At 48.7% G+C, this 113,536-nt stretch carries 118 protein-coding genes (1 of these 118 cut by a window edge); 62 read left to right on the plus strand and 56 right to left on the minus strand.

What is annotated here, in order from left to right:
- The 3 genes from NZM01_04695 to NZM01_04705 form a co-directional block, all read left to right on the plus strand.
- The coding region (locus NZM01_04695; protein ID MCS6959325.1) for a hypothetical protein at positions 1-247 on the plus strand (247 nt) is incomplete at its 5' end.
- On the plus strand, positions 240-677 hold the full coding sequence (locus NZM01_04700; GenBank protein MCS6959326.1) for a DUF29 domain-containing protein: 438 nt from the start codon (positions 240-242) through the stop codon (positions 675-677). The genes NZM01_04695 and NZM01_04700, both read left to right, overlap by 8 nt.
- A gap of 161 nt (positions 678-838) precedes the next feature.
- Positions 839-2,851, plus strand: coding sequence for an FkbM family methyltransferase (locus NZM01_04705; protein MCS6959327.1), 2,013 nt, complete (start codon positions 839-841; stop codon positions 2,849-2,851).
- Positions 2,852-2,855: 4 nt separating this feature from the next.
- On the opposite strand, the gene NZM01_04710 is transcribed toward NZM01_04705, so the two are convergent.
- The 8 genes from NZM01_04710 to NZM01_04745 all read right to left on the minus strand — a co-directional run bounded on the left by NZM01_04710 (position 2,856) and on the right by NZM01_04745 (position 9,263).
- Complete coding sequence (locus tag NZM01_04710) at positions 2,856-3,758, minus strand: NAD(P)H-dependent glycerol-3-phosphate dehydrogenase (GenBank protein ID MCS6959328.1); 903 nt, start codon at positions 3,756-3,758, stop codon at positions 2,856-2,858.
- A 20-nt stretch (positions 3,759-3,778) separates the two neighbouring features.
- A complete protein-coding gene (locus NZM01_04715; protein ID MCS6959329.1) occupies positions 3,779-4,252 on the minus strand; it encodes a hypothetical protein in 474 nt (157 codons plus the stop codon).
- Positions 4,249-4,863: a hypothetical protein gene (locus tag NZM01_04720; protein ID MCS6959330.1), complete on the minus strand. Its 615-nt coding sequence runs from the start codon at positions 4,861-4,863 to the stop codon at positions 4,249-4,251. Before NZM01_04720 ends, NZM01_04715 begins: the two co-directional genes overlap by 4 nt.
- Positions 4,864-4,899: 36 nt before the next feature.
- The gene (thyX, locus tag NZM01_04725) at positions 4,900-5,565 is read right to left on the minus strand and encodes an FAD-dependent thymidylate synthase (GenBank protein ID MCS6959331.1); all 666 of its coding nucleotides are present in this window, start codon (positions 5,563-5,565) and stop codon (positions 4,900-4,902) included.
- Positions 5,565-5,933, minus strand: coding sequence for a hypothetical protein (locus NZM01_04730; protein MCS6959332.1), 369 nt, complete (start codon positions 5,931-5,933; stop codon positions 5,565-5,567). The genes thyX and NZM01_04730 overlap by 1 nt, the downstream gene beginning before the upstream one ends.
- A 31-nt stretch (positions 5,934-5,964) precedes the next feature.
- Positions 5,965-7,257: a histidinol dehydrogenase gene (hisD, locus tag NZM01_04735; GenBank protein ID MCS6959333.1), complete on the minus strand. Its 1,293-nt coding sequence runs from the start codon at positions 7,255-7,257 to the stop codon at positions 5,965-5,967.
- 156 nt (positions 7,258-7,413) lie between these two features.
- Positions 7,414-8,403 carry an ABC transporter permease gene (locus tag NZM01_04740; GenBank protein ID MCS6959334.1) on the minus strand — a complete coding sequence of 330 codons (990 nt, stop codon included), beginning with the start codon at positions 8,401-8,403 and terminating at the stop codon, positions 7,414-7,416.
- A gap of 2 nt (positions 8,404-8,405) precedes the next feature.
- Positions 8,406-9,263: a fructosamine kinase family protein gene (locus tag NZM01_04745; GenBank protein MCS6959335.1), complete on the minus strand. Its 858-nt coding sequence runs from the start codon at positions 9,261-9,263 to the stop codon at positions 8,406-8,408.
- Positions 9,264-9,301: 38 nt separating this feature from the next.
- On the opposite strand from NZM01_04745, the gene NZM01_04750 reads away from it, so the two are divergent.
- From NZM01_04750 to NZM01_04775, 6 genes are all read left to right on the plus strand, one after another.
- Positions 9,302-9,565 (plus strand): hypothetical protein, encoded by a 264-nt coding sequence (locus tag NZM01_04750; GenBank protein MCS6959336.1) that lies wholly within the window; start codon positions 9,302-9,304, stop codon positions 9,563-9,565.
- Positions 9,566-9,573: 8 nt separating this feature from the next.
- Positions 9,574-10,197, plus strand: a complete 624-nt coding sequence (locus tag NZM01_04755; GenBank protein ID MCS6959337.1) for an HAD family hydrolase — start codon at positions 9,574-9,576, stop codon at positions 10,195-10,197.
- A gap of 122 nt (positions 10,198-10,319) precedes the next feature.
- Entirely contained in the window at positions 10,320-12,185 is a 1,866-nt protein-coding gene (locus NZM01_04760; protein MCS6959338.1) for an AMP-binding protein, read from the plus strand.
- 40 nt (positions 12,186-12,225) lie between these two features.
- The gene (locus tag NZM01_04765) at positions 12,226-13,350 is read left to right on the plus strand and encodes a DUF1517 domain-containing protein (GenBank protein ID MCS6959339.1); all 1,125 of its coding nucleotides are present in this window, start codon (positions 12,226-12,228) and stop codon (positions 13,348-13,350) included.
- 916 nt (positions 13,351-14,266) lie between these two features.
- A complete protein-coding gene (locus tag NZM01_04770; protein ID MCS6959340.1) occupies positions 14,267-16,891 on the plus strand; it encodes a DNA polymerase III subunit alpha in 2,625 nt (874 codons plus the stop codon).
- Positions 16,860-18,053 carry an insulinase family protein gene (locus tag NZM01_04775; protein ID MCS6959341.1) on the plus strand — a complete coding sequence of 398 codons (1,194 nt, stop codon included), beginning with the start codon at positions 16,860-16,862 and terminating at the stop codon, positions 18,051-18,053. Before NZM01_04770 ends, NZM01_04775 begins: the two co-directional genes overlap by 32 nt.
- On the opposite strand, the gene ftsH is transcribed toward NZM01_04775, so the two are convergent.
- Positions 18,050-19,939, minus strand: coding sequence for an ATP-dependent zinc metalloprotease FtsH (gene ftsH, locus NZM01_04780; protein ID MCS6959342.1), 1,890 nt, complete (start codon positions 19,937-19,939; stop codon positions 18,050-18,052). The two genes, NZM01_04775 and ftsH, sit on opposite strands and share 4 nt — an antisense overlap.
- Positions 19,940-20,055: 116 nt before the next feature.
- Between ftsH and dnaK the strand changes: the two genes are divergently transcribed.
- The 6 genes from dnaK to NZM01_04810 are packed head-to-tail and all read left to right on the plus strand — an operon-like array spanning position 20,056 to position 25,882.
- Positions 20,056-22,029 carry a molecular chaperone DnaK gene (gene dnaK / locus NZM01_04785; GenBank protein ID MCS6959343.1) on the plus strand — a complete coding sequence of 658 codons (1,974 nt, stop codon included), beginning with the start codon at positions 20,056-20,058 and terminating at the stop codon, positions 22,027-22,029.
- Positions 22,010-22,435 carry a DUF393 domain-containing protein gene (locus tag NZM01_04790; GenBank protein ID MCS6959344.1) on the plus strand — a complete coding sequence of 142 codons (426 nt, stop codon included), beginning with the start codon at positions 22,010-22,012 and terminating at the stop codon, positions 22,433-22,435. The genes dnaK and NZM01_04790 overlap by 20 nt, the downstream gene beginning before the upstream one ends.
- The gene (locus tag NZM01_04795; GenBank protein MCS6959345.1) at positions 22,417-23,082 is read left to right on the plus strand and encodes an alpha/beta hydrolase; all 666 of its coding nucleotides are present in this window, start codon (positions 22,417-22,419) and stop codon (positions 23,080-23,082) included. Before NZM01_04790 ends, NZM01_04795 begins: the two co-directional genes overlap by 19 nt.
- Before the next feature lie 26 nt (positions 23,083-23,108).
- Complete coding sequence (ndk, locus tag NZM01_04800) at positions 23,109-23,558, plus strand: nucleoside-diphosphate kinase (protein ID MCS6959346.1); 450 nt, start codon at positions 23,109-23,111, stop codon at positions 23,556-23,558.
- Complete coding sequence (locus NZM01_04805; protein MCS6959347.1) at positions 23,559-24,680, plus strand: aminotransferase class V-fold PLP-dependent enzyme; 1,122 nt, start codon at positions 23,559-23,561, stop codon at positions 24,678-24,680.
- 29 nt (positions 24,681-24,709) lie between these two features.
- A complete protein-coding gene (locus tag NZM01_04810) occupies positions 24,710-25,882 on the plus strand; it encodes a hypothetical protein (protein MCS6959348.1) in 1,173 nt (390 codons plus the stop codon).
- 9 nt (positions 25,883-25,891) lie between these two features.
- Here NZM01_04810 and NZM01_04815 read toward each other — a convergent pair whose 3' ends face one another.
- Positions 25,892-26,926, minus strand: a complete 1,035-nt coding sequence (locus tag NZM01_04815) for a tetratricopeptide repeat protein (GenBank protein ID MCS6959349.1) — start codon at positions 26,924-26,926, stop codon at positions 25,892-25,894.
- Positions 26,927-26,951: 25 nt separating this feature from the next.
- Entirely contained in the window at positions 26,952-27,329 is a 378-nt protein-coding gene (locus NZM01_04820) for a DUF3119 family protein (GenBank protein MCS6959350.1), read from the minus strand.
- Between the two features lie 76 nt (positions 27,330-27,405).
- On the opposite strand from NZM01_04820, the gene NZM01_04825 reads away from it, so the two are divergent.
- Genes NZM01_04825 through NZM01_04835 form a run of 3 tightly spaced genes read left to right on the plus strand, consistent with a single transcriptional unit; the run spans position 27,406 to position 29,873 of the window.
- Positions 27,406-28,284 carry a M48 family metallopeptidase gene (locus tag NZM01_04825; protein MCS6959351.1) on the plus strand — a complete coding sequence of 293 codons (879 nt, stop codon included), beginning with the start codon at positions 27,406-27,408 and terminating at the stop codon, positions 28,282-28,284.
- Between the two features lie 11 nt (positions 28,285-28,295).
- Entirely contained in the window at positions 28,296-29,294 is a 999-nt protein-coding gene (locus tag NZM01_04830) for a cysteine synthase A (protein ID MCS6959352.1), read from the plus strand.
- 9 nt (positions 29,295-29,303) lie between these two features.
- The gene (locus tag NZM01_04835) at positions 29,304-29,873 is read left to right on the plus strand and encodes a DUF3177 family protein (GenBank protein MCS6959353.1); all 570 of its coding nucleotides are present in this window, start codon (positions 29,304-29,306) and stop codon (positions 29,871-29,873) included.
- Positions 29,874-29,883: 10 nt separating this feature from the next.
- On the opposite strand, the gene NZM01_04840 is transcribed toward NZM01_04835, so the two are convergent.
- Genes NZM01_04840 through NZM01_04850 form a run of 3 tightly spaced genes read right to left on the minus strand, consistent with a single transcriptional unit; the run spans position 29,884 to position 32,773 of the window.
- Complete coding sequence (locus NZM01_04840; protein MCS6959354.1) at positions 29,884-30,288, minus strand: thermonuclease family protein; 405 nt, start codon at positions 30,286-30,288, stop codon at positions 29,884-29,886.
- Positions 30,282-31,184, minus strand: a complete 903-nt coding sequence (locus NZM01_04845; protein ID MCS6959355.1) for a hypothetical protein — start codon at positions 31,182-31,184, stop codon at positions 30,282-30,284. Before NZM01_04845 ends, NZM01_04840 begins: the two co-directional genes overlap by 7 nt.
- Positions 31,181-32,773 carry a DUF3352 domain-containing protein gene (locus tag NZM01_04850; protein ID MCS6959356.1) on the minus strand — a complete coding sequence of 531 codons (1,593 nt, stop codon included), beginning with the start codon at positions 32,771-32,773 and terminating at the stop codon, positions 31,181-31,183. Before NZM01_04850 ends, NZM01_04845 begins: the two co-directional genes overlap by 4 nt.
- A 114-nt stretch (positions 32,774-32,887) precedes the next feature.
- On the opposite strand from NZM01_04850, the gene NZM01_04855 reads away from it, so the two are divergent.
- Together NZM01_04855 and NZM01_04860 are read left to right on the plus strand one after the other, a co-directional pair.
- On the plus strand, positions 32,888-33,313 hold the full coding sequence (locus tag NZM01_04855; protein MCS6959357.1) for a phosphomannose isomerase type II C-terminal cupin domain: 426 nt from the start codon (positions 32,888-32,890) through the stop codon (positions 33,311-33,313).
- On the plus strand, positions 33,243-34,238 hold the full coding sequence (locus NZM01_04860; protein MCS6959358.1) for an ABC transporter ATP-binding protein: 996 nt from the start codon (positions 33,243-33,245) through the stop codon (positions 34,236-34,238). The genes NZM01_04855 and NZM01_04860 overlap by 71 nt, the downstream gene beginning before the upstream one ends.
- Here NZM01_04860 and NZM01_04865 read toward each other — a convergent pair.
- The 3 genes from NZM01_04865 to NZM01_04875 are packed head-to-tail and all read right to left on the minus strand — an operon-like array spanning position 34,216 to position 35,886.
- Positions 34,216-34,833: a hypothetical protein gene (locus tag NZM01_04865; protein MCS6959359.1), complete on the minus strand. Its 618-nt coding sequence runs from the start codon at positions 34,831-34,833 to the stop codon at positions 34,216-34,218. The two genes, NZM01_04860 and NZM01_04865, sit on opposite strands and share 23 nt — an antisense overlap.
- Positions 34,834-34,856: 23 nt before the next feature.
- Positions 34,857-35,684, minus strand: coding sequence for a cobalt-precorrin-6A reductase (locus tag NZM01_04870; GenBank protein ID MCS6959360.1), 828 nt, complete (start codon positions 35,682-35,684; stop codon positions 34,857-34,859).
- Positions 35,629-35,886 (minus strand): hypothetical protein, encoded by a 258-nt coding sequence (locus NZM01_04875; protein MCS6959361.1) that lies wholly within the window; start codon positions 35,884-35,886, stop codon positions 35,629-35,631. The genes NZM01_04870 and NZM01_04875 overlap by 56 nt, the downstream gene beginning before the upstream one ends.
- A gap of 36 nt (positions 35,887-35,922) precedes the next feature.
- Here NZM01_04875 and NZM01_04880 point away from each other — a divergent pair, with 36 nt between their 5' ends.
- Both NZM01_04880 and NZM01_04885 read left to right on the plus strand, forming a co-directional pair.
- A complete protein-coding gene (locus NZM01_04880; GenBank protein ID MCS6959362.1) occupies positions 35,923-36,585 on the plus strand; it encodes a type III pantothenate kinase in 663 nt (220 codons plus the stop codon).
- A 28-nt stretch (positions 36,586-36,613) separates the two neighbouring features.
- Positions 36,614-36,787, plus strand: a complete 174-nt coding sequence (locus tag NZM01_04885; GenBank protein MCS6959363.1) for a 50S ribosomal protein L32 — start codon at positions 36,614-36,616, stop codon at positions 36,785-36,787.
- On the opposite strand, the gene NZM01_04890 is transcribed toward NZM01_04885, so the two are convergent.
- Positions 36,788-37,108, minus strand: a complete 321-nt coding sequence (locus NZM01_04890; protein ID MCS6959364.1) for a hypothetical protein — start codon at positions 37,106-37,108, stop codon at positions 36,788-36,790.
- Between the two features lie 462 nt (positions 37,109-37,570).
- On the opposite strand from NZM01_04890, the gene NZM01_04895 reads away from it, so the two are divergent.
- The 5 genes from NZM01_04895 to NZM01_04915 all read left to right on the plus strand — a co-directional run bounded on the left by NZM01_04895 (position 37,571) and on the right by NZM01_04915 (position 42,731).
- On the plus strand, positions 37,571-38,800 hold the full coding sequence (locus NZM01_04895) for a sedoheptulose 7-phosphate cyclase (protein MCS6959365.1): 1,230 nt from the start codon (positions 37,571-37,573) through the stop codon (positions 38,798-38,800).
- Between the two features lie 2 nt (positions 38,801-38,802).
- On the plus strand, positions 38,803-39,606 hold the full coding sequence (locus NZM01_04900) for a class I SAM-dependent methyltransferase (protein MCS6959366.1): 804 nt from the start codon (positions 38,803-38,805) through the stop codon (positions 39,604-39,606).
- 1 nt (position 39,607) lies between these two features.
- Entirely contained in the window at positions 39,608-40,927 is a 1,320-nt protein-coding gene (locus tag NZM01_04905; protein ID MCS6959367.1) for a hypothetical protein, read from the plus strand.
- A gap of 1 nt (position 40,928) precedes the next feature.
- Positions 40,929-41,975 carry an ATP-grasp domain-containing protein gene (locus NZM01_04910; GenBank protein ID MCS6959368.1) on the plus strand — a complete coding sequence of 349 codons (1,047 nt, stop codon included), beginning with the start codon at positions 40,929-40,931 and terminating at the stop codon, positions 41,973-41,975.
- A gap of 300 nt (positions 41,976-42,275) precedes the next feature.
- The gene (locus tag NZM01_04915) at positions 42,276-42,731 is read left to right on the plus strand and encodes an FKBP-type peptidyl-prolyl cis-trans isomerase (protein MCS6959369.1); all 456 of its coding nucleotides are present in this window, start codon (positions 42,276-42,278) and stop codon (positions 42,729-42,731) included.
- Between the two features lie 2 nt (positions 42,732-42,733).
- Here NZM01_04915 and NZM01_04920 read toward each other — a convergent pair whose 3' ends face one another.
- The 6 genes from NZM01_04920 to NZM01_04945 all read right to left on the minus strand — a co-directional run bounded on the left by NZM01_04920 (position 42,734) and on the right by NZM01_04945 (position 47,244).
- Positions 42,734-43,423 carry a PHP domain-containing protein gene (locus NZM01_04920; protein ID MCS6959370.1) on the minus strand — a complete coding sequence of 230 codons (690 nt, stop codon included), beginning with the start codon at positions 43,421-43,423 and terminating at the stop codon, positions 42,734-42,736.
- 47 nt (positions 43,424-43,470) lie between these two features.
- Positions 43,471-44,865, minus strand: a complete 1,395-nt coding sequence (locus NZM01_04925) for a family 10 glycosylhydrolase (GenBank protein ID MCS6959371.1) — start codon at positions 44,863-44,865, stop codon at positions 43,471-43,473.
- A gap of 14 nt (positions 44,866-44,879) precedes the next feature.
- Positions 44,880-45,095 (minus strand): 30S ribosomal protein S18, encoded by a 216-nt coding sequence (gene rpsR / locus NZM01_04930; GenBank protein ID MCS6959372.1) that lies wholly within the window; start codon positions 45,093-45,095, stop codon positions 44,880-44,882.
- A gap of 5 nt (positions 45,096-45,100) precedes the next feature.
- Positions 45,101-45,295: a 50S ribosomal protein L33 gene (gene rpmG / locus NZM01_04935; protein MCS6959373.1), complete on the minus strand. Its 195-nt coding sequence runs from the start codon at positions 45,293-45,295 to the stop codon at positions 45,101-45,103.
- 44 nt (positions 45,296-45,339) lie between these two features.
- The gene (locus NZM01_04940; protein ID MCS6959374.1) at positions 45,340-45,972 is read right to left on the minus strand and encodes an RDD family protein; all 633 of its coding nucleotides are present in this window, start codon (positions 45,970-45,972) and stop codon (positions 45,340-45,342) included.
- A 63-nt stretch (positions 45,973-46,035) separates the two neighbouring features.
- Complete coding sequence (locus NZM01_04945) at positions 46,036-47,244, minus strand: response regulator (GenBank protein MCS6959375.1); 1,209 nt, start codon at positions 47,242-47,244, stop codon at positions 46,036-46,038.
- 422 nt (positions 47,245-47,666) lie between these two features.
- Here NZM01_04945 and NZM01_04950 point away from each other — a divergent pair, with 422 nt between their 5' ends.
- The 4 genes from NZM01_04950 (at position 47,667) to NZM01_04965 (ending at position 53,914) form a co-directional block, all read left to right on the plus strand.
- Positions 47,667-49,862, plus strand: a complete 2,196-nt coding sequence (locus NZM01_04950) for a heavy metal translocating P-type ATPase (protein ID MCS6959376.1) — start codon at positions 47,667-47,669, stop codon at positions 49,860-49,862.
- Between the two features lie 110 nt (positions 49,863-49,972).
- A complete protein-coding gene (locus NZM01_04955) occupies positions 49,973-51,244 on the plus strand; it encodes an HlyD family efflux transporter periplasmic adaptor subunit (GenBank protein MCS6959377.1) in 1,272 nt (423 codons plus the stop codon).
- A complete protein-coding gene (locus NZM01_04960) occupies positions 51,241-53,406 on the plus strand; it encodes a glycosyltransferase (GenBank protein ID MCS6959378.1) in 2,166 nt (721 codons plus the stop codon). The genes NZM01_04955 and NZM01_04960 overlap by 4 nt, the downstream gene beginning before the upstream one ends.
- 127 nt (positions 53,407-53,533) lie before the next feature.
- On the plus strand, positions 53,534-53,914 hold the full coding sequence (locus tag NZM01_04965; GenBank protein MCS6959379.1) for a response regulator transcription factor: 381 nt from the start codon (positions 53,534-53,536) through the stop codon (positions 53,912-53,914).
- Between the two features lie 3 nt (positions 53,915-53,917).
- Here NZM01_04965 and NZM01_04970 read toward each other — a convergent pair whose 3' ends face one another.
- Positions 53,918-55,594 (minus strand): NAD+ synthase, encoded by a 1,677-nt coding sequence (locus NZM01_04970; GenBank protein ID MCS6959380.1) that lies wholly within the window; start codon positions 55,592-55,594, stop codon positions 53,918-53,920.
- A gap of 58 nt (positions 55,595-55,652) precedes the next feature.
- On the opposite strand from NZM01_04970, the gene NZM01_04975 reads away from it, so the two are divergent.
- The gene (locus tag NZM01_04975; protein ID MCS6959381.1) at positions 55,653-56,270 is read left to right on the plus strand and encodes a hypothetical protein; all 618 of its coding nucleotides are present in this window, start codon (positions 55,653-55,655) and stop codon (positions 56,268-56,270) included.
- Here the strand turns inward: NZM01_04975 and NZM01_04980 are convergent.
- Complete coding sequence (locus tag NZM01_04980; protein MCS6959382.1) at positions 56,230-58,758, minus strand: ATP-binding protein; 2,529 nt, start codon at positions 58,756-58,758, stop codon at positions 56,230-56,232. The genes NZM01_04975 and NZM01_04980 overlap by 41 nt on opposite strands.
- Positions 58,759-58,814: 56 nt before the next feature.
- Positions 58,815-59,921 carry a hypothetical protein gene (locus tag NZM01_04985; protein MCS6959383.1) on the minus strand — a complete coding sequence of 369 codons (1,107 nt, stop codon included), beginning with the start codon at positions 59,919-59,921 and terminating at the stop codon, positions 58,815-58,817.
- An 87-nt stretch (positions 59,922-60,008) separates the two neighbouring features.
- Between NZM01_04985 and NZM01_04990 the strand changes: the two genes are divergently transcribed.
- On the plus strand, positions 60,009-61,475 hold the full coding sequence (locus tag NZM01_04990; protein ID MCS6959384.1) for an AAA family ATPase: 1,467 nt from the start codon (positions 60,009-60,011) through the stop codon (positions 61,473-61,475).
- On the opposite strand, the gene NZM01_04995 is transcribed toward NZM01_04990, so the two are convergent.
- Positions 61,461-61,853, minus strand: a complete 393-nt coding sequence (locus NZM01_04995) for a pre-16S rRNA-processing nuclease YqgF (GenBank protein MCS6959385.1) — start codon at positions 61,851-61,853, stop codon at positions 61,461-61,463. The two genes, NZM01_04990 and NZM01_04995, sit on opposite strands and share 15 nt — an antisense overlap.
- 65 nt (positions 61,854-61,918) lie before the next feature.
- Between NZM01_04995 and NZM01_05000 the strand changes: the two genes are divergently transcribed.
- Genes NZM01_05000 through NZM01_05015 form a run of 4 tightly spaced genes read left to right on the plus strand, consistent with a single transcriptional unit; the run spans position 61,919 to position 64,550 of the window.
- Positions 61,919-62,791, plus strand: a complete 873-nt coding sequence (locus tag NZM01_05000; protein ID MCS6959386.1) for an MBL fold metallo-hydrolase — start codon at positions 61,919-61,921, stop codon at positions 62,789-62,791.
- Positions 62,776-63,027 carry a chlororespiratory reduction protein 7 gene (locus NZM01_05005; GenBank protein ID MCS6959387.1) on the plus strand — a complete coding sequence of 84 codons (252 nt, stop codon included), beginning with the start codon at positions 62,776-62,778 and terminating at the stop codon, positions 63,025-63,027. Before NZM01_05000 ends, NZM01_05005 begins: the two co-directional genes overlap by 16 nt.
- Positions 63,028-63,073: 46 nt before the next feature.
- Positions 63,074-64,108 carry a Gfo/Idh/MocA family oxidoreductase gene (locus NZM01_05010; GenBank protein ID MCS6959388.1) on the plus strand — a complete coding sequence of 345 codons (1,035 nt, stop codon included), beginning with the start codon at positions 63,074-63,076 and terminating at the stop codon, positions 64,106-64,108.
- On the plus strand, positions 64,071-64,550 hold the full coding sequence (locus NZM01_05015; protein ID MCS6959389.1) for a Ureidoglycolate hydrolase: 480 nt from the start codon (positions 64,071-64,073) through the stop codon (positions 64,548-64,550). The genes NZM01_05010 and NZM01_05015 overlap by 38 nt, the downstream gene beginning before the upstream one ends.
- A gap of 7 nt (positions 64,551-64,557) precedes the next feature.
- On the opposite strand, the gene NZM01_05020 is transcribed toward NZM01_05015, so the two are convergent.
- Entirely contained in the window at positions 64,558-65,493 is a 936-nt protein-coding gene (locus tag NZM01_05020; protein ID MCS6959390.1) for a branched-chain amino acid ABC transporter permease, read from the minus strand.
- Between the two features lie 40 nt (positions 65,494-65,533).
- Here NZM01_05020 and NZM01_05025 point away from each other — a divergent pair, with 40 nt between their 5' ends.
- On the plus strand, positions 65,534-66,187 hold the full coding sequence (locus NZM01_05025; GenBank protein ID MCS6959391.1) for a DUF2834 domain-containing protein: 654 nt from the start codon (positions 65,534-65,536) through the stop codon (positions 66,185-66,187).
- Here the strand turns inward: NZM01_05025 and NZM01_05030 are convergent.
- Positions 66,184-67,704 carry a YifB family Mg chelatase-like AAA ATPase gene (locus tag NZM01_05030; protein MCS6959392.1) on the minus strand — a complete coding sequence of 507 codons (1,521 nt, stop codon included), beginning with the start codon at positions 67,702-67,704 and terminating at the stop codon, positions 66,184-66,186. The genes NZM01_05025 and NZM01_05030 overlap by 4 nt on opposite strands.
- Positions 67,705-67,763: 59 nt before the next feature.
- Between NZM01_05030 and NZM01_05035 the strand changes: the two genes are divergently transcribed.
- The 5 genes from NZM01_05035 to mnmE all read left to right on the plus strand — a co-directional run bounded on the left by NZM01_05035 (position 67,764) and on the right by mnmE (position 71,099).
- Positions 67,764-68,804 (plus strand): aldo/keto reductase, encoded by a 1,041-nt coding sequence (locus NZM01_05035; GenBank protein MCS6959393.1) that lies wholly within the window; start codon positions 67,764-67,766, stop codon positions 68,802-68,804.
- Between the two features lie 2 nt (positions 68,805-68,806).
- Complete coding sequence (locus NZM01_05040) at positions 68,807-68,968, plus strand: DUF2256 domain-containing protein (GenBank protein MCS6959394.1); 162 nt, start codon at positions 68,807-68,809, stop codon at positions 68,966-68,968.
- Between the two features lie 55 nt (positions 68,969-69,023).
- Entirely contained in the window at positions 69,024-69,137 is a 114-nt protein-coding gene (gene petG, locus NZM01_05045; protein MCS6959395.1) for a cytochrome b6-f complex subunit PetG, read from the plus strand.
- Between the two features lie 222 nt (positions 69,138-69,359).
- Positions 69,360-69,746: a 30S ribosomal protein S6 gene (gene rpsF / locus NZM01_05050; GenBank protein MCS6959396.1), complete on the plus strand. Its 387-nt coding sequence runs from the start codon at positions 69,360-69,362 to the stop codon at positions 69,744-69,746.
- Positions 69,747-69,749: 3 nt separating this feature from the next.
- Positions 69,750-71,099, plus strand: coding sequence for a tRNA uridine-5-carboxymethylaminomethyl(34) synthesis GTPase MnmE (mnmE, locus tag NZM01_05055; GenBank protein ID MCS6959397.1), 1,350 nt, complete (start codon positions 69,750-69,752; stop codon positions 71,097-71,099).
- Positions 71,100-71,394: 295 nt separating this feature from the next.
- Here the strand turns inward: mnmE and NZM01_05060 are convergent, their stop codons facing one another.
- Positions 71,395-72,513 carry a 2OG-Fe(II) oxygenase gene (locus tag NZM01_05060; protein ID MCS6959398.1) on the minus strand — a complete coding sequence of 373 codons (1,119 nt, stop codon included), beginning with the start codon at positions 72,511-72,513 and terminating at the stop codon, positions 71,395-71,397.
- A 241-nt stretch (positions 72,514-72,754) separates the two neighbouring features.
- Between NZM01_05060 and NZM01_05065 the strand changes: the two genes are divergently transcribed.
- Entirely contained in the window at positions 72,755-73,591 is an 837-nt protein-coding gene (locus NZM01_05065) for an EAL domain-containing protein (protein MCS6959399.1), read from the plus strand.
- Positions 73,592-73,602: 11 nt separating this feature from the next.
- On the opposite strand, the gene uvrB is transcribed toward NZM01_05065, so the two are convergent.
- A complete protein-coding gene (gene uvrB / locus NZM01_05070; protein MCS6959400.1) occupies positions 73,603-75,600 on the minus strand; it encodes an excinuclease ABC subunit UvrB in 1,998 nt (665 codons plus the stop codon).
- Between the two features lie 123 nt (positions 75,601-75,723).
- Here uvrB and NZM01_05075 point away from each other — a divergent pair, with 123 nt between their 5' ends.
- Positions 75,724-77,043 (plus strand): Rieske 2Fe-2S domain-containing protein, encoded by a 1,320-nt coding sequence (locus tag NZM01_05075; GenBank protein ID MCS6959401.1) that lies wholly within the window; start codon positions 75,724-75,726, stop codon positions 77,041-77,043.
- Here NZM01_05075 and arsC read toward each other — a convergent pair.
- Both arsC and arsB read right to left on the minus strand, forming a co-directional pair.
- The gene (gene arsC, locus NZM01_05080) at positions 77,035-77,430 is read right to left on the minus strand and encodes an arsenate reductase, glutathione/glutaredoxin type (protein MCS6959402.1); all 396 of its coding nucleotides are present in this window, start codon (positions 77,428-77,430) and stop codon (positions 77,035-77,037) included. The genes NZM01_05075 and arsC overlap by 9 nt on opposite strands.
- 3 nt (positions 77,431-77,433) lie before the next feature.
- Positions 77,434-78,588, minus strand: coding sequence for an ACR3 family arsenite efflux transporter (arsB, locus tag NZM01_05085; protein ID MCS6959403.1), 1,155 nt, complete (start codon positions 78,586-78,588; stop codon positions 77,434-77,436).
- A gap of 104 nt (positions 78,589-78,692) precedes the next feature.
- Here arsB and NZM01_05090 point away from each other — a divergent pair, with 104 nt between their 5' ends.
- Positions 78,693-79,334 (plus strand): cofactor assembly of complex C subunit B, encoded by a 642-nt coding sequence (locus tag NZM01_05090; GenBank protein MCS6959404.1) that lies wholly within the window; start codon positions 78,693-78,695, stop codon positions 79,332-79,334.
- On the opposite strand, the gene secG is transcribed toward NZM01_05090, so the two are convergent.
- The 3 genes from secG to NZM01_05105 form a co-directional block, all read right to left on the minus strand.
- Positions 79,288-79,593: a preprotein translocase subunit SecG gene (gene secG / locus NZM01_05095; GenBank protein MCS6959405.1), complete on the minus strand. Its 306-nt coding sequence runs from the start codon at positions 79,591-79,593 to the stop codon at positions 79,288-79,290. The genes NZM01_05090 and secG overlap by 47 nt on opposite strands.
- 5 nt (positions 79,594-79,598) lie before the next feature.
- Positions 79,599-80,516 carry a tRNA lysidine(34) synthetase TilS gene (gene tilS / locus NZM01_05100; GenBank protein ID MCS6959406.1) on the minus strand — a complete coding sequence of 306 codons (918 nt, stop codon included), beginning with the start codon at positions 80,514-80,516 and terminating at the stop codon, positions 79,599-79,601.
- Between the two features lie 64 nt (positions 80,517-80,580).
- Positions 80,581-80,709 carry a hypothetical protein gene (locus tag NZM01_05105; GenBank protein ID MCS6959407.1) on the minus strand — a complete coding sequence of 43 codons (129 nt, stop codon included), beginning with the start codon at positions 80,707-80,709 and terminating at the stop codon, positions 80,581-80,583.
- 226 nt (positions 80,710-80,935) lie between these two features.
- Between NZM01_05105 and NZM01_05110 the strand changes: the two genes are divergently transcribed.
- Positions 80,936-82,351 (plus strand): carotenoid oxygenase family protein, encoded by a 1,416-nt coding sequence (locus tag NZM01_05110; protein MCS6959408.1) that lies wholly within the window; start codon positions 80,936-80,938, stop codon positions 82,349-82,351.
- Positions 82,352-83,273: 922 nt separating this feature from the next.
- A complete protein-coding gene (locus NZM01_05115; GenBank protein MCS6959409.1) occupies positions 83,274-85,787 on the plus strand; it encodes a TIGR03960 family B12-binding radical SAM protein in 2,514 nt (837 codons plus the stop codon).
- Positions 85,788-85,799: 12 nt separating this feature from the next.
- Here NZM01_05115 and NZM01_05120 read toward each other — a convergent pair whose 3' ends face one another.
- The gene (locus tag NZM01_05120; protein MCS6959410.1) at positions 85,800-87,677 is read right to left on the minus strand and encodes an NAD(P)H-quinone oxidoreductase subunit F; all 1,878 of its coding nucleotides are present in this window, start codon (positions 87,675-87,677) and stop codon (positions 85,800-85,802) included.
- Positions 87,678-87,981: 304 nt separating this feature from the next.
- Here NZM01_05120 and NZM01_05125 point away from each other — a divergent pair, with 304 nt between their 5' ends.
- The 5 genes from NZM01_05125 to NZM01_05145 all read left to right on the plus strand — a co-directional run bounded on the left by NZM01_05125 (position 87,982) and on the right by NZM01_05145 (position 91,410).
- Positions 87,982-88,290 (plus strand): carbon dioxide-concentrating mechanism protein CcmK, encoded by a 309-nt coding sequence (locus NZM01_05125; GenBank protein MCS6959411.1) that lies wholly within the window; start codon positions 87,982-87,984, stop codon positions 88,288-88,290.
- A gap of 105 nt (positions 88,291-88,395) precedes the next feature.
- On the plus strand, positions 88,396-88,737 hold the full coding sequence (locus NZM01_05130; protein ID MCS6959412.1) for a BMC domain-containing protein: 342 nt from the start codon (positions 88,396-88,398) through the stop codon (positions 88,735-88,737).
- Between the two features lies 1 nt (position 88,738).
- Positions 88,739-89,041: a EutN/CcmL family microcompartment protein gene (locus tag NZM01_05135; protein MCS6959413.1), complete on the plus strand. Its 303-nt coding sequence runs from the start codon at positions 88,739-88,741 to the stop codon at positions 89,039-89,041.
- A gap of 6 nt (positions 89,042-89,047) precedes the next feature.
- A complete protein-coding gene (locus NZM01_05140; protein MCS6959414.1) occupies positions 89,048-90,889 on the plus strand; it encodes a ribulose bisphosphate carboxylase small subunit in 1,842 nt (613 codons plus the stop codon).
- A 2-nt stretch (positions 90,890-90,891) separates the two neighbouring features.
- A complete protein-coding gene (locus tag NZM01_05145; protein MCS6959415.1) occupies positions 90,892-91,410 on the plus strand; it encodes a hypothetical protein in 519 nt (172 codons plus the stop codon).
- On the opposite strand, the gene NZM01_05150 is transcribed toward NZM01_05145, so the two are convergent.
- From NZM01_05150 to rpsD, 5 genes are all read right to left on the minus strand, one after another.
- Positions 91,407-92,039, minus strand: a complete 633-nt coding sequence (locus NZM01_05150; GenBank protein ID MCS6959416.1) for a ParA family protein — start codon at positions 92,037-92,039, stop codon at positions 91,407-91,409. The two genes, NZM01_05145 and NZM01_05150, sit on opposite strands and share 4 nt — an antisense overlap.
- A gap of 72 nt (positions 92,040-92,111) precedes the next feature.
- The gene (locus tag NZM01_05155; protein MCS6959417.1) at positions 92,112-92,420 is read right to left on the minus strand and encodes a hypothetical protein; all 309 of its coding nucleotides are present in this window, start codon (positions 92,418-92,420) and stop codon (positions 92,112-92,114) included.
- Between the two features lie 2,292 nt (positions 92,421-94,712).
- Positions 94,713-95,600, minus strand: a complete 888-nt coding sequence (locus tag NZM01_05160; GenBank protein ID MCS6959418.1) for a DUF4335 domain-containing protein — start codon at positions 95,598-95,600, stop codon at positions 94,713-94,715.
- Entirely contained in the window at positions 95,600-96,151 is a 552-nt protein-coding gene (locus NZM01_05165) for a DUF3038 domain-containing protein (GenBank protein ID MCS6959419.1), read from the minus strand. Before NZM01_05165 ends, NZM01_05160 begins: the two co-directional genes overlap by 1 nt.
- On the minus strand, positions 96,151-96,759 hold the full coding sequence (gene rpsD, locus NZM01_05170) for a 30S ribosomal protein S4 (protein MCS6959420.1): 609 nt from the start codon (positions 96,757-96,759) through the stop codon (positions 96,151-96,153). Before rpsD ends, NZM01_05165 begins: the two co-directional genes overlap by 1 nt.
- A 68-nt stretch (positions 96,760-96,827) precedes the next feature.
- Here rpsD and recR point away from each other — a divergent pair, with 68 nt between their 5' ends.
- Together recR and glyQ are read left to right on the plus strand one after the other, a co-directional pair.
- Positions 96,828-97,421, plus strand: coding sequence for a recombination mediator RecR (gene recR / locus NZM01_05175; GenBank protein MCS6959421.1), 594 nt, complete (start codon positions 96,828-96,830; stop codon positions 97,419-97,421).
- Positions 97,422-97,442: 21 nt separating this feature from the next.
- Complete coding sequence (gene glyQ, locus NZM01_05180) at positions 97,443-98,297, plus strand: glycine--tRNA ligase subunit alpha (GenBank protein MCS6959422.1); 855 nt, start codon at positions 97,443-97,445, stop codon at positions 98,295-98,297.
- On the opposite strand, the gene NZM01_05185 is transcribed toward glyQ, so the two are convergent.
- Complete coding sequence (locus tag NZM01_05185) at positions 98,281-98,907, minus strand: nitrogenase (GenBank protein MCS6959423.1); 627 nt, start codon at positions 98,905-98,907, stop codon at positions 98,281-98,283. The genes glyQ and NZM01_05185 overlap by 17 nt on opposite strands.
- A 128-nt stretch (positions 98,908-99,035) precedes the next feature.
- On the opposite strand from NZM01_05185, the gene NZM01_05190 reads away from it, so the two are divergent.
- Positions 99,036-100,850: a tetratricopeptide repeat protein gene (locus tag NZM01_05190; GenBank protein MCS6959424.1), complete on the plus strand. Its 1,815-nt coding sequence runs from the start codon at positions 99,036-99,038 to the stop codon at positions 100,848-100,850.
- 88 nt (positions 100,851-100,938) lie between these two features.
- Positions 100,939-101,109: an NblA/ycf18 family protein gene (locus NZM01_05195; protein MCS6959425.1), complete on the plus strand. Its 171-nt coding sequence runs from the start codon at positions 100,939-100,941 to the stop codon at positions 101,107-101,109.
- Between the two features lie 849 nt (positions 101,110-101,958).
- Here NZM01_05195 and NZM01_05200 read toward each other — a convergent pair.
- Genes NZM01_05200 through rpsT form a run of 3 tightly spaced genes read right to left on the minus strand, consistent with a single transcriptional unit; the run spans position 101,959 to position 104,934 of the window.
- Positions 101,959-104,379, minus strand: coding sequence for an SMC family ATPase (locus NZM01_05200; protein ID MCS6959426.1), 2,421 nt, complete (start codon positions 104,377-104,379; stop codon positions 101,959-101,961).
- A gap of 10 nt (positions 104,380-104,389) precedes the next feature.
- Positions 104,390-104,635, minus strand: a complete 246-nt coding sequence (locus NZM01_05205) for a hypothetical protein (protein MCS6959427.1) — start codon at positions 104,633-104,635, stop codon at positions 104,390-104,392.
- Positions 104,635-104,934 (minus strand): 30S ribosomal protein S20, encoded by a 300-nt coding sequence (gene rpsT / locus NZM01_05210; GenBank protein MCS6959428.1) that lies wholly within the window; start codon positions 104,932-104,934, stop codon positions 104,635-104,637. Before rpsT ends, NZM01_05205 begins: the two co-directional genes overlap by 1 nt.
- Positions 104,935-104,996: 62 nt before the next feature.
- Between rpsT and NZM01_05215 the strand changes: the two genes are divergently transcribed.
- Together NZM01_05215 and dcd are read left to right on the plus strand one after the other, a co-directional pair.
- The gene (locus NZM01_05215) at positions 104,997-105,248 is read left to right on the plus strand and encodes a hypothetical protein (GenBank protein MCS6959429.1); all 252 of its coding nucleotides are present in this window, start codon (positions 104,997-104,999) and stop codon (positions 105,246-105,248) included.
- Complete coding sequence (gene dcd / locus NZM01_05220; GenBank protein MCS6959430.1) at positions 105,249-105,827, plus strand: dCTP deaminase; 579 nt, start codon at positions 105,249-105,251, stop codon at positions 105,825-105,827.
- Here dcd and NZM01_05225 read toward each other — a convergent pair.
- Entirely contained in the window at positions 105,811-106,299 is a 489-nt protein-coding gene (locus NZM01_05225) for a cofactor assembly of complex C subunit B (GenBank protein ID MCS6959431.1), read from the minus strand. The genes dcd and NZM01_05225 overlap by 17 nt on opposite strands.
- Positions 106,296-107,327, minus strand: a complete 1,032-nt coding sequence (hemE, locus tag NZM01_05230) for a uroporphyrinogen decarboxylase (GenBank protein ID MCS6959432.1) — start codon at positions 107,325-107,327, stop codon at positions 106,296-106,298. Before hemE ends, NZM01_05225 begins: the two co-directional genes overlap by 4 nt.
- A 162-nt stretch (positions 107,328-107,489) precedes the next feature.
- On the opposite strand from hemE, the gene NZM01_05235 reads away from it, so the two are divergent.
- The gene (locus NZM01_05235; GenBank protein MCS6959433.1) at positions 107,490-107,876 is read left to right on the plus strand and encodes a cytochrome c; all 387 of its coding nucleotides are present in this window, start codon (positions 107,490-107,492) and stop codon (positions 107,874-107,876) included.
- Here NZM01_05235 and obgE read toward each other — a convergent pair.
- From obgE to NZM01_05250, 3 genes are read right to left on the minus strand one after another with little or no spacing between them, the layout of a single operon-like run.
- Positions 107,850-108,848, minus strand: coding sequence for a GTPase ObgE (obgE, locus tag NZM01_05240; GenBank protein ID MCS6959434.1), 999 nt, complete (start codon positions 108,846-108,848; stop codon positions 107,850-107,852). The two genes, NZM01_05235 and obgE, sit on opposite strands and share 27 nt — an antisense overlap.
- On the minus strand, positions 108,835-109,257 hold the full coding sequence (locus NZM01_05245) for an EVE domain-containing protein (GenBank protein ID MCS6959435.1): 423 nt from the start codon (positions 109,255-109,257) through the stop codon (positions 108,835-108,837). The genes obgE and NZM01_05245 overlap by 14 nt, the downstream gene beginning before the upstream one ends.
- Positions 109,258-109,911 (minus strand): hypothetical protein, encoded by a 654-nt coding sequence (locus NZM01_05250; protein ID MCS6959436.1) that lies wholly within the window; start codon positions 109,909-109,911, stop codon positions 109,258-109,260. It lies immediately after the preceding gene.
- A 111-nt stretch (positions 109,912-110,022) separates the two neighbouring features.
- On the opposite strand from NZM01_05250, the gene psaC reads away from it, so the two are divergent.
- Entirely contained in the window at positions 110,023-110,268 is a 246-nt protein-coding gene (gene psaC / locus NZM01_05255) for a photosystem I iron-sulfur center protein PsaC (protein MCS6959437.1), read from the plus strand.
- Positions 110,269-110,298: 30 nt separating this feature from the next.
- Here the strand turns inward: psaC and NZM01_05260 are convergent, their stop codons facing one another.
- Both NZM01_05260 and NZM01_05265 read right to left on the minus strand, forming a co-directional pair.
- A complete protein-coding gene (locus tag NZM01_05260; GenBank protein ID MCS6959438.1) occupies positions 110,299-110,646 on the minus strand; it encodes a response regulator in 348 nt (115 codons plus the stop codon).
- A gap of 17 nt (positions 110,647-110,663) precedes the next feature.
- Positions 110,664-111,602 (minus strand): asparaginase, encoded by a 939-nt coding sequence (locus NZM01_05265; GenBank protein MCS6959439.1) that lies wholly within the window; start codon positions 111,600-111,602, stop codon positions 110,664-110,666.
- A 71-nt stretch (positions 111,603-111,673) separates the two neighbouring features.
- Between NZM01_05265 and NZM01_05270 the strand changes: the two genes are divergently transcribed.
- Positions 111,674-112,558: an alpha/beta fold hydrolase gene (locus tag NZM01_05270; protein MCS6959440.1), complete on the plus strand. Its 885-nt coding sequence runs from the start codon at positions 111,674-111,676 to the stop codon at positions 112,556-112,558.
- On the opposite strand, the gene NZM01_05275 is transcribed toward NZM01_05270, so the two are convergent.
- Together NZM01_05275 and NZM01_05280 are read right to left on the minus strand one after the other, a co-directional pair.
- Positions 112,536-112,874: an Hpt domain-containing protein gene (locus NZM01_05275; GenBank protein MCS6959441.1), complete on the minus strand. Its 339-nt coding sequence runs from the start codon at positions 112,872-112,874 to the stop codon at positions 112,536-112,538. The genes NZM01_05270 and NZM01_05275 overlap by 23 nt on opposite strands.
- A 1-nt stretch (position 112,875) precedes the next feature.
- Positions 112,876-113,536 carry the 3' portion of a hypothetical protein gene (locus NZM01_05280; protein ID MCS6959442.1) on the minus strand. 305 nt of this gene lie beyond the right edge of the window, so the window shows 661 of its 966 coding nt (coding positions 306-966); its start codon lies beyond the right edge, outside the window — the gene reads right to left on this strand; it ends in the stop codon at positions 112,876-112,878.

Below are 113,536 nucleotides of genomic sequence, written 5' to 3' on the forward strand. Positions count from 1 at the left end.
GCTAAGACCAGGTGGCGTAATAGTCCTAGATGACTATGATGTCTGCTCTTTTCCTGGCGTGTTCATTGCGGCACAACGATTTGCTAGACGGAATAGTTTGCCTGTGCAAGTAGAGGGAAAAAAGTGTTTCTTTGTGAAGACTGTTTCATTGCAGCAAGAGGTGGAAACTTTGAAGAAGAGAGTAGCTGATTTGGAAGATTTTATTGCTATGGCTTTGGCTTTAGAAGGTGCGAATGATAATGAATAATTGTATGCATAATGCCGATTGGGATTTTTACAACTGGACACAAACCCAAAGTCAGCTCCTGCAGCAAAAGCACTGGGACAAGTTAGACTGGCAAGGACTGATAGAGGTGCTAGAAGACATGGGACGTGCAGAGAGACGGGAGTTGGAAAGGCGATTGGAAGTGTTAATTTTGCATCTCCTCAAATGGCAATACCAGCCTAGTCTACGTTCCCGGAGCTGGCAGCTGACCATACGGGAGCAACGTTTACGTTTACAGATGTTGTTGGAAGATAGTCCAAGTCTGAAGCCATACCTGAGTCGATGCCTGGCAAAAGTTTATCGTCTAGCAGTCATCGGTGCGGAGAGAGAAACAGGTTTAGACAAATTCCCTAGTGAATGTCCTTACAACTTGGAAAAGATTATGACAGAGGAGTTTTTGCCTAACAATTAGTTCGCCGTATAAAACAGTAAAATTTAAAATTATTCACCACTGAACTTCGATCGCAGGTCTCTGTCTAGGTCTGTCTTTGGGCGGTTAGGGAACTTTGCTATAGAAAGCGCAATTGCATTACTACTTGTGGTATTCTAAATCATGAGTTCAAGGGATTTTCTATGCGATCGCCCAAGCTAATCAACAACGACCTAAGAGTTTTGCTGAGTTGGGAACCTAACCCATATCAGGTACCTCCAATTCAACTGTCTTCGAATCAGATAACGCTATGCACTAAGTTTGATCAACAAGTTTTTAAGACATTTGATACAGTAACCCTTCATGGTATTACACCTACGGAGCCATACGATATACACCAGTTTGTTAGAGAGGAAGTAGGCTATAAGGAAGACTTTGACCTAGTGATAGTTACAATCTCTGGCATTGCAAGGAACTTACCTTATAATGTCCAAGAATTTGGATGCCCAACAGTAGCCATAATCTGTGACTCCCATCATGGATATCTTGGTCCAATAAGGCAACTTTTGACCTATCTTAGTTTGGAAAGGTATGATTATCTGGTATTCCCCTACTGCAGGCAACATATTCACTGGTTTTATGCTTGTGGATTCGACAACGTTTTCTGGTTACCACTCATCACAATGACTACTGTTAGCCATGAGTTTGTAGAAACAAGGATGGATAAGATAGCTTTCGTATGCGGTCACCCTAGATTTCATCCCTATCGACATAGGGTTATGAACTATATATCTAAAGAGTCACTTCCAATTGAAATTGGTTCACTCAATAGGCTTGAATCTGCTGAAAAATACTCTAAATATCTAGCCTCTGTTCATTGCAGCCTGAATGGTGACCTTGCCTTGCGAAATCTGGAGATTGTTTCAGCCGGCGGTTTTCTATTAACAGATAAGCTATCTCCACAGTCGGGGTTTGAATACTTACTTAAGCCAAAAGAGGATTGTGATGTCTACTCTTCAGTTAGTGAACTAGTAGAAAAAATTAGATACTACCTAAACCACCCCTATGAAGCTATTGCTATGGCAAGGAATGCATACACAAAGTTTTTTAGTTATTTACACCCAAACTACAGGATAAATGAGTTGTATAGTCTTATTTTTAATTCAAGTGTATCTAGCCCATTTTTAAATAATCATGACTCAAGGCTATTAGTTAGTAGACAACATTATGATTTGCTTGAGATTAGAGTTACAGTTTATGAGCAAGTTCAAGAGCTGCATAAGTTAGAGGACAGCATCACTGTACTAGTTGGTCATGACTGTCCACTCATATTTGCAGTAGACTTGGTTGACCTGTGCAGAGCAAGTATTCACATACACAAACTAGACTTATCCAAAAAACAAGCTCTGGAAGAACTTGGTATATCGTCTCAAATTGATTGGATAGAAGATCAGGATTTAAGTAGCGTTTTATGGGATATCTACATTTTCAAAACTCCTTTCCAGGGTGTAAGGTCGAGGTTTAGAATTAACGTGGCAGCTGATAGCCAGACGATTTATTCTGATCTAGATTGTTTAAGCAGAATATGCCTGTTGCCCATCCAGTACAAGAATCAGCAAAGTAACCTTATCACTTACCTTCGTGATGAAGCTAGTCTTGCCCTAATTGATCAAATCTTCAACAAAGCACGTTACCCAATTCTAGACTTTGTTGGGGATGTCAATACAATTGTTGATATTGGTGCTAAGATTGGCTTAGCAAGTGCATTTTTCAGAGCTAACTATCCCACAGCCAAAATATACAGCTTCGAACCTGATCTAGCTGCTTTTCTCCTACTGCAAGAAAACGCTAGAAAATTAGAGAACTGTTATACTTTCCCCTTGGAGCTTTACTCAGCTGAGATTGTGCAGGGGAATGTGGTTTCCGTAGATCAAGCACCTGATTCTAACTTTAAGCGGGCTGATAAGTTTCTTCGTGAGCAGGGACTGGAGAATATAGATGTACTTAGGATTGATAGGGAAGGTTGTGTTGAAGTACTAAAGAACATCTTGTCTAGTGGTTTTACACCTAAGGTGGTCTATGCAGAGTTTTACTCTGAGCTCGATCGGAGGCTAATTGACCAGCTTTTGGTTTCTGACTACATGTTGTGGCAGGGATTAATTGAGTCGGGAAACCGTGGTAGTTTGTGCTACGTGAGGAGGGAATTACGCAACTAAATTCTCAGTGCATAAACTCCGATCGTAAATCTCTATTCAATAGTTCTTCAACTGCTTGACAGGGGGTAATCTTTGCTTCTAATAGGCGATGTACTGTCTTGCAAATGGGGGCGTAGATATGGCTCTTCTGAGCAATTACTTGAGCGGTGTAGATTCCTTCTGCTGTTCCTTCCAAGTGCGAAAGAATATCTCCTAACTGCTGCCCATGCGCCAAACCCAGCCCCACGCGATAATTGCGGCTCAAAGCACTATTGCAGGTGGCTAGTAAGTCCCCCAATCCTGACAGTCCCCAAAAAGTCTCAGGTTTTGCACCATAGTCGACTCCAATTCTGATGATTTCGGGCAAGGCTCTGGTAATAAGGGCAGCTTTGGCATTAGCTCCCAACTTCAATCCATCGCAAACCCCCACAGCGATCGCTATGACGTTTTTCAGGGTGCCACCCAATTCCACTCCCAAGGGGTCGGGATTAGTGTAGAGGCGAAAGTTACGACTGGAGAGGGCTTTTTGAACAGTCTGAGCTACTGTTATATCCTGGCTGGCAACTACGGAAGCAGCGGGTAACCCCTGGCGAATTTCTGTAGCTAAATTGGGGCCGGAAAGCACAACGATCGGTGTTGTAGGTAAACAGGTCTGCCAAATCTGACTGGGAGTGCGTCCTGTAGTCAGTTCCAGTCCCTTTGTGCCACTGAGGAGGATAGTATGGGGAGGGAGACCGATCGTTCTTACTTTGTCTGCTACTTCAGGGACTCCTTTCATGGAGAGAGCAACTATTATCAAATCTGCCCCTGCTAAAGCCCTAGCCAAGTCATCCGATCGGGTCCAGACCTTTACCTGGTGTTGTTGTCTTTGGCATAGTTCTGCGAGGGTAGACCCCCATGCCCCGCCCCCCAGAATCGTGACGTTCATTTCGGCAAGCTCAATGTCTGCTAGAGTCGTTCCTGTCCCTTGTGCAGGACTTTGTTGTAGATGGCGAGGTAACCCGACTTGAGGGCACTGGTGGGACTAAGGGTATTGAGGTCACCACTAAGGATGCGGCTGGAGTGGACGCTGTAGATTTCGTAATTGCTCCCCTTGTAGGCGTAGTCCGCTACATCAGTATATTCTTCGCCACTGGTGAGATGCCATTTGCCATTAATGAGCGTGAAGTGATAGTCAGCCGTATCATTGACATTGACACCAGCGGGACGATCGATTTCCGCCGCAATCGTGGCTTGGGTGGGGGAATCTATCCTCAGGGTGAGGCGACGAAAGAAACAACTGTCATTGGTACAGAAACGTACCTTGGCCATCTGGTCTTTGATGGCTTCTAGGCGGGCAATTTCAGCAGGAGTAGCAGCCAGGACTGTTTGTTCAACCAGGCAGAGGAACAGACAGGCTATGACAAAGATGCGTCCCATCATCCTTCTTTGATTTCACCAGTTTCGCTGTTGAGTCGATCGACTAGGATTAAATCCGAGGCTTCTTCCAATTCAGGCACAAATTCTGTTCCCTTGAGGCGCATACCCAATTCAAATAAAATTTCTGCCATGTCATCCTTGGAGACTTTGCTCCCACTGAGGGCAGACAGGCGGCGCTCCAATTCCTCCTGGATATACAAACGCAACGATCGGGACTCTTCCTGCAATTTGTCGCGGGTCTCCACGATTTCTTCCCTGAGGGTAGCGGTGGCTTGCTCTAGGTCTTCTGTGAGCTTGTCCACACTAGCAGTAGTCTTGCGATTTAACCGATCGATTTGTTGCCGTAGGTCATTGCGTTCTGATTCGGCGGTGGTTTGCAGAGTGCGGATTTTCTTTTCTAGGGCTTCCACTGCTACCCTCAATTCCGTGGTAAAGGACATTTTTAGTTCGTGAATCCGATCGCGCAATTCTTGATGGACGTTGGCTAGGTCACTCTCCAACTTTTCAAAGCGATTGTTATATTCCCGCAGCTGCGCGCCAAAAATAATATCACGAATTTGGTCGATGTTCCCCAGTTTTTCGTAGGCTTCCTCCCGCCGAATTTGACTGACCATAACTCCTCCAATGCCTCATTGCTGTCTATGATAAGTCTAAACCTCCAAATCCTCTAGGGTGGCGCGATAAATTTCTGGCATTTGCTCCCTAAATATGGCTTTGATCTGACAGGCAAGGTCGTAGTGTTCTTTCTGGGTGCCACTGGCTGGATTTGCCCGCACTTGTAAGTAATGTATCCACGATCGGACTGTGCCTGCCATGTACAGCCGAGTCATTGCGGAGAGCGGGAGAATGCCTCTAGCACACTCCTTGGCAATGCCTTTTTCTAGGGCCGTTTTGTAGAGGGCTTGCACTCGATCGTAAAGTGCCACTACCTCTTGGTGCCACCAGTCTTTTAGTTCTTGGTCGAGGTCATCAATGGAGTTCTGGCGATTAGTGGGGTCTTGGCGACGAATCTCTGGGACGGTTAATTCTTCTGCTTCAGTTCGACCTAGCTCACCGAGCGCTGCATACCGCAGGGAAAATTGCTGAAAACTGAAAGATTTATGACGGAGAATTTGGGTAGCGATCGCTCTGGTGGTGTTGATTTCTACGCACATGCTAGCCATTTCAAAGATGCTCCAGTGTTTATGGCGGGCGCAGTAGTGCAACAACTTAGCGGTATTGGGGTTGTCTTGATTTTTGGGGTTAGAAACTCTGGCACAGTAGGCGATCACCCGTTCTGCTTCTGGCGTGATCCAAATCAGTCTAACACTGTCCATCAACCTTCTATGTCCAAGTCCATGGCTGCGGAGCCGCCCTTTGCCAACTCCACCATCATTTTAGTGAGCTGCCGCCACACAAACCAGCCACTACCCACCGTCAGAGCAATAGCCACAGGATAAGCCAAGCCAGGGGGAAAGCCAAAAATCTCTAGCCCCGCCGCCAGGAACATACCGATCGAAACAGCCATCCCCCCATAGGGCACTTGAATCGGCAAGCCATCAATTTCTAAGGTAGTTTTACCGGCTGACCAAGCATCTACCCGCTGACGCAAGGACACCTCAAAGGCACGACCACAGGCCAGCGCTGCCAACAAAGCCACTACAAACAGGAGATAGGGGGGATCACTAGGAAAGTAATAATTCATACCCAAGCGTCTAAACCAGGAATAGTATAGGCTACTGCAAGCGCCACTGCACAGAATCTCGATGGGAAGTTAGCCCCTCTACCTCTGCCAACACAGCGATCGCTTCCCCTACCTCCCGCAGCGCCTCCTCACTGAATTCAATCAAACTGGAGTGCTTCATAAAGGTTTCTACTCCCAAGGGCGAGGCATAGCGTGCTGCTCCACTAGTAGGCAAAGTGTGATTGGGACCAGCTAAATAATCCCCTACTGCTTCTGGCGTGTAGTGCCCTATAAAAATTGCCCCCGCATGGCGAATGGACTGCACTAACTCCCAGGGCTCAGCTACAGCTAACTCTAGATGCTCTGGCGCAAATAGGTTAGACAGCTCCACTGCCGTTGTCAGACTATCAGTTACGATCGCTACACTATTGTTGACGATCGATTTTTCCAGTAATTCCTGACGGGAATGGTATTTGAGCTGATGGCTGACTTCGTCCGCTACCTGCTGGGCGAGACGATGGGAAGTGGTCAACAAAATAGCAGCAGCCATAGTGTCGTGTTCTGCCTGGGCAAGCAAATCGGCACAGACAAACAGGGGATTAGCAGTCTCATCGGCAATAATTAGCACTTCAGAAGGGCCAGCCAGGGAGTCAATGCCCACTACCCCATAGACTTGTTTCTTTGCCAAAGTGACGTAGATATTGCCTGGACCAGTAATTACATCCACCTTGGGGATTGTCTCTGTCCCGTAGGCTAGAGCCGCGATCGCTTGCGCTCCCCCCACCCGATAGATTTGATGCACACCGGCAATTTGGGCCGCTGCCAGAATTGTGGGAGAAATAGTGTTGCCCTTGCCCGGAGGTGTAACCATAATGATTTCCTTGACCCCCGCCACCACCGCCGGCACCGCATTCATCAACACCGTACTGGGATAGGTAGCTTTGCCCCCAGGAATGTAAATACCCGCCCGATCGACAGGTGTATATTTTTTGCCGAGGACCACATTCTTTGCTTCAAAGGTCACCCAACTCTGGGGAACGCGTTGCTGGTGGAATTTGACAATCCGATCGTGGGCAAGATGGAGGGCACGGGCTAGTTCAGGGCTGAGTTGTTGATAGGCGGCATCGATTTCTGCCCCCGTGACCCGCAGCTGGCTAGGCGTCAGTTCTACCCCATCAAACTGAGCGGTATATTCCAAGAGAGCCTTATCCCCTTGGCGGCGTACCCGTTGCACAATTTCACTGACAGTAGCTTCCCGGTTACTCATCTGGTCATCGAAAAGACGGTTAGCAATCCGCCTTAGTTCTGCCTCTGCATCTGGGAGATTAGTGATGATTCGCAACATAGCCGACACCAGAACGGGGTGAATACAGATAGCCTAGCACAGGTAAACCCTCGTCTTGATTATAGCTAATTGTTTTGCTAGCGGGGGATTTGCTGATAGATAATTGCCCCAGACTGCAGTGTTAGAGGTAGAGCTAATACCTATCAACAATCATAGCTAACCCCGATCGTCTAATTTGATGCGCGGATCGACTAATTTCAGTAGAATATCGGCGATCAAGTTGCCCAACACCAGCATAACTGCTCCTAGCATAAATCCCGCCATGGCTAAGTTGGTATCTTTTTGCCGCACCGCTTCATAGAGTAATTGTCCCAATCCCGGTAACCCAAATAACAATTCTGTGATGAAGGAACCACTGAGTAAACTTGCCAACTGAAATCCCAGCAGTGTCACTAAAGGGTTGACAGCATTGCGGAGGGCATGGACATAAATTACCTTAGTTTCTGGTAGTCCCTTAGCACGGGCAGTGCGGACATAGTCTTCCTGTAGCACGTCTAATAAATTCCCCCGCATTAATCTCTGTAACCCAGCAAAACCTATTAGGAAAGCTGCAGTTACTGGTAGGGCTAGATGGTAAGCAATATCAACTACTTTGCCCAAGAAGTTGAGGTCATCATAGTCTAAACTACGTAAGCCGCCTACAGGAAATAAGCCACTAGTCTGGGCAAAAATTAACAGCAGAATAACCATAATGAAGGCAGGAAACCCCTGTAACAGATAGCTAATGAACTGCATAAACCGATCGATAAAATTATCCCGATTTACGGCTGCCCAAATCCCCGCAGGAATAGCAATTAACCAGGTAGAAATAAGGGCACTGAGGGAAAATAACAGTGTGTTACCCGCTCGCTGGAGGATGAGTTGAAAAACAGGGGCATTATCTTTACAAGTACGACCCAAATTGCCCTGTGCCAAGTTAAACAGCCATCGTCCATACTGTTCGACAAAAGGACGATCGAGACCCCTACGTGCCCTTTCGGCGGCAATAAATTCGGGAGATAAACTTTGATTTAACTGCAAATCAGCTAGGCAATCCCCAGGGGAAGCATAGAGGAGTAAAAAGCTCAAAAATGAGACTAAGAGAATTACTAGTAATCCTTGGCCTAGCCGTACAACTACAAAATTTAATAGTCCCCGTTCCTTCATGGCTACTGACAAATCCTACTGATCATTTGCTGCGCTTGATACTGATAGCTACCACCAAACAAGTTAAAGTGATTTAAGATGTGGTAGAGATTGTAGAGGGTTTTGCGCTGTTGGTAGCCTGGTTCTAGGGGAAATGCCTGTTGATAGTAGTTATAAAACTCAGGGGCAAAGCCACCAAATAGCTCAGTCATAGCAATATCCACTTCCCGATCGCCGTAGTAGGCAGCAGGGTCAAAAATCACAGGCTCCCCATCTGGATCGAAGCCATAGTTTCCTCCCCACAAGTCCCCATGCACTAAAGAGGGAAAAGTGCGATGATTAGCGAGTAATTCATATACCCGAGACTGTAACTTATCCCAACTGACAGGGGAACGAAAGCCTTTACGATCGGCTAATTTCAGCTGATATAAAATACGGTGTTGCCAAAAGAAATCCGCCCAGTTACCCGTCCAAGTATTGATTTGGGGAGTCTCCCCAATAGTATTCGATCGATGCCAACCGTATTGTTTAGCCTGAACGCGATGCAAGGCTGCCAAATTTTCCGCCAAGGCCCGCCAATCTTTTGCTCCCTGTAGATCAATCCACTCCAATACCAAATAGGCATAATTCTGACTAGTGCCCCAAGCGATGGGGGTAGGTACACGAATTTTTTGGGTACGGGCAATTTCCTGTAGGGCTTCTGCTTCTGCCTCCAACATGGACATCTTACTGGCAGCATTCAACTTCACAAAAAAAACATAGCCCCCCAGTTGCAATTTGTAAGTCTGATTGATGCTCCCTCCCCCCACTAAGCGCGTCTGCGGTGTTGGCATCTTTTCCCCATATAGGCGACTCAAATGGTCAATAATTTCCTGCCACATGGTTTATCCTTAAGATTGGTGACCATAAGACTAAGATTATGCCCGACTCGCCTGAATTTAAGCAACTTGCCGATGCTGTCGCCCAACTTGCCCACACCACTAACCTGATTGGACAGAGCCTGCTCCGTGTCATGCATATCGTCAGTCAACAGGATACTCGCTTCAACCATATTCTTGAAATTCAACGCCAGCTAGCCGACACACAAAAGAGTCTTTTAGAAACACAACAATTGTTGAGGGCAGGGCAGGAACGGCAGGAGCGTTTGCTAGAAGCCTTACTCAAGCAGCAAAAGGAAGCATGATGTGAGTAATGTTTGCTAAGTCCAGCAGAGACGCAGTTGATGAGCGCAGTCGAGGAGCGGTATTTCTCGATCGGGATGGTGTCATTAATGAAGAGAGGGGCTATATCAGGGATATTGATGAATTAGTGTTGCTACCAGGGGCAGCCCAGGCAATCAAGATGTTGAACAATCGAGGGATATTCTGTTGTCTGGTGTCTAATCAGTCGGGGGCAGCTAGGGGTTACTATCCCCTCTCCCACATTGAGGCACTGCATCAACGATTGCAGGAATTACTCTACCAAGAAGCCGAGGCCTTTCTCAATCACATCTACTATTGCCCCAGTCTCAGCCCTGAGGAAGGGGGAGTCGTCCCCGAATTGACCTACTATTCCACCTGGCGCAAACCCAACACAGGCATGCTCGTAGCAGCTGCTTGGGCACATAACTTGGACTTATCCCGATCGGTGGTCATTGGTGATAAAGCCACGGATATTGACATGGCCCATAACGCGGGCTGCAAGGGAGTTTTGGTGACTACAGGCTACGGCAGAGAGGTTTTAGCTGGTACGTACCAACACCCCGTCCAACCGGACTACATTGCCAAAGATATACTAGATGCTGTGCGGTGGGTCATTAGCAATTGTGAGTTCTAGCCCCTGCCTGCATAGCTTGCCGTGGTTAAACCCCATAGCAACCAATTGGGAAAGTGGCACAGAGATCACCTATGCTGAAAAAAAACTGATTCATAGTAAAGATGTCGAGTTAAGAAAAGCAGATGAAAAGACCGATCGATCACAGCCAAGCCCAAAATCTCTGGCAAGTTCTGCAAAAGGTAGCTACTGTTTATCCTGATATCCCCGCCTTGGTGAACCACCATCCGCCCTATCCTGTACAGATGACCTACAGGGAAATGGTGGCAGAAATTAGGAGGTTTGGGGCAGGTTTACGACAGCTAGGGGTTAAAGCCGGTGCCCATGTGGCTCTATTTGCTGACAATTCTCCCCGGTGGTTTATTGCCGACCAGGGTGTTTTAGCGATCGGGGCTGTGGATGTCACCCGTAGTTCCCAGGCAGATAAACAGGAGTTGTTATTCATTCTGCAAAACAGTGATAGTGTGGCTCTGATTGTAGAAGACCTAAAAACCCTGCGCAAACTGCAACCGCAACTAGATGATTACCATCTCTCTCCCATCATTTTGTTATCTGATGAAGAGGGATATTCGAACTACAAGACAGTGATTGAAATGGGTAAAGAGGGAGATTTGGGGGATGAACAACCCGATCGTTCTAGCCTGGCGACTCTGATTTATACCTCTGGTACGAGTGGTTATCCTAAGGGAGTGATGTTGACCCACGGCAACTTTCTCTATGAAATTACAGCTGCTTTAGATGTTGTCCATCCCCAGCCAGGTTATCGGGTATTAAGCATTCTGCCCACCTGGCATTCCTACGAGCGCACATTCGAGTATTTTATTCTTTCCCAGGGGTGCACCCAAATCTATACCAGCATTCGCACCTTCAAAGAAGACATCAAAAAGCATAAACCCCACTACATGGTGGCTGTACCGCGCCTATGGGAATCTGTCTACGAGGGCATTCAGAAGAATCTCAAAACGAACAAGAAGCGCCGACTGATCGAATGGTTTTTAGCTGTCAGCCACAAATACATCTACGCCCAACGCACTAGAGATGGTCTCAATTTACGTAATCTCAATCCCTCTGTTATCGATCGGGTTCTCGCTACTATTACTTCTTTTGTTCTGTTACCGGTGCATCTGTTAGCCGATCGGCTAGTCTATCGCAAAATTAGGGAAGCTACGGGGGGTGAAGTGCGGTTCTTTGTCAGTGGGGGTGGTTCGATCGCTGACCATTTAGAAGACTTCTTTGAAGTGATTGGCATTGAGATTTTGGGAGGCTACGGCTTGACCGAAACTTCTCCCATTACCCATGTCAGACGAAAACACCGCAATCTACGGGGTGCTGATGGTCAGCCCCTACCCCAAACAGAAACCCGCATTGTCGATCCCGAAACAAAGAAGGACTTGCCCTTCTATCAACAAGGATTGATTCTCATTCGCGGTCCCCAGGTCATGCAGGGTTACTACAAAAATCCTGAAGCAACCCAGAAAGTGATTGATGCAGAAGGCTGGTTTAACACAGGGGATTTGGGTTGGATGACTCCCCAGGGTGACCTAGTTATTACTGGTAGGGCAAAAGACACGATCGTTTTAACCAACGGCGAAAACATTGAACCACAACCCATTGAAGATGCTTGTTTGCGCAGTCCGTACATCGATCAGATTATGTTAGTTGGTCAAGACCAAAAACATTTGGGAGCATTGATTGTGCCCAACTTCGATCGTTTAGCCCAAGATGGCTACATCCCTGCTGACCGCCAACCCCAGGAACTCATAGAGCATATGCGCAATGACACTAGGATCATTGACTTATTCCGTACAGAACTAAACCGAGAGGTGAAAAATCGACCTGGTTATCGACCAGACGATCGGATTGTGGTCTTTCACTTGTTGGCAGAACCTTTCTCCATTGAACAGGGGACAATGACCCAAACTCTGAAAATCAAACGCAATGTAGTGATGGAGAAGTATAAAGATGTCATCGATCGGATGTACGCCAGCTAATTTGTGGTAAAGTGGGGAGCAGGGGTGGAAGACCAAAATTATGAATAAAAGTTTATCCCTCAGCCTGCTCCTCAGTTTTTTCTTACTCCAGGCTAGCCCTGCTCTCAGTCGTTCCTCTGGTGGGAGATCAAGGGGTGGTTCTTTTAGAGGTGGTCGTTCTAGCAGCAGAGCACGATCGAGTGCACCCACGACCAGACGATCGAATCAATCGAGTTCTTCCTCAGAAAATCGTTACAGGTCAAATAGGTCAACTTCTTCCTACAGGAAGCAGACTGGATCAAGTATCCGTGATCAACGCTCCTATACTCCCACTGCTCCATTACCAACAGAATCAGCATGTGAGGAATCAGCCATTAATCAAACTACTGATCAACCGAATTGCCAAAGACAGCAGATACAACCAACCCATACTTATTCTCCCAGTGGTAGCATCTACAATCAGTATTCTCCCAGTGGTGGTAGCTACAATCAGTCTTTCCCTTTTGTAGTTGTCGGGATTTTTTCGGCAGTAGTGATAGTCTGTTTGCTGGCTTTGCTTGCTGTACAAAAACAATCCAGGGCACTCGATAGCGATGAACGTTTGTTACCACGGGAAATCAGAAACAATACAGTTACAGTCAGTATTTTACAAATAGCAATTTATGCCATTGCCCGATCGGTACAGCGTGAAATTCGTCAACTATCGGATATGGCTGACTTTGACACGAGAGAGGGATTACGGGAATTCCTGAGGGAAGTAGTAATTGTTTTGCAACGCAATTCGGATGCCTGGGCTTATGCTCTGGGTCAGTCAGAGGTGGCAGATAGAGAGAGAGCAGAGCGGGGATTTGAGGCTTTGTCCGACAGAGAACGGATTAAATTCAGTATAGAAACCTACTCCCGTGTGGGCAAAAAGCGTCGACTGAAAGATAACTACATGAATAATAGTGATGAGGGCGTACCAGAATTTATTGTTATCACTCTACTAGTTGGTACAGAGCATGACAAACCTCTTTTCCCCAAGGTAAAAACTCGTGCCCAAGTCCAGGCTGCTCTTAATGCCTTCCTATCCATTCCCCTTGACTACTTGTTGGCAGTTGAAGTTCTCTGGACACCAGCATCGGAGCAGGACAGTCTGACCAAAGATGACCTTCTTGCCGATTACAGTGATTTGGTGCTCCTCTGATAGAGTTTATCACTTTTACGAGCAGGGTAGAAGCAGTGAGAAGTGGATATAGTTTAGAGACACTCATACGATTGCTAACCTTGATTTAGATATTACTTGTGTTAGAGTTTCTGGCAAATTGCTCTCAATCTCTCCAGACTCTAGCACCTTACCGCTAGTAATTTAGACTATACACAACTCTAGCTCTGGCAACACAACGGCTGGGGTTTCAACGATTACAGCACTTCCAACAGGCGATCTATAAATTGCTAGCTGAATGCCAGAATGGTCTCAGTCTGCTGCAATTGAGATATATTAAAACTATACTAATTGACTACCTATGCATCTCAGCGCATTAGAGCTATTATCGGAAGGTGTAAATGCCTCTGTCTGGTTAATTCAAGATACAAGGTAATTATCCATATATCCGCGAATGGAAGAGGCTGAGGAGCCACCAGAGCTGCTGTGTTTGCACACAAAGTCCTCACTCTCGCAGACAATTCAGATTTCTGGGATAATGAACAGCCACTGAAATCACCAAATAAATAGTTTTGTATTTCATTCCACTTATCGCCAACAGCCTTAATCAGAGTGTCAACTGCCATAACTGATCTCCTGCCATCAAGGTTGCCCCAGTGAGTTTTCCCAGTTTAAGCCGTTGTTTAGGGAAGTTGCACAATATTAAGAATATTTTAGGGGGTGGTCAAGCAATTAATCATTTTGTCTTTTGATATACCAACTCCTTAAAAAGGATTTGTTTCAGGCGATCAAACACCAGTGTTCTTCGAGTCCCTTAGCTAGGATCACCTATCCAGACACTTTTTAACTTAACTCTGGTAAGGTTAGTTTAATTCCCCAGCACCTCTATGCAAAACATTTCAGTATTTTTCAGCTATTATAGCTTTCTATAGGCTGCCTTTAGCATAATTTGGTAACTATGTCTTTTGTCCCTCTGCACAACCACAGTGAATATAGTCTCCTGGACGGAGCAAGTCAAATTCCCCAGCTCATCGATAGGATTGTGGAGTTGGGTATGCCTGCTATTGCGCTCACTGACCACGGAGTGATGTACGGCGCGATCGAGTTGTACAAAACCTGCAAAGCCAAGGGTGTAAAGCCAATTATCGGCAATGAGATGTATGTCATCAATGGGGATATAACGGTCAAGCGACCCAAAGTGAGGAAATACCACCAGGTGGTGCTAGCAAAAGATACGGAAGGTTATCGCAATCTGGTTAAATTAACTACTATTTCCCATCTGCAGGGATTTCAAGGCACAGGAATTTATGCCCGTCCCTGTATCAATAAAGAATTACTAGCAAAGTATCGATCGGGTTTGATTGTCACTTCTGGTTGTTTAGCGGGGGAAGTACCCCAGGCAATTCTCCAGAATCGGTTGGATATAGCAAGAGAGGTGGCTGCCTGGTACAAGGAGACTTTTGGGGATGACTACTATTTAGAAATTCAAGACCACGGCTATCCTGAGGATAGAATTGTTAATGTAGAAATTGTCCGCATTAGTCAGGAGTTAGGCATTAAAATTATCGCCACTAATGATGCTCACTTTATTGGTTGCTATGACGTAGAAGCTCACGATGCCTTACTCTGCATTCAAATTGGCAAGTCCATTAGGGAGCAAAAACGACTGCGCTATTCGGGTACAGAATATGTTAAATCACGGGCAGAAATGGCAAGACTATTTCGGGATCACCTGCCCTCTGAAGTAGTGGAAGAAGCCCTCAACAATACCCTGGAAGTAGCTAACAAGATTAAGGACTATCAAATACTAGGAGAACCCAAAGCCCCTGATTTTCCTGTACCCCCTGGCTATACCCCTGATAGCTACTTGGAAATCAAAGCATGGGAAGGATTGAAACAAAAATTACAGGTTGCCACAAAACAAGACATACCAGAAGATTACCAACAGAGGTTGCAGCGAGAATTAGCTGTCATTCAACAGAAAGGTTTCTCTAATTACTTCTTGGTTGTATGGGACTATATTCGCTATGCCAGGGAACAAAAGATTCCTGTCGGTCCAGGACGGGGTTCAGCTGCGGGTTCTTTAGTAGCTTATGCTCTAGGCATCACTAATATTGACCCGATTCATCATGGTCTATTGTTTGAACGTTTCCTCAATCCTGAACGTAAATCTATGCCTGATATTGATACAGACTTTTGTATGGATCATCGTGATCAGCTGATTCGTTATGTGATAGAGAAATATGGACAAGAGAGAGTGGCACAAATTGTTACGTTTAACCGTCTGACTTCTAAGGCAGTAGTGAAAGATGTGGGCAGGGTGTTGGATATTCCCTACAGTGATACGGATAAGATGGCAAAATTGATTCCTGTCTCCCGTGGCAAACCTGCTCCCCTACAAGAAATGATCAGTGATGAGACTCCTGCGCCTGAATTCAAAGAGCGATATGAGAAAGATGACACAGTGAGACAGTGGATTGATATGGCAATGCGCCTGGAAGGCGTAAACAAAAGTACGGGTGTGCACGCAGCAGGAGTAGTGATTGCACCGATGCCCCTGGATGAACTGGTACCACTGCAGTTGAGCAATGAAGGTCTGATCATGACGCAGTATCCCATGGAAGACCTGGAATCTCTGGGATTGTTGAAGATGGATTTTCTCGGTCTGCGCAATTTAACGATTATTCAAAACACGATCGACCTCATCAAGAAACGCAAACCTGACTTTGATTTAACACAAATAGTACCTGACCAACCTACGAAAGAGAATGAAGAGACTTACAAGTTACTAGCAAGGGGAGAACTGGAGGGCATCTTTCAGCTAGAATCAGCGGGTATGAAACAGATAGTGAAAGACTTGAAACCCTCCAATATTGAAGATATTTCTTCCATTTTGGCGCTCTATCGTCCTGGTCCCTTGGATGCTGGTCTCATTCCTAAGTTCATCAATCGCAAACACGGCAGAGAACCCCTAGAATATGCCCATGCAAGTTTGGAACCTATCTTGCGCGATACCTATTCTATCCTTGTCTATCAAGAACAAATTATGCGGATTGCCCAGGACTTGGCGGGTTATTCTTTGGGGGAAGCGGATTTACTGCGGCGAGCGATGGGGAAAAAGAAACCAGAAGAGATGGAAAAGCAACGGGAGAAGTTTTTAGACGGGGCAGCTAAAAATGGTATTCCTTCCAAAATTGCCAAAGAATTGTTTGATCAGATGGTCATGTTTGCTGAGTATTGTCTGACCTATGATACTTTGGTCTTGACGGAGGAGTATGGCTGGCTACCGATCGGTCACATTGTGACAGAGCAACTGAATTGCCATGTCTATTCTCTGTCGCCCCAGGGATTTATCTACACACAACCGATCGTGCAATGGCATGACCGCGGTACACAGATGGTGTTTGCCTATACCTTGGCAGATGGCACGGTAATTAAGGCAACGCCTGACCATAAATTTATGACAACAACAGGGGAAATGTTACCGATCGAGCAGATTTTCCAGCAGGGTTTGTCTTTAATGACGGTGGCAGACCTAGCAGCAACACAAGATGTATTCACCTTGGTTACAGGTACTGGATAATGGCATCCGATCGTTTTTCTGGGAATCACCTTTTACCAAAATTGCGACGGTACAGTGCTTTTTTCCTGGGGGTAGGCGTTTAGAGACAGCAGAAACAGCAGGCATCAGTAAGTTGATTGCCCATTGCTTATTTTACGAGCAACAGGATTTTTTAGAAGAGATTGGCAGTGCAGTAACGGTGGAAGCGGAAGCGGATTACTTTCTTATCAGCGCTAAATGTTTAGATGAAGACTTACCGGCGTTATTACGTTTCTTGGCAAAAGTCCTGCCCCAGGTGCAGTTCACTGCCCCAGCCCTGGCAGAGGTGAAACAGGAGTCCATCTATGCTCTCCAGAGCCAAGACCACAATCCCTTTTCCTGCGCCTATCGTCAATTGCAACCTCTACTCTATGGCAGTCATCCCTATGGCTTGAGTAGTGAGGGCACGATCGAAACTATTGGCGCAGCCCAGACGCAAGACCTGCAGGCACACTTCGATCGGTTTTATCTCCCCTCTGCCATGGTTCTAGCAATTACTGCTAACAGAGACCCCAAACAGATCGGCGAATTAGTGACAAGTACTTTTGGAGCTTGGTACAATAAAAAAGAGATTAATTGGGAGCACCTAACAGCGGAATTCGTTGCCACGGTTAACCACCAGCAGAGCGATCGAGACCAGGCTTGGGTAATGATGGGTTTTCCTGCCCCCGCTAGCTACGATCGGGACTTTTTTGCTATGAAGGTTATCAATTCCCACCTGGGCAACGGTTCTTCCAGCCGGCTGTTTCAAGTGCTAAGAGAACAAGCGGGATTGGTCTACGATGTGGCAACCCACTGTCCCACTAGATTCGATCGTTCCCATTTGCTAATTCACTGCACAACGGCAATTGACTATGTGTCGACAGTACAGGAATTAATCTGGCAAGAATGCCAAAGACTGCAAACAGAACTGCTGACAGCAGAAGCCCTGGAACTGGCAAAAAGTAAGCTGCTCGGTCACTATGCCCTGGCAAAACAAACCCCTGCCCAACTGGCATACATTCATAGCTGGTATCACACCCTGCAATTGCCCCCCGACTTCGATTTCCAATTCATTAAACAAGTAGAAATAACCACCCCCCAGGAAATCCAGGAGGTGGCGTGCAAGTATCTAGCCAAGGCGGCTATCTCGATCGTGTGTTAGAGCTGGGGTACGTACTGGGGTTTATCGGGGACAACCGTGTACTCTGCCACAATCTGACGGAATTCGTCGCCGCTCATCGTCTCCCGGTCAATCAAGATGTCCACTAGCCGATCGATGACTGCCCGATTGTCTTGGATGATCTGCAGCGCCTTTTGATAGCACTCTTCCACTATTTCCCGTACTTCCCGATCGATTCTGGCAGCAATGGCATCGGAGTATTCACTGCGCATCATCAACCCCGCCCCCAAGAAGACTTCCGTATTTTGTCCCTCCAGGGAAATGGGACCCAACTCATCGGACATACCATAACGGGTGACCATCTGCCGTGCCATGGAAGTTACTTGTCGTAGGTCATTAGCTGCCCCCGTGGTGATCTCCTCCTTGCCAAAGACTACCTCCTCCGCTGCTCTACCACCCAAGGCGGCGGTAATCCGATCGAGAATCTGTGCCCGGGAGATCAACATCTGTTCCTCAGGCGGTGCAAACCAAGTCAACCCCGCTGCTTGCCCCCTAGGAATCAAAGTCACCTTCTGGACAGGGTCATGGTGAGGCAACAAAGTACCAACGATCGCGTGCCCAACTTCATGATAGGCAATTAATCGCTTCGTTTTGCCATCCGTGAGCGCCTTGCCCTCCAAACCAGCTATCACCCGATCGATGGCATCATCAATCTCTGCCATAGTAATTGCCTCTTTCCGGCGCCGCGCGGTAAGGATAGCTGCCTCATTCAACAGGTTAGACAGATCAGCCCCCGTAAATCCAGGTGTACGTCTTGCGATCGCCTCTAAAGATACCTCTTCCGCCAACTTCTTGCCCTTGGCATGGACTTTGAGCACCTGTAACCTGCCCTTGATGTCCGGTGGGTCAACCACAATCTGCCGATCGAAACGCCCAGGACGCAACAGTGCCGCATCTAGGACATCGGGACGGTTAGTAGCCGCAATCACAATTACGCCCGTATTTCCCTCAAAGCCGTCCATCTCCGTCAAAATCTGGTTGAGGGTCTGTTCCCGCTCATCGTTGCCACCGCCAATACCAGCTCCCCGCTGCCGACCAACGGCATCAATTTCATCGATAAAGATGATACAGGGAGCATTTTCCTTAGCTTTGCGGAACAAATCCCGTACGCGGGAAGCCCCTACCCCCACAAACATCTCCACAAATTCGGAGCCAGACACTGAGAAGAAAGGTACACCAGCTTCCCCAGCGATCGCCTTTGCCAACAGAGTTTTACCAGTCCCCGGCGGTCCGATGAGGAGCACACCCTTGGGAATCTTCGCCCCCACCGCTGTAAATCGCTCTGGCTTTTTGAGGAAAGTCACCACTTCCTGTAATTCCTCTTTGGCTTCCTCAATCCCTGCCACATCATCAAACTTCACCCCCGTTTGGGCATCCATGGAAAAGCGCGCCTTGGACTTGGCAAAATCAATAGCTTGTCCTGGACCACCGAGCTGATTGGAGCGGCGGAACAAAAATAGCAATCCACCCACTAGCGCTAGGGGAAAGAATAAATTGCTAATAAAATTCCACACGGCGGCATTATTGCTGGGAGGATAGACCGCCAAGTCCACACCATTTGCCTTCAACTTTTCCAGTAGGCTAGGGGCATACAGAGGTAAATCCACCCGCGCCCGCAATTCCCGGTTCTCTAGTTGGGGGTCAGCTACTGCCACTACCGCCGTCCTGCCGCCATCGAAAATATCCACCCGCCGCACCAAATGACGATCGAGATACTCCAAAAAACGACCATAGGCAATTCGGGTATTCGCCGCATTGATGGGGGGCAGAGCCACCTGGGGACGAGCTAAAAGGGTTTGCCACAGAAAAAATACAATAACCGCGACTGGTAACAACCACAGGACAAAAGTACGCCAGGAAAATTTCATATCACGCCTGCTTTATTAAACTTAATCTATTATGCAGGATCACTCCTGGTGGGCATACTGTCTCTAGGCAGACTGTAGGATGTTAGTATAAATAGTGAGTGCTGTTAAGGAACGTAATGGGCAGAGTAGTAGGCATAGACTTGGGGACAACTAATTCCGTAATTGCCGTGATGGAAGGGGGTAAACCCCTGGTGATTCCCAATGCAGAAGGCAGCCGCACTACTCCTTCGGTGGTGAGTTTTACCAAAGACGGGGAACGTCTGATCGGGCAAATGGCAAGACGACAGGCGGTCCTAAATCCGGAGAACACCTTTTATTCTGTCAAGCGCTTCATCGGTAGGCGGTACAGTGAACTGAGCAAGGATGCGAAAAAAGTTGCCTACACTATCCGCAGAGACGAAAACGACATGGTGAAAATTCGTTGTCCCCGCCTCGATCGGGATTTTGCCCCAGAGGAAATATCAGCAATGGTGTTGCGCAAACTGGTGGAGGATGCCACGCGTTTTTTGGGGGAGAAGATCACAGGGGCAGTGATTACTGTACCCGCCTACTTCAATGATTCCCAACGACAAGCAACAAAGGATGCGGGGCGGATTGCGGGTTTAGAGGTTAAGCGCATCATCAACGAACCTACGGCTGCTTCCCTGGCCTACGGTTTGGACAAAAAAAGACAACAGAAGATTTTGGTTTTTGACCTAGGGGGAGGCACGTTTGATGTCTCTCTGTTGGAAGTGGGGGATGGTTTGTTTGAAGTCAAAGCTACCAGTGGGGACAGTCAATTGGGAGGAGACGATTTTGACAAAGCTATAGTCAACTGGCTGGCAGAAGAGTTCAAAGCCCAGGAAGGTATTGATTTACTGAAAGAAAGACAAGCCCTGCAACGACTGACGGAAGCAGCAGAAAAGGCAAAGATTGAGTTATCTACCCTGGGGGCAACGGAAATTAACTTACCCTTTATTACAGCCACCCCGGACGGACCTTTGCATCTGGAACGGACATTAAAACGATCGCAATTTGAACGCCTCTGTCAAGATTTACTCGATCGTCTATACGAACCTGTGGAAAGGGTGTTAAAGGATGCCCAGTGGAGTCCTCGGCAAATTGATGAGGTAGTATTGGTGGGGGGAGCAACACGGATTCCCGCTGTGCAAGCGGTGGTGGAAGATTTAATTGGTAAAAAGCCCAACCAATCCGTCAATCCCGATGAGGTAGTGGCAGTGGGGGCAGCCATCCAAGCAGCGATTCTGGCGGGAGAAGTGCGGGATGTTTTACTGCTGGATGTGATCCCTCTATCCCTGGGGGTAGAAACCTACGGCGGTGTGATGAAGAAAATCATTCCCCGCAACACGACAATACCAACGAGACGATCGGATATTTTTACGACGGCAGAAGACAATCAAACCTCGGTGGAAATTCACATCCTGCAAGGGGAGCGGGATTTAGCTCAATATAACAAGTCCCTGGGCAGATTCAAGCTCAGTGGTCTGTCACCCCAACCCAGGGGGATGGCGCAGGTAGATGTGACCTTTGACATCAATGCGGACGGGATTTTATCCGTATCTGCCACCGATCGGCGCACAGGCATAGAAAGGAGAGTGACAATCAAAGGGGCTTCCACCCTCGATGAAGCAGAGGTGCAGAGAATGATCGAAGAAGCTGAACGCTTCGCTGAACAAGACCGGGCCCGCCGTGAACGGATTGAGAAAATCAACAGAGCCGATCGCTTAATCAGCACTGCGGAACAACAACTGAAAGAAATTGCCCTGGATTTCAATGTACGTTTAAGCTACGAACAGCGGAAAGAGGTTGAGCAGTTGATTAAGAATTTGCAGGAAGCGATCGATAAAGAGGACGACTATCTGTTAGATGTAGGACAGGCAAAACTACAGGAAGCTCTCTATCGGATCAGCCAAGAAGTCTATCGGGAAAAGGAGGACAAATTCCTGGATGACGAAGAAGATGAGAACATCTTGGGAGGGATTCTGGAGGGAATTAGCAACATTGCCAACCGCAATCGTCGCAGCACCCGCCCTGGACGTAAACCTGACACGAGAGTTTCCTATGATGAGGATGATGACGACTGGATTTAACATTGTCATTTATGACGGTAATTGTAACCTTTGCACTACCTTTGTCAAATTGATGGAAACCATCGATCGGGGTCGTTTGTTCCGCTATGTACCTATGCAAAAGGAGGAGCTACTGCAAGAATTAGGGGTAAATCCTGAGGAGATGGCCCAGGGAGTGATTTTGTTGGAAGGCTGGCAGGAGAAGACTGGGCGTAAGTATCAAGGGATGGCAGCGATCGAGCGGATTGGGGAATTATTGCCTGGTTTTCCTCTGCTAGTACAACTTTATAATCAAATTCCTGGCGTGAAGCCCCTAGTCACCTCTGGTTATGCTTGGGTCAGAGACCATCGCTATCAACTGTTTGGGCAGTGCCCCATCTATGAGTCCCAATACCCCTTCTGCCGCCCATGTCCGACGTTGCGGTAATTTTACCTGGCTATCTAGCGGGCAGCGCCGACTATTTTGCCATGGCGGACTACCTCAACCGGCAGGGAGTGAAAGCTACGGTTGTTCCCCTGCAGTGGTGGGAATGGTTACCTACAGTGGGGGGCAGGTCGGTTGTGCCCATCCTCGATCGTCTACACCAAACTGTGCAACAAGTCCGAGACCGTTATCAAACCGACAAGGTTACCCTGATTGGGCATTCGGCAGGGGGGTGGATTGCCAGGATTTATTTAGGGGAGAAGCCCTACTACGATCGGGTGTGGGCAGCTAAGCACTGGGTCAGTCATTTAGTCACCTTGGGGACACCCCATTGCAGTCTGGAACCCTGGACAAAGAGGAATCTGGGCTTTGTGAATGAAAATTATCCAGGGGCATTTCATCCTGAGGTCAGGTATGTTTGTGTGGCGGGAGAAGCAGTCAAAGGGGAGGACAGTTGGCTTGCCTACCAGAGTTACAAATTGACAATCGGGGACGGCAACAGCAGCGGCGACGGCATTACCCCAGTGGCAGCAGCCCATCTGGCGGGGGCAACTAATATAGTCATTCCTGGGGCTAGCCATTCCCCCAAACGCCCACCCTGGTACGGCACAGAGGCAGTCATCGATCGCTGGTTACCCCATCTTTTATAATGGGCGTGGTCATTTATACAAAAGATATGGAACGCACGTTTATTGCTATCAAGCCAGACGGGGTACAGCGGGGGTTAGTGGGGGAAATTATCCGCCGTTTTGAGAGTAAAGGTTTTGTGCTGCTGGGTCTAAAGATGGTCAATGTCAGCAAGGAGCTGGCAGAAGAACACTACAGTGTCCACCGTGACCGTCCTTTTTTCCCTGGGCTGGTCAAATTTATCACCTCTGGTCCAGTCGTAGCGATGGTCTGGGGTGGGGAGGGGGTGGTGGCAGCCGCCCGCAAAATCATTGGTGCAACTAACCCCCTAACGGCCGAACCGGGTACAATTCGGGGGGACTTTGGCGCTAATATCGGGCGTAACATCATCCACGGTTCAGACGCGATCGAAACAGCCCAGCGGGAAATCAGTCTGTGGTTTAGGGAAGAGGAACTAATTGACTGGCAACCGGCCCTGACTGCCTGGGTGTACGAATAGGTGTTTGGGGCACGAGTCCGTTCCCTGTGGGCATTAGCCCCAGATTGTATTTTTCTTAATCATGGCTCCTTTGGGGCAACCCCTATTCCTGTCTTGCAGGCACAGTCCCACTGGCAGCGGGAAATTGAGGGGCAACCAGTGGCATTTTTAGTCAAGGAACTACTACCCCACCTCGATCGTTCCCGCCTTGCCCTGGCGGAGTTTATCCAGGATGACCCCCATAACTTGGTATTTGTGGACAATGCCACCACAGGGATCAATACAGTCTTGCGCTCGTTGTGCTGGCAGCCGGGGGATAAAGTCCTTACCACTAATCACGTCTATGGTGCAGTTAGGCAGGCACTGCAGTTTATCAGCGATCGATATGGGGTGGAAATTATTTTTGCTCCTGTTCCTTTTCCCTGTCAGGATATTTTGTCCGTCTTGCTGCCCTGGATTACTGCCGACTTAAAACTAATTGTCATCGACCACATCACTTCACCAACGGCCTTGGTTTTCCCTATCGCTGCTATCATTGCCCATGCCCACAGTCAGGGAGTACCTGTTTTAGTCGATGGAGCCCATGCGCCAGGCATGGTGGATTTGAATTTACAGCAATTGGGAGCAGATTGGTACGTAGGGAACTGTCACAAATGGCTCTGCAGCGCCAAAGGTTGTGCCTTTATTTCCACCCAACCCCAGTGGCAAGAATTTACCCATCCCCTCACCATCTCCCATGGTTACCAAAAAGGCTACCAGCAGGAATTTAACTGGATGGGTACCAGAGATTTTAGTAGTTGGTTGGCACTGCCAGAAGCGATCGGTTTTTTACAGTCTCTTGGTCTCAGCCACAGCCGTAACTACAATCGCGATTTAATTTACCAAGGGGGCAATATCTTGGCAGCCGCACTAGGTACCACCATGACCAGCCGTCCTGAGATTTTTATGCTCACCCTGCCTCTACCCGATCGCTGGCAATCCTACTCCCCCCAAGAACTACATGATTGGTTGTGGCAGTCCCATCGCATCGAGGTTCCCGTCATTGCCTGGGAAAACCGACTCTACATCAGAATTTCTGCCCAGGTGTACAACGAACCCAGGGATTATGAAACTTTAGCACAGGTTTTACAATCTAAGCTCTAAAATACAGACAGACAAAGGGAGAACAGTGAATGAATGCAGCACTGATGTTAGAAGAAGGGCGGCTGCTGCGGCAACAAGACCGTGCCAGTGCTATCGACTACTACAGTAAACAAATGCAAAAGGCGGCAGTTTGTCACGATCGGGAACTGTGGTTGGCAAGCACTCTTACTTTGGCATGGGAACTGTTAGAAAGTGGCAAAAGCGATGGTGGACTAATTGCCCAAACCCTGTCTGTAGCTGACCCCAATGACCCCTATTTACGCCTTGCCCAAGCCCGTCTGCGCATGTCCCAGGGAGACTTTGCTGCTGCCATCGATGTATTAACACCTGAGGTGAGCACGATTGATGACCTGGAACTACAGGGACTCCTTGTGGATGCCCTCGCCCAATGCTATGCCATTACCCACCAGTTTGACAAAGCTAAACCCCTATTCGATCGGGCTATCACTCTCCTCAGTCCCGCCTCTTTCTACTTAGGTTTTAGTTATCTGCATCGGGGGGAGATGTATTTGTTTGCCCAGGACTTTGACCAGGGAGAGGAAGCAGCCCAGACAGCGATCGAGATTGCTTTGCAAACAGAGGACCATCTTTTGCGGTTTTATGGTCTAGTTTTGCTAGTGAAGATAGAATTGCAGCGACAGGAATTAGAAGTAGCCTCAAACCTCATCACCGACTGCCAAGAACTGATTGACCCAGCCATCGATCTACTAGAAAGTGTTGTGCTAGCCCTTTTACAGATAGAAGTTTTCTGTCAGATGGGAGATGCTAAATCGGCAACCTCCCTGTGGGAGTACATTGCACCTCTAGTGGGGCAGTTACAGGATTGGCGGACACAACAACAGGCTAGCTACATCAAGGCTAGGGTAGGTATTGCCCAAATCAATGCAGGGTTAATTGGGTTGCATGAGGACACAGTAGAAGAAATAGAAGACATTTTGTTAAATGTGGCAATCGAGTATGAACAACGGCAAATGTATTCCTGTCAAGCCCTAGTCCTCCTCAATGCTGCGGGTCTGTACACAATAGCAGCCAAATTGCCAACTCCTTATCAGTTTCGGGGCAAATCCCTCCGTGCCCTAGAACAAGCAGGTGTTCTCCTAGAAAAAGTCGGTTTGAAAAACACTCAGCTAGGACGAGCAGTAGAAGAACTCTACGATCGCATACTCGACAATCTGTCTGTCACTGACAACCATCAGCATTAGTTATGTTCTCTACTCCTGTATCTGTTCTAGGAGAGAGCGAACTGTAGCCATGGTAGAGGGATCATTGCTGTAAAAAGCAGCAGCTCTTTCTAACATTTGGCGGGCTTCGCTGCGGCGCTTTTGTTGGACAAAAATTCTCCCTAACTCCAGGTAAGTGGGGGCATCATCGGGAAAACGCTCCAGTAACTGACGATAGGCAACGATCGCTGCCGCTGTGAAGTTTCTTTGCAATTGGAGATTAGCAATTTTGCGATAAATTTCCCGATTATTGCTATAGCGACTGGCGATCGTGTAGGCAGAAATAGCCCTCTCTAAATCTCCTTGGACTTCCCAAAGTTTCGCCATTGCCAGATTAGCGCCGCCATGACGGGGGTTGAGTTCCAGTGCTCGCTGGTATTTTTCCTGGGCTTGACGGATTTGATTTTGCCGCAGAGCAACGTCCCCCAGAGCCACCCACAGGTCGGGGTTGAGGGGAGAAACCCGATCGGCAGTTTGGTAGACCTTTATTGCTTCCTGAAAGTTCCCTTGCTGCTGCAGGGCATAGCCCAGGCTGAGATAGGCTTTGACATCACGGGGAGAAAGACGAATGACCTGACGATACATCTGTTCCGCCCCCACCCAATCCCCCTGCTGGGAGAGGACAAACCCTAGCCCCTTGAAAGCATCGATATTTTTGTTATCCAAACTTAAAACATGGCGGTAGGCATCACCCGCTTCGTCCAGTTGACGATTCTGTCCTAGAGCAAAGCCGAGGGCTAAGAAAGTAGCAATATTGTTGGGGTCAAGACGGGCAGACTGCTGCAAAACAGCAATGGCTTCCCCATAGCGCTGACGTTGACTGAGGAGAAAACCAATACTATTGAGAATTTGGGGATTGCGGGGGTCAAGGCGTGCTGCTTGTTGATAGGACTCGATCGCTGCTTCTACATTTCCCTGTAGCCACTGGCTTCTACCCCGTCTCATCCATTGAGTCACTTGGGGATTAGCTGACAGAGAGGAGGAGCAGACTAATAACAGCAGACAAGCAAGATAAAAAACACGCATGACCCTTTTTATCTGTTTACGTTGGTTATTTTAACTGATCCTGCGGGCAATGACGGTGCAGGCAGGCACTGAGTTCATGGACATCAAACAACATTGGTAAAAAATGAATACTCTTCACCTCACGGAAATAAAACAAAATAGGGACAGAGGGATAGAAAATCCGCCATGCTCGCCAGTCTTGGTAGGGAAAGTGTCTAATTATTTTGTCACCGCGATAAATATCTAAAGCACTGCTAGTAAATACTAAGCGTAGAGTAGCAGCTTGGAACAGCAAAAACACACCAAACAAAGCCAGCAATCCACTTAGCCAAGGTAAAACAAACCATAGAGGAATGGCTATGCCAGCAATAATAACAGGCAGGGCGTAACTAGGGGAAATTTGCGTGATTTCAGAAGTAACCATAGGACTACACCAGGAGGTTTATGGGGAACATAGTAATACTTATTATGGTCAAGGAGACAAACATTTGGGGGCAACTATGACTAGGCGGTGGCTAAAAGTAGCTATCACTTTCACGGCAATCTTTTTACTTTCTCTGAGTGTTTCTACTCAGACAGCCCAGGCATTTAGCTGGTTAGATTTTCTATTGCGGGGGGTACAAATTATCCAAATATCTAACATCTCAGAACAGGAGGAGGTAGCTCTAGGGGGGCAGATTGACCAACGGATTCGTCGCCAGGTGAAAATCAGCAGCAATGCCCAGGCTAATGAACTAGTAAAAACCATCGGTGCAGAGTTAGTCCCCCATTCCGATCGTCCCCAAATTCCCTATACGTTCCAGGTAGTAGAAGACCCAGAAATTAACGCCTTTGCTACCCTAGGGGGTTATGTCTATGTTAATACGGGTACGATCGCTGCCGCTGACAACCGCGCCCAACTGGCAGCAGTAATTGCCCATGAAATTGGACACATTGCCGGCCGACATAGTTTGGAACAGCTGAAGCAGGCAGCTATTGCCGAGGGAATTCTCACTCTGGTGGGAGCCGACCGCAACGAGTTAGTGCGTCTAGGGACAGCCATTGGCGTTACCTTGCCCCGCAGCCGAGAGGATGAATTTGATGCCGATCGCCGTGGTCTCTTCAACCTAGCAAGAGCGGGCTACGCTCCCCAAGCCATGCCCAAATTTATGGAAAAGTTAGGCAGTGCAGCGACTGGTCTAGTTGACCTTAATTTTTTAAGTACCCATCCCCCCGTTCCCGATCGGATTGCCTTCCTCAACAGTTTGATCCAAGAGCATAATCTCCAGGGCAGCAAGGGACTAGATGATGCTAGCTACCAACAAACCTGGCGGAATTTTCCTGGGGAAGCTCGTCAGAAACGGCAGGGAGGCTCTACACTGAAATTGCGGTTACAGTGAAACGGTAGAGAATGATATGTGATGGCTTCTGCGGCACGATCGGCAATACTCCCCTGATCGAAATGCCTACCCTTTCCCAGGCTACGGGCTGTCGGATTTTGGGCAAAGCAGAATTTCTCAACCCTGGGGGCAGCGTCAAGGACAGGGCAGCTCTGTTTATGGTGTTGGCAGCGGAAAAGCAGGGTATCCTTAAACCAGGGGGCACGATCGTAGAAGGCACAGCGGGCAATACAGGCATTGGTCTAACCCTGGTAGGCAATGCGCGGGGGTATCGCACAGTAATTGTTATGCCTAGCAACCAGTCCCCCGAAAAGATTGAATTATTGCGCACCCTGGGGGCAGAAGTGGAGCTAGTTCCCCCCGTACCCTTCGCCAATCCCCAGAATTACTACCATGTAGCGCGCCAGCGGGCAGAGGAACTAGAAAATGCCTTCTGGGCAAATCAGTTTGAGAATACTGCCAATGCCGATGCCCACTACTACACCACCGGTGCAGAAATCTGGCAGCAGACCAATGGGGAAGTTGATGGCATTATCATGTCGGCAGGCACAGGGGGCACGATCGGGGGTGTCAGCCAATATCTCAAAGAAAAGAACAGTCAAATTGCCACTTACTTGATTGACCCCCCTGGCTCTGGTCTCTATAGTTTTGTGACCACGGGACAGTTCAAAGCAGAGGGAAATTCGATTACAGAGGGCATCGGTATTAATCGGGAAACTGCTAATTTCCGCCGCAGTAAGCTAGACGGGGCAATGCAGGGCACAGACCAGGAGGTGGTAGAGATGGCACATTATTTACTCAAACGGGAAGGACTATTTGTCGGCAGTTCCGCGGCACTGAATGTGGTGGGAGCGGTGCGGTTAGCGAGAATCCTGGGACGCAATAAAACAATCGTGACCATTCTGTGCGATGGGGGGGGACGGTACCAAAGTCGGCTGTTCAATAGGGAATGGCTAGCAGCCAAGGGACTGACTCCCACTGCCACAGGTTTGGAATTTCTGGGGGACTAGGGGGTAACGGTGCGCGAATTAGTGTGGCTAGATTTTCGGTTATCGATCGTGGTAGCAGTGCTTGCTCCATTGGTACTATTGGTGGGGGCAGCTCTGAGTAGGAACAGAGTCATTTACAATATGCTGGTTACCTATTGGCGGGTCAGCAGTCTGCTGGGCATTACAATTTTTCTGTTGATTGGCAGTTTACCGATCGCCTTTTTGGTAGGCTGGGTGGCACGCATTTTAATTCCTGTTTCCCTGTGGTGGTGGCGTGACCTCAATGCAGAATTACAGAAACAGCGGGGGCCATTACGGAGTGCATTCCTGGCGTGGCGGTGGGGAATCACCGCCTATTTTGCGGCAGGTACAGTTATGGGTTTATTGTTTCTGCCCTGTGCCTTTCTCCCCCCAACGGAATTTACCGATACCTGCAGACTAGTCCTGGAAGTGCCCCTGTTGTTCAAACAACTGGTGTTTTACTCCATCCCTATCCCTAACCTCAGGGCCTTTGGCATTGCCATGCTGGTTGTGTTCCTCATCTTTTTTAGTTCTTATCTCTTATTTACTTTCCCAGAGCGAGGCAGGCTCTATAAATAACCCCCTGTCATCATTGCGACGACCATATACCTTTGTGTTGCGATCGGGCAAGGGCTTCCGCCGCCGCAAATCCTTCACAGTCAGTACTGTAGGGATTGTAGTAAGTAGCATGACCTTCTAGGACCATTTGGCGATTGACATTCAACTGTCCCACCCTAACCTCAGCTAGCAATCTACCATAGCGGTCTTTGGCAATGACGCGATATTGAAAAGGCTGTCCGTCTAGCATTTGTTTAAGGGCTGTACGGGAGCGCTGTCCTGCAGGTTGGGTAACATCTGGTGCTTTAATACAAGCAAGATGAATTTTGGTTTTTATTCCCTGCTGCGTCAGGATGATGTTGGCTCCATCGTAGTACTGCACTCTGAGAATTGACATCGATAGCCACAGCCAGCCCCAAACCAAAGTCCTCAACATAATTCCACCCTAGTAGAAGGAGAGAGGGAAATGAGGTCTTCGATATTGCGATTGATGTTATGGCAAATTTGGTCAAGGGGGAGGTCGTTAGGGTCGGAGCCAAAGGGGTCTTCAATTTCTTCGGCAATCTCTTCGATGCCCAGCAAAACAAAAGTGACCATGATCGTAGCCAAGCCTGTAATCCAGCCAAAGGCATCGACAATTTGGAAGGGCAAAAAGACACAGTAAATCAATAAAATCTGCTTCAAATGAATACTATAAGCAGCAGGGATAGGGGTTTTTTGGATGCGCTCACAAATGCCTAGGGCATCTACCAAAGCATTGATCTGTTGGTGAATTAAATTGAGGAGATAGACGTGTAAACAACCTTTTTGGTGTTGCCTGTGGGCATAATCTCCCAACCAAAAAGCAACTTTTAAGGGAGGATTATTCATTCTTTGTAATTCGGCAAACTGCTCGGGCGTGAGGAAAGGACGCACTTCTGGGTCAAGGGAGCTATGGCGTAAATGTAGTTTGATGCATACAACATAGGCAACTAGCAACTTCAGAGCGGCAATTTTGTCCAATCTATCCTGGTGGGAAGTCTCCTGCACAGCGATCCAGATAGTGCGGGCAATATTACGGGTAGTGTTGACCAACGTGCCCCAAGCCTTGCGCCCTTCCCAAAACCGTTCGTAGGCAGTGTTAGTGCGAAAAACCAGGAGCAGACTGAGAACCAGATTCAGAACAAAGCCCACACTGCTCAAAATTTCAGGAGATAAATCCCGCCCCGTTGCCTGCTCCAGGAGGAAAACACCCTCGCCCAATATACCACAGGCAATCACCCTGGGCAGCACAGCCGGAATGACAGAACCCCGAAACTTGAGAGCACTCCTGAGCCAAGCCTGGCTTTTCATTGCAGTTGTAGGAAGATTTGCCCCCTTAGCACCGTGTTGGTAGAACTGGGTAAACGAGCGATCGTTACTGATTGTAAATGATGCAGGAGGGGGCTAACCAAGTTGGGTAAGGTGGGCATGGTCTCCTGCAGTAGGTCAGTGAAGGCGGGTAGTGCTACCGCCCGATCGAAATGGGCAAAGTCCTGTTTGGGTAGAGGAGCAGGGGTAGTAGAGCCATCTAGGGCAGCAATCAAGACAGGGACAGAACTAGCAAAACCCACCACCCGATCGGTACTACTATGTACAGCGTGGACACGTCCTTTGACGATAGTGGGGTCACTAGCTTGCAAATCCGTCCAGACGGTCAGTTCGTGGTTTTTGAGATTAATTTTGCCGACGGTGAGGCGCTGTTGCGCGTCTTTGTCTAGGTTTTCCAGGGCAGCACTAGTGTTGACATCTGGGGTTTTAGCAGCAAGGAAAAGCCAATTGGAGTCTGCCCCAATCGCAAGGGCATAGTCTCCCCTGACCCAGGTAAAGATGTCGGTTTCCAAGTTAAAGCCGATCGCCTGCCCCAGGTCATCCACCAATTTTTGCACCAGTTGTTGTAAACCAGGATAGGGAGTCAAACTTGCCCGCAGATTCTGCCAGGTAGTCTGGAGGTCATGTCCTGCTAAAACAGTAGTGTGGGGCGGCAGTAGTTTAACTAACCCATTGGCAGCAGTGGGGGAGGAAGCAGACTCAGTCCAGGGACGATCGCCAACCAGCAGGACTTCTCCTTCCACTTGACCATTTTTCACCCTCAAGCCCACACCCACACTAGCAGCAGGTAGTACCTGGACAGGCGTACCGAGAAAACCTGCGGTTGTTCCCCAATCCCCCAATTCGGTCAAATTGATGAAAGCAAACCCTATCCGCTTTTCCTTGAGATTAGCCAGGATAGTGCGATAGCGGGAAGAATTAGCCAAAGACAAGTCCGATACCTGCAAGTCATTGATAGCATTGCGAATTACCCGCACATCATTAGCAAAAATGGCATAGTTACCCAAAGTCGCCCCTGCCACACTGGGCGTAGTATCAGTAGTGATAATGGGAATACCCTCATGCTGCTCAAATAGGAGGTTTGCCCCTTGGGCTGCCAAATTTTGCCAAAACCGTTCCAAATCCCGCCGCGCCCGTTGGGGCTGGGCTATTGCCACAGCAATCAGGTAACCAGGCTGTAAACCATTACTGCCATCCCGATCGAGGTCAGCCGTCGTCACCGCTAACGTCAGTTCATCCCCTGCCCAGGCACTGATATAACGATCGTAGTCCACCAACCAATTTTGCTGAATCAGGGAGTGCCATGCCTGCCATTCCTGTCGCAATTGCCGCCTGTGGGAGGGAGCTGTAAACAGCCGGGCTGCCAGACCCAACCGATCGGGGTTCACCAGTAGGGAAGCCACTAGGGGAGCCTGCTTAGAAATAAACTTCGTGGCTAAGGGCTGACTCTTTTGCCCCACCAAAACAGGGGCAGGACGCAGGGCTAAAACCCGTCCCCACAGACTAAACCCAATTAATAAGGCTAGGGCAGCTATCACTCCTAGCACAGCAATTACTCTTTGCTTCTGCATAGCTACTGAATCTGACTTAGGGCTTATTCTACACCCCCTGGCTAAAATAAAAGAAAGATTTGACGCAATTGATACCGGTCGTTATCATAAGTGCATTTACAGGAGAATCGCCCCATGAACCTGCTGCCTGAATCCACCAACAATGTCAGCGCCACCACCATTAGACCCTGGGGTTCCTTTACCGTCCTAGAAGAAGGCAAGGGGTACAAGATCAAACGGATTGAAGTCAAACCCGGACATCGCTTGAGTTTACAGATGCACCATCACCGCAGCGAGCACTGGATTGTAGTTTCGGGCACGGCAAAGGTCACCTGTGGCGATCAAGAGATTATGCTCTGTAGCAATCAGTCCACCTATGTTCCCCAATGCACCCCCCATCGGCTGGCTAACCCTGGGGTCATCCCGTTAGTGATCATAGAAGTCCAAAATGGGGAATACTTAGGCGAGGACGACATTGTGCGTTTCCATGATGACTACGCCCGTGGCGAGGACAACAACAATGGCTATGGAGACCGCCATCAGCGTCCACCGTCTCACTAAGACCTACCGCAAGGGCTTCTGGCTAAATCAAAAGGTCACTTCTCTCCAGGAATGTTCCCTGGAAGTACCCCTAGGTGTAACTTTTGGTTTGCTGGGACCCAATGGGGCGGGGAAAACTACGCTCCTAAAGATACTGCTGGGCATCATTCGTCCCACCGCAGGCAGTGGTACTGTACTAGGGCAACCGTTAGGCGATCGCAGTGTGCGACAGCGGATTGGTTACCTGCCTGAAAATGCCTACTACTACGACTACCTAACAGGGTGGGAATTGCTGGAATTCATGGGGTCACTGCTAGGAGTACCAGAAAAACAGAAACGGATTGTGGAATTACTTGACCTCGTAGGTTTATCCCAGGCCAACGCCCGCCAGAAAAAAATCAAGGAATATTCCAAGGGGATGGTACAGAGAATTGGCATTGCCCAAGCCCTGATCAATGACCCTGAACTGGTATTTTTGGATGAACCCATGTCGGGGTTAGACCCCCTAGGGCGTTACCAAATGCGGGAGATCATCCAAGGGCTGCACCGCCAAGGGAAAACTGTCTTTTTTAATAGCCACATCCTCTCTGATGCCGAGGCAATTTGTGACTACATAGGTATTCTCAACCAGGGACATCTGGTAGCGATGGGCAAAATCCAAGACCTCTTGGGGGAAGAGGAGACCTATCATGTTGTGGGCAAGGGGGGAGCGCCCGATCGGATTGGGCAATTTCTCCACCAGCTGGAATGGCACGGGGATAGCTGGCAGGGCTTATTGGCACATTCCCCGGGGGAGTTTTTGAGGGTAGTGGAGGAAGATGGCGGTAAGATCATCAGTTTGGTAATGGCAAGACAAAACCTAGAAGAGTTCTTTATCCAGAAAATCAGGGAAGGGGTACCCCCCATTCCCCCCGAAGAAGCAGCTAAGCCACCTCTGGCGGCGTAACCAGGACTTGATAACGCAATTTGGGCTGAACAGGGTTAAACTGTAGAGACTCGATCGTTGCCCAAGCTGCCTTAGTGAGAGCAGGGGAAGCATTCTGTTCTAGGAGAATTTGGCAATACTCTTTCAGCTGTTGTTCCTGTTGGAAGGAAAGAGAGTGCTCCGACGCCTTTCTTTGCAACTCCTGCAGGGCTATGAGACGAGTCAGATGATCTTCGGAAGCCAGTTGCAGAATTAGATGATTAACACTGCGTGCTTTGCTGCTTTCCCCCAAATTTTGGTACAGCAACAGCGCTAGGATTGCCAGGACAGCCAGGAACTGAACTGCTGTAGCGATGCTAACCCAGCTATTGGGATGGGACTGCAATAACATTAGGAGCAAGTAACAGACAAACACACTGCCACTACCTATCGCTAGTGCCCATACCAGACGTTGGGTAGGCGTACCCGATCGGCGATATTGGTAGGCAATCAGCATAGCTGTCGTCCCACAGAGAAGGGTTACAACTAAACGCCAATTAGTGAGTACCATCACCAAGACCCCTCCCGCCATCACCAAGCCAGAGGTGGACACCCGATCGGTATATTTGCTTTTCACAACTCTCAGCTCTATCTTGACTTTTATTGTAGACAGGGGTTAGAGCTTTGTAAATCCTGGTGAAAAAAACTCACTGCCTGGTCTAGGACCGCTGCCAAGGAAGAGACAACGGGGGCAGGGGGCAAGGGGGGACGTTGTACCATCACCACGGGTAAGTGCAACTGTCGTGCCGCTAAAATTTTGGCATAGGTGGCATCACCACCGCTATTTTTAGTCACGATCGTATCAATTCTGTACTCCTGTAACAATGCCAATTCCCTTTCCAGGGTAAAAGGACCCCGATCGAGAATCACCTCACTGTTGGGAATTTCTAGGGTAGGGGGGTCAACCGATCGGATCAAAAACCATAAATGGGGTAAGTGGAGAAAGGGAGTCAAGTTTTGCCTGCCCGTAGTAATAAATACTCTTTGGGCTGTAGGGGGAAGGGCGGCGGGGACAGCTTCTAAACGATCGACAGAAATCCAGCGATCGGCGGGGGTAGGTAACCAAGGGGGACGGCAAAACAATAGATAGGGCACCTGGGCAAGACGGCAAGCCAGAAAAGCGTGATGTTTAATTTGTCCTGCACAGGGATGGGTGAGGTCAACAACAAAATCAATCTTCTCTTGCCTTAAATAATCAACCAGACCTAGTACCCCACCAAATCCCCCAATTCTAACTGTGCCCTGTAAATTCTGGGGCTGGGCAGTCCGCCCCGCTAGGGAAGTAATTACCTCCACCTGGGGACAAAGAGAGACAAACTGGTGCACAAATTTGACGGCATCCCCTGTCCCCCCTAGAACTAGTAACTTAGACTTAGAACATTTCCACACTGCTGGTGAAGATAGGCTCAACGTGAACACCAATGACATTACTAGGGCGGACAAATAAAATCTCGTTTTCCTCCTTCATAGGCATGGGTGTCAGTTCCCGTGACTCCGCCTTGGGTTCAAATTTCCCCTTGTACCAGGTTTTAACTTCTTCCATTGTATTAAAACGCAATCGCGCTGTATGACCACCCTCCAGCATGAGATGGACATGAAATTCATTGGGCTTTCTGGGTTCTCTGGGCATAACCAACTCTGCTAAATTGCTAAACTTTAGATTACCATGACGGAAAACTGGCTCGCCCTCAACTTGGGCAACTCCCGCCTGCACTGGGCAATTCTACAAGGTAAAACCCTCCTAGACTGGGGCGATGACCCCTACGATCGATTACTCCCCCTCAATCCCCATCAGTTCCACCGTATTTTGATAGCCAGTGTCAATCCCCGGCAGTTGTCTCCCTGGGCAAACTTACCCCACAGTAAAGTCCTCACCCTGGCTGATGTTCCCCTCCCCCACTCCTATCCCACCCTGGGCATCGATCGGGCTTTGGCTGCCTGGGGGGCAATTCATCGCTACGGTACCCCTGTTTTAGTGATTGACTGCGGTACAGCAATTACCCTAACTGCCATTGATGAACTGGGTAACCTTGCGGGGGGGGCAATTTTCCCTGGTATAGAAATACTGCGTCAATCCTACCGCCAACGCCTGCCCCATTTACCCACCGTCCCGCTCCCTGATCAACCGCCACCCTTGTGGAGCCACAACACCCCTGGAGCAATTGCCAGTGGTATGTTCCATTTCATCGCAGCAGGTTTGCACAAATTTATCAACGATCGGTCTTGTCTGACCCTATTCACGGGCGGGGATGGGCAGTATTGGCAACAACACTTTCCTAGCAGCCACTTTGACCCCCACCTAGTCTTCTGGGGGATGGCAGAACTATAATAAAAAGGCTGTGTTCAAATTAGACCCTATGGCAGTTCCCAAAAAACGCACCTCTAAAGCCAAGTCCGCTACCCGCAAAGCCGTGTGGAAGGCTAAAGCCCGTAAAGCTGCCCAAAAAGCCCTATCCCTGGGCAAAGCAATTCTGACAGGCAATAACCGCAGCTTTATCTATCCCCAGGCTGAGGAAGAGGAAGAAGAGTAGTCAAGAAAATTCTACTTCCAACTGGGCTACGGTAACCGCCGCAAAGGCAAACGCCAACAACAGGGGGAGAGGATTAGCCGACCACAGAGTCATTCCCCCGCCAATCACAGTAAACGCCACCGCTAGGGCACACCAATACTGTTCATCCGCCGTTAACCCCTTTTGCGCCTTGATTAACTTTAAGATTTTCGTGGGAATCGGCTCAGGGATGACCGCCCCAGGGGGGAACGCCCAATAGTTATTCGCCTCCGCCTGAAATAACTCCGTCCAGCCATTAGCATTACACCACTCTTCCACCCATTCATCCTGAAAGTGCTTCATAAACCATTTATATTTATCTATCCCTAACTTCGATTTAATCATCTTTTCTCAGGGTAGGGGATTATTGTTGTCAATGTTTACATTCCCTCGCAAAACTTTACGGAATTCCCTTGGGGAGCAGGATTTATCCTAAGCAGAAATACTTATTCCTGTACAAGAAACATTTATTGGCAAACAATTTTGTTATAACTTCGGCAACTCGTTTTCCATCCATCGTAATTTGCGTAAAAGAAAAATGGGACAATAAAACAATATTAATAAATTATTAAAATTTGCCTATGATTGTTAATTAAGAACAAATTATTGTCTCAGATTGGCTATGTAAATTTATATAGCTAGAGATAGATTCTGCTTAGTATTAGCTATATTGAGCCTAATTTCTTAGGCAAAGTATCCGTAGTTATACTCATGTTTACAAAGTGAAATGTTGTGATATATTTAGCCTAGTGATAGACAAAACCTATGGGTAAGATTGAGGCACACTTTACTGCTACTGAGAAGGCATTCCACGTAGAGGGCTATGAAAAGATTGAGTTTAGTCTGCTCTATGTTGATGGTGCTTTTCGGATTGGCAACACAGAACTGGCAGAATGTTATCGACCCTTTGGGCGTTGTTTATTGGTAATTGATCCTGTAGTCTACAATCTTTACCGCGAGGAAATTGACAGGTATTTCACCCATTACGGGATTGCCTTGACAGTTTTCCCTATCGTTATCAAGGAAACGGACAAAAATTTGCGCACCTTTGAACGGATTATTGATGCTTTTGTTGACTTTGGCTTGATTCGCAAAGAACCGGTTCTAGTAGTGGGTGGGGGGTTGATGACTGATGTAGTGGGATTTGCCTGTGCTACCTACCGACGGAGTACAAATTATATCCGTGTGCCTACTACTTTGATTGGTCTAATTGATGCTAGTGTCGCGATTAAGGTGGCGGTCAATCATGGTAAGCTGAAGAATCGTCTAGGTGCTTATCATGCTTCCCAGCAGGTGATTTTAGATTTTTCTTTTCTTAAGACTTTACCGATCGCCCAGGTGCGCAACGGGATGGCAGAACTGATTAAAATTGCGGTTGTTGCCCATGCTGATCTTTTTGCCAAACTAGAACAATACGGGGAAGATTTGCTTTATACCAGATTTGGCTTCCTAGATGGTTCAGAGGAGCTGCGCCAGGTAGGGCATTACATTACCTATGAAGCAATTAAACGCATGTTGGAACTAGAGGTTCCCAACTTACATGAACTTGACCTCGATCGGGTGATTGCCTACGGTCACACTTGGAGTCCGACGTTAGAATTAGCCCCAGAAATTCCCATGTTTCATGGGCACGGTGTCAATATAGATATGGCGTTTTCCGCTACAATTGCCTGGCAACGGGGCTATATTACGGAAACAGAATTACATCGTATTTTGAGTTTAATGAGTCGGCTAGGTTTAGCCCTAGATAGTGAGTATTTCACCCCTGAATTATTGTGGCGAGCAACAGAATCTATCACCCGTACCAGAGATGGTAAACAACGGGCAGCTGTACCCAGACCGATCGGGACTTGTTATTTCATAAATGATTTGACGAAGGAGGAGCTGACTCAGACTCTGTTTTTGCACAAAGAGATTTGTCAGTCTTATCCGCGGCAGGGGGCAGGTATCGATATGTTTATGAGTCTTGATCATCCTGAAACAGCGGTAGCATAGCCATGAGACCGATTACACCTGTTGGTATTTTGGCGCAAAAACTGCAACTGTTGCTAAGGCAGGCAAGGGAGTTGCAGATTGACTCTGAGTTTTTGAAAGAGTTAGAGGCAGCGACGGCTTTAGCCCAGGGCATGGAACCCTATACGGAATACTGTACCAGTCCTGATTCTGAACCGCTGCAACAGTTGGTGGCGAGAACCCGATCGGAGGATTGGCAGTCTCGGTATCATCAAGGGGAGACGGTAAAGCCTTTGATTCCCGAAATGCTGTCAGGGCAGGTGGAAGGGCAGTTTCTACAGATGTTGATATATGCCCTCAAAGCGAAAAGAGTGTTGGAGATTGGCATGTTTACGGGCTATTCCGCTCTCTCAATGGCAGAGGCTTTGCCAGAGGATGGCGTAGTGATTACCTGTGAGATTGACCCTTTTGCCGCGCAGTTTGCCCAGGAGTCCTTTCGTCTGTCACCCCACGGGAAAAAGATCGATGTAAGAGTAGCACCAGCGATGGAGACTTTGCAAAAATTGGCAGCAGAAGGTCAGTCCTTTGACTTTATCTTCATTGATGCGGACAAGGGGGGATATGTTGACTATTTTCGTTTTATTCTCGATCGCCATCTGCTAGCACCAGGGGGAATAATTGCTGTAGACAACACTTTCTATGAAGGTCAAGCTTATTTACCAGAGGCACAGCGGGGGGAAAACGGTAAAGCGATCGCAGCATTTAATGAGGTGGTAAGGCATGACGATCGGGTTGTGCAGGTGCTTGTTCCTTTGCGGGATGGTGTGACATTGATTCGGCGAGTATAAGATGAGATTCCAGGTCATAGCCCAGAATATTGGGACTCTTTTACTCTTATTTCTGTTATTGCCTTTTAACCTGATTTTTACTGCTATGGCGGCTTTGCTGGCTGTCTTGCGCCCTAGGCATCCTCACGGCAGGAACAAGACGGTAATGGTCAGTGGGGGGAAGATGAGCAAGGGATTGCATTTGGCGCGGGCATTTCACAGAGCAGGTTATCGAGTTGTGTTGTTAGAGACCCACAAGTATTGGTTAGCAGGCAGTCGGTTTTCCTGGTGTATCGATCGGTTTTACACAACTCCTGATCCGAGGGAGCAGGAATATGCTGCGGCTCTGTTAGAAATTGTGCAGAAGGAGAAAGTTGACTTTTACATTCCTGTTTGCAGTCCTGTTGCCAGTTATTATGATGCCAAAGCCAGAGAAGTGTTAGATAATTACTGTACTGTCTTCCAGCCCTCTGCTGATGTGGTGGGGTTGCTAGACGACAAGTATCGTTTCATCAAAACAGCAGAAGAACTTGGATTAACGGTGCCTCACTCTTTCCTAATTACCGATCGTCAACAGGTGTTAGATTTTGACTTTGGTAATTTTGCCCACCCTTTCATTTTGAAGAGTATCAAGTACGATGCAGTAAGGAGGTTGAATCTAACCAAGCTACCTTGCCAGACGAAAGAAGAAATGGTCGAATTTCTCAATTCTTTACCGATTACAACGGAGAATCCCTGGGTGATGCAGGAATTTATCCCTGGTCAGGAATACTGCACCCACAGTACGGTATGGGATGGGCAATTAAGAGTACACTGTTGTTGTCGCTCTTCTGCATTTCAGGTGAACTATGAATATGTCGATCATCCCCAGATACGGGAGTGGGTAACCACTTTTGTCAGTAAATTACGGTTAACGGGGCAAATTTCTTTCGATTTCATTCAATCAGCGGCGGATGGTAAAGTTTATCCCATTGAATGTAATCCCCGTACCCATTCTGCTATCACGATGTTTTACAATCATCCCCAGTTGGCAGAGGCATATCTAGCGAAGGAATTTAGGGAAACAATTACCCCGCTTCCTAACAGTCGTCCCATCTACTGGCTATACCATGAATTATGGCGGTTAGTGACGCATATTTTTGACCTGAGGGAAGTGCAAAAGCGTCTAACGATTATTTTTAACGGTCAGGAGGGTATATTTAGTAGCAATGATCCCCTGCCTTTTTTAATGGTGTATCATTGGCAGATTCCTCTGTTACTTGTGCAGGATTTAGTCAAACAGAAGGGTTGGGTGAGGATAGATTTTAACATCGGTAAATTGGTGCAGTTAGCAGGGGATTGATATGAAAATCCTCCAATTAGTTGGCTCTCCTGTGAGTAATTTTTATGAAAAGTTGTCTCGCCTCTATGCCAAAGATGCTATAGAAGCACTAGGGCAAAACGATCGGTATGAATTTCTAATTGCCTATGTAACGAAAGAAGGATGGCGGTTCCCTGTTTCCCTAGCTCAGGCAGACATCGATCGGGCTGCTATTCTGTCCTTAGCTTCTGCAATTGCCAGGCTGGAACAAGAAAGAGTGGATGTTGCCTTGCCCCAGATGTTTTGTCTGCCAGGCATGACAGTCTATCGCTCTCTGTTGGAGGTTTTACAGATTCCCTACATTGGTAACACAGGCAGTTTGATGGCATTGGCAGCGGACAAAGCTAAGACAAAAGCGATCGTTAGTAGTGTAGGTGTGCAAGTACCAAGAGGAGAAATATTGTGTAAACATCAACAACCTTCTCTATCTCCCCCTGTAGTGGTTAAACCTGTGGATGCAGATAATTCCATTGGCGTTTCTTTAGTGCGGCAGGAGTCAGAATATTCAAAGGCATTAGCTGTGGCATGGCGGGAATCCGATCGGGTTTTAGTAGAAGAATTTATCCCTGGCAGGGAAGTCAGATGTGGGGTTTTAGACTTAGGAGATGGGCTAATTTGTTTACCTCTGGAAGAATATCCGATCGATCCTGACTATCCCATTCGCACTGTAGAGAGCAAGATTAGAGCAACAGAAACGGGAGAGCTGTATTTAACAGCGAAAGACCCCAGCAAGGCTTGGATAGTTCACCCCCAAGATGACTGCATGACTCTAAAAGTATGGGAAGTGGCGAAATTGTGCCATCGCGCTTTAGGTTGTCGCCATTACAGTTTATTTGATTTGCGGATTAATCCTGGGGGAGAAATTTATTTCCTAGAAGCTGGACTCTACTGCTCCTTCTCTCCCAAGAGTGTAATTGTGACAATGGCTAGGAGTGCTGGCATAGACTTAGGGGATTTGTTTGCCAAGATGCTTACAACAGCTAGGAGAGGTTATGCTTCTAACAGCCCAGGTATGTCTGGAGGCTCATAGACAGGGTTAGCTACTGCGCATCACCTAACTGGGAATGTCTTTAGCATCTAGTGATTGCTTTTGCATGGGATAAAACCTAGGGGACAAAAGGCGTGGATTCTCTCAGAAGTCTAGTGATTTTTAGGAATTATGATAGGGCCTGATCAAGCCTTCCCGATTGGGTTGGAGAGTTGCTGTGGGGAGACAACCTGGCACTTTATGGCAAAATTAGCAATCTAGTTCATGTATAATTCTGGGGGAATTGATGACGATTAGCTCCTTAGCAATCGTTCCCGTAGAGGTGAATTTGGAGATACGTCTTTGAAAGGAATTCTGGTTAGTTTTGCCGTAACGGTAGTAGCAGTCCTAGTCTTAGTCATAGCCCAGTTTGTAGCGGGGCAAGAACAGGTGGTGGCTGCTCCCCCAGGGGAATACATCACCACACCCTCTGGTCTTAAATACCGCGATATTAAGGTAGGTACGGGTCCTACCCCCGAAAATGGTCAACTTGTCTTCGTGCACTACACAGGCAAGCTGGAAAATGGCAGAAAATTCGATAGTTCCCGCGATCGGGGTACGCCCTTTGTCTTTCGTCTGGGGGTAGGGGAAGTAATCAAAGGTTGGGACGAAGGCATTGCCACCATGAAGGTAGGGGGACAGCGGGAGTTAGTAATTCCCCCCGAGTTAGGTTACGGAGCCCAAGGCGCAGGTGGCGTGATTCCCCCTAATGCTACTTTGATCTTTGACGTGGAGCTGTTGCGGATCGCCCCGCGATGAAACTAAATACGCCTTGTGATCTTTAGTCCGTGGGAGTCAGTGCCGCAGGTGTGCAATAACCCCAGGTCATCCACGATCGGTTTGATTTCTGCCGTCACTTTCTTAGTGGGTTGCCAGGGGTCACAATTTTCGTAGCTGTAGTAGGTTTCTACCCCATCAATGCCTAACTTGGCAGCCGCGGTAATTAATTCCCTGGCAGGACGGCGATAACGGGCGGGATGGGCTAACACAGCAATACCCCCTGCTTGGTGAATGGCGCTAATTACTCTGACAGCTTGATAATCAATGCCAGCAGTAGCTTTACCTTGCAAATAGGGCATGAGGGCAGGGTGGCGGGGGTCAAAGTCGTACCCTAAAATGTGGACTTCCGTAAACAGCAGACTAGCGTTGATCTCTACCCCTGTCCACAGCTGAGGCAAGTTGGTCTCCCCCGATCGTTTCCGATAAATCAGCTCCTGGCGTGCCACTTCGTACCCCTCGATCGTGTGGTGGTCAGTAATAGCAAAATGGCGCACCTTCAAGTTGACTGCCTGTTCGACAATATCGCGGGGGTGCATCTGCCCATCCGAGAAACAGGAGTGGAGGTGAAAATTGAGGGTATAGGGACAACTACTCCCCTCCACCGTTGCCAAAATCTGCCGTAGAACAGAGGTGGTGGCTGATCTCACAGTTGGGGATGTAGCTATTACCATAAAACGCACCCTCAGTAACAACAAACTTTACCTATCTTAACGAGAATTTAGGGCAACTGGCAATGACGGCGTTCCCGATCGGACTGCAAATCTAGCCAGGAGTAGGCAAAATGACTAGCACATTGGATGTAAGGGTTGTGGCTGCGAATAGCAGCTAGTTGTACTTCTAGGGGTAAGCGTTTACCTCTCGGTGTACCCCAAAAACCTGCCAGGGCAGGACAGACCGCAATCCCCCTAGGCACAGACCGCCAGACACGCTCAAGCTCCTCGATTATACATCCTGTGTGTCCACAGGCGGCATAGAGCATCGGATGCCACTCCTGCACCATGGTAAAGCGTTCCCAGGGTTGTAGGCGGGGGTCAACACCTTCAGGAAAATTGCGGTTGCCGTAGGGGAAAAACACTGCTCCCGTGGTCATGGTGGTAGGGGGAATTGCCTTAGCCAGAAAATTGGTCACTCCCCAGCGTGCGTGTTCTGTTGCCAGTTGCCAAAGCGACTGGTTGAGGTCATTGCCATTAGCTACCACCGCCTGTCCATTAGGTAATTGCCATAGTTTGGTGCCTGGGGGAACTAGCCGATCGATTTTGCCATGCTTGAGATAGTCATAAATGAGGCGGTAACCCTCTTGACTGAGAGCGCGGGCAAGGAGCTGGGTGCCCGAAACATAGCTGTAGATCATCAAATCACGGACATCGTGGGTGATGCGCTGGGTGCGGTGGGGGTAACGAATATAGTCAAACAAAATGCCATCGGGCTGACGTTGGGCAATGGCAGTAATCACCGCCTTAAAATCGGTTTGGGCGCGGGGGTTATAGGGATCAACAAAAATATGGGCAACCCCTGCTTCTTCTGGAATGGCATTAGGGTCTTGTAAATTAGTTTCTCCAAAACCATTGCGGGCAAGTGCTCCCTGTCGATCGGGTCGGCGACTGTAACTGGGACCAAAATTGAGGCTGAAAACCCAGGCATAGACCTTGATCCCCCGTTCTCTTCCCTTTTTGATCACTTCCGCCAACAGGTCAGCTTGGGGGTGTTTTTCCCCTACTACAGAAGGGAAAACGGTAGGATTATTATTGTGGGGTAGTAGCACCCGTCCATCGTAGAAAGCGTTGACGTACAGACGGTTATAGCCAAAATTGACGACATTGTCTAAAATTTGCTCCAGCTTGCCTGGTTTGAGGTCGCAGGGGTAAAGGCGAATCCACACGGCATGGTGCTTGAGCCAAGAGCTAGCTCGACAAGCCTGCAACCGATCGCTGTGGGCAGTTACAATTGCCTGGTATTGCAGCTGGGCCCCGTTGTCTCCATTGAGGGAAGCTTGCAGAAGCTGGGCTTTTTGCTCTACCGCGCCTCGGTCAAAAATACAAAAGGGAAACTCCTGCGCCCTGGCAGTTGCTCCCCAGAGCCAAGCCCCTAACAGACAAAGCCACCATCTCCTCACACAAACAGAAAGCGTTAACCTTCCTTATTGACAAAGGGCAGGAGCGCCAAAATCCTGGCTTGTTTAATAGCGTTAGTCAGTTTGCGCTGTTGCTTAGCCGTTAGCCCTGTAATCCGCCGTGGCAGAATTTTACCCCGCTCCGTAATAAACCGCTTCAGCAGATCGACATCCTTGTAGTCAATCCGATCGGAGGGCTTGATGGGGGAAAGTCTTTTACGAAAAAACGTCACCATAGCTACTTAATTTCCTTATGCACAGTGTGTTTATTGCAATAAGGGCAGTATTTTTTTAATTCTAGTCGCCCGGAGGTATTACGGCGATTTTTCATCGTGGTATAGCGGGAGACCCCTGGCGATCGCTTATTGGTGTTGGTGCGACATTCCGTACACTCCAACGTGATGATGATCCTAACGCCCTTGTTCTTTGCCATAGCTCAGTTAGTCAGCACAGACAAATAAATATAACACAAATTTTCTAGTAACGTCTACGGCGGCGTTCATATTCCTCCTCACGGTAAGCCCGTTGGCGACGAGGGGGCTGGTAGTATTCATCCTGCAGCAATCGCCTTCTGTTCCTGTCCAAGGTACGACTCAAGTTGGCTAGCCTTTGGTCTAGGGCTAACCCCCGCTTAGTCAGGATAACTATGGTCTGGGCGAACCGATCGTGGAGTGCCTGTTTTTTAGTATTGTCAGCAAAGGCGAAAGCAATATCTACTACCAGGGGTAGGGAAAGGAATAAAGGTAAAGCAGATTGGTAGTTAAAACTCTGAAGGGACAGGACCAAAAAGAAGAGGGGTACGAAAATCACCCCCTCGCGGCGAGCTAACTCGATCGCCCCCACTGGTCTACCGTTGTACATATCGACAACCTTGAGACTGAGGGCAAAATGACCCCAACTTTGGGACTGATTGCCAGAGGCAAAGAAGACGCGATTGAAGCCCCATACCATGGTAAAGACCAGCAGTCTTGCCCCCCCTTGGATGTTAAAAAACGCTTCGATGAATTGGGCAACAAAACTGACAGCGAAAAAGTCAATGGCAAAGGCAAAAATCCTCTGCCCTACCAACCCTAGGCGTAAACGTGTGTAGGCAGGCTCCAGGTCAAACATAGACAACTAATTGCTATCTATAGGATGACACAAAAACCTACCGCCTACCTGGTGTTTAGATAATTAGATAAATTGAGTAGATAACTGCAAATGCGGTTCCCTATTGTTACTGCTAACGACCTTGTACTTATCCAAGAGCTGGGCGATCTTTTCCTGGTTGATGGGTTTGCTGACAAATTCCGTTGCCCCAACTACTTTAGAGCGCACCCGATCGACTATGCCATCATTGGCGGTCAGAATTATTATGGGCGTTTCGGCAAAGGCAGGCACCCGGCGCAACTGGGCACAGATTTCATAGCCACTTACGATCGGCATTACCAAATCCAAAAACACCAACGCTGGCTTCGCTTTGTGGGAGAGAGTTTTGAGTAATTCTGGCAGTGCCTTGAGGGGTTCATTGATACCCAAATAATCACAACCCAACTCCTGCACAATGCTCCCCATCAACTTGCCCTCGATCGGGTTATCGTCAATATGGGCAATCAAAGGTTTAGCCGCAGGCTTGATTGGTACAAGGGGTGTTTGTTCCCGTTTCGGCGTAATACAGTCAGGAATAGCTCGGAGGGCAACGATACCCCGCTCCACAAAGGGCATGAGCAATGCCATAACCTCGATCGGTTCCTGATCCAGCTGGCAAGCTAAATCCCTTACTGTTCGTTCCCCATCTACAAGGGCTAGCAAATTCTTTTCTGGGGCGGACGCATTTAGGGGAATCAGACCCTTCATAGTAGGTGCTAGGTTGGGAGAGAGCCTGCCTAAGTGGCGTTGTTGCCAGAGGAAAAACTGTGTAAGGGCTTCATGGTATAACTCAGGGACGCGGAAGAAAATCCAGGGCAGGATGCCTTTCTGGGGGTCAGATTCTACTGCCAAATGAAAATACAAACGGGAGTGCTCCGATTGCTGACAGAGCCACTGCAACTGCAAAATATCAAACATAGACTCCAGCAGGCTTGTCCTAGACCAGGTCAGAGCTTGCTCACGGGTAATTTCTCCCCGCTTCACCATCCGTTCCAACACAGCGGCACTGTCCCGCCAAAACTCTTCTGCCTCTACCTTGCCGACCAAATCAGGGTGACGGCGCAATAACCGCTGCCATCTCCTACCCGTGTGTACACCACTAGATTCCCCTACAATCCTGCCCATGAAGAAGTGGAAACACCACTCGTAGCCCAGATTCGATCGGATGTGTAGCTTGCCAGAAAACCCCTTGCCACAGTGGTCTAGGGCCTCCTGTAAATCCCAGTCCAGTCTTTCAATCACGTTAGCTACCATCTCGATCCTCCTAATAGAAATTTATGTAAACGAATGTAAATTATCGTTGACCCGCCTGGGTTTTGTTGCTAGTTGAAAACTAAACAATTGTTGAAAAGAGTTAAGAAAAATTGAATATTGAAATAAATTCTTAAAATGTAATAGTACCCAAACAGTGAGCTGAGTAAAGGATTATTAAAAATAATTTACATAAGGTATAGATGAACATAGGTTCTTCCCCGCCGAGTCAACTGTGAGAACATAGTAGAAGGTGCTCTAGGAAAGGGCTTGGGGGAAGTTTACTGATTTGCTATTTCTTGACTCAACTTTTTGTCACAGTCGGGTGGGTCATGGCTACGTGTACTATTCTGTCCTGTTGACTACAAAATGGGGAGGAGTACCTGGAGTTAGAATTGGCTTTGGTGTCTGGCAGGGGGGTAAACATGGCTAAGACAAGGGCAGTGACCTTGACAATTGAGGGGATGAAGTGTGCCGGCTGTGTTGCCAGTGTAGAAAGGTTGCTCAAACAATGCGAAGGGGTAGAGGCGGCAACTGTTAATCTCCTACTGGAACGGGCAACAGTGTTTACCCAGGCGGACGGGGATAAAATCATTCCCTGCTTATTACAACGTCTGCAGCAAGGGGGGTACAGTGCCCAGGTACAAGGGGAAACTGACCTGCCTGCCCTTGGGCAACCACCGATCGAGACCCCCTCTCACCGTGACATCTGGGTATCCCTGGCATTGATTACAGTAGCCCTAGTTGGGCATCTGGGACATCACCATCCCATTTTGAGTAATGATTACTTCCATGGCTTACTGGCAACACTAGCTCTAGCTGTACCAGGACGACCCCTACTAGTCGATGGGGCGAAGATGTTAGGGCGCGGTACTCCCAATATGAACTCTCTGGTAGGCATCGGCATTGTGGCAGCGTATTTGTGCAGTGTAGTAGCGCTCTTTTTCCCAGGGACGGGCTGGCATTGCTTTTTTGAAGAGCCAGTAATGTTGTTGGGGTTCATTCTCCTGGGCAAAGCCCTAGAAGCCAGAGCTAAACGCAGAACAACCGATTCCCTCCGTGCTCTTCTTGCCCTACAGCCCCCTACTGCCCGCGTAGTTGTGGGGGACCAGGCATTTGTCATTCCCTTGGCCCAGGTGAGTGTCGGGGACAGGGTGAGAGTCCTACCAGGGGAGAAAATTCCCGTCGATGGTGTGATTGTGCAGGGGATAACTACTATCGATCGTTCCCTCGTTACAGGGGAATCTCTGCCTGTGGAGCAAATGGTAGGGGCGGAAGTAACAGGGGGCACCTTCAATCTGACGGGGGCAATTGAAGTAGAAGTAACCAGAGTAGGAGCCGATACTACCCTGGCACAGATTATCCGTTTAGTGGAAACTGCTCAAGCTAGCAAAGCTCCCATTCAAAAATTAGCCGATCGGGTCTCCGGCTTTTTTACCTATGGTGTGCTGGTTTTAGCAATTCTTACTTTCGCGGTGTGGATAGCTGTGGGACAAGAGGTCTTTTTTGCTCTCAAGCTAGCGATTGCGGTGTTAGTTATTGCCTGCCCTTGTGCCCTAGGATTAGCCACCCCCACGGCTTTGATGGTGGGTACAGGCATGGGTGCAGAGCGTGGTATTCTCATCAAGGGGGGAGAGAGCCTGGAAGCAGTGGAAAATGTCAACGCGATCGTGTTTGACAAGACGGGTACACTGACGATCGGTAAGCCCCAGGTAGCCGCTGTTATTCCTAAGAATAGTAATTTTCCTTTGTTACAATGGGCAGCCAGTGCGGAAGTGGGGGCAAATCACCCGATTGGTCATGCCATCCTTGCCCAAGCCAGAGCCTGCGGCGTTGATCTCATACCCCTCAAAAGCTGTGAGACAGTAGGGGGATTTGGTATCAGAGCGGAGACAGAGGACGGTCATATAATTTATTTGGGCAACCAAGCATGGCTGACGCAGCAGGGCATCGAAATTGCAGCTTTCTGGCGCAAACAAGCTCTCCAGTGGGCAGAGGAAGGAAAAACTACTATCTTTGTTGCCCTAGATCGGGAATTTGTTGGTTTAGTCGCCATCTCCGATCCCCTCAAACCAGAGGCAAAACGAGTAGTGGCAGATATGCAGAGCCTGGGGTTACAAGTGTGGTTACTAAGCGGCGATCGACAGGAAACAGCCCAGGCGATCGGGCGTGAACTAGGGATTGGGCGACAGCAGGTAATGGGAGATGTCAAACCTGCCGACAAAGCGGCAGCTATTAAAACCCTGCAGGGTCGAGGGTACAAAGTGGCAATGGTAGGCGACGGGAGCAATGATGCCCCAGCCCTAGCAACAGCTGATGTGGGTATTGCAATCGGGTCGGGGACTGATGTGGCACTGGAAACTGCGGATATAGTCCTGCTGCCCCAAAACTTGCAAGTGCTCACCACAGCGATCGAGTTAAGTCGGGCAACTTTTGCTAAGATTCGGCAAAATTTATTTTGGGCATTCTTCTACAATTGTTTGGGTATTCCTCTAGCAGCAGGTGCATTTTATCCTTCTTTTGGTATATTGCTTACACCCACAATTGCAGGGATGGCAATGGCTTTTAGTTCCGTCAGTGTGGTCATCAATTCCCTATCCTTGCGCTGGTGGTGGCGATAAATCTATCTAAAAATTATCTAAGAATTATCGATATTTTGTTTCCCGTGCTGGGAAACTAGCCTGTGGCAATGGGTATACTGAGTATAGAGTCATACCTATGCTTACATAGTATGAGCACAATTATTTCTCCACCGACAGAAAAACTTGTCTTGCCCGCGAAATTTGTGCGAAGGGCCGGTTTATTCCGTTGGTTTAGGCTATTGTGGGGGTTAGGTTTACTTGGTCTAGGAGCTTATCTAGCATGGTATCGTTTCGGGCGGGTAGTTAGTCGGGTAGGCTATGTTAACGCGCCGATCATTCACATCCACGCTCCTATGGAGGGAGTACTGCAGCTGGAGTCAGTACAACCTGGACAGTTCTTACCACAGGGGACAGGAATTGGTAAGATAACCAACGCAAGAAATCCACAGCTAGAAATTGATTTGCAAAAAATACGTACTGAGTTGCAAGTATCTAAGCAAAAGTTGGAGAACCTGGAGGGGCAGTTAGCCCAGCGGCAACAGCTCTATCAGTACCTAGTTATGAAGGCGGAGCAGCAGTCCCAGCTAGACCTAAATTTTTTTCGCGCCAATTTGGAACGTAGTCGAAGGGAATTGCGGTCAGCCCAGGCACAATTGGCGTTGGCGGAGAAGGAGTTTAAGCGCTTCACAGACTTGGCAGCAGCGGGTGTAGTGCCCCCCCAAAGGGCGGATCAGGCTCTTGCAGAGTTGCATGTAGCGCAAGAAGCTGTGGCTAGTCGCCAGGCGGAAATGGAGAAAAATCGGGTGGCTTTGGCGGCAACAGAAGCAGGGTTGCAGATAGACAGTGCCCGCACATTTAGTTTTCCTGCCATACGGCTGCTGGAGTTGGAGCGAGAGATAACCGATTTGCAAAAAGAAAAACAAACGATTAAAACTCAGATTCTGCAGCTGGCAGCAGAAATCAAAACAGCGACGAAACAATTACAACTCGCTCAGACAGAAGAGATAAAAACCCCTGTAGACAGTGTAGTGTGGTCTGTCCATATGAAGACGGGCACTCTGGGTACCCATGTGGGGGCAGGTACTCCCTTGTTACAGCTGGTTAATTGTGCAGATGTGTGGGTATCGGCTTTGGTGGCAGAAAGGGCTAGTCCTCGACTGAGGGTAGGACAGTTGGCGCGTATCCGCTTTCTGGACGGAACAGACAGGGTTCTCAGAGGGCGAGTACGGGCAATTCGGGGCGGTCCTGGGCGAGTAAGAGTAGGTATGGATGTAGCAGTTCCTACCCCTGAGCTGGTCAGAAATGAGGTGGAAGTGCAGTTCGAGCTAGTGGGGACAGAGCGCAAAAGTCTCCAATCTGGTCATTTCTGTGGTGTGGGTCAGAGTGTCGAGGTAGAGTTTCTAGCCAAGGAGCAACAGTGAAACTAAACCGCTCTCTGGATGTTTATGTTTTCTGGGCAGGAGTGGTACTCACAACGATCGTTGTGCTTTCTAGCCTGGACTATAGTTGGTTAGTTCTGGCAGTAGTCAATTTGTGGCAGTGGGGTAATCTGTACTTTCGTCCCTACAGCGCTACTCTCCAAGCTCTCTTGTTACCAGCCCTGGTGTGGTTTGCCTTTACGTTTGTACTTAAAGAAATATTCCCGCGGGCTAACGCTTTTAGCAAAGTGGTGGTTTGTACTATCAGTGCTGTTTTGGGTCTGAGGTATCTCCTATGGCGATTGTTTGTCACTCTTAATCTAGATGACTGGTTAAGTGCCACAGTTTCCCTTGCCTTGTTTGTAGCTGAATCGGTGTCTGTCCTCAACTCCGTCTTTTTTTACATTCACAATATCTTTTCTCTCGATCGTTCTGCTGAAGCCGATCGCTGGAGTGAGGCAGTCCTGACGGGTAGATATTTGCCGACGGTAGATGTATTGATTCCCACCTACAACGAGGATGCGGAGATTTTGCGACGTACGGTGATTGGTTGTCAGGCTATGGATTATCCCCGCAAAAAAATATACCTCCTAGATGACAAACGCCGTTCGGAAATTAGAGAATTGGCTAGGGAATTGGGCTGTGAATACCGCGATCGTCCTGACAACCGTCATGCCAAGGCAGGGAATATTAACCATGCTCTGCCCACTATTGATGGGGAATTGGTGGTTATTTTTGATGCTGATTTTGTCCCCTCCCGCAATTTTTTGCAAAGAACCGTGGGCTTTTTCCAAGACCCCTACACTGCTTTGGTGCAAACTCCCCAGAATTTCTTCAATGAAGACCCCATCACTGTCAACTTGGGGTTGGAGGGTATAGTCAACAATGAGCAGACCCTGTTTTTCCGCCATATTCAACCCAGTAGAGATTTTTGGGGCGCAGTAGTTTGTTGTGGTACTTGTTTTGTGGTGCGTCGTTCTGTCCTGGATGAAATCGGCGGTATTCCCACAGGTACTGTGACAGAGGATTATTACCTCAGTCTCAGGTTGCAAGCGCGGGGCTATCGAGTGAAATACCTCAATGAAGCCCTCTCAGCAGGTTTGGCAGCAGAAACGATCGGGTCTTTTGTCAGCCAGAGAATGCGGTGGGGACAGGGGACACTGCAACTACTGTTTTCTGATGTCAATTTCCTCTCTGTACCCAATCTAAGTTGGATGCAACGTTTTTCCCATGGGTTAGGCGTACTGTATTGGTTTTTGTCCATTCCAAGGGTGATGTTTCTGTTTGCTCCTCTGTCCTACCTGCTTTTTGATATTGCCCCCCTAAGAGCTACGATTGACCAGCTCATCTTTTTCTATTTGCCCTACTATATTGGGGGGGTAATGTGCTTTTCCTGGCTGACAGAAAATCGCCGTTCTGCCTTTTGGTCTGATGTCTATGAAACTCTTCTGTGTCTGCCCTTGAGTATTACGATTTTACAAACTCTCATCAGCCCCCACAATAAGCCCTTCAAAGTGACTCCCAAGGGTGTTGTTGACCCCGATCGCATTAGGGTTAACTGGATTTTAGTACGCCCCTTGCTGGGGATATTACTCCTCTCTATTCTGGGTGTAGTGCGCCATGCTGTGGGCTGGACGAACGTAGCTAATAACGTGGATAGTATGGCAGTTAATATCTTTTGGGTAACTTACAACTCGTTGCTTCTCCTAATTTGCATCATGGCAGCGATCGATGTACCCCAGCGCCGCCACACGCGGTTTCCTGCCGAAGAACCTTGCCAGTTACGGGTAGGGGAGCAGGTGTTTGAGGGTGTCACGATTGATTTATCGGAGGGAGGAGCGCTCCTGTCCCTCTGGCAGTACCCCTATTGTTTTTCCCTGCGGGGGAGTTTACGTTTTGTTCACCCCAGTCCCTTGGCAGGTTTAGCTATTCCCGTAGAAGTGATGCCGCGGCAGTGTCATCCGGAGGAGGCAAGGGTGGGAGTAAAGTTTCTAGATATGGACTTAGCTGGCTGGAGATTACTCATTCCCTACCTATACTGCCGTCCCTACCAGTGGCAGGAAGTAACAGCAAGTGAGTGGCAAACTTTTTGGAGTATGGTAGTCAGTGTGTTTCGTCTATATCCTTTTTTCTGCGTTCGTGGTTACTGCGTCAAACAAAACTAGTAGTGTTAAAGAAATATTAAATTGTTGGAGGCTAACACTCGCAATTGAGGTAGTTACTTCCAATGATAGAACTGGGAAAATCAGGTGGAAAGTATAATTAATTACATCTGTTAATGATGCGTCTTTTATGCTGTCTTCCACCCCGAGAGTCCTCAGAGTATTGATTGCCGACGATCATGAGTTGACAAGATGCGCCCTTAAGTTTATGCTCATGCGCCATCAGTTTTTACAGTTGGTGGGGGTTGCCGGCAATGGCAAGGAGGTATTGGAGAAGGTTGAAAAGGAGCGTCCCGATGTGGTGATTTTAGATATGCATATGCCCGTCATGGATGGCTGGAGTGCCTCCCGCATCATTAAACACCACTGGCCAGAGGTGAGAATTGTGGCTTATTCTTCTGTAGAGGGGGGCAAAGAGAGGGCTTTGGCAGAGGGGGCAATAGTAGATGCTTTTTGTGAGAAGGGGACTTGTGTCAATAAACTGGTTGAGGTGATTCGCTCATTATTTTAACAATCAGCGGAATTTAGACGCAATAGGCATCCGCCAGCCTGTGCCAAAGGCACGATCGCTAATTTTGAGGGTAGGCGCTGCTTGTCGCCGTTTGAATTCCGCTCTTCTGACCAAATGGATGACCCGATCGACGGTAGCAGGGTCGTGACCCCGTGCCACAATCTCTGGGCGGGAGGCATGGCGATCGATGAGGTGAAAGAGAATATCGTCCAGGATGTCGTAGGGGGGGAGGGAGTCTTGGTCAGTTTGATTAGGTCTGAGTTCGGCACTGGGGGCTTTAGTGAGGATGGCAGGGGGAATGAGCACACCAGGTGTGAGATGCTGAAGGGGAAAATCGGGGGCAGCATTCAACCAATGACAAAGACGATAGACTAAGGTTTTGGGGACATCACCAATTACGGCTAAACCGCCGTTCATATCGCCATAGAGGGTGCAATAACCCACTGCCAGTTCTGACTTGTTGCCTGTAGATAACAAAAGATAACCAAATTTATTGGACAGTGCCATTAGGAGAGTGCCACGGATACGGGATTGCAGATTTTCTTCTGTGACATCGGGGGGTTTGTCTTGAAAGAGCGGCGCAAGAGCTTGGTCATAACTCTGCATCAAAGGAGTGATAGGGATGACAACAGTTTTGATGCCTAAATTATCTGCTAGTTGTTGGGCATCGGCAATGGAATGGCTGGAGCTATAGGGAGAAGGCATGAGCACGCCTAAGACATTTTCTCTGCCCAGAGCTTCCGTAGCAATTGTTGCCACTAGGGCAGAATCAATCCCTCCACTCAAGCCTAAAACTGCTCTCTGAAAGCCGCACTTGTAGGCATAATCCCGCAAGCCTAAAACCAGTGCCTGCCATACCTCTGCTTCTGTTGCCACCCCATACCCAGGCGTAACGGGCAGGGGAAAATCTCCCTTATTCGTGTCAAATTCTACGAGCAACAAATCAGGCTGAAAACTTTTAGCCCTCGCTACTACTTCTCCCTGCCTATTCACCACAAAACTATTGCCATCAAAAATTAAATCGTCATTCCCCCCTACTTGATTGACGTACACGATCGGTAATTCATACTTCTGGGCATGGTGTTGTAGTATTTTTTCCCGCAGTCTTTGTTTTTGCATTGTAAACGGAGAAGCAGAGAGATTGACTAACAGGTCGATCGGTTGTCTGACCAATTCTGCCAGGGGATTCTGGTCGTAGAGGGGGTCGAGAAAATCCACATCGTGCCACAGGTCTTCACAGATGGTGACACCAATCTTTATCTTTTTTTCTCCTACCTGTAGAGATAAAACGTTGGCAGTTGTCCCCGATCGGAAGTATCTCTGCTCATCAAAGACATCGTAGTTAGGCAATAGTCTTTTAGGAAAAACCTGGCTGATTTTACCACCCTGCAGACAAACGGCACTGTTCCAGAGGGGTTGACCTACACCTGTTGTGGCAAAAGTTGGTGCGCCCACTAAAACGGTGATGTGCGGTGGTAGGGACTGGGCTAGTTCGGCTAAAGACTGCTGCGTGGCGTGAATGAAACTGCGATCGAGGAGTAAGTCCCTAGGCGGATAGCCACACAGAGCTAGTTCAGAGGTAATCAATACATCAACGTCTTTCGCCAAAGCCAGTATCTTACGGGTGTTTCCCTCCAAGTCGCCAACGATCGGGTTGATTTGGGCGAGAGCAATACGCATAGGGGAACTTAGAGCAATTTTTTGTTATCTTAGCAAGTATAGTTCTTGGCTAGGGTTTATGGCTGCTAAGTCCACCATTTTTCAGGCGGGACACCCTTACAATTTCCACAACTATGTTGATCTGCCCTTTGAACCAGAGGACATCTTACAAGCTTTTGACTATACCCTCCGCCATGACACCCTAGACCTTGCTCAGGGTTTTGTCCCCCCTGAACGCTGCCAAGAATTGCAATATCGTATTACCCGTAGTCTACGCTCAATCAGTTTGAGTAGCGCCAATGCCCGCCGCGAAGTTTTGGTGGCACCTGTTCTATTAGAAATTGCAGATTTTACCGAGGCGCAACTGCGAATTGACTATCCCGTCAAGGTGAGTGAACAACTCCAGGGCACAATTGATTACTATCTCTACAAAGCAGAAAAACGAGTGGTGGTTTGTCATGCCCACAATAGCGACCTGAGCAAAGGTTTTACCCAACTGGCAGTGCAGATGATCGCCCTCAATCAGTGGCAACCCAAGGAGACTAACTTATTAGGAGCTATCACAGCAGGCGATATTTGGCAGTTTGGCGTTCTCCACCCCGCTAGCCGTCTGATTTGGCAGGATATAAACCTCTTTCGTGTCCCCGCCGATTTGCCTAATTTGTTGCAGGTGGTAGTGGCAGCTCTTTTACCCTAAAGGGTAGACGGACTTCAAAGCGAGAACCTACCCCTGGTGTACTCTCTACACCGATCGTGCCCCCCATCATTTGCACTAGTTCCTTGGTAATAGCTAAACCCAAGCCCGTGCCGCCATGCCTGCGGGTAGAAGACTGATCTAGTTGGCGGAACTGCTCAAAAATCCGTTCTTTGTACTGGGGTTCGATGCCAATCCCTGTATCCTGTACCACAATACTGACCATACCATCTTCAGCTGGTCGCAGTTCTACGCGCACCTCTCCCGCATCGGTAAATTTGATAGCATTGGAAACCAGATTGGTAATCACCTGGCGGACACGCCGGGGGTCTTGGTAGAGGGTACAACGACCATAGTTGTTTTGAAACAGAAACTGCAGGGACTTTTGCGTTGCCAGGGGTTGCAGACTTTCGCAGGTGTGATGGATAAGTTCATCCAGGTGGAAGTATTCGGGGTGTTGTTCCATCTGTCCCGCTTCAATTTTGGATAAGTCGAGAATGTCATCAATCAGCTCTAGTAAATGCTTGCCATTCCTGAGAATGCGCTCAATCATGTCAATTTGATTTTCTGTGAGGGGGTCGCGCTTCTGCCGCAATAATACCTGGGAAAACCCAATTACCGCATTCATCGGTGTGCGCAATTCGTGACTCATGTTCGCTAAAAACTGGCTTTTGAGTTGTGTGGCTTCCAGGAGTTGGGCGTTTTGGGATTCAATCTGCTTGATTAACTGGGCATTACTAATAGCAATCGCTGCCTGAATACCAAAAGATGCTAACAAATTACAATCTTCCCGGGAACTGACTTGTTTTAAGGTGGAATGCCCAATTGCCAATACCCCTAATCTGCCCGATCGGCTGGACTCGATCGGTACACAGAGAGCGCTCTGCAAACGCACACTGTCCAATAAGGGAGTATCGCCTTCTGTCACCTGTTGGGGGACACCTTCTTGGAAGACACGGGTGAGGACACTCTCTTCGTGCAAGGGTAACCCCTCTAAGTTGACATGTAATCCCTTCGTGGCAGCAAAAACTAACTGTTCTTGCTTCGTGTCGTATAGGGCTAAAATACCCACTTCTGCCCAGGTAAAAGCATCACAGGTGGCTTCCACGATTGATTCTAATAGTTCATCTAAGTTATCTAACTGTTGGTTGATTAAGTTAGTCAGCCGTTGCAGGATGCTCATCCGCTTTTGTTGTTCAATCATTAAATAGTTGGTCTCTTCCAACATCTTTTCTCTGTAGCGTTCCTGGGTCACATCCCGCAAAATCATCACACTACCCAACTGTTCATTAGCAACACCCAGCAGCGGAGCGGCTTTCGTACTGAGGATGACTTCCCCCCGATCGGGATGGTACATAATAATCTCATCTTCGACTACTGTACCCTTCTCCATAGCAGGAAAGACGACTAGTTGTTTGGGGTCAATGGGTTGCCCCTTGCTATTGCGGATATTGAACTGCTGCACTAACTCCACCATGGAGTTTGCCACCACGGGCGAAGATTGGGGGTCACAGGCAAAACCCAGCATCTGTCGTCCCGCCGAATTGATTTTCAAAATCTTGCCCTGGGGGTCACAGAGTAAAATGCCGTCTACTAACTGTTCAAATAGCGTCGTCAATTCCTCCCTTTGCCGCGCGATCGTTTGTACGCTCTGGGCATTACTAATTGCTGTTGCTAAGCGTCTATCTATGGAGTTGAGCAAATTCTGACTTTGGTCGGAAAGGGGGGTAAGACTGGCTAGAAACAGAACACCCACTAAACTGCGTTTGAGGCGGAGGGGCCAAGCAGAGAGGCTGCGGGGGATAATATTCCCGATCGGTGTAGCGTAGAGAAAATCACTGTCTGTATTCTCCCAAATCACTGGCTCTCCCTTCTGGGCAGCTTGCCCCACAATCCCTTCCCCCAAGTGCACTACAGGCGGTGAAGAATTGTGTCCCCACTGGGCGCCCAAGACTAACCGATCCTCTTGCCAGAGGTAGATTGTGCCCATCTGTGCCCCTGTGAGATAGCAGACTTTTTCTAGACTGTTTTGGACGAGCTTATCCAAATCAGTGGTACTGACAAGGACCTGGTCAAGGGACTGCACACCGTACTGAATATCCCGCGCTGTGAGTTTCTGGGTTTCCGCCTCCAGTTGGTCTGCCATGCGGTTAAATGCTCGGGCAAACTCCCCTAGTTCGTCGTCCCGCTCGATCGTCGTCCGCACCGACAAATTCCCCGCTGAGAGGGCTTCCGCCACCATCGCCAGTTCCGTCAGGGAGGGTTGAATCCGCTGCAATATCGAGAGCGCTACATAAATTCCCACTGCCAGCCCCACTACCAAACAACCGACAGCAACTACTGTGGCAACGGACTGAAATTCAGGGCTGCCCACATGGACGTAGAACAACAAAAGCAAACAAGCCGTCGTTAGCAGGGAAACACTTAAAAACAACCCTGACAAAACCCGACGGATTAGACTCGATCGGCGATAGGCAGGCGCAGCAGACATTCAGAGAGGCAAAAGAACCATCTCTATTTTGTCACAGACCTTCACTCACCGCACTTTTACTGAATATCGCGATACCCCCTTGCCACCAGGCGATTGCCCAGGAAGGTAGCGTTGATGGTACCTCCTTTACCGTCCGACCAACTCACGATCGTTGCCACCTGTTCTCCCACCGACTGCTTACGGTTAAAGAGACGGAAGAAGAAACCTGCTTGCTGTTGCTGGGCTAGGAGTTTTTTCGCTTCACTGCTGTCTTTACCAAATCTGGGGTCAATGGCTAGGACTTTTCCTTCCCCACCCAAAATCTTCTTGACACGGTTGTAGCTCATTCCCGCCCGCAGACAGACATAGTTCTTGCGGGTAACACCAGGGGCACCACAGCTATAGCGGGCATTGGCAAAAGTGCGATCGTAGTGTTGGGGTGGTAGTTTCGCTAAATCCAGAGTAGGACCTGAGAGCAGTCTGCCGCCCAATAATACCAGCAGCACAATCAAGGCAATGAAGATAATGTCTTCCACCAGAGCTTTCCAAAGGTTGCGGCGGTGACGGCGCTTTTGCCACTCTACCTTCCCCCTTGCCCACTCTTCCCAAGCAAAAGTATCAATCCAGTCCAGGGTTTGCGCCAGTTTCTGGCGTGTGAATTCCCCTGTTGCCACGATCGCCTGTTTCGGTTGGCGAATGAGCGTCTTAGTCGTGTTAGTAATTGCAGTAGTCAGTTGAGAGTTAGTCAACCAACCTTGGAGACGGCGCACTAGCGCCCCCCCTCTCCGTGAACCTGTGGCACTCCCTGGTGAGCTTGTCGAACTCCTTAGTGAGCTTGTCGAACTACGGACGATTGAGCGATCGGGAGCCAAGTAGTTGATGGGAAAACGATGGACTAGCAGAGATTCCCTGGTGCTAACACTGATAAAGGACAGCTCAATAGACCTGATACCAGCTAAGGGCAACCGGCGCAAAAACTGTTCCAACTGAGCAATAAAGTAAGCAAGTTGGGGGTCATCAGGGGCAGCCGACAACAGGGTAAAACCCAGAAACAGAGTTTCTTGGTCGTAGCGAATATCCGCTTGTTCGGGCGCTAACAGGTCAATGTAATCGGCAATAAAGCTGGTGAGAATCCGTTGAAATCTTTGCCAGGATTGTCTATCTTCCAGATTTAACTTACCCATTGTCTTCGCCTCTTGCTCTAAACTGCCCAGTTATTTGGCATCATATTTGTACAAGGCAATATTACCCAGGTTAGGTGATACAATTTCATGGCATTTGGCACAGATTTAGAGCTGCTGCTGCGGGCGCGCTACCCCATTATAGCGATCGGGGCATTGGCGGAAGAGGAGGTAGAGGCAGAGGTTGCCGAGGTTGCCAAACGGCTGGGGCGTAGCCTGTATATTTGGGATTTTGTCGAAGGTTACCAGGGCAGTCCCACTAACCAGGGAGTGGGCAAGCGCAATCCCCTCCAGGCATTGGAGTTCCTAGACAAAATCGAGGGAGGAGCAGTTTTTCTCCTCAGAGACGGCGATCGGTTCTGGGAGGATGTAGCTGTCAGTAGGAAGTTACGCAATCTCGCCCGCCGACTCAAGCAGTTGCCCCAGAATCTGATCTTGCTGGTCACGACCAAGACTGTGCCGGAATTTCTGCGGGAAGTGGTAACAGTCATAGATTTTCCGCTGCCCAGTGCCGATCGGATTCGCCAGGAACTGCAAAATTTTGGGGTAAAGGAGCAGGAGTTACTAGAGGAACTGACCAGGGCTTGTCAGGGGCTGTCCTTAGAGCGGCTGCGCCGGGTTTTGTCCTTGGCTATAGCTGATCACGGCGAATTACGCCATGGCGACGGGCAGTTAATCCTAGCAGAAAAGCGACAAAGCATTCGTCAAACGGAAATTTTAGATTTCTTTCCTGACACCACGGGCATTGACGACATTGGGGGCTTAGACAACCTTAAAGAGTGGCTACTGAGGCGGGGGAATGCTTTTAGCGATCGGGCACGGCAATACGGCATTCCTTACCCCAGGGGGTTATTGTTAGTCGGCATTCAAGGGACAGGAAAATCTTTGACAGCAAAAGCGATCGCCCATCACTGGTCTTTACCTCTCCTGCGCTTGGATGTGGGGCGGTTATTTGCTGGTTTAGTGGGAGAAAGTGAAGCCCGTACCCGCCAGATGACCCAACTAGCGGAGGCGATGGCACCCTGTGTGCTCTGGGTAGACGAAATTGACAAAGCCTTCAGTGGCGACGGCAGAGGGGATGGGGGGACAACCAACCGTGTCTTTGCTACCTTTTTGACCTGGATGGCGGAAAAGACGGCACCGGTGTTTGTCGTTGCCACTGCCAACAATATTCGCGCCTTGCCCCCAGAACTGCTGCGCAAAGGGCGATTTGATGAAATCTTCTTCGTCGGCTTACCCAACCAGGAGGAGCGGGCACAGATTTTTGCTGTTCATCTCAACCGCGTGCGGGGCTACAACCTGAGAAACTATGACCTCGATCGCCTTGCCTATGAAACCCCCAACTTTTCAGGAGCAGAGATCGAACAGGTGATCATCGAAGCTATGCACATTGGCTTTAGCCAAAATCGCGACTTTACTACCGAAGATATATTGGAAGCTGCCAGTCAAATTGTGCCCCTTGCCCAGACCGCCAGTGCCGAGGTGGAATATTTGCAGGAGTGGGCTAAATCGGGAAAAGCTCGCCTGGCTTCCCGATCGGCATTATTCCGTGACTAGTTGTTTGAGATAGCGTTCAATGAGGACAATAGCTACCACATCATCAAAATCACGGGGGGGGATACGCCAGGATTGGGGTAAAAGTTTGAAGATGCCTTTGGGGGGGTAGAGTTGCCAATACTTCTGCCGTGCCTCCAGGGTGCTAAATTTTTCATCTACCAAAACTACCTTGACTTGGGGTTCTAGTAAATCCCGCCAGGCTTTGCTCCCTGTACCATTGCCCACAATAATCACCGAGATGGGGTAATCCGCCAAAATTTTTGCCACCCGCTCGATCGTGCGGGATGTGGGTACTACCTCCTGCACCCAGAGTTTCCGCTCGAAGTCCATCACTGCTAAACCACACTTACTTTTACCGGGGTCAAGTCCAAGAAACACCGCTACCTCTCCTCTTAGACAGAATTTAGCGCTAGGATTACTATATGACAGGGGTAACAGGCAAAATGACAAGCCGCTTTACTGTGCATTTTTGGGGCGTGCGGGGCAGTATTCCCACCCCAGGTATTTCTACAATTCGTTATGGGGGCAACACTTCCTGTGTGGAAATGCGCTGCAATGGCAAACGCCTAATTTTTGATGCAGGTACAGGCATTCGTGTCCTCGGTGACCACCTGCTCCAGGAAATGCCCCTAGAGGCACATATCTTCTTTACCCACACCCACTGGGACCATATCCAAGGCTTTCCCTTCTTCACCCCCGCCTTTGTCAAGGGCAATACCTTCCACATTTACGGCAAGGTCTCCCTCAATGGGGACACGATCGAGAAATGCCTCTGCAACCAAATGCTGGACCCCAATTTCCCTGTCCCCCTAGGTATCATGGGTTCCACTAAGTACTTTTACAGCCTGGAATTTGGGCAGGTGGTAGATTTGGGCGATGGAGTAACTGTAGAAACAGGCAGGCTCAACCATCCAGGGGAGGCCATGGGTTATCGGGTGAGCTGGCAGAATCGAGCAGTTGTCTATGCCACTGATACGGAGCACTACAGCGATCGGGTGGATGAAAATCTAGTTTACCTCGCGCGTAATGCGGATTTTTTAATCATGGACTGCACCTACACCGATGAGGAATACTGGTCAGATACTAGTCCCAAAGTGGGCTGGGGGCATTCCACTTGGCAAGAGGGAGTTAAGATCGCCAAAGCTGCCCAGGTTAAGCATCTAGTGGTTTTTCACCATGACCCCGCCCACGATGACGACTTCCTAGACAAAGTGGGTGCAGAACTAAAAGCGGCTTTTCCCAACGGCATAATGGCGCAGGAAGGAATGGTGTTAGCGGTAACGCAACAGGAGGAAGAATTATGCCCGATCGGATGATGTTTTTTGAAGATACCTATGTGGTGCTCTCCCCGCGCTTAGAACAACAGTTTGTCTCTTACGCGGAACTCAGGCAAATTTTGGCTAGTCTGTTAGACCAAGCGGGGGTGGAAATACCAATTGATCTACGGGGACTCCATCGGGAAGCACAAATTGACCGTTTACTGGCTACAGTGTGTGAGTTTAGCACCGCTGAGGGAGTGTGGCAGTGGTATGTGGTCAGGCTAGAGAAATAAACAAGCTATGTTAAGATTCTTCAAGGATTAGGGGAGTGTGAGGGTGATGAATTCCTACCGCAGTCATGCCAAACCTATCCCCATGGGGGTCATAGGGGTAGGCAATATGGGGCAACACCATGCCAGGGTTTTGAGTCTCCTCAAGGATGTGGATTTGGTAGGTGTGGCGGACATAAATGTCGATCGGGGCTTAGATACAGCCAGCAAGTATCGGGTGCGGTTTTTTGAGGATTATCGAGAATTGTTGCCCCTGGTGGATGCGGTGTGTATTGCTGTCCCCACTAGACTCCATCATGAAGTGGGTATGACCTGTCTAAAAGCGGGAGTGCACGTCCTGATTGAGAAACCAATTGCCGCTACCATTGCTGAGGCGGAATCCCTAGTCAATACAGCCGCAGAAACCGATCGGATTTTACAGGTGGGGCACATTGAAAGATTCAATCCCGCTTTTCAAGAGTTAGCAAAGGTGTTAAAGGGGGAGACAGTATTAGCGATCGAAGCCCATCGCCTCAGTCCCTACTCCCACCGCGCCAACGATGTGTCCGTGGTGTTTGACCTAATGATCCACGACATTGACCTCTTGTTAGAATTAGTGCCAGGGCAGATTACTAGACTCAGTGCCAACGGTAACCACGTCTCTGGGTCGGGCTTTTTAGACTATGTGACCGCCACGATCGCCTTTGATAACGGGGTAATCGCCACGCTCACCGCCAGCAAAGTCACCCATCGCAAGCAGAGACGGATTGTTGCCCACTGCAAAAACTCCCTTACGGAGGCGGATTTCCTCAACAATGAGATTTTAATTCACCGCCAAACTGTTACTGCCAATGCGGATTACAGTCAGGTACTCTATCGTCGCGATGGGCTGATTGAGAAGGTCTATACCAGCAACATTGAACCTCTCTATGCTGAATTGGAGCACTTTGCAGCCTGTGTGCGGGGGGGGAAGCAACCTTCTGTGGGAGGAACACAAGCTTTGCGTGCCCTGCGGATTGCCAGTGTGATTGAACAGACAGCCCTTGATGGTCAGACCTGGTACAATCATGAGTTCAATCTTAGAGAAATCCTGCGCACCAATTGACCCGGAGGTTTTTCGTCCCTTTGGGCAGGTCATTTACCCCACGATCGATGGCAAGATTTGGGATGCGGAAGAGGCACAGTTGGATTTGAGCCAAGGGGTACCCCGTGTTTACCTGATGCAGCTATCAGACCAGGGTTTGGTTTTCGACAGAATTACACAACACCGCCGCGTCACCCAATGCTTAGCTTCTGTAGCAGGGCAGGAGTGGTTTTTGGGGGTAGCTAGTCCTACTATTCCGGCGGCTAAACTGTCAGTGGCAGATATACATTTATTTCGCATTGTGGGAGTTTGTCTGGTCAAATTAGAGGTGGGCACTTGGCACGCCGGTCCGTTTTTCCGCCAGCCTGAAATGGTATTTTTTAATCTGGAATTGCAAGATACAAATATCAATGATCATCACTCTGTGCAATTAGGGCAGCCCATCCGCTTTAGGATTGAATAATCCAGTTTTATACTTTTATTTTGACATGACCAAACAAACCCTGGGGTCGCAACAATAGCATTAAAAATAGAATGCCAAAGGCAACAGCTTCACGGTAGGCATTCCACTGGGCTGGTACGAGGGATTCGGCTATGCCAATTGTAAATCCCGCTAGTACTGCCCCCCCAATACTCCCCAAGCCCCCTAACACAATTACAGCTAATCCCTTCAACCCAAAACTAATGCCGAAATACGGACCAGCAATACTGACACTTGCTCCCACTAAGGACCCTGCTACTCCCCCTAAAAAGCCTGACAGAAAGAAGGTAAGCGTAATAAATCGATCGGGGTCAATCCCCAATAAAATAGCCACATTAGGGTCTTCCGCCACAGCTTGCAGGGCTTTTCCCCACTTAGTGTAGTTGAGGAGAAAGGTGAGAAGTGCCAGAATGACAACGGACACAGCAAAAATTAGCACTTGGGCAGTTCTGACTTTGATATTACCGACAGTGAGGGCAGTGGGGAGATTGCCGAAAATATCGCTTTTGAAGGTGTAAATTTCCGCACCTACCAGGTATTGAATGAGGTTAACTATAACCACTGCCACGCCCAAACTGGAGATGAGAGTAAGTAAGCTATCGGCCTGTCGGTAGCGCAGGGGACGAAAACACCATCGCTCAATGGCCACACTAACCAAACCAGCGATCGCGCTCCCCGCTATCACGGCTAGGGGAAAGGGCAAGTGGAGAAATTTGGGTAGAGATTGATTAGCTAAAAGCCCGTTGAAGCCAAATTTACCACCATGCCAGCAATAGGTGAGATAAGCACCCAGCGTAAATATAGCCCCATGGGCAAAGTTGATAATCCCTAACACGGAAAATACAAGGGTATAGCCGAGGGCAAAAATGGCATAAACACTGCCAATAGAAATACCATTAGCCAGTTGCTGCCAAAAAACGTCCACCCCTGTTGTGCTAGGTTAGAAGAGTTGCGATCGTTATTTTATGCTAAGGGGATTGCCGTTTTGGTTGATTTGGTTGGGATTTGTTACCTATGCGTTTGTGTTGGCACCGCCCGATCGTCCTGACACCTTAGACTTGATTCAACGCCTGATCAATATGGACATAGAAGGGATCAATCCAGCGATCGTGGCTTTGTTTAATTTGATGGGGGTGTATCCCTTAATTTATGGCTGTCTGTTGTTTGCCGATGGACAGGGGCAGAAGGTGCGGGCATGGCCCTTTTTCTTGGGGTCAGTGTTTGTGGGAGCCTTTGCCTTACTACCCTATTGCGCCCTCCGTGAACCCAATCCCCAATTCCGAGGTACTCCCAACTGGTGGATCAAAGTGACAGATTCCCGCATCACAGGCTTTTTACTGGCTATAGGCACCATATTCCTACTGCTTTACGGTATTAAGTACGGGGATTGGTCTGATTTTGTCTATCAGTGGCGCACCAGTCGTTTTATCCACGTTATGAGTTTGGATTTTGCTCTCCTCACTCTCCTCTTCCCCTGGCTGCTAGCTGATGACATGGCAAGGAGAGGTCTCCAGGACAACTACCTGCTCTACCTGTTTGTCAGTACTGTGCCTCTCATCGGTCCCGCCGTCTATCTCACCATCAGACCCAATCTCATCCCTGCCTCCGCCACTGCTTAACTGCTGAAACGATCGAGGGTGCGATACTGAATTGCTTCTGCCACATGATGGGCTTGGATAAAGGGGGAATGGTCAAGGTCAGCGATCGTTCTGGCTACCTTTAACACGCGGTCACTGGCGCGGGCGGATAGTCCCAACCGCCGAATTGCTCCTTCCAAAAGAGAACGACTGCGATCATCTAGCTGGCAAAACTCCCGCAGGTGGCGGGTCTGCATCTGGGCATTACAACGAACAGAACTCTCCTGGGCAAAACGTTCCTGTTGCCACTGTCTAGCTTGGGTAACACGCTCTCTGACTACTGCTGAGGGTTCCCCTGTGGTGCTAGAGGTAATTTCTTCTGGTTTGAGGCGGGTAACTAGGACTTGCAAATCAATGCGGTCCATCAGGGGACCGGAAAGACGTGCCCAGTATTGCTCCCTCTGTTTGGGACTGCAGGTACAGGGTTGGACGGGGTCACCCCAATAGCCGCAGGGACAGGGGTTAGTGCTTGCCACCAGCATAAACTTAGCCGGGAACACCACTGATTGCTTGGTGCGGGAGATAGTGACAAACCCATCCTCTAGGGGCTGGCGCAAAAAATCCAACACATCTCGCTTAAATTCGGTCAGTTCATCCAAAAACAACACCCCATTGCTAGCCAGAGAAATCTCCCCCGGTCGGGGAAAACTGCCACCCCCCACCAACGACGGACCCGATGCGGAATGATGGGGACTACGAAAAGGTCGATCGGTAATCAAGCCCTTTCCCTGCAATAGTCCTGCCACTGAGTAAATGCGGGTTGTCTCCAATGCCTCTTCTGGTGTCATGGGGGGGAGAATAGAAGGTAAACAACGGGCTAGCAAAGTCTTGCCTGCTCCTGGCGGTCCGACAAAGATCAAATTGTGTCCCCCGGCAGCGGCAATTTCTAGAGCGCGACGGGCATGGCTCTGTCCCTTTACCTCCCGCAAGTCGTAGCTGGGAGTATTCACCACAGCTTGTTCTGGCTGCTGATAAATTGGCTCTTGATAACTGGCAGGGTCTTGGAGGAATTGCAACACCTCTCCCAGGTGGGAAAAGGCATAGACGGCTATTTCTCCTACTACCTTTGCCTCTGCCCAGTTGTCCTTTGGCACAACTACACCCCGTTTCCCTAGTTGTCTGGCGGTAGCCGCGATTGGCAATACACCACTGACACCCCGCAAACTGCCATCTAAAGACAGCTCCCCTAAAAACAAGAGGTCGGCGGGTACTTGTACTTGCTCCGTTGCCGCTAGGACTCCCAAACTGATGGGCAGGTCAAAACTGGGCCCCTCCTTACGCAGGTCAGCGGGTGTGAGATTGACCACAATTTTACGCAGGGGAAAAACATAGCCTGTGTTTTTGATGGCTGCTTTCACCCGCTCTTTGCTCTCCTGCACTGCTGTATCCGGCAACCCCACCACTGCCATCCCTGGCAATCCCGCCGATATATCCACCTCTACTCCCACTTCCACCGCATCAATCCCCACGATCGTGGCACTGGCAACCTTAGCAAGCATCCCTTTTCCCCCTTCCTGCTTCGATCGTATAGAATATCTGCAGCTATTGCAGGCTAAGCATGGAATATCGGGAGTTAGGCAAGACAGGGGTCAAGGTTTCTGTACTCTGCCTGGGTACGATGACCTGGGGTAGGCAAAACACGGAAGCAGAAGGTCACGCCCAAATGGACTATGCCCTCGATCGGGGTATCAATTTTTGGGACACAGCCGAACTCTATGCCATTCCCCCCACCGCTGATACCTACGGCAAGACGGAAACTATCATTGGCACTTGGTTTGCCTCCCGCAAAAAACGAGACCAGGTGATTCTTGCCACCAAGATAGCAGGGCCAGGACTGAGTTGGATTCGCAACGGGGAAAAGTACGATCGGCGCAATATTTTCCTGGCAGTAGAAGGGAGTCTCAAACGCTTACAGACGGATTATATTGACCTCTATCAACTCCACTGGCCCAACCGCGGTAGCTATCACTTTAGCCGCCATTGGCAGTATGCCCCCCAATTCGATCGGTCGGAGGTGGAAGCCAACATGATCGAGGTGTTGCAGGCACTCCAAGATTTAATCCAGCAGGGCAAGATCAGATTTATTGGACTGTCTAATGAAACCGCCTGGGGAACCATGACTTACCTGCACCTGGCGGAAAAACTCAATCTACCCCGTGTAGTCTCCATTCAAAATGAGTACAGTCTCCTCTGCCGTTTGTTTGAGCCGGACTTACACGAAATTGCCGTAACGGAGAAGGTGGGGTTACTAGCTTGGTCACCTCTAGCAACGGGTATGCTCACAGGTAAATACTTGGATGGACAGCGACCGCCTGGCTCCCGCTGGACTTTACCGGGCAACATGAATTCCCATCGCAACACCAAGCAAGCCAACAGTGCTGTCCATGCCTACAAAGCAGTAGCGGCAAAACATGGTCTCAGTCTGCCCCAAATGGCACTGGCTTTTGTGCGGCGGCAACCTTTTGTTACAGCAGCCATCATTGGTGCTACCACTATGGATCAACTTCGCCACAACATTGATTCTATAGGAGTGGAACTCTCCCCCGATGTCCTAGCTGATATTGAAGCTGTCCGCCGTGATTACCCTATGCCCTACTAGCTATGTCCTACAAAGGTAATAAGTCCCACCTACCCCAAAAAATCTGTGCTACCTGCGGCAAACCTTTCACCTGGCGCAAAAAATGGGCAGACTGCTGGGAGGAAGTAAAATACTGCAGCGATCGTTGTCGTCGCCACAAACCACGGTCTGTAAACAACTCTTAACACAACTTCCCTCTGCCCTCGGTTAGACTGGAGATGTCCGTTAAGTTTTGTGTCTATGATTGAGCCAATTTTGCTGGGAATGGTGCTGGGGCTGATTGTGATTACGCTGGGTGGATTGTTCTTTGCTGCCTATCAACAGTACCAACGCCAACCTTTTTCTAATAAATAACTATTGCCCCCGATCGGTCTTGTCGGTATCATAGTAAATCCTTGCTTCCCTAGGAAGCCTAGTTTTCCAGTCTCTGCTTCGGCAAGCTCAGCAAGCACGGCAAGCTCAGCAAGCACGGCAAGCTCAGCAAGCACGGCAAGCTCTGGTTCGACGAGCTCTGGTTCGACGAGCTCACCAGGCAGGGGCTGGGGGCAGTAAGTCACTAGTCCACAAGGAGAAACTATGAATCGTCTGTACGAAACTATGTACATCATCCGTCCCGATCTGCCTGACCCAGATGTGGAGGCGGTAATTAACAAATATCAAACGCTCCTGCAGGAAAACCAACAGCAGGGGGACTACATTATCGTGCAAAATCGGGGCAAACGCCGCATGGAATACAAAATCAAAAAGCATCGGGAGGGGATTTATGTGCAGATGAACTACAGCGGTCCCCCCACGATCGTGGCTGCCTTGGAAAAGATGATGCGGATTGATGAAAATGTCCTGCGCTTCCTTACCCTAAGTAGAGAGTTGGAAGATTTAGCTGATAATGAGAAACCCCCTGCCTTGGAAGTTCCCACGGCCCAGGAAGTGACCCCAGTTGCTGAACCGGCGGAAGTTAGTTAGTCTGTGCTGGGGGCAGACACGATCGTTGCCATTGTTACTGCCCTTGGCAGTGTGGGGATTGTCCGTCTGTCAGGTGCGCAGGCAGTAGCGATCGCGCAAAAAGTCTTTCGCACTAAAGGCAAGTGGGAGAGCCATCGCATTCTCTACGGGCAGGTAGTTGACCCTCAGAGCCAAACAACAGTTGATGAAGCTCTAGTTTTATACATGGCAGCCCCCCGTTCCTACACGAGGGAGGATGTGGTGGAGTTTCAGTGCCATGGGGGGACAGTAATTGTCCAGCAAATTCTGGAACTTTGTCTGAGGCAGGGAGCACGCCTCGCTAATCCAGGCGAATTCACTTTGCGGGCATTTCTCAACGGACGGATTGACCTTGCCCAGGCAGAGAGCATCAAAGACCTAGTGGGAGCGAAATCCCCCCATGCCGCCCAGTTAGCCCTAGCGGGACTGCAGGGTAAACTCTCCCAACCCCTCAAACAACTGCGTGCCAAATGTCTAGACATCCTCACCGAGATAGAAGCCCGCCTGGACTTTGAAGAAGATTTGCCTCCCCTCGATGCAGAAGCAATCAAAACCCAGATAAAAGGCATCAAACAACAAGCTGCTCTCTATCTAGCTACGAAAGACAGGGGGGAACTGATTAGGTCAGGTATCAAAGTTGCCATTGTTGGTCGTCCTAATGTGGGCAAATCCAGTTTATTGAATGCTTGGAGTCGTACCGATCGGGCAATTGTGACAGACATTCCCGGCACTACCAGAGACATTGTGGATTCCCAGTTAGTGGTGGAAGGCATACCGATTACTGTCTTGGATACAGCTGGCATTCGTGATACCGACGACCTAGTGGAACAAATGGGTATGGAACGATCGCGTAAAGTTGCCCAACAAGCAGATTTAGTCTTGCTAGTCATTGATGTCAGTGTAGGATGGACACCTGAAGACCAAAAGATATATGAACTAGTAAAAGAAAAACCGATCGTTTTAATCCGCAACAAGACCGACCTGGGAGAAAAAGACAACATCCCTGCCCTTGACATTCTTGCTTCTGTTAGAACTGCCGTTGCCCAAGGAGAAGGCATCTGGGAATTGGAATCCACCATCCTCAAAATCCTCAATGCCCAGCAGATACAAGCACAAAACCTGGACTTTGCCATCAATCAACGACAGGCAGAGTGTCTTTATCGGGTAGTTGAGAGTTTAGAGCGAGTAGAAGAGGCAATCCACCAAGGACTGCCCCTCGATTTTTGGACGATCGACCTGCGGGCTGCCATCCGTGCCGTGGGGGAAATTACTGGGGAAGAAATTACAGAATCTCTCCTTGAGCAAATCTTCAGTCGTTTCTGCATTGGTAAGTAGAACTAAACGGAGATTACCAAAAAATTGGGTCTAAAGCCTCGCCCTGCAAGGCGACTTTTTTTGTTTAGTTTGTGGTACAGTAGCATCAACAGTACCCAAGGGCATTGGGGGAACTGCGGCTTGTGAGCCTCGCGACTCGGGTGAGCGTCGCCGAACACCGAACGCTGAACCAAGAACAAGAATCCTTGTCCTTCAGGACAGGGAGTAGGTCAAGATGTGTAGTGCAAGAGAGTGATAATACTGTAAACCAGCATCACAACTTAGGAAGTAGAGATAATTTGGCATGTCAAACTGTTCAAGTTTGCAGGGTTTTCTGTTGATTGAGGTCAACAATTTCCCCCGATAAAAACTGGCGATTCATTTCCCGAATTTTGGCAGCAGCTTCATCGTAAAGGAAAGGCAGCGTAGCATATCTCACCCCTTTGGTTACAGGTGTTGCCTCATGCAAAATGGAGCAGGAAAAAACAACGCAGCCTCCCGTTGGTGCACGATAGGTGCGACTGCCGTACTCAGGAAACCGTAAATCCCCCCCCTCATACTCTTCGGCATTTAAGTTGATCGTCACAGCAAAGCGGCGATGGGCTGTCCCCTTAGTTGTGTTATCGCGGTGAGGACGGAAAAAGCCCCCCACTTCCCCTTCATAACAAGCTACGATAAAACGCTCGATACGAGTAACATGGAAGTTAAAGGCTTTGGCAATTTCTGGTACCAACCGTCTAACTAAACAAGCACGAAAATGGGCTTTAATCTCTTCCGATTGAATTTCATAGTCTTTCCGCCGTTTGAAGGAATAGTCCTGAACTCCGATCGTTTTACCGTCTTTCTCCCGCATAAATCCCGATTCACTCCCGCCATGGGTCTGATAAAGACGAATTAACTCTCGACAAAATTCTGGTTCAAACACACGGGGTACAATCAGTATAGGGGCAGTCAAAGGTACCTGGGCATAGTCATCGATCGGGGGCAAACTCTTAAGGACGTTATCAAGAATAAGATTGTGATTTTCATTGATGGGAATATTTGCTAATACCCGCAGATTGGGATCAAGGACGAGAGTGAAAGGTTGAAATACGAAACCCGCACCTTCTTCTGCCCTGACTGCACCATAGCGCTTACTAACTTCCAAGTTAAAGTCCCAGAAAAAGCGAATGCCAGGGATTATTTGAGTGACTCGATGTTGCTCCTTGTCCTGGGGGTCAATGCTCACGCCGAAGAAACACAGGTTAGAATCATCGAAACGGGGGCGCAGGTCTTGATAAATAAATCTAAGCAGAGGGGGCACCTGGGGCAAAGTTGTAGACCCAAAGAAAGAAAGGACAACATAACGCCCCGCCACTGTGTCAAAGTTATAGTTGGGATTAGTCGTGCATTCACACTTAAACCAGGGAGCAGGATCACCTACCAATAGCGGCATAAGCGTTTTGGGGATAGACTGCAGTCATAGATTAACATAAAGAGATGGACTGCTTGTTCTGTCCAGGGTTGCTGCTGCACGAAAATCACCCCCAGCTCTAATAAGTTTTATCGAGTAGAGAGTACGTAAGTTTGTAAAAAATCCAATCACAAAGTATGAAAAAAGTAAAAAACAGATAACTAACTGAGCAAAAGATGAGTTTATGCTTAACAGTGGTTAGAGACATGAGCAGGAGACAAAGATGAGTACTTTTGAGGGAGTGGTATTGCCAGAAATGATTGAGAGTGCCATCATTAATGGCGAAATGAGTTTAGTGTTTCAGGTACAGAGTTGTCTGAGTACAAATAGTTTATTTGGTGTAGAAGCTCTAACTCGTTGGCGAGCACCTAATGTAGGAAGAATTGATACTAGTAAAATGATTAGGGCGCTGGAGAGTAGCAGTTTATCCTTAGTAAGACAGTTCCATGAGTGGCTACTACAGGAAGCCTTCGGTTACATATCCCTATGGCAAGAAATTGGTATAAGAGTGCCAATTTACATCAATTTTTCTAGTCGCTACCTCCAGTGCAAGGAATCACTGCATTACATTCTCTACTTAGTCCAGGAATATAAGATTGACCCCCATTATCTAGGAATTGAACTGACAGAAACTGCTCCAATTACCGATCGGGAGGAAATCTTTTTTGTTCTACACCATCTCCATCTTCTAGGTGTTAAAATTGTCCTCGATGATTTCTGCACTTCCTACTGCTCTCTAGAATATCTCTGTGATTTCCCTGTGGATGTTATTAAACTAGATAAAACTTTTACCAAAGGTTTAGTAGACCCTTCCCCTGACCGACGGGCTGCTATTACTACAATCTTGCATCATGTGACCACGATGGCACATAATTTAGGGATAGCTGTTTTAGCGGAGGGTGTGGAAACGATCGAGGAATTGGCAGCCGTAACTGAACTGGGCTGTGATGCTTACCAGGGTTATTTGCTAAGTCCCCCTGTGCCTGCTCCCCTTGCTCGTATTATGCTTACTGACCAAGCTAGAAGTGGATTGAATAGATTTCCTCTCCGCACTGCCTAGTAACTCTCTTCTTAAGAACGATGTAAAAGGCGGTCTCTCAATTTTTTAATCCGATCGCGCAGGACTGCGGCTTGTTCATAGGCTTGTCGGCGGGCAGCTTCTTTCATTTCTGCTTCCAGCTTTTCTATCAGTTCGGGTAGTTCATCGAGACTAAGTTCTTGGCTGTGATTTGCCAGATATTCAACTTGTTGTTCGTTCAAACGCCGAGAGATCGACAAGAATTCCAAGATGGCATTACTCGATCGTTTGACTATCGGCTGGGGTGTAATACCGTGCTTTTTGTTGTACTCTATCTGCAAGGCGCGGCGGCGGGCAGTTTCATTAATAGCTTTTTCCATGCTCTCTGTCAAACGATCGGCGTACATAATGACTTGTCCATTGACATTGCGGGCTGCCCGACCAATGGTTTGAATTAACGATCGTTCCGCTCGCAGAAATCCCTCTTTATCGGCATCTAAAATGGCAACCAAGGATACTTCGGGTAAGTCCAAACCTTCTCTTAGTAAATTGACACCAATTAAAACATCAAAGTCACCGTTTCTAAGGGCTTGCAGGATTTCAATTCTTTCGATCGGTTTCACATCGGAATGGAGATAGTGCACCGCAATATTTCGTTCCTGTAGGTAGGTAGTTAAATCCTCTGCCATGCGCTTAGTTAACGTAGTGATTAAAACCCGCTCTTTTCTTTGCACCCGTAGCTTTATTTCTCCTAACAAATCATCCACCTGTCCTGTGGTAGGGCGGACAAATATTTCGGGGTCAAGGACACCTGTTGGTCTAATAATTTGTTCTACAACTTGCTGGGATACTTCTAATTCCCAATCACCGGGCGTAGCAGAAACAAAGATACATTTCTCTACTAATTCCCAAAACTCTTCTGCTTGGAGAGGGCGATTATCCGCTGCACTGGGTAGACGAAAACCATGTTCTATTAAAGTCAACTTGCGCGATCGATCGCCATTGTACATGCCCCGTAATTGCGGTATGGTGACATGGGATTCATCCACAACTAGTAGCCAGTCCCTGGGAAAATAGTTGACTAAACAAGCGGGGGGGCTACCTGGTTTTCGCCCGGCTAAATGGCGGGAATAGTTTTCAATACCGTTGCAATAGCCCACTGTTCTGAGTAACTCTAAATCATAGCGTGTACGTTGCTCGAGGCGTTGGGCTTCTACTAATTTATTAGCTTGGATTAACTCTGCTAACCGTTCTTCTAGTTCCTGTTCAATCTGTTGGCAAGCTGCTTCTAGTCTTTCTTTAGGGGTGACAAAGTGACGGGCAGGATAGATATTGACCGCCTCTAAGCTTGCTAAAGTTTCCCCCGTCAGTGGATCAAGATAACGGATTGCTTCAATTTCATCACCAAAGAATTCTACACGAATAATCCGATCGTCATAGGCGGGTCCAATTTCCAAGATATCCCCCTTCACACGAAATTTACCCCTGCCCATTTCTATGTCATTGCGGTCATATTGTACTTCTGCTAATGCGAGGAGTAATTCCCGTTGATTGACCTCTGTACCCACGCGTAGAGGAATTGCCGCATTTAAGTATTCTTCAGGGATACCTAAACCATAAATGCAACTCACAGAGGCAACTACTATCACATCTTCTCGCTCAAATAACGATCGGGTAGCAGAGTGCCTGAGCATATCAATCTCGTCGTTAATAGAGGCACTTTTGGCAATGTAAGTATCAGTGACAGGGATGTAGGCTTCGGGCTGATAATAATCGTAATAACTGATGAAATACTCAACAGCATTGTGGGGGAAAAATTGTCTTAACTCATTACACAGTTGGGCAGCCAGGGTTTTGTTGGGCGCTAATACTAAAGTCGGGCGTTGATACTGGGCGATTACATGGGCGATCGTCATGGTTTTGCCTGTGCCCGTTGCTCCTAACAAAGTCTGATAACGATAACCTCTGCGTAAACCCTCTAACAACTGAGCGATCGCTTTGGGTTGGTCGGCTGTGGGTGCCCAGGGAGCTTGGATATTAAACCGCGCCATAAATCATCCACCAATCATTTGTTATTATTCTCTGCCCCACAGCATAATCCAACATCAGTCTGCAGGTGTTGTTTGCTCCTCTTCTCCTCTTCTATCATGCAAATACTCTTGGGAGAATAAGGAATGATAGGCGGCACAAACCCCGACGTATTTGACTGCTACGAGGCATGGTATCCTGTTGCCTATGAACGGGACTTGGATAAGGGCAAGCCCCAGAGTTTTACCCTACTGGGTCAACCCCTCGTGATTTGGTGGGATGGTCAGTGGCGGGTGTTTGCCGATCGGTGTCCCCATCGTCTTGCCAGTCTCTCGGAGGGGAGAATCAATGAAGAGGGCTACTTGGAGTGCCCCTATCACGGCTGGTCTTTCAACGGCAAGGGAGATTGTCAGAGAATTCCCCAGCAACCAGAGGGTGGCGCTGCCCATCATTCCCAGCGGGCTTGTGCTCAAGTGTATGCAGCAGCAGTCAAGCAGGGATTGTTATTTGTCTATGGTAAGCCAGGGATAGAAGCAAATCCAGTAGAAATTCCTGTTGTACCGGCGATCACTGAGGCGGAAACTGACCCCCAAGAGTGGGTCTGTCTGGATACTTTTCGGGACTTGCCCTACGATGCTTTCACTCTGCTGGAGAATGTCCTAGATTCCAGTCATTTGCCTTTCACCCATCACCGATCGGTAGGCAATCGTGCCAATGCTGCTCCTATGGAGTTGAAGATTTTGGAGTCCAATCGCGCAGGGTTTGTCGGTTTTTGGGCGGAAGGACCCCGCAAAGGCCAGTTGGGCAGTCAAACCACCTATTTTGTTGCCCCCAATCTAATGTGGCATGACCTCACTTCCCAACAATTTGGACGCACCTTGACGGTTGTCTATGCTACTCCCATCGACAAAGGCAGATGCCGTCTATTTGCCCGCTTTCCCTTCAAGTTTTCCACCAAAATTCCCCGCTTAATTTTTCGCCTAACCCCCCTCTGGCTGTCTCACCTGGGACAAAATGGGGTTTTAGAAGATGACCAAATCTTCTTACATCACCAGGAACGCTACCTGGAAGCAATGGGGGGTAGTGCCAATGTGGGACGGGCGTTTTATCTGCCGACAAAGGCTGATTTATTTATCTTAGAATTCCATCAGTGGTTACATCACTACCAAGTTGATCCCTTCCCTGGGAAAAAATTACCCCCCCCTCTCCCCAGGGAACAACTCCTCGATCGGTATTACTCCCATACCCAGCACTGTGCTAGTTGTCGGAGTGCGTTGCACCAGATTGAACGGTTACGCCATCTGTCTGTAGGACTAGCGGGCATAGGGTTAGTTTGTGTAGTATTTAACTGGCAGACAGTAGGAGCCCTAGTTGGGTTATTGGCGGGGGCAAGCTGGCTGGGGTTGAGCGTTGTGCGTCGCAAATTCTATCAAGGGCGAGAGATTCCCCCGCGCAATCTATCCTAGTCGCCCCAGGAGATTTTCTACCCTGGCTTTCACTTCATCCCGCACTCGCCTGTAGGTATCTAGGTCTTTGCCCTCTGGGTCTTCTAGCTGCCAATCCTCAAAAATATCCCTAGTCACCCATGCCGGCGGCAAATTGACACCACAGCCACACAAAGAGATGACCGCATCAAAATCAGTGGGTTGGAAATCGCTTAGGGGCTTAGAATTCTGCTGGCTAATATCAATGCCTACTTCTGCCATCACCGCGATCGTTTTGGGGTCAATAAAACTAGCTTCCAAACCAGCGCTGACCACCTCTACTCGATCCTTAGCAAGGGCTTTGGCAAACCCCTCTGCCATTTGGGAGCGGCGGGAATTTTTCTTACAGACAAACATCACTTTTTTCATAGTTTACTCCTCTATTTCAAGGGGATTAGCGGGTAGACAACGGGGGTCAAAGAGAGACGCTTTACTGGGGTCGCGGGGAAACCAAAACGCTGTGCGCTTGCAGATTTCTACTAACATTAACATGACAGGTACCTCAATTAACACCCCCACTACCGTCGCCAAAGCGGCACCGGAATTAAGACCAAATAAAACGATCGCTGTTGCAATTGCCACCTCAAAGTGATTACTAGCACCGATTAAAGCAGCAGGGGCCGCATCTTCATAGATTAAGCCCAATTTGAGACCCGCTACATAGGAAATCAAAAAGATAAAATTAGTTTGAATAAATAGAGGTATGGCAATTAGCAAAATATGGAGGGGGTTGTTGACAATTAAATCCCCCTTGAAGGCAAACAGAAGAATCAGAGTTGTGAGGAGGGCAGTGATAGCAATGGGATTGAGATAGTGGAGAAACTTAGTTGCAAACCACTCTTGCCCCTTATGCTTAAATATCCAATAGCGGCTATAAATTCCTGCTGCTAGGGGAATACCCACATACACTAAAACTGACAGTAAAATGGTCTGCCAAGGTACAGGGAAATTACTAGTAGACAGCAGGAGCTTGCCCAGGGGAGCATACAAAAATAGCATAGTCAAAGAATTGATAGCTACCATCACCAAAGTATGTCCCTGATTACTGTAGGAAAGATAACCCCACATCAACACCATCGCTGTACAAGGGGCAATTCCCAGCAGAATACAACCAGCAATATAGGAGTCAGTAATGTTGACCTCTACTCCCCTAATTATCTCTGTCTGGGTCAGCCAGGGACGAAACAAATTTCCCAGAAAGAATTGGGCAAATACGACCATCGTAAAGGGCTTAATTAACCAATTAACTACTAGGGTTAAGAGGACAGGCTTAGGAGTTTGGGCAGCTTTCACGATCTGGGAAAAGTCAATCTTAACCATGATGGGATACATCATAAAAAATAAACAAATAGCAATTGGAATTGATACCTGATATATCGCCATCCGATCGAGGGCTTGTGCTAGTTGGGGAAACACTTTGCCCAAAATAATCCCCGCAATTATGCATAGAAATACCCAAACTGTCAAATACTTCTCAAAAAAACTAAGACCACTACCCGCCTTAACTGGTACGCTCTTGTTTGCCAAATCCTTACTCCTAACTCCTGACTCTTCTTAGGTTATATCAAATAATATTGATACGTCAATGGCTATGGCAAAATAGCTATATGCGAGTACAGGACTTTCACTCCATGAGGTTGCGGTATCTCCCCCTGGCAGCAGGGACAATTGTGGGAGTTGGTTTAGTGCTAAATCGTCTGTTTACGCCTGATTTATTGCCGAGTCAAGCCCGATCGGATGCTTTAGGTATATTGGCAGCTGCTATGTTAATTCTTGTCTTTCTTTTATGGCAAAGTATCCAACCTGTCCCCCCAGAAGCAGTGCAGTTAAAGGGAAGCGATCGGTTTTATCTCCACCCCGATTTACCGCCAGAATTACAAACAGAATTAGCGTGGCTGTCCCACACATTATTAACTCTAACTGTTACTCGTTCTGTGGTCATCTGGTATGAAAATTGTCTGCTATTAGCACGGGGTATCCTACCCGAAAAAAACATGGAGCAGCCAGGCCAGTTAGTACAAACTGTCATGACAAAACAAAAGCCTCTGTACCTTGTACAGCTAAATTTGTACCCTGGTAAAGTCGAATTTGACTACCTACCAGAAAATACCCAGAGTGTAATTGTGCAACCCTTGGCGGGGAAAGGGGCGTTAATTTTGGGGTCAAATGTGCCCCGTAGTTACACCAACCAAGATGAGGCTTGGATTACATCCCTGGCAGCAAAACTTACTTATTCTCTGGCGCACTTAAATCAGAAGGCACCGCGGGAATAGCACTGGCAGCGGGAGGTGGTGAGGGAACATTGGGGGTGTTAGGTTTGACCCAGCCTGCTCCTAGAATAATGGCAATGCCCAGGAAAGCAATTAGTAGCGTCCAAGTGGTTTGATTGAGGGTTTGCTCCGCCGTTTTAGTAGTAGCAAAGCTCTGTCCACCAATTCCACCTAAGCCGTCCCCCTTGGGGCTATGGAGTAGGACAAAAAATATAAGCAAAATGGCAACAACAATCCACGTGACCTGTAAGAAACTGTACATAACAACTAGTTAACCTCTGGGGAAATTTTAGCAAACTGTAAGTGCAACCAGGGATGTTCTACCACCACTATCGCTTTACCTGGTAGGGGGTCGCATTGACTGCGGTTAGGACTATCAATGAGCTTTACTACCTTTTCAATATGGTCAAATTCCAGTTGCTGGGGGATGTAAATCTGGAGAAATTTACGTATCATACGCCTCTGTACTGACCGCGGATAGCTTTGCAAAACAGTCCGATCGATTTGCGGTAGGTGGGCATCTAATTGATGTTTTTGCCAGAGGCTATCTATGTATGCCTGCCAAAATTTTACATCCTCAGTCACAATTTCCGCTGTGTGGACGAGAGTCGCTTCTAACTGGGGATTAAAGTGCTGTTTTAAGTAGGGGAAAACCTCATTGCGTAAGCGATTACGTTTGTATCTGTTGTCAGAATTGGTACTGTCCACCCAGATGGGTAACTGATAGAAATGGCAGTAGGCTAAGGTTTGCGCTCGGCTAATACCTAACAGGGGTCGCACCAATTTTATATGCTCACTTAGAGGACGCTCCCACGTCAAAGATTGCATACCCTCTAATCCTGCTCCCCGCAAGAAGTTAAATAATACTGTCTCCGCCCGATCGGTTAGAGTGTGTCCTGTGGTAATGATACTAGCGCCTATCTCTGCTGCTATTTCTGTTAGCATTTGGTAACGCCATTGCCGCGCTTTTTCTTCACTGGCGGGAGGATCAGCCGCAGTCCTACAGTAAAATGGCAAGCCTAGAATTTCGGCAACCTTGGCAACATGGCGAGCATTGTCTGAACTGTCTGAGCGCCATCGGTGATCACAGTGAGCAATTGCTAACTGCCAGTGATGTTTGCTTTGTAAAGTCTGTAGTAAATGAGCTAAACACAGAGAATCCTGCCCCCCCGAAACCGCAATCAAAATGCTAGAATAATCTGGGAGCAGGGTAATAGTTTGCTGAAACTTAATGCGGACATCCTTCAAATTAGGCTACACGATCGGTTTCACCGCTAAAGGGCTGCTCTCCTGTCTTGGGATAGTTATCCTTGGCAGGACCAAAAATACGCATAATCGCATCTTCAATGTAACGGATTAACTGTTGTAAAGCTTTCATATCCTTCTCCCTACTAAACGCAACTTGTTTAATTCCATTCTACCTATTTTTTAGGTCATCTAGGGACTATTGCGACTTTGATATAATTTGCATCATCTGTTAACAATTGCTACAGTAAATTGATAGATTTACCCACTTTCCTACTCCCTTGCCCGACCAAGTAAAATTACAGTGCACTGATTTCATTAACTTTTGTTACAATAGATTAAGGACTATGAAGGAGACCATGACGACATTTACCCGATCGGACTGGCAAAAAGGCTACAAATCCCAGAGAGGGGAATACGCCTACTGGGTGGAGGAGGTGAGGGGTCACATTCCCTTGACAGGTACGCTGTTTCGCAATGGACCTGGATTACTCGATCGGAATGGACAGGCATATGGTCACCCCTTTGACGGCGATGGGATGGTCTGTCGTTTCACCTTTGTGGAGGGGAAGGTACACTTTTGTAACAAGTTTGTCAGAACGCCGGAATTTTTAGCGGAAGAAAGGGCAGGTAGGATTTTATATCGGGGTGTATTTGGTACACAAAAACCAGGGGGATGGTGGCAGAATTTCCTAGACCGCAAGTTGAAAAATATTGCCAATACCAATGTCATCTATCATGGTGGCAAACTGCTAGCGCTATGGGAGGGAGGGCAGCCCTATCGTCTGAATCCTTACAATTTGGACACGATCGGTGTGGAGAACTTCAACGGCGCCCTGGCACCAGGACAGGTCTTTACTGCTCATCCGCGGTTTGACCCTGATACAGGCATACTGTGGGGTTTTGGTGTAGAGCCAGGGTTGAAGTCCCGCATTCGGGTTTTTACTGTTGACGGCGGGGGTAACTATCAAGAACAATATCAAACTAAGGTGCCCGGTTTTTGTTTTCTCCACGACTTCGCTTACACTCCTGAGTATCAGATATTTGCGCAAAATCCTGTCACGTTCGATCCTCTACCTTTTCTCCTAGGCTTCAAGACGGCGGGGATGTGTTTAGAATTAAAGCCCGATACACCAACAGTGCTACTAGTTTTTGACCGATCGGGTAACTTGCAAACCTATCCTACTGACCCCTGTTTTATCTTCCATCACAGCAACGCTTACATAGAGGGGGAAACAATTGTCTTAGATTCTATTTGTTACGCCACCTATCCCAAATTGGAACCCAACATTAACTTTCTGGATGTGGATTTCGATCGGGTTATTCCTGGGCAATTGTGGCGGTTTTACATCAATCAAAGGACGGGTAAAGTCAAAAGACAACTGCTCCTTAGTCGTTCCTGTGAATTTCCTAGCGTCCATCCCCAGTACTTAGGTAAGAAATACCGCTACATCTACATGGGCTGTACAGCTAGGGAAGCAGGTAATGCTCCTCTGCAGGCTATCATCAAATTGGATTTAGAAACAGGTACACAGCAAATTCATAACTTCGCCCCCAGGGGTTTTGTCGGTGAGCCTGTATTCATCCCCAATAGTGCCATAGAGAACGACGGCTGGGTGGTGACCCTAGTGTTTAATGCGGAAAAAGAACGATCGGAATTAGTCATTTTAGATGCTCGCCACATAGACAGGGAGCCCGTAGCAGTTGTAGGTTTGAAACATCATATTCCCTATGGTTTACACGGCAGTTTCACTAGGGAATTATTTTTGAATTAGTCTTTACAGGGGGTAGATTTAAGCTGAGCTGATGTCTACCAACAGTTTAGTATTTCTGTTGTGCCATGTCGATGATTTTTGTCGAGAGTTGGAATCCTAGTGGCATCAACTCATGCTAAATTCTGGACAAGAGCAAAGATAGAAAACTCTGTTCCTTCCTATCCCCTAAGGCAATCCAGCAGCTTTGCATCTTGATACAAGACTCAACATGCCTCTAGTGAAAACCACTCAAGTATTGACTCAATTGCTAGCACTGTCACATAGTAGTCTTGCCATAGACTTTCGGTTTGTGCTCTAGCAACGTACCTCTCTTTCCTAGCAACCTGTCCAATTCCCAGTATCTATTGCACAATCTGTACAATACCGCTATGTCCCCACTAGCTCCTGTTGCTAGATAACACTCTCTCTTGCTCTGAATCCATTGTTACTTGCCCTGTACCTCTTAACCCCTACAATTGTTGTAGTCGGCGCAAAGCAGGAATGGACTTATAGCTAGCAAAGTCTCTATCTGTCACAGCAACCCCTCCGATACATAAATTATAAATGTAGACTTAGAGTGTTACTAGTACATTGATAGCACTATGACTAGTAGTGGCGTAGCTATTTATGGGAATGTAGGCGATTGAGGTAGTCTTTAAGAGCAAATGTTTATCTAATCCTAGCCCATAAACTGAATTATTACCCTAGCTGGAGCGGCAAAATTGTTCTTCCCTGGCACAACTCTACTCTAAACGATCGATGCAGGTCTTTGTCTTCGCTACCATAACTAAGCTCTGGGCTAGTACAACTCCTAGAAGAACGGCACACGGACCCCATAATAACCCATGAACCTAGAAATAATCTAGGCTTGTCATAGCTAACTATCTATAAATTGGCAATTTTATGCCCCCAGTATAATAGGAACAGTCATTTTAGGTTGGCTATGCTCAATCCCCTCATCACTCCTGCAATTGTCAAACCAGCTCGCTATTTGGGCAATGAGTATGGCGCAGTGCATAAATCCTGGGACAGTGCTATTGTGCGCTGGTGTCTCACTTACCCAGAGGTGTATGAGGTGGGAGCTTCCAACCTGGGTCACATTATTCTCTATAGTATTCTCAATCAGCAGGAGGGGCAGCTGTGCGATCGTTCCTATCTGCCGGGTGCTGACTTAATTGCCAAACTACGGGAAACGAACACCCCTCTGTTTGCTGTGGAGTCCCAACGATCGCTCCTGGAGTTTGACATTTTAGGATTTAGCCTCAGCTATGAGTTGGGGGCCACCAATATTTTGGAGATGCTGGATTTAGCCCAGATTCCCCTGACCTGGTGGGAACGGAATGACACTAGCTATCCTTTAATTTTTGCGGGGGGACAGACGGCTACTTCTAACCCTGAACCCTATAGCGATTTCTTTGACTTTTTTGCCCTGGGGGATGGGGAAGATTTACTGCCAGAAATTGGCGAGGTAGTTAAGGAGTGCAAATTAGCAGCTCGATCGCGGCTGGAAACTCTACTGGCTTTAACAAAAGTGCCAGGGGTGTATGTACCCCAGTTCTATCGGGTGGAGGCATCTGGTGCTGTAGTGCCCGATCGACCCGATGTGCCTAGACGGATTCGCCGGCGTGTGGCTACTCCCAGACCAGAACACAGCATCGGTTTAGTGCCTCTAGTGCAGACAGTCCACGATCGGTTGACGATTGAGATTCGGCGGGGTTGTACAAGGGGATGTCGGTTCTGTCAGCCGGGAATGCTCACGCGCCCAGCGCGGGATGTTGACCCCCAAGCAGTGGTGGAGACAGTGGAGCGGGCAATTAGAGAGACTGGTTACAATGAGTTCTCCCTTTTGTCTTTGTCCTGTTCTGATTATCTGTCTTTGCCAGCGGTAGGGATTGAAATTAAGAACCGCTTGCAGAATGAGGGTGTAACTCTTTCCCTCCCCAGTCAGAGAATCGATCGGTTTGATGAAAATATTGCCCATATTTTGCGGGGTGAGGGGAGGCAACAGGGTCTCACTTTTGCGCCAGAGGCGGGCACGCAGCGCCTGCGGGATGTGATTAATAAAGACTTGACGGATGAGGATTTGTTGCGGGGGGTCAAAACTGCCTACGAACAGGGGTGGGACAAAGTCAAACTCTACTTTATGATCGGGCTGCCCACGGAAACAGATGGGGATGTGGTAGCCATTGCCCACACGATCGCTTGGCTGCAAAGGGAATGTCGGCAAAAAGGGAGAAAGCCCCTATCAGTGAATGTGACAATTTCCAATTTTACGCCCAAACCCCACACGCCCTTCCAGTGGCACACAGTGTCTACGGCAGAGTTCATCCACAAGCAAAATTTACTCAAGGAGGAGTTCCGTCGCCTGCGGGGGGTGAAGGTCAACTATACGGATGTGCGGATTTCAGCGATCGAGGACTTTTTAGGCAGGGGTGATCGGTCGCTGGGCAGGGTGATTTACCAAGCCTGGCGGTTGGGGGCGGGTATGGATGCTTGGTACGAAAGTATTGACAAGGCTTTTGCCGCTTGGGAGGAGGCAATCAACCAGGCAGGGTTACAGTGGAAATTACCAGCAATTCCATTGGATGCTCCTACTCCCTGGGATCACATTGATACGGGGATTAGCAAGGAGTGGCTGCAGAAAGATTATGAGTTGGCATTGGCGGCAAAAGTAGTGCCCGATTGCTCCTTTAACAGTTGTTATCACTGCGGGGTCTGTGGACCCAAATTTGGTCACAATATTGTCATTCCGCCACCCCCCATTCCTGCCTACGAACCACCGATCGATCGCTCCCAGATGCCCAAGGTGCAGCGTTTGCGCCTGACGTTTGGCAAGTTGGGTAAGATGGCTCTCATTTCCCATCTCGATTTGGTGAGGTTTTTGGAGCGGGCAGCGCGACGGGCAGGGATTCCTTTTGCTTTGACAGGGGGCTTCCACCCTATGCCCCGTATTGAAATTGCCAATGCTCTGTCTCTAGGCTACACGAGTACGGGGGAAGTGGCGGATTTTGAGCTAATTGAGTACATGAGTCCCCAGGAGTTCTATCAGCGCTTGCAAGCCCAGTTGCCAGAGGAAATGCCCATCTACGATGTCAGTGAAATTCCTTTGTCTGCTCCCTCGGCGGCTATGGGGTTGAGACGGGCTGTCTATACCCTCACTCTGCAAGGGGCAGCAGCGGAAGTACTGGCACAAGCGATCGCCCAGGTGCTTACCTCCCCTTCTATCTCTATGGAAAAGACCAACAAGAAGCAGCAGACCCAAACGATCGATTTACGTCCTCTGTTGTTTGACCTGCGCCTAGTCAGCTCTGATCCCCTGCAGGTGCAGTATGAAGGTAGTCTTGTAGCAAATGGTACCACTCTCAAACCTGATTACGTTTTGTATATGCTCCAGCAATTCTGTACCTCTCCTCTCACTCTGCTCCAGGTAAGGCGCGATCGGTTAGTTTTTGCCTAGGCTCTTGCCAAGTCAAGGGGAAGTTTTCCAGAGCAATAAACCCATCGCCAATAGCAACCCCACCAAAATTGTCAGGGCGTACTGCTGCGATCGTCCCGTCACAGTGTATTTTAGGGTTTCCCCCGTAAACACAGAGGCTATGCCCAAAAAGTTGACTAAGCCATCCACTACAAACCGATCGAGCCAGCCTACTAAGCGCGACCCCTGACCCACAACAAACACGGCTGTACTGCGATAGATTGCCTGTACATAAAGGTCATTTGCCAACAAGTTTTGGATTGATTTCCAGACCAAGGAGACTGGCGGGGGCGGCAAAGTTACTGTAGCACCAGGGGCATAGATATGCCAGACGTAAATTTTGCCACTCCAGAGCAACCCGATCGTGCCTGAGGTTACGAGCAAAGCAATTTCCAACCAGGGGTTATGTAGTTGAGGGGGGTAGAGTCCCCACTGCCAGACCAAGATAGGGGCGAGGAGATTCACAATAGTCAAGGACACCGTGGGCACAGCCGCTAACCAGAGCACCTCAGGGACACGGCGTGTTTTGGGCTGGGGCTTGCCGAGGAATACCAAACTAAACACCCGCATCAAGCCAAAGGCAGTAATCCCATTTACTGCTAAACCCACCGCCACTAACACAGGGGCACTGAGCCACAAGCTGTCCACATAATTTAACAGTGTCCAAAATGTCCCTAGGGGTAGGAGACCCACGGCAGACAAACTGCCAACAGCAAACCCCATCGCTGTAGCGGGCATGCGCAGACCAATACCCCCCATTTCTGTCAAATCCTGGGTCATGGTGGTCATCATAATCCCCCCCGTACTCGTAAACAGGAGGGCTTTTGCCACAGCATGGGTCAGGAGAAATGCCAATGCCACTTCCGTATGTTCCGTCCCCACCGCAATAAACACTAAACCCAAATGGGCACTGGTAAGGTGGGACAACGCCCGTTTAATATCAATTTGGGCGATCGACACCAAAGCTGCCCCCACCGCCGTAATCGTCCCTAAAACTAAGAGAGCATCCAGCGCGATCGGGCTAATGGCTAGGACGGGGGTCAACTTAATCAGGACATAGGCTCCACAAGCCACCACCACTGAGTTACGCAACACAGAAGCGGGGTTAGGACCCTCCATCGCCTCATCTAGCCATAGGTGTAAAGGGAACTGGGCACATTTACCCACGGGACCTGCGATCAAAGCAATACCCAACAAATTTGCCCATAGCGGATGGGATTCCGCCCACAGCACCGTATCAGGGGAAGCTGCCCACGCTGCTAGGTCAGAAAAATGCAAACTATCTGTCAAGGTGGAAAGCCCAATCAAACCCATGAGTAGAACTAAATCCCCTACCCGCTTTGTCCAAAAGGCATCCCGTGCTGCCGTTACCACTAAAGGCTGAGCATACCAAAACCCTACCAGCAGATAGGTAGAGAGGGTGAGCATCTCCAGCAGCCCATAGCTGAGGAAAAAGGAATCACTCATGGCAATCCCTGTCATCGCCGACTCGAAAAATCCCATCAAGGCATAAAAGCGTGCCAGGGACCAGTCCATCTCCAGGGACGCTAGACCATAGAGCTGGGATAGAAAGCTGATCAACCCAATCAGAAAAGCTGCCCCCGTCGTCGTGGGCGAAATATCCAAAGTCAGAGTCAAACTAAAATCGCCAATTTCCAGCCAGCGATACTCGATCGGATTCGGCGGTGCCTGCCCCAGGAAAATAACCAAGCTATGGGCAAGGGCCAAGAAAGTCGCCACTAAATTCAAATAGGCAGCGGGTCTCTGGCCCGTTCTCTGCACGAACCCCAACGACCAGGGTAAAGTTGCCACTGCCCCCAGCAGCCCATACAAAGGGATCAACCACACCCAGTCCCGCAAGATATCCACCATTCTTAGCTCCTACCTATAAGTTCTTACTATCTATGCAATTTGAAAACATCATTAGCTCTTATATTGATCATAGACACCCCTAAATAATATGCTTAGACTAAGTTCACCTCGACCTAAAATGGACTTTATAGCAAACCCCGTAGATAGGGGATCAATCTATCGCAAAATGGGGATAAACTATAAACCAGCCTAAAAGTAGTAGGTGAATTTTTAGGTTAGTCATTCGGTGAGGCTCACGATCCGAAGTATTTATACCTAGCTATTTTGCGATTGATTAAGTAAATTGTAGGGTGATTAGTAAACTATGCCTATTGCCGTCGGAATGATTGAAACCAGAGGTTTCCCTGCTGTAGTGGAGGCAGCGGATGCCATGGTGAAAGCTGCGCGAGTGACCCTCGTGGGCTACGAGAAAATTGGCAGCGGTCGTGTCACAGTAATTGTCAGGGGTGATGTCTCGGAGGTACAGGCATCGATCGCGGCGGGAGTAGAGTCGGCGCGGCGAGTAAATGGGGGAGAAGTTCTCTCTACCCATATTATTGCCCGTCCCCACGAAAACTTGGAGTACGTATTGCCCATTCGCTATACCAAAGAAGTGGAGCAATTTTCCTTTTAGGGCTGTGAGTAACGGCTCACTTTCTGTTAAGAGATATGGGTTAGTTGCCCAGTACTTGGCAAAATGTTTATTAGGTTTGTGTGTTGATTTAGTAGGAGGAAAACAATGGCAATTGCAGTTGGTATGATTGAAACTTTGGGCTTTCCTGCTGTAGTGGAAGCTGCCGATGCGATGGTAAAAGCGGCGCGGGTGACGCTTGTAGGTTATGAGAAGATCGGGAGTGGGCGCGTCACCGTAATTGTGCGGGGGGATGTGTCAGAGGTACAAGCTTCTGTAGCAGCGGGGACAGAGTCAGTCAAGCGGGTGAATGGTGGTCAGGTGCTTTCTACTCACATCATTGCCCGTCCCCATGAAAACCTGGAGTATGTGTTGCCTATCCGTTATACCGAGGAAGTGGAGCAGTTCCGCGACAATGTCAATGCTATTCGCCCCATGAACCGTCCGTAGTATGCGGATTGCCAAAGCGATCGGTACGGTGGTCAGTACCCAGAAAGAGCCTACCCTAGCGGGGACGAAGTTTCTCCTAGTGCAGTTTATCGATGAGAAGGGGGAACTTACCAATCACTACGAAGTGGCAGCAGACACTGTGGGGGCGGGGATCGAAGAGTGGGTCCTAGTCAGCCTCGGCAGTGGTGCCAGACAGATACGGGATGGGGAAAACCGCCCGATCGATGCGGCAGTGGTAGCAATCATTGACACAGTCACGATCGGCAATCAATTTCTTTACAACAAGCGCTTACAATCGCGGTAGGAAGTTATGACTATCACCATAGCGCCCCAAGCCCATGTCCATCCCCTCTCCCGTGTCAGTGGGGAGGTGCACATTGCCCAAGATGCGGTTTTAGCCCCAGGGGTAGTAATTCATTCCCAGGCAGGTACGCCCTTCTATATTGGCGGGGGGGCACGGCTGCAGGAGGGCACGATCGTGGGAGGGATAGCGCAAGGGCGCGTGCTGGGCAAGGACGGCAAGGAGTACGGTGTATGGATCGGGGCAAAGACTGTCCTGACCCATTTTTGTTTAGTTTATGGACCCTGCTTCATTGGGGAAAACTGCTTCATAGGCTTTCGCTCCACTATTTTTAACAGCAGAATTGGCGATGGCTGTATTGTGATGATGCATGCTGTTATCCAGGATGTGGAGATTCCCCCAGGGAAGTATATTGCCAGCGGGTCAGTGATTACCACCCAACAGCAAGCCGACCATCTCCCCGATATTACCCCTACCGATCGGTTGTTAGCGGAGCAACTGGGGGGAATAGCAATGCCCAGAGTGACCACCCAACCAAGCATCGTTACTAATGGACAGCAAGAGAGTACAGATATGAAGGAAGGAATAGAGCTTGCTCCCCTGGTGCGGCAGTTACTAGCCCAAGGGCATCGGGTAGGGGCGGAGTATGCTGATACAAGGCGATTTAGGACAAGTTCCTGGCAGAGCTGCGCCAATATTCATGCCACTGATGAGTACACCGTACTGCGGAACTTACAAGCCTGCCTAAAGGAACATGAAGGAGAATATGTGCGCCTCGTGGGGATTGACCCCAAATCGCGGCAAAGGGTGATGGAACAAATTATTCAACGTCCTGGCGAAACTCCTATCGTTGTCCCTACTGCCAATCCTAGCGGTACAACCACCGCTAAAGTAAGTGCAGCGCCCCCAGTAACTCCCCAAAATGGCAATGCCCCAGACTGGACAACCCAAGTCCGTCAACTCTTAGCGCAGGGCTACCGTATTGGCACAGAGCACGCGGACGAGCGCCGCTTCAGAACTAGTTCCTGGCATAGCTGCAAACCGATCGAAGCCACCAGTGAAAGTGGGGTAATTGCAGCCCTCAACGCCTGTTTAGCGGAGCATGCGGGAGAGTACGTGCGGCTATTTGGTATTGACCCCAAGAACAAAAAGCGGGTGGGGGAAATGATCATCCAACGTCCTGGACAAGTGGCAACTGCTCCCGTCAATACTGCTACGACAACCCAAGGAGCTGCCTCCCCTACTGTCCAACTCAACCCCGATGCTGACCTTGCTACCCATGTACGTTCTCTTTTGAGCCAGGGCTATCGCATTGGCACAGAACATGCGGACGAACGTCGCTTCAGAACCAGTTCCTGGCATAGCTGCAAACCGATCGAAGCTACCAGTGAAAGTGCCGTTATGGCAGCCCTCAATGCCTGTTTAGCGGAACACGCTGGGGAGTATGTGCGCATGTTTGGCATTGACCCCAAGAACAAAAAGCGGGTAGGGGAAGTAATCATTCAGCGTCCCAATGGCAAAGCTCCTGGGCAGACGGCACCTGTCAGCAATGCAACTGTTGCTACAGCCAGCCCCAGCTACAACAATCTGCCACCCGAAGTAGTACAACATATCCGTCAGATCCTCAGTCAGGGCTACAAAGTCAGTGCTGAGTACGCTGATGAAAGACGGTTCCGCACCAGTTCCTGGCAAAGTTGTCCGCCCATCCCCGGCAATACGGAAGGGGAAGTAGTGAGAGCCTTGGAACAACTCTTGAGAGAACACGCAGGGGACTACGTGCGCCTAATCGGTATGGATGGCAAGACCAAACGGCGTGTCCTAGAAACCATCGTGCAACGTCCTAAACGTTAGTCATGTACCTTGCTTCCCTCCAACCCCTCACCACAGCTTACACCTACGGCAATGTGGCAGTTGACCCAACAGCAGTGATTGCACCAGGTGTCCTGCTCCAGGCAGACGAGGGCTGTAGGATTACTATTGGGGCAGGGGTATGTGTAGGGATGGGAACGATTATCCATGCCCACAAAGGGGACATAACGATCGGGTCTGGGGCAAACCTAGGGGCAGCAGTACTAGTGGTAGGGAAAGTAGAAATTGGGCAGGGGAGCTGCATTGGCACAGGGGCAACGATCTACAACATCGACATTGGCGCAGGGCAAATAATCCCCTCAGGGGCACTGATTACCCAGGAAACCCCTTCTCCCCCGTCGCAAGAAACTACAGCCCAAGAAGGTACGCCCCCTAGTGAACCTACTCCCACTGCCCAGATTGAAACAGAAGTACGCCAAGTGCAGCAGGGAGTCTCCTATGGACAGATGCAGCTAAATCGTCTGATGGTCAAAATCTTTCCCCATCGGCAGCCTAGTTCCTAACGCTTTTGCCAATCGCGTTCAATTTCTTCCGCTACCCGTCTGTAATCTGACTCTGCTTCCTTAGCATTCTTACCCCGCCATTGCAGGATCGATTTTCCCTCTAGGGCAGCCCGTTCGTGGGCTTTGTAGGCACGCACAAAGGCATGACAGGCGGGAATACCGACGGACATCAGTGTATTCTGGGCTTCTAGGGCTTCAGCAAGACTGCGGGGATCAACTCGAGTCAGTAACACTCTGTGGGCAACCCCAGCGGGCAAAACAGAAGATTTAACGGTTTCAATCAACGCCGCCAAGTCCATCGGCGCAGGGGGGGTCGGCAACAACAAATAGTGGGAGAGTTTAACTACCGTCGCTAAGGTGTGGGAGCCAAGGTTAGGGGGAGTATCAATCACAAGTAGGTCATATTCCCTAGTGGTTGTTATGTCCTGCAGACGCTCCCGATCGGTTATTGCCACCAAATCAAAACCTATGTCTAATTCCGATCGTTTTACCCACCAATGGGAAGAACGCTGGGGGTCAGTATCGACCAACAACACCCGTCTGGTTTCGCCAAAGATAGCTGCCAGATTGACTGACGTAGTAGTTTTTCCTACTCCTCCTTTACCGTTGACAATGGCTAAGATGTGCACAGATGTTAAGAGGGCAATGTAGAGTTTATTCAAAATTGTGGCACTAATCGTTACATCCAACTACAGTTAGACTTACTTAATGTGCACAAGGAAGATAGTTTTGGGGTCAGTGGCAAACTGGCAAACTTCACCGTAGATTTTACGGGGAGAATTACTACCGCAGTGCAAAGAGGAGACCATAGCATCGTACTCTGCCTGAGAAAGGACCTGGGCATGAATACCATAGCGTTCTAGCTTGACATAGCCCCAAAACCAGTTGTTATAGATGTACTTAGGTACAAGTATACCTATGAGAGGGAACTTTTTTTCCACTAATTTCACCTCTGGCGCACTCTTTTGTATGCCGTGGAGAATTAAGACATCGTTATCCTTGAATCCCAAGGATAGCAAATCTGTGGATATGTTAGTGTACAGTATGTTGTCAAATCTCTCTTGAAATCTAAGTGCATTTGCATAAGATATACAGATGACGAAACAAAAAGCAATTGGGATAACTACCAACCAAGAGAGTGGTTTTAGCCTGTGTGACAAGAATACATAGCAGCAGTTTCCCAATAGAATAACTCCAGCAAAACCAATAAAAAGACGGGGATTGTGTAAAGGATATTTTAAGAAAGACAGAATGCCAAAGGAAAAGAAAAATACGACGAAGGGAATAAGCAACAACATAGTTGATAGTAGAAATACGATTCCTCTATTGAGTCTTAGTTTGAATAATCTAATCGTAGCCCATAGGTTAGCGAGAGTAGAAGTGACTAGGATTGGATACAGGAGCCAATTAGAAATACCCTTCAAGCTGGAGTAAATGTGTCCGACAAAGTCCAGGGCATTTTTAATAATTTGAGTTAACGAGCTATTAGGATCAACAGTTTGGCTATACGTCATACTATATTCTCCTGCTAGAAGGGGCTTAGCTATCAGGAAGTAGTAGATAGTATATGAGATGAGAACATTAGCTAAGAAAGAGATCAGCAGCAGTAAGTTTGATTTAATAGTTTCCTTGGTAATATCAGAGATTAAAAAGTTAGACATAACGTAGATTAACACAAAACTAAATGCCAGGTTCATAGAAACCTGATACAGGCAAAGGGAAGCATTAATACATGCTACCAGTATGAGCTGCCATATTAGAAAACTATGTATCTTATAATCATTCTTGAGAAAAGCAAAGGGAACTGCTAATACTAGAACTGATAGACCCATTGGTAGTGAATCATACTGGTAGGATAGATTTTCTAGGAAAAAAGGGTTTAGAGCAACAATAAAGTGGTAGACCCTCTATTTGAGGCATAATCGATCGGCATAGAACTAAACCTGCTATACCTGTTGCTATTGCGCCCAATATCTGTGGCAGAGGATAAATGTTTTGTAGTGGCGTTCCACCCGCAAGCATTTGCATAACTAATGAAGCCAAGGGTCTAGCGTTGTTATCCCAGCCGGAGTAACCATACATTGATCGACCCATGTCATCGATATAAAGAACATTAGCAGAGAGGATTGGCATTACATACAAAACTGAGAGGAGTGCCACTACCCCAATGTCTATTTTGTTAAACTTTGATAAACACATAGAAATTTTGGCTCAAATTACAGTAATACTAACATACTCACAGATTACGCTCAATACCAATAATTCTGGAAGGCAGTTGCAAGGGAAAAACCACGGCTGGAAAATGTTACTCTAAACCCTGTGAATCTAAAAAACTAACTCTGTACTAACTAAACTGAGATAGCTGGACAGAGACAATAGTGTTGCGTCTTGATACAAGACTTAACCTTCCTCCACCCCAAAATTACCACATAGCGACTTAATGGCTTGCACAGTCACATAGCACACTTTTTCCAGGTATTGGTTGTATAACCTGTACCGCTATATCTGCACTACCCCTTCATTACTTAACTTACATCTATCAGATTAGTTGCTAGATAAAATGCACTCTTACGCCGAATACCACACCCACTAATCCATGGATACTTGCTCTGTAACTTTCAACCTTCATAACAAATTGTTGTTCTGTCTGACACAAAGCGAGGATGAACTTATAGCTAGCAAAGCCTCTATACGTCACAGCAAAGTGGCTGGTAGTTAAGTTTTACCTGCTGGCAATTTGGTAGTCAGATGAATTACTAGGGAGTTGGTAGTGTAAGGACTGACCAAGTTTGAATTCAACTTTATGTTGTGTTACCTTAACAAATGTACTAGTATTTACACGGATGTTTGGTAGCTTAAGCTTTGGGAAAATATGACCCGTTGAACAGGGACTGCCGCTGAAGATAGGGATTTAGGTAAGTGTTGGGTTGAGAGTAATCATTGGTAGACAAGGCTGGGAATAAAGACTGACAGTTTTGGGAAAATGCTTTAGCAAAGAGCGTAAGTTTTCTACTTTTCTTTGTGGTCGGCGTGGATTTTACGCCTTGTTCTTGTAGGTATCGACAATCATTACATATTATTGACTCAATTGCTGCAGTTCTCTCCCAACTTTCACTATCACGATTTCCTCTGCCTGAGTTACCTTTGTAGATCAGAAAAGCACTGAGTTTGGTTCAATCATTGCCAAGCAAGTCTTGGAGTAAACAATGGATGAATTGCACAAGATGTCCCTTTGCCTGTTTGGATTTAAGGTGATTCCTACACCCTTTTGGGGTTCAAGGGTCATACAACCCCTTAATTATTTATTCTACGATTAGTTGGTTGCTAGTGTCAAAAGTGACAGTAAAGGTAGCTACCCGATCGGGTTTAATATCCTGGTTTTGTCGGCGCAGAGTTTCCAGGGGTAGTTCCTCCTGCATGCGGTTTAACACTTCTTCCGCCGCTTCTCCCAGTCTTTCTCTGGTCGCCGGTGTTTCTTTATAAGCAACTATCCTACCATTTTGGTCAACCGTCACTTGGTAGGTAAGAGGCACATCAAAGGTACGAGCATTAACCCAGGTGTCATTGAGGAGAGCGAGTAAATCCTCACGCAGTTTTTCCAGCTCTTCTACATTGGTAATTGGTTGGGGGGGAACAACAGGGGTGGGAAGAGGACTGACAGGGGTGGGTAGGGGAGGAGGTTCTTGACGTTTTGGTTCGGGAATGGGCACAAACCACAGAGCTAAAGCTACAGCCAATACACTGGTAATACCAACCACAGCAGGAACAGCAGGACTGACAGGAGTGACAGGCGGTCTCAGCTCCGGTAGGGCAATCACCACATCAGGTAGGGTTTGGGTATCTAGGCACAATTGATCGAGGGCTTCCATCAAATCAAATAACTGCACTCGATCGAGGTCTAGTTCTATTTCCCCATCCTCTGTAGTTATGTGCAGGTGGTATTGGTAACCCTGGGGCGTAATTTTAATGTGGTCGTGATGATACTCGGTTACATCCCCGCTGAGCAACTGCTGACAAAAATAACTAACCCCCTGGACTAGATAGGTAAGCAATTCTTTCCCGCCGCTGATTTCCTTACCCCCCACCTGACAACTAAAACGGGTCAGGAGGGTCATTTGCTGGTCATCCGTTGTACTTAGTCCCTCCAGGAGGAGGGCGCAACTAGGAGTAATGTAAGACCGCTGTAACACTATTCGACTGCCCCATCCATCAAACTATGCCACAGACGCTGTTCCCCCCCACTGCCACTGATAAAAAATAGTTCTACTAATAATTGCAATGCCATCTCCCTCCCCTCTGCTGGGGATAACTTAGTGCGCATGCGGTGGGCATAGAGTTCTTGGAACCGATCGATGTAAAAGTCCACATACCCCTGATTCTGTTGTATGCCTAGGGACTCCAGTTTCCCCTCCAGTTGTTGTTGGTAGGTGGTCACCAGAAAGCGTAGGACAGTGTGTAGTTGTCGCGCTACCTGACACACAATCGCTACTAAAGCTTTGGCTTCTTCCCATTGTAGGAAACCCCTTTGGTAGGACTTGCGTAGGGGATTAGTGTTGCGCAACCGCCAGAAAGCCACCCGATGCGGTACCCACTTTTCCAGCCCCAATTCCTGCACTGCCGTTAACAATACCTCCACTGCTTCCAGGTGTAATGCCTCAAAAGCCGTCATCATGTTATCCAAATGCATTGCCACCGATCGGGGACAACGGGGGAGTAGGTCTGTGGGCACCTCCAGGGGCATCAGGCTTGCCGTGAGTAGAACTCAACAACTAGTAGCTCATTGACGTTTAGGGCTACCCATTCCCGCTCAATCACACCGTTTACCTTGCCTATCAATTTCGTCTTATCTAATTCCAAATGACTAGGAATGTTGGCCAGCCCAGGGTATTCCAAATTTTGCTGCACAAGTTGGCGCGATCGTTCGTTTTCTCTCACCCCAATTATATCGCCAGGGCGACAGCCGTAGCTAGGAATGGTGACAATGCGGTTATTGACAGTGATATGTCCGTGACTAACTAACTGGCGGGCGGCGGGAATTGTAGGAGCCATTCCCAAACGGAAGACCGTGTTATCTAGGCGCATCTCCAGGAGTTGCAGGAGTACTAACCCCGTAGAACCCTTGACGCGGCGTGCTCGTTTGACGTACCGCAGGAGTTGTCTTTCACTCAGACCGTAATTGAACCGTAACTTTTGTTTTTCCTCTAGGCGGATAGCATATTCTGATTTCTTCTTGCGGTTCTGCCCATGTTGCCCTGGTGGATAGGGGTGTTTGGGCTGCTTGCGCGTTAAGCCTGGTAAATCCCCCAAGCGGCGGACAATCCTTAACCGTGGTCCCCGATACCGAGACATGAATTTCCTTGCAAAAATCTACAGCCTTTCTAGTATAAAGTTAGGTAGGTTGTCAACGCAAATATTTTTTGTATACTCCCCCCCTTGCCCGCCTGATTGAACAGCTACAACGGCTGCCAGGGATTGGACCCAAGTCAGCCCAGCGGTTAGCTCTCTATTTACTGTCCCGCCCCGAGGAGGAAGTGACGGCTCTAGCTCAGGCTATCCTGGAGTGCAAGGAAAGGGTGGGGCACTGCCAAGTGTGTGGTTATCTTTCCGTTGACCCTGTATGCGAGATTTGCCGTAACCCCGATCGGGATGACTCTACCATCTGTGTGGTCTGCGATAGCCGCGATGTGATTGCCCTGGAAAAAACACGGGAATACTGGGGCAAGTACCATGTGTTGGGGGGGGTAATTTCCCCCATGCAGGGGATCGGTCCTGACCAGTTAAATATCCAGACGTTGGTGCGGCGGGTAGCCCAGGGGGGAGTCAAAGAGGTGATTCTGGCTATCAATCCCACAGTGGAGGGGGAAACAACGACTTTCTATGTGGGCAAGTTACTCAAGGAATTTACCAAGGTGACGCGCATTGCCTTTGGCATTCCCATGGGGGGAGATTTGGAATACGCTGATGAAATGACCCTGATTAAAGCGATCGAGGGCAGGCAGGAGTTAAAATAGCGGAGTGTTTGGAGAACGGGTGTGGATTTTCAGTCAGTCATCCTCACATTGCAAAATTACTGGAGCGATCGGGGTTGCCTCATTGCCCAACCCTACGACATGGAAAAGGGAGCCGGCACTATGAATCCCCATACTTTTTTACGCGCGATCGGTCCTGACCCCTGGCATGTAGCTTATGTGGAACCCTGTCGCCGCCCCACGGATGGACGCTATGGCGAAAACCCCAACCGTCTCCAGCATTATTACCAGTTCCAAGTGTTGTTGAAGCCTTCCCCCGATGATGTCCTAGAGCAATACCTAGACAGTTTGAAGGTGTTGGGCATTGACCCCGCTGACCATGACATTCGGCTTGTAGAAGATGATTGGGAATCCCCCACTTTGGGAGCCTGGGGTGTGGGCTGGGAAGTATGGCTTGATGGCATGGAAGTTACCCAGTTTACCTATTTTCAGCAGGCGGGGGGTCTTGACTGCCGTCCGGTGTCCGTAGAAATTACCTATGGTTTAGAGCGGTTGGCAATGTACCTGCAGGGAGTGGATTCGATTTTTGATATTGTCTGGCGGGGCAACATCACCTATGGTCAAGTACACCATCGCAATGAGGTGGAGCAGAGCTACTACAACTTCGGCAGCAAGGGACAAAACAACCAACGACTGTTCCAGCTCTTCCAGGAATATGAGATGGAGGCGCAGGAGCAAATCAAGGCGGAACTACCCCTGCCTGCTTTTGACTACGTTTTGAAGTGCTCCCATACCTTCAACCTCCTGGACGCTAGGGGTGTAATCTCCGTCACGGAACGCACTCGGTATATCGCCCGCATCCGCCAGCTTGCCCGCCAAGTCGCCAAACTCTACCTAGAATCTAGCAGTACTGGCTGACATCTTCCCCACACTCATCGGCCAAGTAGGACAGGGAACGGAAACGTAAGCCTATGAGTTGGTCATAGAGGGGATTTAATTTACACATGGCGGGAATATGCATGATCTTTTTGCCAAATAAAATTACATCCCGTTCAAACGGACACTGGGCGGGAATCACACGGCACAAAAAGTGAGCTAGGCGGCGGTCTTTGATTTCTAAACGATCGAGCCAATTTTTCACAGGGGTAAGAACGTCATGTTCTACTCCCAGGGGATTGTTGAGATGGGCACGTAACTCAACCATTTCCTTCATCTCCTGCCCAAGGGCACTAGCGTACTGGTGGATTAATTGATCCTCCGTGTCTGAGTATTCCCCATCTACCATCGCCATCATTACCGCTGTGCGCAGAAAATGTTGCGCTAAGTTGTCGTCTTTGCCAAAGGCAGTGGCCAATTCAGTGGGGGAGATAGGACAAAGTAATCGGGGATCGTCACTCTCTAGATGTTCGGACTGTTGTAACTTCTGTAAAAGTTCCTGCTCGTCTTGGGTGAATTTACCATCTGCTAGAGCAACACTGAGTAATCCCCGTAGCCAAGCGGTCATCTGGGTTGGTGTGTAGGTAGTCATAGCCCCCTTTTGCGCACCTCTAGCATCCTACTACCTTCTCTGATGCACGCCAATATTTGTTAGAAATTTCCTTGGATTTTCCCTACAATCATAACAAAATTACTATAGTTCCACCCGGCAGAGAGGTTATGTCCGCTACGTTAAAGGTTCCTGCTAGTTCGCTGCGCCGCGTCAAAACAGCTATGGAAAAGGTCGGCATTTCCAGTCAAAAAGCTCTAGCAGAGGCAGTGGGCATCTCTCTGTACAAAGTGCGGGAGTTCATGGCGGGCAGACCGATCGATGCTACTACTTTTATTCAAATTTGCGAGAAGCTGGAATTGGATTGGCAAAAGTTGACTAGGGTTTCTCCCGCTAAAGCAGAGGGGATTCTAGGTAAAGAAGCTGCTCCCCCTGCGTCACCACCAGCGCTGGTTCCCCCGCCTACGCCTAAACGATCGGTCATTCCCCGTCTCGCTTCCCATCTGTTTCGCGCCAATTTGCCTCAGGAGGTCGCTCCCCCTTCTCCCCTAGAGGAAACAGTACCCAATGCAACGTTAGACACACCGAGCGAGGAGCACGCCGCCGTGCACCAAAGCTTGCCCGCCCCAGTAGAAACTCCCCCTTTATCAATATCGGAGGAAGCTGTACCCACGGTAGTTATCACTGCCCCTACCTCCCCTCCACCGATCGAGGAGCAACCAGAACCCAGGGTGGTCATTACTGCTGACAGCCCAACTGCACCAATGGCGGAGAAGACTGTACCAACGGTGGTCATCACCGCAGATGTCCCTGCTGCGCCAAGCGAAGAGCTTGCCCCACCCATCCCGATCGTGGAGAAAACGGCAGCAACGGTCGTGATTACTCCCACCGTACCCCCTGCTCAGAACATAGAAATTGAACCGCCTACCTTTACCATCGCTGCAACCCCCAGTGTAGAGGAAATGATTGTCACTGAGGAGGGGAATCTGCCGGTCATTGAACCCGTTGTACCCCACCGTGAACCCCCGATCGATTGGGCAAGTATCTTGGAGGGAGCACGCACGCTGGTAGCAAACGCTCAGTGGGAAGAGTTAGCCCAGGTACTGCAAAGGTTTGACTTGAGCCAGACCCATCTCTACGACTTATTTCTGGAATTGGCGGAATCCCTACTACCTCCCCATTGGCGGCAGGGTGGTCGGCGGGTATCTGACCCCATCTTGCACGGGTGGATACTGGCTCTCGCGGGTATAGTCGCTCATTACTTAGAACTTTATCCCCAAGCCCTCGCCTACCTCGAACTTGCCCTCAAATTGGTCAAGCAATATCCCGATCGTGCCTTGGAATTGCAATGTTTTAAGGGCTTAGCCCAGCTGCATTACGCTTTGGCTAACTATCAAGCTGCCATTAGCTACTATCAGCAGTACTATGATCTAGCAGAACTAGAAGACCGATTCCAGGAACAAGCCCAAGTTCTACACCAACTAGGCAACATCTACTTTGCCCTGCGCCAGTATCGGACAGCTATCGGTTATTATCAGCAGTTTCTGAACCACACTGCCGCGGAACTCCTGGAAACTGAAACCCATAAAACCCTCTACAACATAGGTGCTTGCTATATCAATCTCAAACAGTACGAACAAGCTATCAATCACCTGCAAAAACTGGCTAGTCTGGGGCAAGATGAACCCACCCAACAAGCTCGCACTAACTTGCAACTGGGACTAGCCTACGCAGGACTGGGATTGCACCACACTGCCCTGGAATATCTAGAAAGAGCACGCTCCCTGGCAGCTCCTCTCAACTACCCCCACTTAGATATGCAGATATGGCGCGGTCTGACCTTGAGCTATCTAGGTCAAAATAACTACAGCCAAGCCGATCGGTATGGCAGAAAATGGCTAACTTTGGCAAAGTTGATAGGCGATCGGGACGAACAAGTTAGAGCTATCTATTATCTGCGGCGGGTAAACCGAACATCGGCTTAGGGAAATTCTGTCTAAATGGACACAAACGTCATCTTGTCAAGGGGTTATTATACTTATTAACAAGACTTTACAAATTGGAGGTAAGACTATGGGTATACCGTTAGAGCTAACCCTTGAGCAGGAGTTCAACCTGAAAGTCTATGAAGAACAGGTGAAGAAGCTCACCCTGGAGCAGTCCCAAGAATTTGTCCTAGAGCTATTGCGGCAGCTGATGATCAAAGACAATGTGATCAAGCACCTGCTGAAGCAGACAATCTAGGAGTTCTTTGACTGCCCTACGCGGGGTGGGAGCAGTCTTTTTTTTACAAGTGGTTAAATCGCCACCATAGCAGACCCCCAGATCAGGCAACCAGCGAGAAAGTAAAGACAAAGTGGAAAAAGAGCTTGACGACGCGGTCAAGAACAAAAATTAGGTACCTGTAGCAACAAGCAACCCACGAGAAATCAGGAAACTGGTTTGCGGAGTCTATGCAGTCGGGACGATAGTCAGGGGGGCATTTGCTAATCCCTACTCCCTAGGTCAACCGCTCAATTGCAAACGAAAGGAAACAGATAAACTAACCAGGGAAGGGAAGGAAAAAGCCCAAAATGACAACTCCAACAAATTCATTTGCCGTTAATGTAGGAACTCCTAACAATTCAGCAATTAACCTATTCCCCAGGATCGTAATTCTGATGTGTCATAGACAAACCTGACATCAAGATGCACCAGGTTCGGTGAGCAGCATAACACCAACCCGATAATCAAAGCTACTAACTGTCCCGATTGCACAGAGTTTTGGCAACTACAGCGAATGTCGCCTATCTGAGTTATTAATCAATGAGTTACATCTATCGGCACAGGTACCCCTAGGCTGCAACCAGCTCTGGTGAGTAACCAATCGAAAGATGATAGTTTGTTTAGTTCATACCGTTAAATTTGATAGGTGTAGATTATTTAGGTTGTCTAAAGTGCCGTTGGCTCTAAATTTTGCAAAAAGCCCCGCAGAAGTGACTAGCCCTATGCAAAACTCTAAACCCCCTACTACATTCTTTCTTTGGTAGCATCAGGATAAGCTCTGGGTGGTCAATAAATTGATGACCCCAATTGTTACTATTATGCCATACCCTATTGATTGACCAAGACGGTATATTGTCTGATGGGATCAAAAGCAAGGCGGATAGTTTGGTGGAGACTTTCTTTGATGTCTTCTATGTGGGTAATGATCAGGACTTGCTCAAACTGTTGTTCTAAACCATAGAGTAGTTGCAAGACGTTTTCTCGTCGATTTTGATCCAAGGAACCAAATACTTCATCTAAAATTAACAGCGAAAAGGGCTGTCCTGTGCGTTCTGTAATCATTTGGGAAATGGCTAATCTCAAACACAGGTTGACAATATCCTCTTCTCCCCCGGAGATAACGGGCTTGCTTTCCCCTTGGGATTTGACAATCACTTGATATTTGTCATCTAGCTCCAGTCCGTCATATCTACCATCGGTCAACTGCTGCAGAAAATAACTAGCAGTCTCTGCTAGCCTCGGTCGGATTTGTTTAGTCAGATATTCCCGCAGTTCCGTAAAGGCTTGGTCTAATTCTTTCAAGGTGAAGTATTCAATCCCGATCACTTTTCTCTGCTCTTGCAATCTCTGGTATTCTGTCTGCTGTTGCTGTAGTTCCTGGAGCTGCTGTTGATAGAGGTGCAAACGCTCTTGGGTAGTTTGGTATTGGGTATTAAGCTTTTGGTAGAGGTCTTCTGTGGCTTGGAATTGCTGCTGGCGTTGGCGAAATTCGGCTTCCCTGTAGTCAAGGCTAGTCACCTGTTGCTGTAGTTGCTCTATTTCCTGTAGGACTGTTTGCCAATCCCCTTGTTTTTGCTCTAGTTGTTCTACCACTTTCCGAAAGTGCCCAGGGGTTTGCGATAGTTTGAGGAATGTTTCATACTGGGGACGCAGTTGCTGTAGCTGCTCTTGCACAAATTGATAATGATCGGGGTCAAAGGTTACGGGTTCCTGCTGTTGCCCTAACTCTTGCAGTTCTTTTTGTTTTTGAGCAAGCTGCTTGTGTAATATCTCTCTCTTACTCAGGTCTTGAGCAAGACTTTTTTGCCGATTTTGTCCCGCCTGTAACTGGGATTGTAAGTCCGATCGGGCTGTCTCTAGTGCTAAGATCGGTTCTGGTTTTACTTGCAGTTTTCTTAGCTGCTGTTGCCAAGTTTGTAGGTGCTGTTCACATTCCTGGATATGCCTAGCGAAGTGATGTATCACTGTCTCGTACTCTTCCCTTAGAGGGCGTTCGCAGGTGGGACAAATTCCCTCTGCTCCAGCAGCTAAGATTGTCTGTTGTTGTTTTTTGAACCGCTCTAGGGTTTGTTTTTCTGTTTTAATCTGTGCCTGCAGGTCTGCTTGCTGTTGTTGCCACTCTAGGATGGCTGCATTGATCTGCACTGCAAGATGATCAATCTGTTGTTGGTAGTTTGTCAGTTCCGCAGTGAGGTTTTGGAGTTCTAGTTCGATCGGTAGCAGTAGCTCAATTTCTGCGGTGATTTCTGTAATCTCCTGTTGTAATTTTTGATATTTCTCCTTCGTTTGTCTTGCTCTTAAAAAGGATTCGTACTGTGATTGTAGGGTTTGATATTCCGTTTGCATGTCTTGGTAATGTAATGCTAGGGATTGCAGCTGCGAGAATTGCTCTAGTTCCGTTTCTAATTTGTGCCTGTCTGCCTGTAATTGCTCTATCTCAGCGGTTAACTGTTGGGCCCGTTGCTGATTGGTCTCTAGTTTGTGCTGTAATTGCAAAAAGTGGGTGCGCCGATCGTTGATCTCCTGCCACCGTTTCTGCTCTTGCTCCCGTTGTTTTGTTATTTCTGTTAACTGTTGTTGGACTGCCTGCAATTCCGCCGTGGCTGTAGCTAATTGTTGCTGTTGCCGCTGGAGGCGCTCTTCCAGTCCCGCTAAAGCTTGTAATTGTCCCTCTATGTTGTCCTTTTGTCTTTCTGTTTGCTTGATGTCATATCTAAGGGTATTAGGTTTGTCCGCTTTGCCCTGCACTTCCTCAATCCTTTCGTAGCCCAGCATTCTGGCAATGAATCTTTCTCTATTTGCTCCCCCCTCGATCGCTCCTAAAAATTGCAATTCCTTTTGCCCTGTGAAATAGCTGTTGAAAAATTCTTGGTAGTTCATGCGCAGAAGCTGTTCCAGTTTTTCATCTACTCCTTTAACGGAAGTAGCAATTAGCTGACCCTCTTGCCACAGTTGAGCTTCACTTCTGTTGCCTTGGCTGCGTTGAATACGATAGCTATGTTGCTGCCAGATAAACTCTAAATCTACTACTACTTCCGCCTTGCCAGGGGCATAACGCCAAATCAACGTGTCTTTACTGCCTCGTAAAACTCCTGGTTTGTTGCCGTAAAATGCCCAAGCGATCGCCTCTAAGATTGTACTCTTGCCCGCACCATTGTCTCCCAATATCCCCGTCAAACCCTGCCCAAACTGTATGTAAGTGTCTCTGTGTTGGCGGAAGTTTTGCAGATGCAGCGATACAAGAAACATAGTTCATTAATCAATCGGCTCCTTCCTTACCAAAGAGATTGCGACGGGAAGCTTCCAGTTTTTCCCACAGGTCTTTGATCTGCTCGTAGGCTTCTAGGGGCGTGATTTTACCACTGTTTTCTAGAGCACAGATAATCCCTACCCGTCCCGCAAATTCCTGGAGGTTGGCATCAAGCAGCAGATTCTCTGGTGTAAATTCGCCGCGAAATGGTCTTTGGGGGTATAAAAATTCGTCTTTGTTGGGTGTTGGTGCCACTAGCTTGCCTCTGTCCCTAACAGGGCTTTGGTGCGACGCGTCAGACGAGCTTTGCGCCGATTGCCAGTATTGCGGTGTATCACCCCCGTCTTCACTGCTCGATCGATTTTGCTAAATGCCAGGGCTAGGCGCCGATCGAGGTCTGCTTTGTTTTCGTCGGTGGGGTTGGCTTTATATAATTCCAGGGCACGGAGGTAGTTTTTAGTCAAGGTGGCAATGGCTGACTTGTAGGACTTGTTGCGGAGGCGATTCCGCTCTGCTATCTTGGCTTTTTTGGCTGCCGACTTGATGTTTGCCATGAAAAGTCTTGGAAAAGTGCATACATTATTCTAACATAGGGTAATGAATTGCACAAAAATTTATGGATGCATTCAGCTCATTTCCCCCCCCTTGGACGGCAGCGGCAAAACATGGGGTTGATTTTACCTGCCCTAGCTGTGGTCGGAGTTCCCGTGCCGCTAAGGATGTGTGGATTAACCGCCGCTCGCCTCTGTATCGGGATAATCGCCGCGTGTGGCAGGAGTTTTATCTCTGTGAGTGTGGCACAGCTTGGTGGGGTTGGAATGATGAACGCCCCCCTTCGCCTTTGGTCATTGAGTTGCGGGAGGAGTGAATGCTAAAAAACGATCGGTGGATTATCGAACAGGCAAAGCAGGGGATGATTGACCCCTTTGAACCGTCTTTGGTATCTGAGGTGGAGGGACGTAAGGTAGTCAGCTATGGTCTTTCCAGTTACGGTTATGATGTGCGCCTGGCTCCCAACGACTTCCGTATTTTTCGCCATATCCCTGGCACGGTCGTCAATCCCAAAAATTTCAATCCCCAAAACCTAGAATCTGTCCCCCTACAACGGGACGAGTACGGGGAGTTTTTTATCATTCCTGCCAATTCCTACGGTTTGGGAGTCTCCCTGGAACGTCTGTGTATTCCCCCTAACATCACGGTCATTTGTATCGGTAAATCGACGATGGCACGCTGCGGCATTATTGCCAATATCACTCCCGTTGAAGCTAGTTGGCACGGCTTTCTCACCCTGGAATTTAGCAATTCTTCCAGTGCTGATTGTCGTATCTACGCCAATGAAGGAGTAATCCAACTCCTGTTTTTCGAGGGGGAACCCTGCCAAACAACTTACGCCGATCGTAAGGGGAAATATCAGAATCAGCCCCAGGCTGTCACCTTTGCCCGTTGAGGTATGCCTCCAGTTGGCTGAGGGTGTCGCGGTGCCCTTGGACTAGTACATGGTCGTTGCGGGTGATAATTTGTACCTGTTCTAATTTCTGTGCCCCCCGCCAGTAAAACCAGCCCGCTAGGGGCGCTCCCCCCACTAGTAGGTAAAGACTATTCCCCCCTTCAGGGAGCAGAAAGGAGAGCACTAGACTAAGACAGAGAAGCCCGATCGCTGCCAGTACTGTTAAAAATAGGGCTAATCCCACACTGCCCTTAATTTTGCCCTCCAGAATGACCATATCCCGATCGGGGTCAATTGCCTTTATGCGGTAACCTAATTGCAGCAGGTAATCCCGCAGGGGTGGGACAAGTTGAGGGTCAGATAGCGCCAGTTCAGCCCTACGCTCCTTCACGGAACCTGCCACAAAGAAGACTAAGCCCACTAAGAGCAGGAAAGTCAATACCAGGGTGGAATAATAACTGAGTTCGCTCACAGGGATTTGACAGTTTCAAAGAAGAAGCGGACGTTTTCTTCGGGGGTGGTGGAGAGTACCCCGTGCCCCAAATTCATAATATGTCCTTTTCCTCCTGCTTGCTCTACCACTAGCTCAATCTGTGCCCGAATGTAATCTTGGGGAGCAAACAAAATACAGGGGTCAAGGTTACCCTGCACGGCGATATTTTCCCCCAGTCGCTGGCGCGCTTCCTTCATGTTTACCATCCAATCCAGACTGATCACATCCACCCCCGTCTGGGCCATGCGTTCCAAAATGCCAGCACTGCCGCAAATATAGAGAATGAGGGGAACATCGGGATAACGATCGTGGACATAATCAACAATCTGTTTGGTATAGGGCATGGCAAAGGTTTCGTATTCCGTCGGTGCCAGATTCCCTGCCCAGGAGTCAAATAGCTGGACAGCCTGTGCCCCAGATTCAATTTGGTAGCAAATATAAATAGCAATATTTTCCGCCAGGATGGAGAGAAACTTGTGCAGCAGTTGGGGGTTCTGGTAGGACATGGATTTGATCATGACAAAGTCTTTAGAACTTTTCCCCTCGATGGCATAGGCAGCTAACGTCCAGGGAGCACCGACAAAACCTAACACCACTGCTTGGTCTTTCACTTCCTGTCTGAGGGTGCGCAATATCTGCTTGATGAATGGCAAAGATTCATTGGGTTTGAGGGTGTAGAGACGATCGACCTGTTCTTTCGTGCGAATCGGGGGGTCAATAATTGGTCCGCGGCTTTCAATTATGTCAAATTCAATCCCCATACCAGGGAGAGGGGTCAGTATGTCGGAAAACATGATCACCCCGTCGGGATGAAAAGCATGAAAGGGCTGCAGGGAAATCTCCACCGCGATGTCGGGATTCTCCGAGCGTTGCCTAAAGTCAGGATAGCGCTCCCTCAGTTCCCGATAGGCTTGCATGTACCTTCCCGCTTGCCGCATCATCCACACCGGCGGACGGTCTAAGGTTTCTCCCCGCGCTGCCCGCAATAACCGATCGTTACCCCCCATTCTTAAAATATTCCTCTATTTACAGCAGTGTCCATTATATTGCCTGTATATCTAGCTTAGCCACAGTGGGGGCTTTGACACCCACCAAGTGAGTACAAATCCTTAAAAATTTTAAGATATATTGTGAATGGTAAATTTTTTTATAGTTTAAGGGCGCAAATTATGCTCTCCCCCCCACCCATTCCCTCCCGTACTGATGCTTTGCCCCGCTTTCCCTGGCGCTGGCTGGTGTTCGTGGTGTTGGCAGGGGTATTGGTAGTGCTGCTATGGCTGTGGTGGTTTCCCCCTGCCGATGCCTATACCCGATCGGTGTTATCCCTCAAGGGGGACGCGGAAAAGGGACGGTCGATTTTTGTCATGAATTGTGTACCCTGTCATGGGCAGTGGGCGGAAGGGGAAGTGGGTCCCAGTTTACATGGGGTGGCAAGGCACAGGTCGAGACAACAGTTGGTACATCAAATTATCAGCGGTGAAACGCCCCCCATGCCTAAGTTCCAAGCGGAACCGCAAATGATGGCGGATTTACTGGAGTACCTCAATCAGCTTTAGTTCCTGCCAGACCCGATCGAGGAGTTGATCAATCCCTGTGCGCGTAGCAGCGGAGATAAGGAGAGGGGGAAAACCGAGAATATCGGCAAACTGGGCTTGCCAGTGGTGGGGGTCTGCTACTGCATCGATTTTGTTGAGGGCAAGGATGCGTCGTTTTTCTGGTAAACCGTGACCATAGGCGGCTAGTTCCTTGAGGATTGTGTGATAGTCACCGATCGGGTCAGGAGCTGTCAGATCAACCAAATGGATGAGCAAGCGCGTTCGTTCGATGTGGCGGAGGAAGTCATGGCCTAGTCCTACGCCTAGGTGGGCACCCTCAATCAGCCCAGGAATGTCAGCAAAAACTACGCCATCGCCATCGGGTTTGGAGACTACCCCTAAATTGGGAACTAGGGTGGTAAAAGGATAATCGGCAATTTTGGGGCGGGCTGCTGAAACAACCGAGATAAGGGTGGATTTGCCCGCATTGGGTAAGCCAATAATACCCACATCCGCTAGGAGTTTTAGTTCTAGCCGCAGATGCCGCCGTTCCCCTGGCAAGCCCGGCAGAGCATATTCAGGAGCGCGGTTGGAATTGCTAAGGAAATGCTGATTGCCTAAGCCCCCCTTGCCCCCCTTGGCTACTACCAGTTCCTGTCCTGGCTCTGTGAGGTCTCCCAAAATCTCGTCCCGATCGATGTCAATTACCACTGTGCCACAGGGCACTCTGATGCGGGTATCAGCGCCATTTGCCCCCGTCATGTTGTTGGGACCACCCCGTTTGCCAGGTTCCGCCTTAAACACCTTCTGGTAGCGAAAATCTAGGAGGGTTTGCAGGTCATGGGTAGCCACGAGAATCACGGAGCCACCCCAACCGCCATTGCCCCCTGAGGGTCCCCCCGCTGGCACATACTTTTCCCTGCGGAAGGCCACAATACCGTCGCCCCCCTTGCCCCCCTGCACAATAATTTCCGCTTGGTCAATGAATTGCATCGCTGTAGTTGGCCAACTGCAATAGCAACTGCCAATGCTCAGGACTGACAGGTACAACCGACAAGCGGCTGTTAGTGAGCAAAGCAAACCCGACAAAACCAGGGTGAGATTTAATTTTAGCCAAACTAACGGGCTGGGGGAGAGGCGCTACCTTTTCCAGGTCAAATACTACTAACTTAGGGTCATTGTGTTGGGGGTCGGGATAGGGAGCAGAAATTACTCTGGCAATTCCGACTGCCCGCCGCTCTTCTCCCGTGTGGTAAATCAGGGCTAAGTCCCCCACTTGGATGGTCCTGATGTATTTCAAGGCTAAATTGTTCGCCACCCCGTCCCAAACGGTAGTCCCATCCCGATCGAGGTCACTGTAACTGTAAACGTGGGGTTCCGTCTTCAGCAGCCAGTATGCCATCTAAGCCTTGGGAGTGAGGAGCTTGACTTGAGCGATCGGGGCACGACAGTTATCGCCCAGCAAATAGGCATAACCATCAGCAGTTTTCACCCCCACACAGGGATAGAGGTACACAAACAAATCCCCTAGGTTTTCATCAATTAACAGCTGGAATTTGGGCAGACCCTCAATCATCTCCCCCTCTAGGAAATTTTCCTTGGGTGTTTGGCGCAGGAGGGAGGTAAACGTAAAAGTGTCGTTGACTTGGGCATATTCCTGGCGCTTACCCCAGTCTAGTAGTTCGTAGGTAATTGCAGACCCGATCGTAGTTGTCCAAAATGCCTTGGTTGTCAATTCCTGTGACGCTTGCTGTGCCTGCTGGGCGAGGACAGACCGATCGATGTTGTCCCAGCCGTACATAGTAAGTACCCACTCATAGCTTTTACCGTAGGGTTGCACCAAAACTGTTACTGTATTACTGTAAGCACTATCTGCAGGCAAGCGGGAGAGGGCAGGACCTACCTGCCAGTCCAAACGACGATAGAATTCCTCCACAGCTTCCAGTTCCGCTCGGATTGCCAGCCATGCCCATTGGGTAGTTTTGCCCTGCAGCCAGGTGAGATAGTCGATATAGCCAACGGGGGGCGCTTCCGCGTGTACCTCAATTTTGCGCATAGCCAACCTGAATATTAAGTTGTTTTAAGTTATTCTACCTTCTTTAAGCACAGGGCAAATCTCTAGGTTAGACTTGGGAGTAATTCTTTACCAAAAGAGGAGCAATCCCTAATGTCTCACACTGTAAAAATTTACGATACCTGCATTGGTTGCACCCAGTGCGTCCGTGCTTGCCCCTGCGATGTGCTGGAGATGGTACCCTGGGATGGCTGCAAGGCTGGTCAAATTGCGTCGGCTCCCCGTACAGAGGACTGTATTGGTTGCAAGCGCTGTGAAACTGCCTGCCCCACCGACTTCCTCAGCATTCGCGTTTACCTGGGGGCGGAAACTACCCGCAGTATGGCTCTGACCTACTAGCTATCATTGCGCGGGGGGGAGTGCTAGCAGTTACTCCTCCTTGCTTTGTAGCCAGTATTTGACTTGTTGTTCCACATTGGCAATATCGATCGGCTTAGGGATGTAGTCATTACACCCCGCTGCCAGAGCAGATTCGCGGTCTCCCTTCATAGCATGGGCAGTGATCGCAATAATGGGAGTTTTATTACCACTTTGACGGATTTGGCGGGCAATTTCCCAGCCATCTACTTCGGGTAGGGCGAGGTCGAGGAGGATCAAATCCGCCCGATGTTTTTGCAGCCAAGCAAGGGCATCTTTGCCATTGTTGATACACACTAATTGGTAGTCATCCTCGAGGACTTGTTTGAGGAGGATTTGGTTGTCGATGGAGTCTTCAATAATCAGAATCAGACGGTTTATGTCAGTTCTCCTTCTACTTCCAAGCGACTAAATTCCCCTACCCTGGCAAATGTGTCTGCCAGTTGGTCAGTGATCGCTGATTCTACCCACCCCAGCTGCCGCAGGACATAGATAGCAACTGCCTGTTTTGCTCGCTTGCTGCCGTCAGCAACTTTGATAGCGATGCCTAGTCCTTCTGCTATCTTACCTAAGCACTGTAGGCCCTCTGCACCCGATTTGCTTAGAATTGTCCCTCCAGTTACCGTCATCACTTCTGTATCAAACTCTCCCTTCCCTGCTACCAGTTCGGGATAGGTGGTCATGGCTCTAGCAATGCGCTCTAGGTGCAAGTGTTCATAGCCTGACAGAAAGGCGTATAAACTAGCCAGTTGACCAATCTCCAATAGATAGGTGGGAGCCGTACAGTCATCATGGGCATACACCAGTTCTGCAGGGGGCATATGCAATAGTTCCCCTAGTTTTTCCCGAATCAGTTGTTGGACAGGGTGGTCGCGGTCAGTGTAAGTGGCAATATCCCAGTTCTGCTGGCGACAAACGGCTAGCATCCCCGCATGTTTACCAGAACAGTTGTGCTGTAGGGAGCTGTCCCGATCGCCTTTGGGGCATTTGAGGTATTCGGGCTCCACATCACACTGCCAGAGAATGTGGAAGACAAGGCGACTCTGTTCGATCGTTCCCTGGTGAGACCCACACATAAGGGCAAGGTGACGATCGTTGAGATGGAAACGGTCTAGAGTACCAGTGGTAACAACGGGGAGAGCTTGAATGGGTTTAAGGCAAGAGCGGGCAAAGATGGGGTGTTCAAAGTCACCAGCAGCAGCAATGATCCGACCGCGGTGATCGGCAACCGCCACATCACAGTAGTGAATAGATTCGGTGATACCCTCTCGCAACAGACGAACTACCAAGGGGGCAGAGCGGGGGCGACGGCTCATGTAGTCCTCCGGGGCGAAGCGCTAATAGGGGCAGGCAGTTTAAGGTAGGGGAGTGGTAAGCAGGGTAAATTATGGAATCCCAATATTGGCAGTACCGCGAAGTATCTATTCACTACGTGCAGTTGGGAAGTAATCCCGACTATCCCCCCTTGTTGTTGGTACATGGGTTTGGCGCTTCTACGGATCACTGGCGTAAAAATATCACAGAACTGGGGCAAGAGTTAGAGGTATGGGCAATTGACCTACTGGGGTTTGGCAGGTCACAGAAACCACGCTGGCGTTACTCCGCTGATTTGTGGCGGGATCAGCTCCTCAATTTTATCAAAGAGAAAATCCAACGACCGACCATTTTAGTAGGAAACTCCTTAGGGGGCTACGTCTCCCTGTGCTGTGCTGCTGATGCCAAGGAATGGGTGGCAGGTGTTATCCTCCTCAACAGTGCCGGTGCCTTCAGTGATTCTACCCCCCTCGGTGCCCAACCCCCAAGTCCTTGGACAAAGTTGCTCCGATCGGCTATCCGCGCTCTCCTGCAGCAGTCTTGGTTTAGTTATCTCCTCTTCCAATTTGTGCGGCAAAAATCGCAAATCCGCAAAACTCTGTTACAGGTCTATGTCGATAAGTCAGCTGTGACAGAACAGTTAGTGGAGGAAATCTATCGCCCCTCCTGTGACCCAGGGGCTGCCCATGTCTTTGCCTCGGTCTTTACCAGCCGCCAGGGACGTACGGTAGACCAACTACTGCAGACTATAGATTGTCCCCTACTGGCTATCTGGGGCACCGGTGACCCCTGGATGGACTGTGCTACTAGGAGTCAAAAATTCCGCACCTATTACCCCGACCTGCAGGAAGTTTTTCTCCCCGCTGGGCACTGCCCCCATGACGAAGCACCGAAAGCAGTCAATGAAGCAATTCGATCGTGGCTGCGGACCTGTGTTAGAGGCTGTACCGTTCCCTAAACAGTTGTTTAACTTTTTCTAATTCCACCGCCATCCGTTCCAGAGTGATAGCTAGGGAATCGATCTGCTGGGCTTTCGCCTCCCTTTCCAAGTTGACTGCCAGGGTTTGCATCTCTTGCGCTCCCACATTAGCACTTGCCCCCTTGATGTGGTGTGCCTCCTTGGCTACCCTATCCCAGTCTGTACCCCTCTGTGCTAGCTTGGCTGCTTCCAGGTGTAGTTCCGTGTCCTCTATATAGACTTGCAGTAGTTCTGCTTCAAAGTCCCGATCGTTGTCCGAGACAGTTGCCAGGTAGTTGAGGTCAATACTATGCATCTCAGGGAGTAGGCTGAGGAGTTTCAGAGGCTACAGCTATGGCTTCTCCTACACCACGGCGGACTTCTGTACCGAATTGTTCCAGTACCACAGAGGGAGTCAAGCCAGTTATGTCAATTGCTTTCACCAACACCTTGCCATCAGCAATCCTCTGACCAGGACGAATTGTGCGGCTAGGCAAGCGGTCACCAGGTATACTGGCGATTGCCAACACTTCGGAACCAATTTGCAGAACTCCCGCAATACGCACTTGCTTGGCTTCCACAGGCTCCGGCGGCGGTGGAACTTCACTGGGAGCAGCAATTGGTTCTTTGACAACAATTGTACCCCTCGGTGCTCTGGGGGGACGGGGGCGGGGTGGCGGAGCAGCTGTTGCCTTAGGCGGTGGCGGGAGCGGTGGAATTTGTGCATCCAGTTCTTGGAAGGGGTCCTTCCTCCCTTCAGTAGCTTTTAGTTGCTTGAGCCGTTCTTCCCGATCGATGGGGTCAATCAAATCAACAGGAGGTTGCACAATAGGGGGCGCGGTGAAGGGTTCAGCCATAGTGACTTTAGGTAAGGGCTTAGCTTCAGCTACCTTATCTTCTGCGGCAGGAATAACACAGGGCGGTATATTAGTCGCACTGCAGAAGCGTAATTGCTTGTTATTAGCTAATTCTCGCACC

The sequence above is a fragment of the Pseudanabaenaceae cyanobacterium SKYG29 genome, assembly GCA_025055675.1.
Taxonomy (GTDB): Bacteria; Cyanobacteriota; Cyanobacteriia; order Pseudanabaenales; family Pseudanabaenaceae; genus M5B4.

Excerpts from the sequence above, each read along its gene's own strand:
- NZM01_05035 (MCS6959393.1), top strand. The coding sequence starts at position 67,764 with ATGGAATATCGGGAGTTAGGCAAGACAGGGGTCAAGGTTTCTGTACTC.
- NZM01_04945 (MCS6959375.1), bottom strand. The coding sequence starts at position 47,244 with ATGGTAGCTAACGTGATTGAAAGACTGGACTGGGATTTACAGGAGGCC.
- NZM01_04710 (MCS6959328.1), bottom strand. The coding sequence starts at position 3,758 with ATGAACGTCACGATTCTGGGGGGCGGGGCATGGGGGTCTACCCTCGCA.
- NZM01_05185 (MCS6959423.1), bottom strand. The coding sequence starts at position 98,907 with ATGACTACCTACACACCAACCCAGATGACCGCTTGGCTACGGGGATTA.
- NZM01_04755 (MCS6959337.1), top strand. The coding sequence starts at position 9,574 with ATGTTTGCTAAGTCCAGCAGAGACGCAGTTGATGAGCGCAGTCGAGGA.
- NZM01_05065 (MCS6959399.1), top strand. The coding sequence starts at position 72,755 with ATGAGTACTTTTGAGGGAGTGGTATTGCCAGAAATGATTGAGAGTGCC.
- NZM01_04775 (MCS6959341.1), top strand. The coding sequence starts at position 16,860 with ATGTATTCACCTTGGTTACAGGTACTGGATAATGGCATCCGATCGTTT.
- NZM01_04790 (MCS6959344.1), top strand. The coding sequence starts at position 22,010 with ATGATGACGACTGGATTTAACATTGTCATTTATGACGGTAATTGTAAC.
- NZM01_04820 (MCS6959350.1), bottom strand. The coding sequence starts at position 27,329 with ATGGTTACTTCTGAAATCACGCAAATTTCCCCTAGTTACGCCCTGCCT.
- NZM01_04825 (MCS6959351.1), top strand. The coding sequence starts at position 27,406 with ATGACTAGGCGGTGGCTAAAAGTAGCTATCACTTTCACGGCAATCTTT.
- NZM01_05140 (MCS6959414.1), top strand. The coding sequence starts at position 89,048 with ATGACTATCACCATAGCGCCCCAAGCCCATGTCCATCCCCTCTCCCGT.
- NZM01_05090 (MCS6959404.1), top strand. The coding sequence starts at position 78,693 with ATGAGGTTGCGGTATCTCCCCCTGGCAGCAGGGACAATTGTGGGAGTT.
- NZM01_04830 (MCS6959352.1), top strand. The coding sequence starts at position 28,296 with ATGATATGTGATGGCTTCTGCGGCACGATCGGCAATACTCCCCTGATC.
- NZM01_05000 (MCS6959386.1), top strand. The coding sequence starts at position 61,919 with ATGACAAGCCGCTTTACTGTGCATTTTTGGGGCGTGCGGGGCAGTATT.
- psaC (MCS6959437.1), top strand. The coding sequence starts at position 110,023 with ATGTCTCACACTGTAAAAATTTACGATACCTGCATTGGTTGCACCCAG.
- secG (MCS6959405.1), bottom strand. The coding sequence starts at position 79,593 with ATGTACAGTTTCTTACAGGTCACGTGGATTGTTGTTGCCATTTTGCTT.
- NZM01_04975 (MCS6959381.1), top strand. The coding sequence starts at position 55,653 with ATGGCTGCTAAGTCCACCATTTTTCAGGCGGGACACCCTTACAATTTC.
- dnaK (MCS6959343.1), top strand. The coding sequence starts at position 20,056 with ATGGGCAGAGTAGTAGGCATAGACTTGGGGACAACTAATTCCGTAATT.
- NZM01_04885 (MCS6959363.1), top strand. The coding sequence starts at position 36,614 with ATGGCAGTTCCCAAAAAACGCACCTCTAAAGCCAAGTCCGCTACCCGC.
- NZM01_04955 (MCS6959377.1), top strand. The coding sequence starts at position 49,973 with ATGAGCACAATTATTTCTCCACCGACAGAAAAACTTGTCTTGCCCGCG.
- NZM01_04745 (MCS6959335.1), bottom strand. The coding sequence starts at position 9,263 with ATGTGGCAGGAAATTATTGACCATTTGAGTCGCCTATATGGGGAAAAG.
- NZM01_04705 (MCS6959327.1), top strand. The coding sequence starts at position 839 with ATGCGATCGCCCAAGCTAATCAACAACGACCTAAGAGTTTTGCTGAGT.
- NZM01_04965 (MCS6959379.1), top strand. The coding sequence starts at position 53,534 with ATGCTGTCTTCCACCCCGAGAGTCCTCAGAGTATTGATTGCCGACGAT.
- NZM01_04740 (MCS6959334.1), bottom strand. The coding sequence starts at position 8,403 with ATGAAGGAACGGGGACTATTAAATTTTGTAGTTGTACGGCTAGGCCAA.
- NZM01_04850 (MCS6959356.1), bottom strand. The coding sequence starts at position 32,773 with ATGCAGAAGCAAAGAGTAATTGCTGTGCTAGGAGTGATAGCTGCCCTA.
- NZM01_05060 (MCS6959398.1), bottom strand. The coding sequence starts at position 72,513 with ATGCCGCTATTGGTAGGTGATCCTGCTCCCTGGTTTAAGTGTGAATGC.
- NZM01_05010 (MCS6959388.1), top strand. The coding sequence starts at position 63,074 with ATGAATTCCTACCGCAGTCATGCCAAACCTATCCCCATGGGGGTCATA.
- NZM01_05245 (MCS6959435.1), bottom strand. The coding sequence starts at position 109,257 with ATGGCATACTGGCTGCTGAAGACGGAACCCCACGTTTACAGTTACAGT.
- NZM01_04940 (MCS6959374.1), bottom strand. The coding sequence starts at position 45,972 with ATGTTTGACCTGGAGCCTGCCTACACACGTTTACGCCTAGGGTTGGTA.
- NZM01_05250 (MCS6959436.1), bottom strand. The coding sequence starts at position 109,911 with ATGCGCAAAATTGAGGTACACGCGGAAGCGCCCCCCGTTGGCTATATC.
- uvrB (MCS6959400.1), bottom strand. The coding sequence starts at position 75,600 with ATGGCGCGGTTTAATATCCAAGCTCCCTGGGCACCCACAGCCGACCAA.
- NZM01_04730 (MCS6959332.1), bottom strand. The coding sequence starts at position 5,933 with ATGAATTATTACTTTCCTAGTGATCCCCCCTATCTCCTGTTTGTAGTG.
- NZM01_04985 (MCS6959383.1), bottom strand. The coding sequence starts at position 59,921 with ATGGGTAAGTTAAATCTGGAAGATAGACAATCCTGGCAAAGATTTCAA.
- NZM01_04795 (MCS6959345.1), top strand. The coding sequence starts at position 22,417 with ATGTCCGACGTTGCGGTAATTTTACCTGGCTATCTAGCGGGCAGCGCC.
- NZM01_04970 (MCS6959380.1), bottom strand. The coding sequence starts at position 55,594 with ATGCGTATTGCTCTCGCCCAAATCAACCCGATCGTTGGCGACTTGGAG.
- NZM01_05040 (MCS6959394.1), top strand. The coding sequence starts at position 68,807 with ATGTCCTACAAAGGTAATAAGTCCCACCTACCCCAAAAAATCTGTGCT.
- NZM01_04810 (MCS6959348.1), top strand. The coding sequence starts at position 24,710 with ATGAATGCAGCACTGATGTTAGAAGAAGGGCGGCTGCTGCGGCAACAA.
- rpsF (MCS6959396.1), top strand. The coding sequence starts at position 69,360 with ATGAATCGTCTGTACGAAACTATGTACATCATCCGTCCCGATCTGCCT.
- hisD (MCS6959333.1), bottom strand. The coding sequence starts at position 7,257 with ATGTTGCGAATCATCACTAATCTCCCAGATGCAGAGGCAGAACTAAGG.
- ftsH (MCS6959342.1), bottom strand. The coding sequence starts at position 19,939 with ATGAAATTTTCCTGGCGTACTTTTGTCCTGTGGTTGTTACCAGTCGCG.
- NZM01_04905 (MCS6959367.1), top strand. The coding sequence starts at position 39,608 with ATGAGATTCCAGGTCATAGCCCAGAATATTGGGACTCTTTTACTCTTA.
- NZM01_04920 (MCS6959370.1), bottom strand. The coding sequence starts at position 43,423 with ATGGTAATAGCTACATCCCCAACTGTGAGATCAGCCACCACCTCTGTT.
- NZM01_05115 (MCS6959409.1), top strand. The coding sequence starts at position 83,274 with ATGCTCAATCCCCTCATCACTCCTGCAATTGTCAAACCAGCTCGCTAT.
- NZM01_05235 (MCS6959433.1), top strand. The coding sequence starts at position 107,490 with ATGCTCTCCCCCCCACCCATTCCCTCCCGTACTGATGCTTTGCCCCGC.
- thyX (MCS6959331.1), bottom strand. The coding sequence starts at position 5,565 with ATGGACAGTGTTAGACTGATTTGGATCACGCCAGAAGCAGAACGGGTG.
- rpsD (MCS6959420.1), bottom strand. The coding sequence starts at position 96,759 with ATGTCTCGGTATCGGGGACCACGGTTAAGGATTGTCCGCCGCTTGGGG.
- NZM01_05025 (MCS6959391.1), top strand. The coding sequence starts at position 65,534 with ATGCTAAGGGGATTGCCGTTTTGGTTGATTTGGTTGGGATTTGTTACC.
- NZM01_05015 (MCS6959389.1), top strand. The coding sequence starts at position 64,071 with ATGAGTTCAATCTTAGAGAAATCCTGCGCACCAATTGACCCGGAGGTT.
- NZM01_05135 (MCS6959413.1), top strand. The coding sequence starts at position 88,739 with ATGCGGATTGCCAAAGCGATCGGTACGGTGGTCAGTACCCAGAAAGAG.
- hemE (MCS6959432.1), bottom strand. The coding sequence starts at position 107,327 with ATGGGGGGTAACGATCGGTTATTGCGGGCAGCGCGGGGAGAAACCTTA.
- NZM01_04765 (MCS6959339.1), top strand. The coding sequence starts at position 12,226 with ATGAATAAAAGTTTATCCCTCAGCCTGCTCCTCAGTTTTTTCTTACTC.
- NZM01_04845 (MCS6959355.1), bottom strand. The coding sequence starts at position 31,184 with ATGAAAAGCCAGGCTTGGCTCAGGAGTGCTCTCAAGTTTCGGGGTTCT.
- NZM01_04950 (MCS6959376.1), top strand. The coding sequence starts at position 47,667 with ATGGCTAAGACAAGGGCAGTGACCTTGACAATTGAGGGGATGAAGTGT.
- NZM01_04895 (MCS6959365.1), top strand. The coding sequence starts at position 37,571 with ATGGGTAAGATTGAGGCACACTTTACTGCTACTGAGAAGGCATTCCAC.
- NZM01_05125 (MCS6959411.1), top strand. The coding sequence starts at position 87,982 with ATGCCTATTGCCGTCGGAATGATTGAAACCAGAGGTTTCCCTGCTGTA.
- NZM01_05190 (MCS6959424.1), top strand. The coding sequence starts at position 99,036 with ATGTCCGCTACGTTAAAGGTTCCTGCTAGTTCGCTGCGCCGCGTCAAA.
- NZM01_05105 (MCS6959407.1), bottom strand. The coding sequence starts at position 80,709 with ATGAAAGCTTTACAACAGTTAATCCGTTACATTGAAGATGCGATTATG.
- NZM01_05030 (MCS6959392.1), bottom strand. The coding sequence starts at position 67,704 with ATGCTTGCTAAGGTTGCCAGTGCCACGATCGTGGGGATTGATGCGGTG.
- NZM01_04870 (MCS6959360.1), bottom strand. The coding sequence starts at position 35,684 with ATGTCATTGGTGTTCACGTTGAGCCTATCTTCACCAGCAGTGTGGAAA.
- NZM01_04700 (MCS6959326.1), top strand. The coding sequence starts at position 240 with ATGAATAATTGTATGCATAATGCCGATTGGGATTTTTACAACTGGACA.
- NZM01_04990 (MCS6959384.1), top strand. The coding sequence starts at position 60,009 with ATGGCATTTGGCACAGATTTAGAGCTGCTGCTGCGGGCGCGCTACCCC.
- NZM01_04855 (MCS6959357.1), top strand. The coding sequence starts at position 32,888 with ATGAACCTGCTGCCTGAATCCACCAACAATGTCAGCGCCACCACCATT.
- NZM01_05145 (MCS6959415.1), top strand. The coding sequence starts at position 90,892 with ATGTACCTTGCTTCCCTCCAACCCCTCACCACAGCTTACACCTACGGC.
- NZM01_05165 (MCS6959419.1), bottom strand. The coding sequence starts at position 96,151 with ATGCCCCTGGAGGTGCCCACAGACCTACTCCCCCGTTGTCCCCGATCG.
- NZM01_05195 (MCS6959425.1), top strand. The coding sequence starts at position 100,939 with ATGGGTATACCGTTAGAGCTAACCCTTGAGCAGGAGTTCAACCTGAAA.
- obgE (MCS6959434.1), bottom strand. The coding sequence starts at position 108,848 with ATGCAATTCATTGACCAAGCGGAAATTATTGTGCAGGGGGGCAAGGGG.
- NZM01_05120 (MCS6959410.1), bottom strand. The coding sequence starts at position 87,677 with ATGGTGGATATCTTGCGGGACTGGGTGTGGTTGATCCCTTTGTATGGG.
- NZM01_05075 (MCS6959401.1), top strand. The coding sequence starts at position 75,724 with ATGATAGGCGGCACAAACCCCGACGTATTTGACTGCTACGAGGCATGG.
- NZM01_04900 (MCS6959366.1), top strand. The coding sequence starts at position 38,803 with ATGAGACCGATTACACCTGTTGGTATTTTGGCGCAAAAACTGCAACTG.
- NZM01_05110 (MCS6959408.1), top strand. The coding sequence starts at position 80,936 with ATGACGACATTTACCCGATCGGACTGGCAAAAAGGCTACAAATCCCAG.
- NZM01_04840 (MCS6959354.1), bottom strand. The coding sequence starts at position 30,288 with ATGTTGAGGACTTTGGTTTGGGGCTGGCTGTGGCTATCGATGTCAATT.
- dcd (MCS6959430.1), top strand. The coding sequence starts at position 105,249 with ATGCTAAAAAACGATCGGTGGATTATCGAACAGGCAAAGCAGGGGATG.
- NZM01_04715 (MCS6959329.1), bottom strand. The coding sequence starts at position 4,252 with ATGATGGGACGCATCTTTGTCATAGCCTGTCTGTTCCTCTGCCTGGTT.
- NZM01_04875 (MCS6959361.1), bottom strand. The coding sequence starts at position 35,886 with ATGCCCAGAGAACCCAGAAAGCCCAATGAATTTCATGTCCATCTCATG.
- NZM01_05275 (MCS6959441.1), bottom strand. The coding sequence starts at position 112,874 with ATGCATAGTATTGACCTCAACTACCTGGCAACTGTCTCGGACAACGAT.
- NZM01_04750 (MCS6959336.1), top strand. The coding sequence starts at position 9,302 with ATGCCCGACTCGCCTGAATTTAAGCAACTTGCCGATGCTGTCGCCCAA.
- NZM01_05005 (MCS6959387.1), top strand. The coding sequence starts at position 62,776 with ATGCCCGATCGGATGATGTTTTTTGAAGATACCTATGTGGTGCTCTCC.
- NZM01_04910 (MCS6959368.1), top strand. The coding sequence starts at position 40,929 with ATGAAAATCCTCCAATTAGTTGGCTCTCCTGTGAGTAATTTTTATGAA.
- NZM01_04815 (MCS6959349.1), bottom strand. The coding sequence starts at position 26,926 with ATGCGTGTTTTTTATCTTGCTTGTCTGCTGTTATTAGTCTGCTCCTCC.
- NZM01_05200 (MCS6959426.1), bottom strand. The coding sequence starts at position 104,379 with ATGTTTCTTGTATCGCTGCATCTGCAAAACTTCCGCCAACACAGAGAC.
- NZM01_04860 (MCS6959358.1), top strand. The coding sequence starts at position 33,243 with ATGACTACGCCCGTGGCGAGGACAACAACAATGGCTATGGAGACCGCC.
- NZM01_04880 (MCS6959362.1), top strand. The coding sequence starts at position 35,923 with ATGACGGAAAACTGGCTCGCCCTCAACTTGGGCAACTCCCGCCTGCAC.
- NZM01_04890 (MCS6959364.1), bottom strand. The coding sequence starts at position 37,108 with ATGAAGCACTTTCAGGATGAATGGGTGGAAGAGTGGTGTAATGCTAAT.
- NZM01_04720 (MCS6959330.1), bottom strand. The coding sequence starts at position 4,863 with ATGGTCAGTCAAATTCGGCGGGAGGAAGCCTACGAAAAACTGGGGAAC.
- NZM01_04760 (MCS6959338.1), top strand. The coding sequence starts at position 10,320 with ATGAAAAGACCGATCGATCACAGCCAAGCCCAAAATCTCTGGCAAGTT.
- rpsT (MCS6959428.1), bottom strand. The coding sequence starts at position 104,934 with ATGGCAAACATCAAGTCGGCAGCCAAAAAAGCCAAGATAGCAGAGCGG.
- rpmG (MCS6959373.1), bottom strand. The coding sequence starts at position 45,295 with ATGGCAAAGAACAAGGGCGTTAGGATCATCATCACGTTGGAGTGTACG.
- NZM01_05130 (MCS6959412.1), top strand. The coding sequence starts at position 88,396 with ATGGCAATTGCAGTTGGTATGATTGAAACTTTGGGCTTTCCTGCTGTA.
- arsC (MCS6959402.1), bottom strand. The coding sequence starts at position 77,430 with ATGAAAAAAGTGATGTTTGTCTGTAAGAAAAATTCCCGCCGCTCCCAA.
- ndk (MCS6959346.1), top strand. The coding sequence starts at position 23,109 with ATGGAACGCACGTTTATTGCTATCAAGCCAGACGGGGTACAGCGGGGG.
- NZM01_05265 (MCS6959439.1), bottom strand. The coding sequence starts at position 111,602 with ATGAGCCGTCGCCCCCGCTCTGCCCCCTTGGTAGTTCGTCTGTTGCGA.
- NZM01_04770 (MCS6959340.1), top strand. The coding sequence starts at position 14,267 with ATGTCTTTTGTCCCTCTGCACAACCACAGTGAATATAGTCTCCTGGAC.
- NZM01_05270 (MCS6959440.1), top strand. The coding sequence starts at position 111,674 with ATGGAATCCCAATATTGGCAGTACCGCGAAGTATCTATTCACTACGTG.
- NZM01_05215 (MCS6959429.1), top strand. The coding sequence starts at position 104,997 with ATGGATGCATTCAGCTCATTTCCCCCCCCTTGGACGGCAGCGGCAAAA.
- NZM01_04980 (MCS6959382.1), bottom strand. The coding sequence starts at position 58,758 with ATGTCTGCTGCGCCTGCCTATCGCCGATCGAGTCTAATCCGTCGGGTT.
- petG (MCS6959395.1), top strand. The coding sequence starts at position 69,024 with ATGATTGAGCCAATTTTGCTGGGAATGGTGCTGGGGCTGATTGTGATT.